The organism is Photobacterium marinum, assembly GCF_000331515.1.
In the GTDB taxonomy this organism is placed as follows: Bacteria; Pseudomonadota; Gammaproteobacteria; order Enterobacterales; family Vibrionaceae; genus Photobacterium; species Photobacterium marinum.
Genome location: NZ_AMZO01000023.1, coordinates 1 through 115,343, shown reverse-complemented (window position 1 = coordinate 115,343; position 115,343 = coordinate 1). Strand labels below are relative to the sequence as shown.

Here is a 115,343-nt window from a genome sequence, read left to right as displayed (position 1 = left end):
TCTATCTGGCAGAGCGTGAAACCTCTGGTAGATGGTGTTGAAGGTGAAACTATCATGACTCAGGCTCTGCCTCAGTTTAACGAAGCTAACTTCGATGAAGCCGTCGTTGCTGACATTGAGTGGGTGAAGGCATTCATCACCAGCATCCGTAACCTGCGTGCCGAGTACGACATCGCACCAAGCAAGCCACTTGACGTGATGCTGAAAGCCGCTGACGCAACAGATGCAGCCCGCATTGAAGCTAACCTAACTGTACTGACATCTCTGGCGAAACTGGAAGGTATTAAAGTACTGGCTGACGGCGAAGAGACACCAGCATGTGCAACGGCACTGGTTGGCAAGTCTGAGCTGATGATCCCAATGGCCGGTCTTATCGACAAAGACGCAGAGCTTGCTCGCCTTGCAGGTGAAGTGAAGAAAACCCAAGGTGAAATCAAGCGTATCGAAGGCAAACTAGGTAACGAAGGTTTTGTTGCGAAAGCACCTGAAGCCGTTGTTGCTAAAGAGCGTGAGAAGCTTGAAGGCTACAAAGAAACTCTGGCTAAGCTGGAAGAGCAGAAAGCAACAATCGCTGCACTGTAACTCGGCCTGAGTCTTAAGTCATAAGAAGCCACCGTGAAAACGGTGGCTTTTTTTATTTCTCTGTCCCGTCCTGAGGCGGTTAATACCCACGCTTGACATGGTTGCGATACGCAATTAAATTTAGTTGCAAACCACAACAAAATAAACTCAGCAAACAGGATCTCGCACTATGGATGCAACAACACTTCGTCACCTATCCCGTCAGCTTGTCAGGCAACTCGGTATGCTGGATAACCAATGTGGCTGCATGGAGCTCACTCCGGTGCAAGCCCACACGTTAATTGAGCTGGAAGATACGCCGGTTACGGTTAATGAAATGGCTCTACGTCTCCGTGTTGATAAATCCAATGCCAGCCGCCATTTAGCCGTTCTACTCAATCAGGGACTGGTTGCTTCGACACCTAATCCGGAAGACAAACGCAGCCAGCTCTTTCAGCTCACACAAAACGGCAAAGACAAACTGGAAGCCCTACACCAACAACTCAATAACCAGGTCGATACCTTTCTGGAGCAGATGGATCTGGATGAAATCGTTCAACTGGAACAGAGTATCAAGCGTTACACCAAGGCGATCCGGGCAGCTTCTAATCAGCAGGGCTATACTATCCGCCCGTTAACTCCGCTTGATAATGCCTCAGTTGCTGCTGTGGTACGCCGTGTTTCTGGAGAGTACGGCCTGACCGCTGATAAAGGTTATGGCGTCGCGGATCCGACGCTAGATAGTATGAGTGAGGTGTATCAGGGTGACGGCAGCAGTTATTGGGTAGTCGAGCACAACAATCGGATCCTGGGCGGCGGCGGAATTGCACCACTGGCAGGGGAAGACAGCATTTGTGAGTTACAGAAAATGTATTTCCTGCCGGAGCTTCGGGGTCACGGTCTGGCAAGAAAACTGGCAGTGAAAGCCCTGACTTTTGCCCGCGAGCAAGGCTATAAGGGCTGCTACCTCGAAACCACAGCCAACCTGACCGAAGCCATTGCGCTTTATGAATCACTTGGATTTGTCAGGATTTCCAACGCGATGGGCAATACCGGCCATGATGCCTGTGAAGTCAGAATGCTGAAAACCTTCTGAAATTAACTCATCAGGTATAAAAGATACCTGCGGACATAAAAAAAGCTGGCCAACGGCCAGCTTTCAATTTTTTAAGACGCAGCATTAAAAGCTCAAGCTTATTCTTCGTCTTCGAACTCGTCTTCTTCGTCTTCACCAGATTCGAAGTAAGTGCCCCAACCGTCGTAATCGATATTGTGTTTTTCAGCCAGCTGAATCAGCTTATCAGCCTGCTCGTCGATAAGATCAGCATTCAGTGCAGACTCCATCACAGCATCAAAACAAACGATTTTGCCACCACCGTCTTCCGGTGCCAGTTCCAGCTCTTCAGCTTCCTGTACTTCAAAGCCCATTTTAAACGCTTCAACTGCAGCGCCTTCCAGTTCTTCAAAAGTATCAGCCGAGAAGTGGTGTTCGATGGTATAAAGCGCATCCGGATCGCTGCCGTCTTCCAGCAAAGCCGCAATAATTTCGCGGGTCTCTTCCTTCTGCTCTTCAATCAGTTCTGCATAGGACATGGGGTAACTCCACCTGTGGAATAAATTTTCCCGCAAATATCGCACGGATCGGGCCTAATTACCATGCTCCGATTTAAAATTGACCCAAATCAAAATATGCGTCGATTTTATTCGTCAGAGCCCAGCGCATAAAACTGAATAATATTCCCAAATATGCGTCTCGCCTGAATGAAACCGTTTGCGACTTTTGGCTGAAAAAGCGCATAACAAAACAGAGATGACCAACCAACAATTTGCTTTTGCACCGATATCTAAGGCGTTGGGGCATCTGGCTTGCCGTAACTATGCATAAAGCCAGTAAGCATGGTTTATCGACAAAAGCATATTCATCCATTAATTTGTGAAAAATACCCTCGATGCTCAATTGAATGAATGTTTTGCTGCATAATTGACCAACAAAAGTGTGAACGAAACCAAAGTCAAACCGTCCCCTTCAGCATAAAATTCACCTGCAAAACAAAAACAGACTCGCGGCAAAGACTGCAGAGCTTTTATATTTTTACGAGAGATACGATCATGAGTAAGTTCCATTCCGGCAAAGAGCCTGGTCGCCGAAGGCGCACCCTGGCACGCCGCCCCAGAGGAGCACTCATTTACCAGACCTGTACCAACGGTGACACCAGTCAAAGCGATGTATTGACCGTGTATCACCGCCACAGGCCGGGTAATAACGAGTGCTTAAGCCGAGCACCAGACCCACACACTCTTTAGCGACTATGTCTTGCCTGAGCACATCTCAGGGCATGGACAAGCCAAAGCGTACTTAGCAACAGTTATCGCTGATTACTAACGCAAATATCGCTGAATTTCATTTCACTGAACGCATTGTTCAGGGAGCACCGTCATGCCAAATAAAAGTATTTGGCTCACAGTAATAAGCCCTTTGAACTGACAACAGTCATAGAGGCAAGGAGACAACAATGACGACGCAAACAGCTAACAAAGAAGAAAAAGGCGGCTTCTTTGCCAATTTTAAATTCCCTTCCGCTTACACCATTCTGTTCGGACTGATTGCCGTTGTGGCAATGCTGACCTGGATTGTTCCGGCCGGTCAGTACGAACGTGTTATGAACGAAGACCTAGGTAAAGAGGTACCGGTAACAGGTACTTACCATGCTGTAGAAAGCAACCCACAGGGCGTGGTTGATGTTCTTCTGGCGCCAATTGACGGCTTCTATGATCACAACTCTTATGAAGCGGCGGCAATTGACGTTTCACTATTCATTCTGGTGATCGGTGGCTTCCTTGGCCTGGTAACTAAAACCGGTGCAATTGATGCAGGTATCGAAAGGGTAACTGCTCGCCTGCAAGGCAAAGAAGAGTTGATGATCCCAATTCTGATGGCTCTGTTTGCTGCTGGCGGTACTATCTACGGTATGGCTGAAGAATCACTGCCATTCTATACCCTGCTGGTTCCAGTAATGATGGCTGCACGCTTCGACCCGGTTGTAGCAGCAGCAACAGTACTGCTGGGTGCTGGTATCGGTACTCTGGGTTCAACTATCAACCCGTTTGCAACTGTAATCGCGGCTAACGCTGCTGGTATCCCGTTCACTGACGGTATCATGCTTCGTGTTGCTATGCTGGTTATCGGCTGGGTTATCTGTGTTGGCTACGTAATGCGCTATGCAAAAATGGTTCGTGCCGACAAGAGCAAGTCTATCGTTTTTGACAAGTACGAAGAAAACAAAGCGCACTTCCTGGGCAACCAGAGTGGCGAACTACTGGAGTTCACAACAACTCGTAAAGTTATCCTGGCTATCTTCGCAGCATCATTCGGTATCATGATTTACGGTGTATCTGTAGCAGGTTGGTGGATGGCTGAAATTTCAGCAATGTTCCTGGCTTCTACTATCATCATCGGCCTGATTGCCCGCATGAGCGAAGAAGAGTTCACTTCAAGCTTCATCGACGGCGCTCGTGACCTTCTGGGTGTTGCACTAATCATCGGTATCGCGCGTGGTATCGTAGTAGTGATGGACCGCGGTATGATCACCGACACCATCCTGAACTCTGCAGAACACGCTGTAACTGGCCTGTCTTCAGTAGTGTTCATCAACGTAATGTACTGGCTTGAAATCCTGCTGTCATTCTTGGTGCCTTCATCTTCTGGTCTGGCTGTACTGACTATGCCAATCATGGCACCACTGGCTGACTTTGCTGGCGTAGGTCGAGACCTAGTTGTAACTGCTTACCAGTCTGCTTCAGGTATCGTGAACCTGATGACTCCAACCTCAGCGGTTGTTATGGGTGGTCTGGCAATTGCCCGTGTACCTTATGTTCGCTGGGTGAAGTGGGTTGCTCCTCTGCTGGGTATCCTGACTGTACTAATCATGGCTATGCTAAGTGTTGGTGCAATGCTGTAATTGCCCACCACATACCTACCTTGAAAAACCGCCTTCGGGCGGTTTTTTCTTATTCGCTGCAACTAACCCCGATCAAGTGCGAAAAACCAGTCAAATACCAATATCCCATTCACCTGCCATCATGAATATTTCCAAAGCCAATCATCGTACCTAAGCCTGTTCTGCTCTTTTGAGCGATTCAAAGACAAAAGCAGATAAACATAATAGTGTTAAAACTACTGCCCCAAGCGGGCTACCACACAGCATGCAAACAATGATTCGCGACTTAAGTACTTTTTTGCCTGCGCTATCGGATGCTATTACAAACTTGACTCGCTCCCTTAAAACCTAAAACAAGTCTTATACCGTCAACTCATCATAGCGTTATCTCATAATAAATAAGTGAGTAAATATAAACGCCAACCTAATATCACCTATCTGACTTCAGTTTATTATTAGTGAAGAGAGTAAAATAACTTTTAAAAATTAAATTTTTACCACAACAAAGTTAAATTAAAATTAATTATAAAAAGCACCCAATTCATTCCCCACACTCAACAAACAAATAAACACCAAACCAATTAACCAACTTAACAACACTAATTACCGTCCTAAAAATGCCATTATCAAGAGAATAAAAACTCTAAAACTCTTTTGTATGAAAACTACAAAACGGATATTCATCAAATTAAAAGGAAAAATATTTGTTACCAGATACGTAACAAATGGCATTTATTTAAATAGACAACCGAATAAACTGCATAAGATCGGTGTATTCACTACTCTCTCACTTGAAATAAAACTGCATAAACTTCCCACAAAAAACACAAAAACATTTAAATACAAAAGGTTACAAAGAAAAACCCAGTGCATAAATCATAAATGCTACATAAAAAATCACGCGTGAAAACAAGCTACAAATGCATGGATTATGTTAATAAAAACGACACTTTACGTTGCTATATTAATAATTAAAGTGTGACAAAAGTCTAAGACTCCAATTAACGAAAGAGTAGAATGAATTACAGAAACGAGGCGGAAGGATTAATAATTAATTTAATACCTCCGCAAAAAATAAATAAGCCAGCGAATTAACGCTGGCATCAAATAGAGAGATACGATCATGAGTAAGTTCTATGTAGGTTCTGAAATTGGCCAACTACGCCGCGTTCTTCTTCATCGTCCAGAGCGAGCTCTAACTCACCTAACACCTTCTAACTGTCACGACCTGCTATTTGATGACGTTCTATCTGTAGAACGCGCAGGCGAAGAGCACGATATCTTTGCAAATACTCTTCGTGAACAAGGTGTTGAAGTATTCCTTCTTCGTGACATGCTAGCTGAAACTCTGGCTGTGCCAGAAGCAAAAGAATGGTTGCTAAACACTCAGGTGTCTGACCACCGTTTCGGTCCAGCATTCGCTAACGATGTACGCTGCTTCCTAGCTGACATGCCAAACCAAGAACTAGCTTCTATCCTTCTTGGCGGCCTAAGCTACGCAGAACTACCAATCCAGTCTTCTTCAATGATGCAGGGCATGCACGCTCCAACAGATTTCATCATTGAACCACTACCAAACCACCTGTTCACCCGCGACACTTCTTGCTGGGTTTACGGCGGTGTTTCTATCAACCCAATGGCAAAACCTGCACGTCAGCGTGAAACAAACCATGTTCGTGCTATCTACCGTTGGCACCCAACCTTCGCAGGCCAGGACTTCATTAAGTACTTCGGCGACGAAGAGAAAATCTACGACAACTCAACTATCGAAGGCGGCGACGTACTAGTAATCGGTAAGGGCTCTGTTCTAATCGGTATGTCTGAGCGTACAACTCCACAAGGTGTTGAGCAGCTAGCATCTAGCCTATTCAAGCACGGTGAAGCTAAACAAGTTATCGCAATGGAACTTCCTAAGCACCGCTCTTGCATGCACCTAGATACAGTAATGACTCACATGCGTGAAGATACCTTCTCTGTTTACCCAGAAGTTATCCGTAAAGACGTTAAGTGCTGGAGCCTAACTGGCGACGAATCTGGCGCAGTAAACGTGAAGGAAGAAGGCTACTTCGTAACTGCAATCGAGAAAGCTCTTGGTGTTGATAAGCTGAACCTTATCACTACTGGCGGTGACAGCTTCGAAGCAGAACGTGAACAGTGGAACGATGCAAACAACGTATTGACTGTTAAACCAGGTGTGGTTGTTGGTTACGAGCGTAACGTATACACCAACGAGAAATACGACAAAGCAGGTATCACAGTTCTGCCAATCCCAGGTGACGAACTTGGCCGTGGCCGCGGTGGCGCACGCTGCATGAGCTGCCCAATCGAACGTGACGGCATCTAATCCCCCGGGAAACTAAGCAAGACGCAAAATAATATGGCCGGTATCTAAGAATACCGGCCAACAGAAACACCAAGAGAGACGATCCTATGACTAAGCAAACTGTTGTTGTTGCACTAGGCGGTAACGCACTTCTACGTCGCGGCGAGCCACTAGAAGCAGATATTCAGCGCCAGAACATTGCTACTGCAGCAAAAACCATCGCAGATATCGCGAAAGAATATAACGTAGTGCTGGTTCACGGTAACGGCCCACAAGTTGGCCTGCTAGCACTTCAAGGTCTGGAATACAAAAAAGTTAGTCCATACCCACTAGACGTACTGGGTTCAGAAACCCAAGGCATGATCGGCTACATGCTGATGCAGGAACTGAAGAACCTGCTGCCTGAACAACACATCTCTTGCATGCTTACGCAAATGACCGTGGATCCAAACGACCCAGCATTTGCAGACCCAACTAAGCCAATCGGTCCTGTTTACGAAGAAGCAGAAGCACGCGAAATGGCTGAAAAATACCACTGGACTGTTAAGCCTGACGGCCAGTACTTCCGTCGCGTAGTACCAAGCCCACTGCCAACTGGCATCGTTGAAGACGACGCAATCTCAGCACTGATCAACCAGCAGCACCTGGTGATCTGTACTGGTGGTGGCGGTATCCCAGTTAAGAAAGAAAACGGCAAGCTAGTCGGTGTTGAAGCAGTAATCGACAAAGACATGTCAGCAGCATTCCTGGCTAAACAGCTGAATGCAGACGCACTGCTAATCCTGACTGACGCAGATGCAGTTTACCTGGACTGGGGTAAACCAACTCAGAAAGCGCTGCGCAGCACAACACCAACAGAACTGGCTCAATACACTTTCGACGCAGGTTCTATGGGTCCGAAAATCGATGCTTCTTGCGAGTTCGTTAAACAAGGCGGCAAGCTGGTAGGTATCGGTGCCCTTCAAGATGGTCTAAACATCCTGAAAGGTGAAGCGGGCACAAATATTATTGCAGAATAACAGAATAGTTATTCACAAAAACATCATAATACGATAAACAATAGACAATACAGGCCGGCCCAGTTCCACATCATCTAAACAGGAATTGCCGTCGGCCAGAGAGATACAGATTCTTAAGAGGATATCATCATGGCTTTCAATCTTCGCAACCGTAACTTCCTAAAACTTCTAGACTTCACTCCTCGTGAAATTCAGCACATGCTAGACCTGTCTGCAGAACTGAAAAAAGCGAAGTACAACGGTTACGAGCAGCCTCGCCTAACAGGCAAGAACATTGCTCTGATCTTCGAAAAAACTTCAACTCGTACTCGCTGTGCATTTGAAGTTGCAGCATACGACCAGGGCGCTAAAGTTTCTTACCTTGGCCCAACAGGCTCTCAAATCGGCCACAAAGAATCTATGAAAGATACTGCACGTGTTCTTGGTCGCATGTATGACGGCATCGAATACCGCGGTTTCGGTCAGGAAATCGTTGAAGAGCTAGGCGCATACGCTGGTGTACCAGTATGGAACGGCCTAACTGACGAATTCCACCCAACTCAAATCCTGGCTGACTTCCTGACTATGATGGAACACGGTCGCGGCAAGCAACTACACGAAATGAAGTTTGCTTACCTAGGTGACGCTCGCAACAACATGGGTAACTCTCTAATGGTTGGTGCTGCGAAGATGGGTATGGATATCCGCCTTGTTGCTCCTAAAGCATACTGGCCTGAAGAAGCTCTAGTTGCTCAGTGCCGTGAAATCGCTGAAGAAACTGGTGCGAAAATCACTCTAACTGAAGACGTACAAGAAGGCGTTAAAGATTGTGATTTCCTATACACTGACGTATGGGTATCTATGGGTGAAGCGAAAGAAGCATGGGCTGAGCGTATCAACCTAATGCTGCCTTACCAAGTAAACATGGACATGATTAAAGCAACTGGCAACCCACATGTGAAATTCATGCACTGCCTACCTGCTTTCCACGGTGAAGACACAACTGTAGGTAAAGAACTGGCTCAAGAATACCCAATGCTGAAAGACGGCGTTGAAGTAACAGACGAAGTGGTTGAATCTAAGCACTCAATCGTATTCGACGAAGCTGAAAACCGTATGCACACCATCAAAGCTGTAATGGTTGCTACTCTGGGTCAGTAATCAACTCTCTTGGGCGTTCTTAACTCCCATAATCAATACCGGCCTTCGGGCCGGTATTTTTATTTCCACTTACTCTGTTTTTCATATCAAATCTCTTCCTTATAGCCCATCGATCTTTTGAAATTATTCACCACTACTTTTTACCTCAACATTAAAAAACCAACCAAAAACAAATAAATTCAAGCACTTAATGACAAAACCAAAGAGCAACTCACTTAATATCGATATGCATAAAATCCCACAAAATGAATAGTTAACGCAAACGCTTGCGCTCTCAAAAAATGGGCGTATAATCCTTCGCAATTTGTCTAGAGAGAGATAAAAAATGAGCCCTGTTGTTAATCACAACTTGATTCACTACCGCCGAAATTCGGCGTTGGCGCCATTTTTTGTTTTTTCTGTTTTTCATAAAAGAGCCTCCTTTTTCAAGGGGGCTTTTTTTTGTCTGTCATTTGCCCAATCCGGCAAGCAGGCAAACGTCATTCATCATAGTGATATATAGAGGGAAGAGAAGCCATGGCGAATTCGCTGTTTCAAAAGCACATCATTTCCATCCCGGAACTTAACCGAAATGAGCTGGAACTAATTGTTGAAACTGCAGGCAAGCTAAAAGCCGAGCCAAACCCGGAGCTACTGAAAAACAAGGTTGTTGCAAGCTGCTTCTTCGAGCCATCAACCCGTACCCGTCTTTCTTTTGAAACCGCTGTCCAGCGCCTGGGCGGCACTGTTATCGGTTTTGATAACGGCGGCAATACATCACTGGCGAAGAAAGGCGAAACACTGGCTGACTCAGTACAGGTCATTTCTTCGTACGTCGATGCCTTCGTAATGCGCCACCCGCAGGAAGGTGCAGCACGTTTAGCTTCGGAATTTTCCAACGGTGTTCCGGTAGTCAATGGCGGTGACGGTGCTAACCAGCACCCTACCCAAACTCTGCTGGACCTGTTCTCAATCTACGAAACTCAGGGCCGCCTGGATAACCTGAACGTCGCTTTCGTCGGTGACCTGAAATACGGCCGTACTGTTCACTCCCTGACTCAGGCCCTGGCGAAGTTCAACAACGTTAACTTCTTCTTCATTGCCCCTGAAGTACTGGCAATGCCTGACTACATTTGCGAAGAGCTGGACGATGCCGGTATCAGCTACAGCCTGCACACCACCATCGAGGAAGTTGTTCCTGAGCTGGATATCCTGTACATGACCCGTGTTCAGAAAGAGCGCTTTGACGAGTCTGAGTACGCCCACATGAAAGCAGCCTACATCCTGACTGCCGACATGCTGAAAGAAGCCCGTGACAACCTGAAAGTACTGCATCCGCTGCCACGTGTTGATGAAATCACCGTCGATGTCGACAAAACGAAGCACGCCTACTACTTCCAGCAGGCGGAAAACGGTGTTTACGCACGTGAAGCCCTACTGGCACTTGTACTGAACGAACAACTTTAATCACAGGAGATAACAGCAATGGCGAAAGAAACTCAACTGCAGGTAGAAGCGATCAAAAACGGCTCTGTTATCGACCACATCCCGGCTCACATCGGTATCAAAATCCTGAAGCTGTTCAAGATGCACAAAACCAACGAGCGTGTGACTATCGGTTTAAACTTGCCATCATCGGCGCTGGGCTGCAAAGATCTGATCAAGATTGAAAACACCTTCCTGACCGAAGAGCAGGCAAACCAACTGGCTCTGTACGCACCGAATGCGACAGTAAACCAGATTGAAAACTACGAAGTGGCAAAGAAATTGACTCTGTCTCTGCCAGAACAAATCGACGCCATCTTCAAGTGTCCGAACAGCAACTGTATCTCTCACGGTGAGCCGGTAGAAAGCAGCTTCACGGTTCAGATCAAGAAAGAAGAAGTTCGCCTGAAATGTAAGTACTGCGAAAAAGTGTTCTCACGCGAAATCGTTACTGAGCACAAATAATCTCAGGCATATAACTTACTGCCTTGAAAACAAGACCGCCGACTCAATTTTGAGTCGGCTTTTTTATTCTCATTTGTAAAACGACCTCCCCTTACTGCGACTTCTACCTTTGAACAATCACATAACCAAAGCTCACAGGTCGTCTCGTCACTGTGACATGATTTTCAAAGGAGCGTGGCATGACAATTCCCCTACATTTTCGTTGCCTTTCTTTCAGCCGGGCTCGAAATCTGTTTTTTATTGTTCTTGCCACTCTCACCATTTCAGGATGTATCCTAAGCAACGGCCCTATCAGTGATACCGGAAAACATCATGCCAACCAGATGGTCATGGTCGGTGTACCTATTCTGCTGGGAGGCTTTGGCTCTGCAGTTCCAATCAATAAAGACTATATGGTGACGGCCAAACACGTTGCCCAGTTGTCCTGGGATATTGATGTCATCCATCACCCTTACTGTGATCTGTCCCTGATCCGGCGACATTCAGATACCTTACCGATCTGGGGACTCATTTATCCCGGACAGCCTGTCTCTCACCACGGCCATTCACTTGTAGGTAACAGCATTAAAGGTGAAGGCAATTACCTGCAGGATGTGATTGATACCAATACCGACTGCCTTTATTCACTCAGTGATGCCCCGGTTATGTCAGGCATGAGCGGTGGCCCGGTATTTAACCCAGATGGAGAAATCGCCGGGATCACTGTCGCCATTGTTCATAACCCGGAAGATTTGGAAAACCTACGCTCGGCACAACGCTACAGCCAGTTCGTGCCGGCCACACTAATCTTTGACTGGCTAAATGCCCTTGGTATGGATACATCTTCAGCCAGTCCAGAGCTGGCCACGATTCAAGTATCAGAATATGTTGCCAGCCTTAATCGCCCCGGCCCTGTAGCTCCACATATCGCAACAACCCAGCCAGCTTCATCTCAACCAAAAGAGGTCCCCACTGAACAACTCACTTCAACTTCCGATGATGAAAAGGGCTCAGTAACAGCCAGCACATCCTCCTTCCCAGAATACCAAACTCCGGTAGCTCCCTCTTTTTTACCGTATTCCAGACAGGTAGCACCAGATAGAAACACTGCCGGAGCTCTTTCCGGGCTTCAACCTGATCAGGAAGAAGGAACTCAGCTAACCTTGAAGCACGAGAAAAAAAATCCACCAACTAAACAAAACCGATAAAACCAATCGGAATATAATTCCTCATACAGGCGATAAAATCGGCTTTTTGTTTTGGTGATAGCCGTCAAGAAAACATTTTTGCATAGTTGCTATGATTGCTTATGCAAGATCATGCAACCCATATATGGTCTTGTGCTCTACGCCAGCAACGAAACAAATTACACAAAATACGGCGAGGCAATGCTTCCCGTCACAATAATGCTGGCCACTAAAACGATACGATCTTAATACCCTGTGAATTACAAGGAGTTGCCCGTGAATGGATCCGATATGCACGGTGCGATTGATGCATTTCAAAATGATGAGAACATCGCCACGGCCTGCAAACGCCTGCTACAACAGCAAAGTTTCTCGACCCAAGATGAAATCCGTCAACAGCTAATAGCTATGGGCTTTGACGATGTCAGCCAATCAACCGTTTCTCGTCTGCTGTCTCGCCTCGGTGTGGCAAAAGTACCGAATGCTTATGGTAAAAAAGTCTACTGCCTGACAGTAGAAAATGAGCCGGTTCAAGTTGGCTCCTCTATCTCATCGCAGATTGAGTTTATTACCCATAACCAACTGGTGGTAGTGGTCAAAACCCACCCCGGCGGTGCCCAACTGGTTGCCCGTCTGATTGATATCCAGCCCCACGCTGAAATCTTGGGAACTGTTGGTGGTAATGACACGGTAATGGTGGCACCGAAAGACATCGGCCGCATTGAAGAATGCGAGCGTGTTGTCAAAGCCCGGTTGGGAATTCCAGCTTAAGCAAAATACGTGCTACAGCAAACAGGAAATGCTTTGACCTGAACGATTTTGGGCTGCAAACTAGTGCCCTCTTAAAAGTTGCAAATGACTTAATAAGGACAAACAATGACTCAAGTACTACACACAGATCAGGCTCCAGCAGCTATCGGCCCTTACGTACAGGGTGTTGACCTAGGCAACATGGTTCTGACTTCTGGCCAGATCCCTGTAAACCCAGCTACCGGTGAAGTTTCAGAAGATATCGCCGAGCAAGCTCGTCAGTCTCTGGAAAACGTTAAAGCTGTAGTTGAATCTTCAGGCCTTAAAGTAGCTGATATCGTGAAAATGACTGTGTTTGTCAAAGACCTGAATGACTTTGCAACAGTCAACGAGGTATACGGTAAGTTCTTCGATGAGCACAACGCACCGTACCCTGCACGTTCTTGTGTTGAAGTAGCACGTCTGCCAAAAGATGTGAAAATTGAAATCGAAGCGATTGCAGTTCGTAAATAATCGCTAAAGATATGAATATGAAAAGCTGTCTGACGACAGCTTTTTTTTCGCCTGAGCTTACTCTTTACCTTATATAAAAAGTCTATAAGTATTTAATTTGCCAAAGTATGTTCGAATACTTTGCCAAACCAAGCGGTAAAACGGTGCGGCTCTGACTCCAGCGCCAGCTCAAGCTCTGCCTGCGGCCACCAGCGATAAGCCATCACCTCATCGACATTCGGTGTCACTTCAAGATCTGAAACCCCGGCAACCAACACATGATCCAGTTCGTGCTCGACAAGTTGGTTATCCAGTTCGGCCCGATAAACAAATGCCGCCACATCTTCTAGGTGCTCAAGGCCCACAATACCCATTTCTTCTTCCAGGCGGCGCAAGCCGGCCTGCTCAAAGGTTTCCCCCTGACGCGGATGGGAGCAACATGTATTAGTCCACAAGCCACCGCTATGGTATTTACCCATCGCGCGTTGCTGCATCAGAAATTCTTTGCCATTATCTGTTTCACGGTATAACAGAACAGAAAACGCCAGATGCAGAGCGCCGTCACGGTGAGCTTGCATTTTTTCCTGCAATCCCAGCACGGAGCCCTGAGGGTCAACGAGTACAACCTGTTCTTCCATCTTGATCTCACTAAAAACAAAAAAGGACACGCCATGCATGCCCTTAATCTAAACGTACCGAGCTTAACTGCCGGTATAAATCATTATTATTTAGCCGAGCGCTGAGCGGCTTCTTCGTTAAGCTCTGTCAGCTTGGCTTCCATCATATCGCGGCACTGAGTAGACAGTTCACGAACATCTTCTTTAGTATACCCTTCTGTTGATATCGGTGGCAGTACTTCAACAATCACCACACCGTTATCCCAGCGGTTCAGGTTAACTTTATCTGTTGTACTACAAACAACAGGCACAACGGGCACACCTGCGCCAATTGCCGCATGGAACGCACCTGTCTTAAAAGGAAGCAGACCACGGCCACGGGAGCGGGTACCTTCCGGGAACATCCACACAGACACTTGCAGCTGTTTAATTTTATCAACCACCTGACCGATAGTACCGACCGCCTTGGAACGGTTAGCGCGGTCAATCAAAATATTGCCAGTCAGCCAGTACAACTGACCAAACAGTGGCAGCCAGACCAGGCTTTTCTTACCAACGGTTACTGTACGAGGCATTACAGCACCGGCGATAGTAAACAAATCGAAGTTGTTCTGGTGGTTACCGACATAAACGCTGGCACCAAATTTTTCCGCGCCTTCAGGGTAGCGAATTTCCAGTTTGATGCCGAAAACACGTGACATATTACTGAACAGGCGGCCGAAAGTATGCACATGTTTCGGGTTCCGCGGACTGAACAAACAGTAGCCACAGCCAAATACAAACATGACGATGGCAAAAATTGCGACAGCGACAAGGCGCAATATTAAAATCATGGATCTCTCCTCAGCGTACAAGCGTTCGCTAGTATACTCAGGCAACGGGAAATTACACCCTTTATGTGTACGATTTACTCAGTATGGTCGCAATAATAAAAAGCTGAATAATAAAAAAGCCCTCAAATGAGGGCTTTTTCTCGTTCATCGTACCAAAGAGCTTACTCTTCGGCAGGTAACTCTGGCAATTCAATGTCCATCCGAGTAACACGTTGCAGGCCACGCGGCAGCATGGCACCTCGGCGACCTCGTTCACCACGGAAGTTATCCAGATCAGACGGCTTAAGCCCCAGCTTACGCTTACCGGCATGCAATGTCAGATGGCTCCCCTTAGGCAGAACAACCAGGTGCGACAAGAACTCTTCACGCGCCTTGGAACGGGCTGCCGGAATATTAATGATCTTGTTACCCTTACCTTTGCTCAGCTTCGGCAAATCCTGAATTGGGAACAACAACATACGGCCTTCATTGGTGATCGCCAAAATTTCATCCGAATCGATATCCCCGATTGGCTGTGGCTGCATCACCTCGGCACTTTCCGGTACCGTCAGCAAGGCTTTACCATTCTTGTTCTTCGATACCATATCAGAGCACTTACAGATAAAGCCGTAGCCAGCATCCGACCCCATCAGCCACAACTGATCGTCTTCAGCCATCATGACATGACGCATATGGCTGCCCGGTGTCAGATTCAGGCGACCGGTGATCGGCTCACCCTGACTACGTGCAGAAGGAAGTGTATGTGATTCAAGTGCATAACTGCGGCCATCAGTTCCCAGGAATACCGCAGGCAGATTACTCTTTCCACGGGCATGAGCCAGATAGCCATCACCAGACTTGTAACTCAGAGAGGTCGGATCAACATCATGACCTTTAGCATGGCGAATCCAGCCTTTCTCAGACAACACAACCGTGATCGCTTCACTCGGGATCAGGTCGCGCTCAGTCAGCGCTTTGGCTTCTTCACGCTCAACCAGCGGAGAACGACGGTCATCACCGTACTTCTCAGCATCAGCCAGAATTTCTTTCTTGATCAGGGTATTTAGGCGGCGCTCAGAGCCCAGTAGCTTCTCAAGCTTTTCTCGCTCTTTCGTCAACTCATCCTGCTCGCCGCGGATCTTGATCTCTTCCAGCTTAGCCAACTGGCGCAGCTTGATTTCAAGGATTGCATCAGCCTGAATTTCACTCAGGCCGAAACGAGCCATCAACTCTGCTTTCGGATCATCCTCATTACGGATGATTTCAATCACTTCATCAATGTTCAGGTAAGCCACCAGCAAACCATCAAGGATGTGCAGGCGGGCGATCACTTTGTCCAGGCGATATTGCAAACGGCGGCGAACTGTCGAGCGGCGGAACTCCAGCCATTCACCCAGGATCTGAACCAGGCCTTTAACTTGCGGACGGCCGTCCAGGCCCAGCATGTTAAGGTTTACACGGAAGCTCTTTTCCAGATCCGTTGATGCAAACAGGTGATTCATCAACTGCTCGCAGTCAACACGGTTCGAACGCGGCACAACCACGATGCGAGTCGGGTTTTCGTGATCCGATTCGTCACGCAGATCATCCACCATCGGCAGCTTCTTCGCTCGCATCTGGCTGGCAATCTGCTCCAGCAGCTTAGCTCCGGAAACCTGGTGCGGCAGCGCCGTGATCACAATATCACCGTTCTCTTTATGCCATACAGCACGCATTTTGATGCTGCCACGGCCAGTACGGTAAACCTTCTTCAGATCGCTCTTAGGTGTAATAATTTCAGCTTCTGTCGGATAATCCGGGCCCTGAACAAAGCCCATCAGATCATCCAAATCCGCCTTCGGATTTTCAATCAGATGTACCGCTGCATTTGCCACTTCGCGAGCATTATGCGGCGGAATATCGGTTGCCATACCAACGGCAATACCGGTCACCCCGTTAAGCAGGATGTGCGGCAGACGAGCCGGCAGCATCTTAGGCTCTTTCATGGTGCCGTCGAAGTTAGGGATCCAGTCGGCGGTTCCCTGCCCCAGCTCACCCAGCAGGACTTCAGAGAAACGGGACAAGCGCGATTCGGTATAACGCATCGCAGCGAAGGATTTCGGATCATCCGGCGCACCCCAGTTACCCTGACCGTCAACCAGCGGGTAGCGGTATGAAAATGGCTGGGCCATCAGCACCATGGCTTCATAACAAGCCGAGTCACCATGCGGGTGGTATTTACCCAATACGTCACCGACGGTACGCGCCGATTTCTTGTACTTCGCAGTCGCTGACAGGCCAAGCTCAGACATTGCGTAGATAATACGGCGCTGTACCGGCTTCAGGCCATCACCTATAAACGGCAGGGCACGGTCCATGATTACGTACATGGAGTAATTGAGATAAGCGTCTTCAGTAAACTTCCTCAGCGGGAGCTGTTCAACGCCGTCCATTGAGACATCAGTCATCGTTGGGTATTCCGTTCAATCAATTCTTTGCGACCGCCTGCAACCGGGTTACAGGCCGTCAGCATCATATTCTGAAATAGTCTTGCGGACACAGTTCAGTAACAACCAGCGGGCTTACACCTCGGCCATGTCACCTTTTTCCTGTAGCCAGTGGCGACGATCTTCTGCGCGTTTCTTGCCCAGTAGCATATCCATCATTTCATTGGTCTGGCTGTCATCATCAATAGTCAGCTGAACCAGGCGACGGGTATTCGGATCCATGGTGGTCTCACGCAGCTGCAGCGGGTTCATCTCACCCAGACCTTTGAATCGCTGTACATTGATCTTGCCACGCTTCTTGCTCAGGCGCTCAATGATCACTTCTTTCTCGGCTTCATCCAGAGCGTAATGAACTTCTTTCGCCTGATCGATTCGGTAAAGCGGTGGCATAGCGATATAAACATGGCCGGCGCGTACCAGTGCTTCGAAATGCTTCATAAACAAAGCACAAAGCAAGGTGGCGATGTGAAGACCATCGGAGTCCGCATCGGCAAGGACACAAACCTTACCGTAGCGCAGGCTGCTAAGGTCGTTGCTATCCGGGTCGATACCCAGCGCAACAGAAATGTCGTGAACTTCCTGAGAGCCCAGAACCTGATCAGCAGACACTTCCCAGGTGTTCAGGATTTTACCGCGCAGTGGCATGATAGCCTGGTATTCACGATCACGGGCCTGTTTGGCAGAACCGCCCGCCGAGTCACCCTCCACCAGGAAGAGTTCGGTTCGGCTCAGATCCTGCTGCGAACAGTCTGCCAGCTTACCTGGCAGTGCCGGACCGGATGCCACTTTCTTACGTACCACTTTCTTGCTGGCACGCATACGGCGGTGAGCATTGGCAATACACACTTCCGCCAGCTGCTCAGCCAGCTGCGGGCGCTCGTTCAGCCACAGGCTGAAAGCATCTTTAACCACACCGGAAACAAAGGCGGCGCACTGACGCGAAGACAAACGCTCTTTAGTCTGACCTGCAAACTGCGGATCCTGCATCTTAACCGACAGTACGTAAGCACAGCGGTCCCAGATATCATCAGCAGTTAGCTTAACGCCACGCGGTAGCATATTGCGGAACTCACAGAACTCACGCATTGCATCCAGCAGCCCCTGACGCAGACCATTTACATGGGTACCACCCTGAGCCGTCGGGATCAGGTTAACGTAACTTTCAGTGATCAGCTCACCGCCTTCCGGCAGCCACAGCAGGGCCCAGTCGGCCGCTTCTGTCTGACCACTGAACACACCGGTAAACGGCTCTTCCGGCAGCAAGGTGTATCCCTTCACGCCTTCAGCCAGATAGTCTTTCAGACCATCTTCATAGCACCAGCGCAGGGTTTCATCTGTATTTTTATCCGTAAAGACAATTTCAAGGCCAGGACACAGTACCGCTTTGGCCTTCAGTACGTTCTTAAGGCGCGACACCGAGAATTTCGGGCTGTCGAAGTACTGTGCATCCGGCCAGAAGTGAACACGGGTACCTTTGGCACGACGGCCACAAGTGCCGATCACCTCAAGCTCAGAGACCTTATCGCCGTTCTCAAACGCGATCTGGTAAATCTGGCCTTCACGCTTAACCGTGACTTCGACCCGAGTCGACAGGGCATTTACTACCGAGATACCTACCCCGTGCAAACCACCGGAAAACTGGTAGTTCTTACCTGAGAACTTACCACCGGCATGCAGCTTACAAAGGATCAGTTCAACACCTGATACCCCTTCTTCCGGGTGGATATCCACCGGCATACCACGACCGTCATCGACAACTTCAAGCGACTGGTCTGCATGGAGGATAACTTCAACTTTGCGGGCATGACCGGCCAATGCTTCATCGACACTGTTATCGATAACCTCTTGGCCGAGGTGGTTTGGCCTCACCGTATCGGTGTACATGCCGGGACGGCGGCGTACTGGCTCAAGGCCATTAAGAACCTCAATGGCTCCGGCGTTATAGCTTTGATCTGTCATATTACGGAAGTTTACGAGAAAATTTTGCCACAATAGTCAGTAACCCCAGCCCGGTTGTCAAGCTGAGGTCGAGGATAAGGCCCACAATTGTGAGTCCGGCTCCACTGTCTGCCAGTCATATTATGCGACCGGATTAACAGTCAGAGCCCAAGGAAATTGATGATTTCAGCGGGAAAACGTTCAAAACCGACAAAACTGTGGTCACCATCCGGCTCCACTGTCTGACGGCAGGCAGCATACTTTTCTACGGCCTGGCGATAGTCGAGAATTTCATCACCTTCCTGCTGCAACAGCCAAAATGAGGCAGGATTTTTAATTTCAGGCACGTCCATCAGCCTCAGTTCATCCATGTGCTTTTCTTCAAGCAAATAGCGCTCACCGGTATAAGGATTTTCCTGTTCACCCAGGTAATCCACCAGCAACTCATAAGGCTTCACTGCCGGATTAACCAACACTGCTGGCAACTGGTAACGGTGATTAAGCCAAGTGGAAATATATCCCCCCAGCGAACTACCGACCAACCCGACCTGATATTCATGCCGCAAAGAGTCCACCAGGTTGTCGATAAACTCAGCGGCCTGTACCGGATAACATGGCATCTGCGGAATTTCGACCCGGATATCCGGACGATGACGGTGACAGTAATCAGCCATCATCGTCGCCTTCATTGATTTCGGCGAGCTGTTAAAGCCATGAATATAAAGCAGTAAAGGTTTCATTTAGTAACCACCGGAATCAAACTCAGGAACGAAATCTTTACCGTCCAGGCGGTATACCGACGTCACCACGTCGCCATCTTTGGTCAGTTCAAGATAGCGCCATCCCGGATTTTGCGAGTCAAGAGCAAAGTCGCTGGAATCAGGCAGAAACTGAATGCAAGTCGACGGTGTCGCCAACACTCTTACTCCATTATGGATGCGATCCAGCTCCTGATGGATATGACCACAAAGTACGGTTTTGACTTGCGGATACTGATCAACCACCTTCCAGAATGCCGAAGCATTATGCAACTTATGCTGATCCAGCCAGGTGCTGCCAGCTTCCAGCGGGTGATGATGCAACAACACCAGAGCATGGCGATCCGGATGGGCAGCCAGCGCTTCATCCAGCATAGTCAGTTGCTCTTCGCGCAATTCACCGTGCGGCACGCCCTGTACTTGGCTATCAAGCAGAATAACCTGCCAGTGATCACCTGCTAGTACCTGATGGCATGGTTTAATCGTCGGAGCTGGCAGAACAGACGCCATATTCGGCTGGAAATCATGGTTTCCCGGCAGCCAAAAGCACGGCTGCGGCCAGCGAGCAATACCACGGATAAAACGCAGATAAGAATCTTCACTGTGATCCTGCGAGATATCGCCCGTGGCAACGATGGCATCAAACGGACGTGCAGCATCGTCTACAGCATCCAGAACTGCATGAAAACTGTCTTTTGTCGCGACTCCCAACAGGCTACCAGCCTCATTCGCAAACAAGTGGGTGTCGGTGATTTGAAGGAGAACCACGCTTTCCGGGTTCGTCTGTGGCAGAGAATACGTCTGCAAAACGTCAAAAACCTTGTCTATCTAATACTGTTAACAAACCGATTGTTTGCTGATTCCATTTTTCAGGCAATAGGCCAGCCAATCACCCAAAAAGCGATTCACCTGATGTTTTTCATCTCTCTGGTGCATTCGCAAATTGGGGTAATCATACCGCGGCTGTAGCCGAGAAATCTGCTGAGCGGAACACACTTCTGCCACTCTGGCATCGTGATAAAGCCGAACCGTCAGGCGAGGCACCAGGTAATCAGGTAACTCCCCTTCGGAACACTGCCACAACTCAATTACTGTCGTGTAACGGGTCGACTCCGTAATTTTCAACTGATATTCATGGTCGAAAACTTTATATACACACTCATCCCCCACTGTGTCAGTTTTTGGCAGCAATGGAAGCAGCTTCGCATAATTGGTCTCATATAAGCGCATGATGCCAGCAAAATCAACGGAATATCTTTTATTCAATCGGGGTCCTTAAACCAATGGGTGGTTATTGAGCCTGAGACTGTAAACGTAAATAGTTTAGCTGCAACCACTGCAGTGCAATGATTGATGCCGCATTTTCAATTCTACCAGATTCCACCCAACGGTATGCTTCCTGTCGCGGAACAACATGAACCCGAATATCTTCGCCCTCATGAGCAAGGCCATGAATACCATTGGCCTTGCTGCTATCGACACGCCCGACAAAGACATCCAGCATCTCGGAGCAACCACCGGAACTCGACAGGTAACGGGTAACTTTTTCCAAATGCGTGACAGAGACACCGGCTTCTTCAACCGCTTCCCTACTCACTACATCTTCAGGTGTTTCATTAGGTTCAATAATGCCGGCTACGATTTCCAGCTGCCATGGCGAACACTCTGCAGCCATGGCTCCGACCCTGAACTGTTCGACCAATACAACTTTGTCCTCAGCCGGATCATAGGGTAACAGGGCTGCGGCGTGCCCTCGTTCGAACATCTCACGCTCGATCGGCTCACTCCAGCCTCCGGCAAAAAGTTTATGACGAAAACGATACTTCACCATGCTGAAATATCCCTGATACAGCGTTTCCGTTGCTAAAACTTCAACATCATCTTTGCCATAAACATTCGTTCCGGATTCTGTTGGCATCCTGTTACTCATCTGTCATCTCCCTTTGCTATATATTTTTTCATTCAAAATGCCTGTCAGCAATGATTAAATTCAACATTCATGACAAATATTATGATTTTTTTTAAGTCCAATTTTACAGTTGGATAGATTACAATCACATATGATTAAGTAAACAGCGTAAAATTAAGTAAAAGTGTTCATTGATCAGTTTCAGGCAAGGTATCTTCGAATAAACTAAATTTTTTGCTCTCTTTATATTGTCAGGACCAGGAAAGGCATCCATGAAAAAATTGCTTCCGCTTATCATCAGCGTTGCGCTTAGTGGCTTCAGCCAGGCGTCACTAGCTGACGATCTAGCCGATATCTACCAACAAGCCAAACAAAACGACCCTCAGCTACTTCGTGCTGCCGCCGATAAAGATGCAGCGTTTGAAGCGATTAACTCCACCCGAAGTGCACTATTGCCACAAATCAACCTGACGGCTGGCTACAATGTTGCGCGAATGGATGGTGATACAGAGGGCTTCAATGGCGGATTGACGCTGGACCAGTCGATTTACAACCGCTCAAGCTGGGTTAACCTAGACATCAGCGAAAAGCAGGCACGCCAGAGTGATGCAGCTTATGCTTCAGCTCAGCAAGGCCTGATCCTTCGCGTATCCAATGCTTACTTTGACGTGCTTCGAGCTATGGACAACCTTGAGTTTGTCCGTGCTGAAAAAGCAGCCGTAGGACGTCAGCTGGAGCAGACCAAACAGCGTTTCGAAGTCGGCCTGTCAGCCATCACTGACGTCCATGATGCTCAGGCACAGTATGACAGCGTGCTGGCTAATGAAATCTTGGCCGAAAATGACCTGACCAACAGCTACGAAGGCTTGCGAGAAATTACCGGCCAGGAACACAAGACACTGGATATCCTGGATACCCGCCGCTTCTCGGCAAGCGGTCCTCAGGCGAAAGTGCTGGAGCTGATCAAAAACGCTGAAACTGAAAACCTGAGCTTACTGACATCCCGTATCACTCAGGATATTGCTCGTGACCGTATCGATCTAGCGGAATCCGGCCACCTGCCGACTCTGTCATTCAATGCTGGCTACAGCTATGACGAAAAGCTACCAAGTAAAAGCGATGATGGCACACTGACTGCCGGTATCAACCTGAACCTGCCGGTATACACCGGTGGCCGTACAACATCTGAAGTAAAACAGGCACAATTCAGCTATGTTTCAGCCAGTGAACAGCTGGAAGGTTCATACCGCAGTGTTGTCAAAGATGTTCGCGCTTTCTATAACAACATCAATGCTTCAATCGGTGCAATCCGTGCTTTCCAGCAAGCTGTGATTTCAGCTCAGTCAGCACTGGAAGCGACCGAAGCCGGTTTTGATGTAGGTACCCGTACCATTGTTGACGTTCTGGATGCAACCCGCCGCCTGTACGATGCTAACCGTCAGCTGGCTAATGCCCGCTACGACTACATCATCAGCCAGCTACAGTTGAAACAGGCTGTCGGTTCACTGAACGAACAAGATGTAGTGGATGTGAACACTGGTTTGATAACAGCTAAGAAATAAGCATCACAGTAACGTTTAGCAGACAACAAAAAAGCGCCATCATTAATGGCGCTTTTTTCTATTCAATGACTAGGCTAGCTAGACAAGACTATGCGGAATATTAACCGCGACCACCACGAATCGCTTCGATAATTTCAGTGGTTGAACAACCGTCTTCAAAGTTAAGAACGCGCACTTCGCCACCAGCTGAAACCACTTCTTTACCACCGGCAATTTCTTCCAGCTTGTAGTCGCCGCCCTTAACCAAGATATTCGGCAGAATTTCGCTGATAAGACGCTGTGGCGTTTCTTCCGTAAACGGAACAACCCAGTCAACCGCCCCCAGACCAGCCAGTACCGCCATACGACGATCTTCCGGGTTAACCGGACGACCCGGACCTTTCAGGCTCTGAACAGAACTGTCGGAGTTCACAGCAACAATCAGGCGATCCCCCAGTTTAGCCGCTTCATTCAGGTAAGCCACATGACCGGCATGAAGAATGTCGAAACAACCGTTGGTCATAACCACTTTCTCACCACGAGCACGTGCAGCTCGTACCGCCTGCTTCAGCTGAGCTTCGGCAATCACACCGAAACCGCTGTCCTGGCAGCCATGGATAGCATCAGTCAATTCAATGGTCGACAGAGTAGAAGTACCCAGCTTACCAACCACCACGCCAGCAGCGGCATTTGCCAGCTTGCAGGCATCAGATAGAGACTTTCCAGCCGCAAGCGATGCTGCCAGTACTGAAATCACGGTATCCCCGGCACCGGTCACATCGTACACTTCTTTTGCCTGAGTCGGCATATGCAGGGGCTCCAGGCCTTTCTGCAACAGGGTCATACCATGTTCGCTACGCGTTACCAGCAGAGCTTCCAGATCATACTTATCAATCAGGCCCAGGCCTTTCTCAACCAGCTCTTCATCAGTTATCACTTTACCGACAACCGCTTCAAACTCTGACAGGTTCGGTGTTAGCAGCGTCGCGCCGCGGTAACGCTCGAAATCTGCGCCCTTAGGATCAATTAAGACAGAAACGCCGGCCTGGCGAGACTGCTGGATCATAGCCTGAACATGCTCCAAAGCACCTTTAGCATAATCCGACAAAATCACCGCCTTTACGTGTGGCAGTGACTGCTCCAGTCGAGGCAGGATCAACTCTGCATCGACATCATGGAAACCTTCTTCAAAATCCAAGCGGATCAACTGCTGGCCACGACTCATAACACGCAGTTTAGTGATCGTCGGGTAATTTGGCAGTGACACGAAATCACAGCGAACATCCAACGATGACAGTTTTTCTGTCAGTGCTTTCGCTGGCTCATCAATCCCCGTCAGGCCAACCAAACGGGCATGTCCACCCAGTGCTGCAATATTCATTGCTACGTTGGCCGCGCCGCCCGGACGCTCTTCAACCTGATCAACCTTGACTACAGGCACAGGCGCTTCAGGCGAAATCCGCCCGGTTGGTCCATACCAATAACGGTCAAGCATGACATCACCAACAACCAAAACACCTGCTTGATCATAATCAGGAAGCGTCAGTTTCATTATTATCTCCGGGATAGTAAAAACGGAAAAATACTAACACAAAGCTTTATCACTCTGCATCCAAAGCAAAGCACTCAGACCAGATCTGCTGCACAACCTTGCGCTCAGCAACAAATTTATCTTCAAGAACATATGCAGCCTGTCCCAGTAAGTTCAGCCGATGGATCTCATCACGCATGCAACAGTAAGCATTTTTTAAGGCTTCGGCATCCGATAGGCTCATGAGCCCGCATTGCGCCATGGTATCGAAAATACGGACATTATCAGACCAGCGCGTCAGCGCTTTCTCACCAGCAGCGTGTTGCAATACCAGGTACTGAGCAATAAATTCAATATCGGTAATTCCACCTTCATCCTGTTTGAGGCCGAACATACCGACTTTTTTGCTTCCAAGGTGCTCACGCATTTTTTGGCGCATCTCAACAACCTGCTGCTGCAAATGCAGCGGTTCTCTCTCCTGCATCAGGGTTTGGCGGCGAATTTCGGCAAAACTTTGCTGCAACAGCGGATCACCATAAACCATACGAGCCCTGACCAGGGCCTGATGCTCCCAGGTCCAGGCTTCTTGTTGCTGATAATCGGCAAATGCTTCCATGGTACTTACCAGCAGGCCGGACGCGCCGGACGGACGTAACCGGACATCCACTTCATACAGCACCCCGGAAGCAGTACGGGTAGAGAACAGGTGAACGATCCGCTGTGCCAGGCGCAGATAGAACTGACGGCCGTCAATTTCCTTTCTGCCGTTAGTGTAGACATCAGCCGGGCAATCATGGAGGAAAACCAAATCCAGATCAGAGCCGTATCCCAGCTCCCAACCACCGATTTTACCGTAACCAATCACACCGAACCCCTTGCCTTCCCGCTCCTGTAGATGGGACGGTTCGCCATATTTTTCCACCATCTGCAGCCATGCCTGATTCACTACAGCTCCGATAATAGCTTCAGCCAGGTAGGTAAGGTGATCGCTGACTTTCATCAGCGGCAGAGCGCCCGCGATATCAGCAGCCGCAATCCGCAATAGCTGAGCCTGCTTGAACTGACGAATTGCCTCCATCTGTTGCTCCATATCCTCTTCAGGGATCCTTGCCAGATACTCGTGCAATTCATCACGATAGTGTTCCAGTGGAGTCGGGTTATAGAGGTGTTGAGGATCCAACAGTTCATCAAGCAATATCGGATACAGGGTAAGCTTCTCAGCAACCATAGGGCTGGCTGCGCACAGACGAACCAGTTGATCCAGCGCTGCCGGGTGCTCACTCATCAATTCCAGGTATGTGGTACGGGTTGCGACCTTGGTGATCAGCTTTGTCACCCGGGCTAATACCGATTCGGCATCCGGACGGGTAACGATACGCATCAAGGCTTCCGGCATCAGCTTGGCCAGCACTTCTCTTCCGCGCGGCCCCAGTGTGCGCTTCGATAACTCCGCTTTCATCTCTTGGAGAATAGTGGCCTGGCTCGCCACGTCAGAAGCCCCCAGCTCGTCAAGAATGTTGTGCAGCACTTCTTCATTTTTAACCATTGCCCACATTTCCTGATACCGGGCACCGGCGGCAGTATGATCTTCATCTTCGCCATTACCGATAATATCATCGAACACCTGATGAATAGCGCTCATATGAGCTTCGACATCACTCAACAGCAATGTCCAATCTTCATAGCCCATGGCACTGGCAAGACGAATTTGATCCAGCGGTTTATCCGGCAGTGTCTGGGTCTGCTTATCCTCAATGGCCTGCAGCAGATTCTCTAAACGGCGCAAAAATGCATAGCCCTGCTCAAGAGCTGTGATCTGTTCCGCCGGCAACAAGGACAATTGTTTCATCGCAGCCAACGTTTCCAATAATCCACGATGACGCAGGCTCGGCTCACGACCGCCGCGGATCAGCTGGAATGACTGGGCAATAAACTCCACTTCCCGGATCCCGCCGGCTCCCAGCTTAATGTTATTGCTCAGGCCGCGACGACGAACTTCACTGCTAATCATCGACTTCATCCGTCGCAGCGACTGAATGGCACTGAAATCAATATAACGACGGAACACAAAAGGCCGCAGCATCTGACGCAACTCCCGATACTGACTAAAGCTTTCCCGTCCCATCACCCGGGCCTTGATCATCGCGTAGCGTTCCCAGTCCCGCCCCTGTTCCTGGTAATAATCTTCAAGAGCCGCATAGCTCATTACCAGCGGCCCACTATCACCAAACGGACGCAAGCGCATATCGACCCGATAACAGAAACCATCAAATGTTTGCTGATCCAGCACTTTAATCAGTCGCTGCCCCAGACGGGTAAAAAACTGGGCATTGGCTAAACTGCGTCGCCCGCCTTGGGTTTCACCGTTTTCCGGATAGGTAAAGATAAGGTCAATATCAGATGAAAAGTTCAGCTCCCCGCCACCCAGCTTGCCCATCCCGAGGATCAACATCGGCTGAGCTTCTCCCTGTTCGTTTACGGGTGTTCCCCACTCCTGACAGCATTGAGTATAAAGCCAGTTATAGGCTTCCATGATCAGGGCTTCTGCCAGTTGGGAAAGGTGCTCAAGACTTTGATTCAGAGATGCCTTGCCTGTGAAATCCCGCCAGGCAATCCAGGTCATCTCCTGCCGGCGAAAAGCGCGCAACAATCGCATCAGGCTGTTTTCATCGGTTGCTGCAACCAGCTTTTCAGCCAACTGACTGCGGTACCGGCTGGCATGGTCATGATCGTCAGCATGATCTGCCAGCCATGACAACAATCGGCTGTCACGCACAATCGATGCGGTAATAAAGTCGCTATACCCCAGCACCTGACGCAGTTCACCCTGACGTTCCTGCGGCCATTGTGCCAACAGTTCCGGATGGGCTTGCTGAATTTTTTCAATGGCCTTGTCGGCAGCAGCAGTCAATCGTTCATGCTGGGTCATTGCAGTTCCTTTTTGTTATTCCGCTTATATCCAATAACATAACACAACGCCCGCATATTAGCGGGCGTTGTTATCATTCAACAATCACGTTCAGGGAACGTAACTCAAATCAGATGTGGAAAGCCTGAATCTTGCCTTCCAGTTCAGTGGCGTGGTTCTGCACCATATCTGAAGTCTCTGACAACTCAGATACCACCACTACTGACGCTTCAACCAGTTCGCGAACATTAGTCAGGTTCTGGCTCATTTCATCAGCCACGGTGCTCTGCTGCTCAGCAGCTGAAGCAATCTGGAAGTTCATATCATTGATCCGCTGAACCTGATCCACGATCTTATCCAGCTCGCCACCAGCATTGGTAACCAGTTCAACCCCTTCTGCGGCTTCAACTACACTCTGCTCCATCAGGCCAACAGCCTGTTGAGCACTATTCTGCAACTGGGATATCATTTCCTGGATTTCGACCGTCGCCGTTTGCGTGCGCTGGGCAAGATTTCGAACTTCATCTGCAACCACGGCAAAACCACGGCCGGCGTCACCGGCACGGGCCGCTTCAATCGCTGCGTTCAGCGCCAGCAGGTTGGTCTGCTCAGAAATACTTTGGATGGTAACGATAACACTGCCGATCTGCTCGACACGATCTTCAACCTGGCTAACGGCATTGGCCGACTGGCTGATATCCTGAGAAAGCTGGTTAATGGTACCAATGGTTTCAGAAACAAACTGCTGTCCCTGCTTAGCCTGAACCGACGTACCTTCCGTAGCTTCCGAAGCTTCTCGGGCGTGATCAGCGACCGTCTGAACCGTCGAGGTCATCTCGCTCATCGCTGATGCTAGCTGATCAACTTCATTGAACTCTTCCTGAGAAGACTCTTTGGTTTCCGCCATACTGATCGACATGATTTCCGCCAGGCCTGACAATTCAGATGCGGCATCACGCTGACTGCGAATCACATCATGCAGCTGGATTCGGGTCTTCTCCAGCTCACGAGCCAAATCACCGTATTCATCACCACAGTCCATATCAATCGGCTCTGAAAGGTTACGCGCAGCAAGCAACTGGATACTGTCAGCAAGGTAACGGGTCTGGCGCAGCATGACACTGGAGCCACTCAGCAGAATCACCACAAAAGCGATTATCATTAAGCCGGTCTGCCAAGCAACCTGAACCAGGTAAGCGCCGTGATAAGCTTCAGCTTCTGATGCTGGCTGCGATGCCACCACCAGCCAGTTCCACTGCGACAGTTCGACAGCATATTCAAACCGCTCCTGATTATCGAAAACAAAGCCGGAAGAGCCGGAAAGTTGGCTGAGGTAGCCGGAAAGGGATGTCCCGTTTTCTAGCGGGGAGTTCAAATCACGGAGCGTGCGGGCCTGAGGGTGTCCGATAACTTTGCCACTGTCGCGCTCAACCAGGTAAAGATAAGCGCCATTTTTCAGGCTGCCAACCTGTGCCGCCACAGCTTTTTCAGCCATCGCTTTACCTGCTCCCCCCTGAGCGAGGAATGTTTTCAGCATCGCCGCATTAACCTCGGCCAGCTCTTTCGAGCGATCCTGCTGAATTTCAATCACCGACTGATAAAAGGTGTTGGCGTCCCACAATTGTTTACCTATCAGCAAAACTGTACTGAACACCATCAACAGCACTAACTTTGGCACCAACCGGATATTCGTCAGCCCTTTTTCCCATGGTTTGAACACCATCCTCGCCATTTGGAATCTCCATATTAAATTGTTACCGCCTTCCAGCGACTTGTACTAAGAAAGGCGATTTTATTGCTAGGGAAGCTAATAGCCTGCAGCGCTATTGTTCCGCTTATTGTCGACAGTAAGAGACCCCCGTCTCCTGTCGAAACTAATATAATGTCGTGATTTATTTTTTTGCCCAAAACAATAGCTGTTATTCTATATGTCGGCATGCTATTGCAAAAATTTAATGATGAAAAAGATCGACACCATCAAACATGAACTCAATCCCATGAGCCTTATGGCCTTAGTATTATCTTTTGTCTCACTGGCGATTGTGACAAGCTTAATATTTATTCCAAGGAGTGAAGGCATTTATGCACTGTTCCTCGGCCTTGACTCTTTCATTTGCTTGCTTTTTTGGTGCCAGCTTCTTACCGACCTGATCCGTAGTAACGACAGGAAAAATTACATTAAACATCACTGGCCAGATTTTATTGCCAGTATCCCGGTTATCGAACCGGTCCGCTTTGCCCGGGTTGTGCAAATATTCAGAGTGATAAGACTGATCCGCTCCGGCCAGCAGGTTATCAACCACATTCGTCGTAACCGCCGCGAAGCAACCATCGCCTCCATTTTCCTGCTCCTGACTGTACTGGTCACTGTCGGCTCTGCACTGATGCTGTTATTTGAAGGCAGCGATCCCAAAGCGAATATCCACTCAGCCGGGGATGCAATCTGGTGGGTACTGGTGACCATCTCAACCGTCGGTTACGGCGACCATTATCCCGTTACCGTCTTTGGCAAGACTCTGGCAGCAATCATCATCATCTGCGGTGTCGGGTTATTCGGTATGGTGGCGGGCCTGATCAGCTCAATCATTTCTGATCCGGCTAAAAAGAAAGAGCAACAAGCACGCAGGCATGAAGAAGAGTGGCAGCAAATGCTGCAAAACCAACAACAGATACTTGAACGGCTCACCCGCCTGGAGAGCCAGCTCAATCAACAGGCTATCGAAAAACAAAAAAACAACCACAACAAACACGCATTACAAGAATAAAAAACGCCCCGCAACAGTGCGGGGCGTTTTTAATAACCTTATTCGACATTCAGTCTGACATCACGGCCAGTAAGGTGCCTGTTCAATACCATTCAGACGAGTCTGCTCCATGGCATGAAGCAATGATTCTTCCTGACGAGACAGCCATTTTTCAATCTGGCAGCGATCTTCGTCGTCCTGTTGTTCCAGCAGAAGCCTGATCGGTTCCAGATGACGTAAGTCTTCAATACCGCGCAGCAAATCAAGCCACGGCAATCTGAAGCCAGAGCGCTTCTCCTCATCATAAAGTTTCGCGAAACACAGGCCGCTCATCAGATTACGGGTTAAACGCGGCTGTTGATCTAAATAATCAACCCGTCCCAGCTGACGCTGAACAGGGAACACTTCAGCCAGTTCTTCCCAGGAGCGGGCCAATACATTATCAGCAAACTCCTTAATATTCTTTGCCAGACGAGCTCGGGCTTTATCATCCAGGAACGGCTGCCAGCCACGGCTCAGGATCCAACGGCTCAGATCAAGCAGCAAGCCACAGTAACGAGCTGATTCAAATAGCTCCAGTACTTCATCTGTTTCCGGCAGCTCTTCCTGCCGAACTTTAAGCTGCTTCATCAATCCCTTACGGGCATTGAGCTTTTTCAGGGCATGACCTTTTTCAGCCAGCAAGTGCTCGATGCTGGCAAACTCATCAAGCCAATCAAACTCGCCTTCCAACCAGTTCAGTTCCTGACGAAGCAAAGCACTGGCTCTACGCGGGATCATACAGCCGAACATGGTCAGGGTTTGACGAATCAACGTCAAGGCCTGGTATATCTGGTAAAGCGCAGTCTGCTCCTGACGCTCAACATAAATCTGCTCATGGTTATGCCAGTGAGCCAGCGCGTGTTCCAGCGTTTGAACAAACACAGCCTCAACACTGTCATTTGCCTGTACCGGTACAAACTGCAGAGATTTGACTTCGTCTCCCTGATAACCAGATGCAAGACGGTAGCCACGGGCCGCCTTACTCAAGTTGCCAAGACGCACGCCACCATCAGCACACAGTTCGCGGGCAAGGGTAAATAACGCATCAGTTTGTCCGGATTTCAGCTCCAACTCCACTTCGCAAATCGGACTGGTCTTGCCATTCGCACTGACCTCCCCCTGATCAAAAGCCAGTTCAATCTGGCTACCATCCGGCATGGCAATAAGCCATTGCTGACGTTCAAAATCAGTAGTGAAAAGCGGAGCTAATTGTTGCTGCACAACGGCAACATCAATATCTCCAGGCCAGGCATCAGCCGGATAAAGGGAAAGGTCAGGATCATTACCGCTGACTTCAGCATTGTATTCCGGACGCTGGTGCAATCCTGCTACCACTCGTCCTGCTGTTTTCAGGGTCTGAACAAAAACATCGTCAAAGCGACGGACCCGAAGGCCAATATCGTGTTGACGAAGTGTTTGGTCTGGTGTGTCAAAGTAGACATTACCTAACATCCGACTACTTTGCTGCAGTATTTTCGCTTCAGATATTTTGCGTAATAATTGACTCGAAAAGTCTGGTGAGACGAAAAATTTCAGTTCTATCTCGGTTTCCATAGTTATACCTATAAACAGTGGCAAACCAAGCATATTTCCAATTTCGTTTCGGGGCAAGCACGAAATATCGACAAAACCTTGATCGAAATTAGTTCCACTATACTGACTTATACGTTAACATGCGCGCCTCTATGACCATCGCTCAAGATTTAGCCTTGTACGGCACTCTTTAGGTTGATCGGCTATGCCAGTAAATACAATTATGGGGCTCTTTGCTAAATCCCCAATCAAACCGCTGCAACGTCATGTTACTCGTGTAACAGAGTGTTGCGAATTGCTTGTTCCTTTTTTCGAGGCGTGTCACGCCGGCGATTGGGACAAAGCAACCACCTTACGCGAACAGATCTCGCAGCTTGAAAAAGATGCGGATGTGTTGAAGCGTGAGATCCGCCTTAAACTACCCCGTGGTCTTTTCATGCCAGTAGATCGTACTGACATGCTTGGCCTTCTAACACAACAGGATAAGCTTGCTAACCTGTCCAAAGACATCGCTGGTCGAGTCCTTGGTCGTCAGCTGCGTATTCCTGATGAGCTATACCCGGATTTCATTGCCTACGTCCAACGTTGCCTTGATGCAGCCAATCAGGCTAGCCGTGTTATTAACGAGCTGGATGAATTGCTGGAAACCGGCTTTAAAGGCAGGGAAGTGACTCTGGTTGCTGAAATGATTAATCAGCTGGATGTGATCGAAGACGACACAGACACCATGCAGATTCAATTACGTCAACAACTCATGTCCATCGAAGACCAATATAGTCCGGTGGATGTCATGTTCCTGTACAAAATTCTCGAGTGGGTCGGTAGCATCGCTGATCAGGCACAACGTGTCGGCTCGCGATTAGAGATCATGCTATCGCGCTCTTAAACTAGAGAGTTTAATAAAAACAAGGTTTTACAATGGAAATCCTGGCTAATTACGGCACCGTGATTATCATGGTGGCGGCTTTTTTTGGTTTTTTAATGGCCGTAGGTATTGGTGCGAACGACGTTGCCAATGCCATGGGGACATCTGTAGGCTCCAAAGCGCTAACTGTTAAACAGGCAATCATCATTGCGATGATTTTCGAATTTGCCGGTGCTTATCTGGCAGGCGGTGAAGTAACAGACACCATCCGTAAGGGTGTAATTGAGACTTCACACTATGCAGCACAACCAGAAATTCTGGTTTACGGTATGATGTCAGCCCTGCTGGCAGCCGGTACCTGGCTGCTTGTAGCGTCTTACATGGGTTGGCCTGTATCTACAACACACTCAATCATCGGTGCCATCATCGGTTTTGCGTGCGTTTCTGTTGGTACTGAGGCTGTCGACTGGAGCTCTGTTCAGGGTATCGTCGGTAGTTGGATTATTACCCCGTTCATCTCAGGCCTCTTTGCTTACCTGATTTTCATCAGTGCCCAGCGCCTGATTTTTGATACTGACAACCCGCTGGCGAACGCCAAGCGCTTTGTACCGGTATACATGTTCATCACGGCGATGGTTATTGCTCTGGTAACTATTAAGAAAGGTCTGAAGCACGTAGGTCTGCACCTATCCAGCGGTGAAGCCTGGGCGGCATCTGTAGCGATTTCTGCTATCGTTATGCTGTTCGGTTACTTCTACATCGGCCGAAAATACACTGACGACGGTACGTCCGTTGACAGTAACGGTTATGCTGGTGTTGAACGTGTATTCAGCCTGCTGATGGTTGTTACCGCTTGTGCCATGGCTTTTGCCCACGGTTCAAACGACGTTGCTAATGCGATCGGTCCACTTTCAGCAGTTGCATCAACTGTCGAGCATATGGGTGAAATCGCCGCGAAAAGTGAAATCGCATGGTGGATCCTGCCGCTTGGCGGTGTCGGTATTGTCGTAGGTCTGGCAACTCTGGGTCATAAAGTAATGGCAACAGTTGGTACCGGCATTACAGAGCTGACACCAAGTCGCGGTTTCGCAGCACAGCTTGCAACAGCATCGACTGTAGTACTGGCATCAGGTACTGGTCTGCCAATTTCTACTACCCAAACTTTGGTTGGTGCAGTATTGGGTGTAGGTTTCGCCCGAGGCATTGCCGCCCTGAACCTGGGTGTGGTTCGTAACATTGTGGCCTCTTGGGTTGTTACCCTGCCTGCCGGCGCTCTGCTTGCTGTCATCTTCTTCTACGTGATGCAAGCCGTCTTCGGCTAAAAGTGGGACAAGTTCAAAAGAGGGAGGCTAAGCCTCCCTCTTTTCTTGCACCCGAGGCACAAAGTTCATAGTATTTGTGTTCAGACAGAATACAGGCTCCTCAAGGACTAAATTGTGAAGCATCTAATCAGCATCCTATTACTCGCTTGCACCGTGCTGGCCCTGCCGGTGAAAGCGGCACAGGTTCGTTATATCTCTGACGACCTATTTACCTACATGCACAGGGGTCCGAGCACTCAGTACCGTATTATCGGCAGTGTAAACTCTGGTACTAAAGTGACTCTGCTGGAAACCAACAAAGAAAGCGGCTTTAGCAAAGTCACAGATAGCCGTGGCCGTACTGGCTGGGTTAACACTGATTTCATCTCCACGCAAAAAGGCCTAAAAGAACGTTACCCGGCTTTGGAAAAAGAACTAAGTGAAGTGAAAACGGCACTAGCAGAAGCTCAGTCTTCCGGTGATGAGAAAATGGCTAGCCTAAAGAATTCACTGCAGATCCGTACCGATCAAATCACAGAGCTTGAATCTCAGAACAACCAGCTGAACGAGCAGCTAATGTCATCTCAGGCTGAAATCCGTGAGCTGCGCGCTAAAATCGACACTCAGAAAGATGACCTGCTAATGAAGTGGTTCACCTACGGCGGTATGGTTGCTGGCGCAGGTTTGCTGTTTGGTCTGATCCTGCCACACCTTATCCCTCGCCGCCGCAAGCGCAACAACGGCTGGGCATAAGCTGCCTCTCGGACATAAAATTCGAACATAAAAAATGGCAGCCTGATGGCTGCCATTTTTGTACCTCATATTCTCTCGTTACCACTCAGACAATGCAGGCATGGAAACCAAATAGGAATCAAAATCAAATACCACCTGCCGAGGTTCGATCCGACGTAACACAACACCAGGTGCAATCTCATCCCCTTCAAATGCTTCCCTGCCATTCACTTTCACCCAACGGCTATTAGCTGTTGATGAATAGATGTGGGTCTGGAAATTCAATGACGGGATCCGGTTTTGTACCGAAGCTGGCAGTTCCCCTAATGCAATAGGTTTTATCTCCGACTTGGCTGATGGCGCCGAAGTCGTGTTAAGCAACTCAGACGGCTCTTCATCCACCGAATTATCCGTTGCAGCAATAGCAGATTTAAGCTGCTCTGCGAGCTGTGGAGAAAGCTCAGAATAATCCAGCTTATCGAGATCCCATTCATTCTTTGCCGGCTGTGATGACACCACCTTCATCTCGCTCTGATTTGATATCGGGTTCTGATCATAAACTGTATCAGGCATTGTAACGACAGGCTGAGCAGTTCGCTGTGTGATCTGGCGGGACAAACGGTGATTGACTGAAGGCAGAGGCTCCGTCATCAGCTCAGGATACGGTAATACCCGAATCATACCTTCACCGGTATTCAACATTTCCGGCTTACTGGTGTTCTCAGCCACCAGCGCTGTCGCAACAACGGGAACCGGCTCAATTACAGGTACGGCAACAACGTCAGCCTTTACGGCCCGTGCGGCGACGTCTGAAACCGATTCGCGCTGAACCTGAGAGTGCCATTGGCCATACGCTAGCGTTCCTGCAACAGGGACCATTACCAGCAAAGCCGGTAACAACCAGGAAGACAGCGAACGAGACCCAGCAACAGCTTTCAATGGCTGAACAGGACGCGAAGTGTACACCTGATGGTGCTGCTCTGACTGCTGAATCGCATTAAGTAGGTTAGACATTAACTTTTCTCCGGTTGCAGTGTCGGACCTGGTAAATTAAGAGCCGAATCGATAACCATTAAGGTCCGCGGTCCGGCAATACCGTCAGCCGCCAACCCTTGAGCCCGCTGGAAACGACGCAGCTTATCCAGCAAAACCTGATCAAAACGCCCAGCCTGCGATACCGGCTCTCCAAGCAACAAGCTCAACTGCTGGTTCAACCACTGTACCCGAGGACCCTGCTGACCATAGCGAATAGCGCTCTTATCACCGAGCGGCGGGCGCCACAGCAAGGTGTAATTCTGTTGCCAGCGGGCATTAAACCAGTCATATCCCACTGCGATACGCTTCCCCCCCAGCAGCAACTCAACACTGTCATCATTGAGGGCATACAGCACGGTATAAAACTCAGGCTGCCCACTCTCCTTCAGAGGCAAAATAACCGGACGGTTAATAATACTCAGTTGCTCGAGACTGCTTTTGCTCTGATGGCAGCTTAAATCAATCCGCGAACTGGTCTCACAATTGGCTTCATTCAGCCGGGTTTCGTACCCCCACAGGCGATAAAGGATCTGCATTGCCTGGCGCTCAGAGCGACTTTGCTCCACCAGTTGATGCCAGTCGGCCAACGGATCTATCAGCACTTTTTTCTTCACAGCCTCAGGCTCCGGAGCCTTTATCACTTGAGGTGCAGGCTGAGTAATGACCTTCTGCGGAGAAACTGTAAGTGCTAAATCCTGAGTTGCCGAAGCTGAAGATGGAATAGGCATACCCTGCCAGTACCAGATACCCGCAGATAACAATGCCCCCAGCATCAAAGCGCCGCCCCAGCGAAGTGTACGACCTCCCGCAACGGCATTACTGGCAGATTGCAGCTCTGCCGTTGGTAACTGCCAATTCAGCACTTCATCACAGGCCTGACTGACAATAGCCTTACTGACCTGATGTGTTGACTGCTGACAGGCCAGCAGCATCGCTTTATCACAAACAAGGTTTATCAGACGCGGAATACCGTGAGTAGCCTTGGCTATCTGGCGGGTCAATGCTGGCTCAAACACCTTGTACAGGCAATCTACGGCTCTGAGGCGATAGTTAATGTATTCATCGACTTCTTCAGGCGTCAGCGGCAACAAATGGTAACGAGAGGTGATCCGCTGGGCTAATTGACGCAATCGCTCCTGTTGCAGCAGCTGCTGTAACTCGGGCTGCCCCACCAGCACCACCTTCAGCAACTTACGACTGTCCGTCTCCAGGTTTGTCAGCAGACGCAACTGCTCAAGTACATCCGGCATCAAATGCTGGGCTTCATCAACCAGCAATAGAGTTTGTTTTCCTGCACTGTGGTTAGTCAGCAGGTGTTGGTAAATACGATCCGTCAAGACCTTGAAACTGGCATCCTCAGGGTAATCAACGCCCAGCTCATCACAAATAGTGGCCAGCAAATCATGGGCAGACAAAGCCGGATTAAGAATAATCGCAACCTGAGTTTCCTGCGGCAATCGCGAGACCAGCGCCCGTAGCACGGTTGTCTTACCGGTGCCGACCTCTCCTGTCAGTAAACCAAAACCACCGCCGCCAGACAGGCTCGCGAGCATATGGGTCAGTGCTTCCCGATGGCGCTCACTGAGGTAGAGGAACCGAGCGCTGGGTACGATTGAAAATGGTGATTCAGTAATCCCGAAATAATCCGTGTACATGCCTTATATACTCTTGCACCTGTTTTATTGATACCTGCCCCGCTAAATTCCTTCTTTCTCAGAGCTGTAATATATTTGTGGAATTAAATTACCTTTGCTACTCAAGATTGTATACCCTGAGACCGTATTGAAGCGATCTATAACGCAAAGGTTGCCAATGAGCCCTTGTGATTTGCTGTATTTATATTAAAGGAGTAAAGCTTGCAGACCTATCTTGTCGGTGGCGCAGTCCGTGACGCGCTGCTGGGACTGACAGTAAAAGACAAAGACTGGGTTGTGGTAGGTGCCACTCCGCAGCAAATGCTGGATCTGGGTTACAGCCAGGTCGGCAGCGACTTTCCGGTGTTCCTCCACCCGAAAACCAAAGAAGAGCATGCCCTGGCCCGAACCGAACGTAAGTCAGGCCGCGGTTACACCGGGTTTACCTGTTACTCAGCACCGGATGTCACTTTGGAACAGGATCTGATGCGACGGGATCTGACCATCAATGCCATTGCCCAGGCAGAAGACGGCAGCCTGATCGACCCATACAACGGCCAGCAGGATCTGGAAAGCCGGCTGCTTCGCCATGTATCACCGGCCTTTGTCGAAGATCCACTACGGGTTCTTCGTGTTGCCCGATTTGCAGCCCGCTTTGCTCACCTCGGCTTTACCGTTGCACCAGAAACCATGGCCCTGATGCAAGAAATGGTGGTCGCCGATGAACTTAGTGCCCTGACGCCTGAGCGAGTCTGGAAAGAGTGGGAAAAAGCCCTGTCCACTGCTAACCCGGACATTTTTCTGAAGGTACTGAGACAGTGTGGCGCCCTTGGCGTTATCATGCCTGAACTTGATGCCTTGTTTGGTGTACCGCAACCGGAAAAGTGGCACCCGGAAATCGACTGCGGAATACACACCCTGATGGTTACCGAACAGGCTGCTCGCCTAAGCAACGACCCGGTTATCCGCTTTGCCGCTCAAGTGCATGATCTGGGTAAAGCTCTAACACCGAAAGAAGAATGGCCAAGCCATCACCACCATTGTCAGACCGGGCTAGATGCTATCAGAGCGCTTTGCCAGCGACTTCGAATCCCGAATGACTACCGCGATCTTGCTCTGGTAGTCTGTGCTCAGCATACGAAAATCCATAAAGCGAATGAACTGCGCCCGGGCACTTTCATCAAAATATTTGATCAGACAGATGCCTGGCGTAAACCTGAACGCATGGAACAGCTGGCGCTCTGCTGTCATGCCGATGTCCGTGGCCGCACAGGCTATGAAGACGATGCATACCCTCAGGCCGATATACTATTGGCAGCTTTCACTGCTGCTCAAAATGTGGCTGTAAAGCCAATTGTCGAAGCTGGCTTTAAGGGCAAAGAGATCAAAGAACAACTGGCCCTGCGCCGTACAGAAGCTGTGAGCGACTTTTTGTCCAATTTGCGCTAATCTAAACTATTTTATTCAATTAAAACATGCACTTATCAACAAAAAGCCCAGCATTTGTTGCCGGGCTTTTCTTTTGTCAAATTATGATGTGCTTTCAAACAGGATTAATGTGACAACAGGAAAGCAATCAGGCCAGCACCCAGTAACAGGCGATAAATCACAAATGGCAGCATACCAAGGCGAGTCACCAGTTTCAGGAACACATGAATACATGCATAGGCACTAACAAAAGACACCGCAATCCCGATACCCAAGCCACCAAGATCAACAGGCTCACCGCTGATCACCAGTTTCATTCCCAGGTAGCCGCCAGCCAGCAGAATAATCGGGATCGACATCAGGAAAGAAAAGCGCGCCGCAGCATCTCGGGTAAAGCCAAGGTGCAGAGCAGCTGTCATCGTTGCGCCTGAGCGCGAAGTCCCCGGGATCATTGCAGCAGCCTGAGCCAGACCGATGAACAGGGACTGCTTCCAGGTTGTCTGGTATTCATCTGCTCGCAAAGTTGCACGGGCATCTACCCACCAAAGCAACAGGCCGAAGACGATCGTGGTACCGGCAATCACCCACGCTGACCGCAGGTAAAGCTCAATAATATCTTTCATAAACAGGCCAAACACACAGGCCGGAATTGTTGCCAGCACAATCATCCAAGCCAGCTTGGCTTCTGCACTGCGGCGACCTTTGAAAATAGAGCCCAACCAAGCCGACAGCAAAGCAACCACTTCTTTACGGAAATATCCCATAACTGCCGCCAGCGTACCAACATGGACTGCTACATCAAAAGCCAATCCCTGATCAGCCCAACCCAGGATTTGAGAGGGCAGAATAAGGTGAGCCGAACTCGAAATAGGCAAAAACTCTGTCAACCCTTGGATCAAGGCCAGTGCGAAGGCTTCAAAATGACTCATCAACATTCCTTTAACATGCAATTCTTTCTACAGGCCACAAAGCCTGATTTTCTTCAAAAGCGTGCCACAGTTGACTGACGGTACGTCCGTCGCCGGGAACCACTAACTCCGGGCACAGCTCAGTCATCGGCAACAGCACAAAAGCAAACTTATATAAATCGGAACGAGGCAGCTGTGGTGCACAATCCTGAACAAGCTCGCCGAAAAGTAGGATATCCAGATCCAATGTCCGGCTCTGGTTTTTCTGTGCATCAGGTGCCCGACCATAAGAAAGCTCAAGCTGCTTTAAAGTCTGCTGCAAATGCCCAAGCTGCAGTGCAGTTTCCATTTCCAGCACGCAATTATAAAAATTAGGTCCGCTGAACCCGACCGGCTCAGCTTCATATATCCTGGAAACCTCAATCCCGGTTCCCAGTTTTTTCAGCTCGGCAACCGCCGCGCGAATATGGAACTCGCGCTCAATATTGGAACCGATACTGATATAGACGGTGGTCACTTACAGCCTCGCTCAATGACAACCCCGACACCACGAGCATTTGCTACCGCACCTGGCTTGGTGACCCGCACTTGGATCCACGGCACTGAAAATTGAGTCATAATCAAGCTGGCTACTTCCTCAGCCACGCGCTCAACCAGCAGAAAACGGCCGTTCTGGATATGCTCTGTCACTGCATTACTCACCGCCGCATAATCAAGGGCATAGGCCACATCATCACTGTCTGCCGCTGGACGGTTGTTATGAGCCATCTCCAAATCCAGCACCAACTTCTGTTTGATGGTCTGTTCCCAGTCATACACTCCGATCGTGGCGATGACTTCAAGATGTTCGATAAATACTGAATCCATGTTCAATCGCTAATTTTGTTAGAGGTCGGATACCTAATTTGAGCTAAAACGCGTATTATCAGGTCGTAATCGTCAACATTCGTGACGCTCCCGGCCCACCCAGCACCAGCCGTGCGGACAGGTTGCGAGCACTATACCACATGAGTGCTACGGCGACATGAAAGACTGCTGTTAAAACCAGCAGCAATTTTGAACAACGACGAAACCCCTGTCACCAGCCGTTGGAAGTTTGCATGACACCACTTGTTCTTCTGATCATCATTGGCGCCTACCTGCTTGGCTCAATCTCAAGTGCCGTGCTGATTTGTCGTCTTTACGGCCTGCCGGATCCCCGTGACAGCGGCTCTGGCAACCCGGGGGCCACTAATGTCCTTCGCCTTGGCGGACGGAGTGCGGCCGCAATGGTACTGGTGTGTGACATCCTTAAGGGCATGATACCGGTCTGGATCAGTTACTTCATCGGGATCAACCCATTCCTGCTTGGAATCATCGGTATTGCCGCCTGTCTAGGCCATATCTACCCGATCTTTTTTCACTTCCGCGGCGGTAAAGGTGTCGCAACAGCTCTTGGGGCCCTGGCACCAATTGGCTGGGATCTGAGCGGTATGCTCATCGGTACCTGGCTATTAACGGTTCTGCTTTGCGGCTACTCATCGCTCGGCTCACTGATCACTGCGCTAATGGCACCGATGTTTACCTGGTGGGTCAAGCCGGAATACACCATGCCGGTAGCTATGCTCTCCTGCCTGATAGTTTTTCGCCATCACGAAAACGTCCGCCGTCTGCTGGAAGGTAAAGAAAGCAAAATCTGGAATAAATTCACCCGTAATTCCAAGCAATAGAAACAACAGATGCAAAAAGGGCGGCCAGAAGGCCGCCCTTTAATATTTCATATCCCGTGATTAATCACGGATAGGCTTCAGCTGATCAATCGGCCAGCGAGGGAAAGCCTTCACACCAAGGTCCATCGTTTCCTGGTTCTTCAGGCGCTGCATACCGGCATAAGCAATCATGGCACCGTTATCGGTACAGAACTCAGTACGCGGGTAGAACACTTCACCCTTCATTCCCGTCATCAGCTTTTCCAGCTCCAGACGCAGATATTTGTTAGCACTTACACCACCGGCAATTACCAGGCGCTTAAAACCGGTCTGCTTCAGGGCACGCTTACATTTTATCGCCAGGGTATCAACCACTGCTTCCTGGAAAGCAAACGCGATATCAGCACGAGTCTGTTCATCATCACCGTTATCACGAATAGTGTTAGCAGCAAATGTCTTCAGACCGGAGAAGCTGAAATCCAGTCCCGGGCGGTCTGTCATCGGACGCGGGAACTTGAAGCGGCCTTTTGTGCCTTTCTCTGCCAATTTAGACAGTAGCGGGCCTCCCGGATAATCCAGCCCCATCAACTTGGCTGTCTTATCGAATGCCTCACCGGCTGCATCATCAATCGACTCACCCAGGATCTGGTACTCACCGATCCCTTTTACTTCCACCATCATGGTGTGGCCGCCGGAAACCAGCAATGCCACAAACGGGAACTCTGGCGGATTGTCTTCCAGCATCGGCGCCAACAGGTGGCCTTCCATATGGTGGACAGCTACAGCAGGCAGATCCCATGCGTATGCCAAGCTGCGGCCAATGGTCGCACCTACCAGCAACGCACCGACCAGGCCCGGACCTGCGGTGTATGCAACACCATCAAGGTCTGCCGGTGTCAGGCCGGCATTCGCCAACGCTTCTTTCACCAGCGGGATGGTCTTTTTAACATGGTCACGCGACGCCAGTTCAGGTACTACACCACCGTAATCAGCATGCAGTTTTACCTGGCTGTATAGCTCGTGTGCCAGTAGGCCTTTTTCATCATCGAAAATTGCAACGCCTGTTTCGTCACAGGAGGTTTCGATGCCCAGTATACGCATAACAACCTCTATACTTATGGTAATTGGGGGCAATACTACAGTCCTTGACAGAAATTAACCAGTTCAGGGTTGCAGAATGCTTTACAAATGCACCCAGATCAGATTAGAATTTCGCACCATTTTTAATCAGCTGACACTTAACTGAACGTCAGCGTTAACCGAATCACTCTGAGGTGAGTATTACATGCCAGTAATCAAAGTACGTGAAAACGAACCGTTTGACGTAGCACTACGTCGTTTTAAGCGCTCTTGCGAGAAAGCAGGTATCCTTTCTGAAGTACGTCGTCGTGAACACTTCGAAAAACCTACTACAGTACGTAAGCGCGCTAAAGCAGCGGCTGTTAAGCGTCACCTGAAGAAATTGGCTCGCGAAAACGCGCGTCGCGTTCGTCTGTACTAATCTGCCTGATTAACAGAAGGAACGTGTTATGACTCTGATTGAACGTCTTAAAGACGAACAAAAAGCGGCGATGAAGGCTAAAGATAAGCCTCGTCTAGGTACTATCCGTTTAGCTATGGCTGCCATCAAACAGCGTGAAGTTGATGAAAAGATTACTCTTTCTGATGACGACGTGCTGGCAGTTCTGACTAAAATGGTAAAACAGCGCCGAGATTCTGTAGCTCAATACGAGTCTGCAGGTCGTCAGGATCTTGCTGATGTCGAACTTGCTGAAATTGCAGTTCTGGAAGAATTCATGCCTCAGCCACTGAGCGACGATGAAATCGCTGCTCTGCTGGATGAAGCAGTAGCTTCTACCGGAGCGACCAGCATGCAAGACATGGGCAAGCTGATGGGCGTACTGAAACCGCAGGTTCAGGGTCGTGCCGATATGGGTAAAGTTAGCCAGTTAGTGAAAGCTAAACTTAGCTAATACTAACCCAATTCAGCAGCAAGCCGTGCTATCCATTAGGAGTGCGCGGCTTGTTCGTATTTCGCTTCCGGTATTTTTACACTCTGATACCAACCTAAATCGCTATGTGAAATGCACTAAATAGCTATTTCGTTTGGTATTACTTACGTTTTATCAGGTAAAACTCTCTTTATGGCAGGAAAAATCCCCCGTTCATTTATCGATGATCTCATCGCACGCCACGACATTGTGGATGTCGTTGATGCACGGGTGAAACTGAAAAAGCAGGGCAAAAACTTCGGTGCCTGCTGCCCTTTCCATAACGAGAAAACCCCCTCATTCTCCGTCAGCCAGGAAAAACAGTTCTACCACTGCTTTGGCTGTGGTGCCCACGGGAATGTCCTTGATTTCGTCATGGAATTTGACCGCCTTGATTTTGTCGAGGCAATTGAAGAGCTGGCTTCGCAGCTTGGTCTGGAAGTACCGCGCGAACAAGGCAGCGGTGGCGGCAAGCCCGGCGCTCGCAGCAAAGAAAAGCTCGGGCTGTACGACATGATGGGGCAGATATCCCAGTTCTATAAATCCCAGCTCCGCACTCCGGAAGGCCAGGTGGCAGTGGATTACCTGAAAGGACGAGGATTATCCGGCGAAATCGTTCAGAAATACGGTATTGGTTTTGTACCTGATCAGTGGGACCAGGTTCGCAACCGCTTCGGTCGCGATATGGAAGCCCAGCAGGCGCTGGTTACCGCGGGAATGTTAATCGAGAACGACAACGGTCGCCGCTATGACCGCTTCCGCGGCCGTGTTATGTTCCCGATCCATGATCGCCGTGGACGGGTCATCGGTTTCGGAGGCCGGGTATTGGGTGATGGCACCCCGAAATACCTAAACTCTCCGGAAACGCCGATCTTCCACAAAGGCCGTGAACTCTACGGCCTGTACGAAGTGCTGCAGGCCCACCGGGAACCGGAAAAACTTCTGGTTGTCGAAGGTTATATGGACGTGGTTGCCCTGGCGCAATTCGGTGTCGACTATGCCGTCGCTTCACTGGGAACATCAACGACCGGGGATCATATCCAGACCTTGTTCCGCCAGACTGGTACCGTCGTTTGCTGCTATGACGGTGATCGCGCAGGTCGCGATGCTGCGTGGCGGGCAATGGAGCAGGCACTGCCCTACCTGACTGACGGACGCCAACTTAAGTTCATGTTCCTGCCGGACGGTGAGGATCCTGATACCTATATCCGTCAGTATGGCCAAGAAGGTTTTGAACAACAGGTCAATGAGGCGATGCCGCTGTCAGAGTTCATGTTCAACACACTGGTAGCCCAAGTCGACATGAGCAGCCGGGAAGGCAAGGCAAAACTGAAAACCCTGGCTAAACCGCTACTGGAAAAAGTAGCCGGTGAAACACTTCGTGAGTATCTACTCAATACATTGGGCTATAATTTAGGGTTACCACCTGATCAGATCAGACTCGAACTGAAACGAGATGACAGCCAGCGGCCTGTTCAGCCGCAAAAGAACATCAAACGTACCCCGATGCGCGATGTCATTGCTCTGCTGGTCCAGAATCCGAGCTTTGTGGAAAGCCTGGAATTTGATATGGCCGCATTTGAAGGGATTGATGTCCCTGGACTAAATTTATTGATATCAGTGGTTGATAAATGCCGAATTAACCCCAATATCACTACAGGCCAGTTACTAGAGTCCTGGCGTGGCAGCAAAAATGAGAACATGATGGCCCGTTTGGCCGCATGGCAACTGCCCCTCGCAAAAGACGAGGACAACACTCTAGATGTATTTATGGACGCGATGGATAAAGTTATCGATCAATGCGTTACACAACAAATCGAGAAGTTGCAGGCTAAATCAAACACCGTCGGCTTATCAGTCGAAGAGAAGCGGGAATTGCAGTTGCTGATACTCAATCGTCCCGGCTAGTAAGTAGTCAACAATTCAAAAATTTGTTAAGTTTACAGGTTTGCATTTCTGCATACTAAACTCTCACTCAGACCCGAAGTTGGATATCGTCTATGGAGCAAAATCCGCAGTCTCAGCTTAAGTTACTTGTCGCTAAAGGCAAAGAACAAGGCTATCTGACCTACGCCGAAGTAAATGACCACTTACCGGAAGACATCGTTGATTCCGATCAGGTGGAAGACATTATTCAGATGATTAATGACATGGGTATCAAGGTGGTTGAAACAGCCCCTGATGCCGATGAATTAATGATGACTGAAGATAATGCGGACGAAGACGCCATTGAAGCCGCCGCTCAAGCACTTTCTAGTGTAGAGAGCGAGATTGGCCGTACTACCGATCCAGTCCGCATGTACATGCGCGAAATGGGTACAGTAGAACTACTTACTCGTGAAGGCGAAATTGATATCGCAAAACGCATTGAAGATGGTATCAACCAGGTTCAGTGCTCAGTTGCCGAATATCCGTCAGCCATCTCCCACCTGCTGGAACAGTTCGACAAGGTAGAAGCCGACGAGCTTCGTCTTACTGACATTATTTCTGGTTTTGTTGATCCTAACGAAGAGGAAACAGCAGCACCAACAGCAACTCACATCGGCTCAGAGCTTAGCGAAACAGATCTTGAAGACGAAGATAAAGATCTTGAAGAAGACGATGACTCTGAAGAATCGGAAGAAGATACAGGTATCGATCCGGAGCTGGCTCGTGAGAAGTTCATGGAACTTCGTGATTCTTACGAAAAAATGGCGACCGCGATTAATACTTACGGCCGTACTGATGCACGAACTGAAGTAGCGGTTGAAGAGCTGTCTGACATCTTCAAGCAGTTCCGCCTGATCCCGAAACAGTTTGACCGTCTGATTAGCTCACTACGTGATTCGATGGATCGTGTTCGCACTAACGAACGCCTAATCATGCGTATGTGTGTTGACAACAGTAAGATGCCGAAGAAAACCTTCGTTAATCTTTTTGCCGGCAATGAATCTTCTACTGACTGGATCGACGAAGCACTAAACTCTGGTAAACCATACGCTGAACGCCTTAAGAACTACGAAGAAGAGCTTCGCCGTTCTGTGGTTAAGCTACGCATGCTGGAAGAAGAAACCGGCCTGTCTATCGAGCGTATCAAAGACATCAGCCGTCGTATGTCTATCGGTGAAGCAAAAGCTCGCCGTGCGAAGAAAGAAATGGTTGAAGCCAACCTGCGTCTGGTTATTTCGATCGCGAAGAAATACACCAACCGCGGCCTGCAGTTCCTGGATCTGATCCAGGAAGGTAACATCGGCCTGATGAAGGCTGTTGATAAGTTTGAATACCGTCGTGGTTACAAGTTCTCAACTTACGCAACATGGTGGATCCGTCAGGCTATCACCCGTTCAATCGCAGACCAGGCACGTACTATCCGTATCCCTGTTCACATGATTGAAACCATCAACAAACTGAACCGTATCTCTCGTCAGATGCTTCAGGAGATGGGCCGTGAGCCATTGCCGGAAGAACTGGCAGAACGCATGCAAATGCCGGAAGACAAGATCCGTAAAGTACTGAAGATTGCCAAAGAGCCAATCTCAATGGAAACTCCAATCGGTGATGATGAAGATTCACATCTGGGTGATTTCATTGAAGATACTACACTTCAGCTACCAATGGATGCAGCAACGTCTGATAACCTGCGCACCGCGACCAACGAAGTGCTGGCAGGCCTGACACCTCGTGAAGCGAAAGTACTTCGCATGCGTTTCGGTATCGACATGAACACTGACCACACCCTTGAGGAAGTTGGTAAGCAGTTCGACGTTACCCGTGAGCGTATCCGTCAGATCGAAGCCAAAGCCCTGCGTAAGCTTCGCCACCCAAGCCGCTCAGACGTACTGCGCAGCTTCCTGGACGAGTAACCTCACCTCTGACACAATCTTAAAAGCGAGCCTCATGGCTCGCTTTTTTATTCACCATGATATCTTATAATATCAATATGTTAGCTTTTTCCCATTTTAAGGTGTTCTTTACTTTGAGTGCTTAAAAAGCAGACAAAACAATCACTTTATTCGCTAGACAAGAGCCAGACCTTCTCATATAATTTCCCGCACACTGGCCCCTTAGCTCAGTGGTTAGAGCAGGCGACTCATAATCGCTTGGTCCGCAGTTCAAGTCTGCGAGGGGCCACCAGATTCAAAAGAAAAGCTTATGGAGAAATCCATAAGCTTTTTTTATTTCCACAAAAAAATCACATCCGCTTCGAACAACACATAAACCCCCACCATCAATTCTCATTTGCAGAGACTCTCATTCCGCACTTATTGCACCGTGTAAGAAACAAAGTATTTACACCAATAAACAATCAGATGCATGGATTTATTTCACACTCAAAAATAAATCCTTTTACCGGAAAACTTCGCCCACAATTGATAAATAACAAAACTTTTCTGTGAATTATGTAGATAATTTCCCCCTCATTTGCCGCAACATGTGAAATTTTTGCGTGTTATCACAAGGTGATAAAAGAGTTGAGCCGTGCTATAATCTAGGCCTTGTTCGCCGGGCAATTTTATGTAAGGGCTGACACATTCATGTCATGATTGGATGACAGCATACTGGGAGGGATAGAACCAGGAAATAATGTGTACAAGAGCTGCCTTATGAAAGCACCCAATGCTTTCATAAGGCAATATTTTTGTAAAAAATTTGTATTATCACCGCTTACCGGTCAAAGGAAGTTACAAATGTTTGATCTACTCCTCAATTTGTAGGTGTATTTCAACATAAATGGAACATCTTTTTCAGGTATAACACTGTGATTCAAATTTCCCTTGGGTAAAAGTTCGTCCGGAGACAATCCTCAATGAAAAAGACTAAGATCGTATGTACGATTGGACCTAAAACTGAATCTAAAGAGATGCTAACTAAGCTGGCTAACGCTGGTATGAACGTTATGCGTCTTAACTTCTCGCACGGTGACTTCGCAGAGCACGGTCAGCGCATCAGCAACCTGCGTGAAGTAATGGCAGAGACTGGCAAACAACTTGCAATCCTGCTGGACACTAAAGGTCCTGAAATCCGTACTATCAAACTGGAAAACGGTCAGGACTTTTCTCTGGTTGCTGGCCAGGAATTCACTTTCACTACTGACACTTCTGTTATCGGTAACCAAGACCGCGTAGCTGTTACTTACCCAGGTTTCGCAAAAGACCTGACTAAAGGTAACACTATCCTGGTTGACGATGGTCTAATCGAGATGGAAGTACTTGAAACTACTGACACTGAAGTTAAGTGTAAAGTACTTAACAACGGTGACCTGGGTGAAAACAAAGGTGTTAACCTACCAGGCGTTTCTGTAAACCTTCCAGCTCTTGCAGAAAAAGACAAAGCTGACCTTAAGTTCGGTTGTGAGCAAGGCGTTGACTTCGTTGCGGCATCTTTCATCCGTAAAGCTGAAGACGTTAAAGAAATCCGTGCACTGCTAAACGCAAACGGCGGCGAAAACATTCAGATCATCTCTAAGATCGAAAACCAGGAAGGTGTTGATAACTTCGACGCTATCCTAGAAGCTTCTGACGGTATCATGGTTGCTCGTGGTGACCTGGGTGTTGAAATCCCGGTTGAAGAAGTTATCTTCGCTCAGAAGATGATGATCGAGAAATGTAACCGTGCTCGTAAAGTAGTTATCACTGCTACTCAGATGCTTGATTCTATGATCAAGAACCCACGTCCAACTCGTGCAGAAGCGGGTGACGTTGCGAACGCAATCATGGACGGTACTGATGCAGTAATGCTTTCTGGTGAATCTGCGAAGGGTAAATACCCAATCGAAGCTGTAACTATCATGGCTCAAATCTGTGAGCGTACTGATAAAGCTCTTAAAGCAGAACTGGGTTCTCGCCTGGACAGCCCACGCCTTCGCATCACAGAAGCTGTATGTAAAGGTGCTGTAGACACTGCTGAGAAACTAAGTGCACCTCTAATCGTTGTTGCAACTGAAGCTGGTAAGTCTGCACGTTCTGTACGTAAATACTTCCCAACTGCAAACATCCTTGCAGTAACAACTAACACTAAGACTGCAGCTCAGCTTGCACTGTCTAAAGGTGTAACTCCAGTTGTTGTTGATTCAATTGAAAACACTGACGCGTTCTACGGACGCGGCAAAGAGCTTGCTCTTGAAACTGGCCTGGGTGCGAAAGGCGATATCGTTGTTATGGTATCTGGCGCACTAGTACCATCAGGTACAACTAACACAGCTTCTGTACACGTACTGTAAGCTATCGGCCATAAGTCAAATCACAAACGGGAGCCATTTGGCTCCCGTTTTTTTATTCGAAACCCCGCACAAGGCGAAACGCCACTCACAATTCCACAGCTTGTCTGTCGCTCCCTTCTTTTTTCAAGCGTATACTCACCCGGCAAAATTATCCCTTGAAAGCATAGCCATTGCTTGCATAAAAAATAACAAAGACCTTTAGCCTGTTGCTCTTCTTTCTTTGAGTAACCGGTAACCGAACCATTCACCTCTGACATCAACGCCAGAGGCCAAGAACATAAAAATAATGAGGAATACAGTGTCTAGTCCCACATTAACCAATCAAGTTATGGAAATGATTCGACAAGACATCTTACTCGGTGAACTCGCTCCGGGACAAAAGCTTGTTGTTGCAGATCTGAAATCCCGCTACGATGTCGGTGCATCTCCCATCAGGGAAGCCCTTGTCCAACTATCATGGAAAAAATACGTCAACTTTACCCCGCAAAAAGGCTGCTGGGTCGCTCCGATTTCTATCGTTGAACTGGAAGATCTGTTTGAAACGAATCTGGTACTGTCTAAAGTTTTGTTGAAACGGGCAATCGAAAATGGTGACGAATCCTGGGAGCTCAACATCCTGACCAGCTTCCATAAGCTCTGTCGAATCAATCCGGCAGAAGCTGATGTCGACTTAAGTGAATGGGAAGAGCGCCACAGCCAATTCCACCTCGCCTTGCTGGAAGGCAGCTGCTCACCTGTAATGCTGGATCTTTACCGGGAAGTCTATGAGCAGATTGAACGCTACCGCCATATCTGGGTGTGTCGAAACCGTCATTACGAAGAACGCTACCATGACAATGGTGAGCATGAAGCGATGATGAAAGCAGTACTGAGCCGAAACAGCGAACAAGCGCTAGCTTTGTTGGACGAACACTCCCAGCGGGCAGTTGAGATGATCAAAGCTTATCTTTAAGTCTGTCAGGCTGGAGCTGCAAATAACCAAGTTCGACAAAACACTTTCCCCCCACACACAATCAAGAATTACCAGAAAATCTCTTTGTGGTGGGTGTTTAGCAGCAAGACGGCCAACAAAAAATAAATAGCACTGACATGAAAGCCCAACAGAACAAGCGTCAGGGTGGTCAGGCGTGCCAAGAATTGATTCATCATCGCCATACTCCTACTTCAAACATCCGGTAGTACAGCTTTGTATCGCAAGCTTAATAAGGCCTAATGACAGGAATATAACCTTTCGTTACCAGCTGAATTCCACCACCTTCTATTAGACTTTAGTCTAATCACAACCGGAGTATGACACTCTTAGGTGCAAAATTAAGCCCAGCTCAGAACACGCCTGAGCTGGGCTTTTCAATCGGTTCGATAATCTATACAGAAAAAGGGTTATGCTTTCAGGGCTCGCTCTCCACGTGCTATCCCAACCACACCGCTGCGCGCCAGTTCCACAATCTCCGTTGCTTCGCCAACCGCGTCAATAAAGGCATCCAGCTTGTCACTGGTTCCCGCCAGCTGAACGGTGTAAATCTGGCTGGTCACATCAACAATCTGCCCCCGGAAGATATCCGCAGTCCGCTTCACCTCCGCCCGGGCAAAACCGCTGGCTTTTAGCTTCACCAACATCAGTTCACGTTCAACATGCTCGGTTTCCGTAACATTGCTGACCTTGAGGATATCAATCAGCTTATGCAGCTGCTTCTCAATCTGCTCCAATGCCGCATCATCATCTACGTTAGTAGTGATATTAAGGCGGGACAAGGTCGGATCATCCGTCGGTGCCACTGTCAGTGATTCAATGTTATAGCCTCGCTGAGAAAACAGGCCGACAACCCGAGATAATGCGCCCGATTCATTTTCCAGTAGTACTGATATAATTCTGCGCATTATGTTCTCTCCGTTTTACTTAGCCACATTTCACTCATAGAGCCACCCCGGATCAGCATCGGATAAACATGCTCTGTTTCATCAACACTGATATCGATAAACACCAGCTTATCTTTCATCGCCAGAGCTTTTTCCAGCTCGCTCTCTAACTTCGCCGGATCGGAAATCCGCATTCCCACGTGCCCGTAAGCCTCGGCAATAGCCGCAAAGTCCGGCACTGAATCCATATATGAATGAGAGTGACGTCCCTGATAAATCATGTCCTGCCACTGCTTCACCATCCCCAGGAAACGGTTGTTAAGGTTAATAATTTTCACCGGGATATCATATTGCAGGGCTGTCGACAGCTCCTGGATATTCATCTGGATACTGCCGTCACCTGTGACACACACTACCTCAGCATCCGGCAGGGCAAACTTGACCCCCATCGCAGCTGGCAGGCCAAAGCCCATGGTTCCCAGACCGCCGGAGTTAATCCAGCGACGCGGCTTATCGAACGGATAGTAAAGCGCAGCAAACATCTGGTGCTGGCCGACATCAGAGGCAACATAAGCATCACCATTAGTCAGCTTGTAAAGCACGTCAATCACCTGCTGTGGCTTAATGCGCTCACTGTTGGTGTCATAGCTTAAGCACTTACGCGCCCGCCATGATTCAATCTCACTCCACCAGCTGTCGATAGCTTCCTTATCATTACAGGCATCCTGATCGTCGAGCATCTTCAGCATGGTGTTCAATACCGTATCGGCCGAGCCGACGATAGGTATATCAGCCCCCACCGTCTTGGAAATTGATGACGGGTCAATATCGATATGCATGATGGTCGCATTCGGGCAGTACTTCGCGACATTATTGGTTGTACGGTCGTCAAAACGTACCCCGATACCGAAAATCAAATCCGAATTATGCATCGCCATATTGGCTTCATAGGTACCGTGCATCCCCAACATGCCCAGGCAGTTTTTGTGCGTCCCCGGAAAAGCACCCAGCCCCATCAGGGTATTAACTACCGGCAGATTCAAAGACTCTGCCAGTTTCAGAATTTGCTCACCGCAATCGGCCATAATGGCTCCGCCGCCAATATACAGCACGGGTTTCTTCGCAGCCATCAACGCCCTGATACCACGCTTGATCTGCCCCTTGTGGCCCTGAGTTGTCGGGCTATAAGAGCGCATACCGATCGATTCCGGATATTTGTACGGGTAAGTCTCCGCCGGATTGAGCATATCTTTGGGAATATCGATCACCACAGGGCCGGGACGGCCGCTTGAGGCGATATAGAAGGCTTTTTTGATGATCTCTGGGATCTCTTCCGGGTTCTTGACCAGAAAGCTGTGCTTAACGACCGGACGGGAAATCCCGACCATATCGCACTCCTGGAAGGCATCGTTGCCGATCAGGTTACTCATAACCTGGCCGGAGAAGACCACGAGGGGAATGGAGTCCATATAGGCTGTCGCAATACCGGTGACGGCATTGGTTGCCCCGGGACCGGATGTCACCAGTACTACGCCGACTTCACCGGTGGCACGGGCATAACCGTCTGCCATGTGCACCGCTGCCTGTTCATGGCGGACGAGGACGTGTTCAATATCGCTTTTCTCATGCAGCGCATCGTAAATATCCAGTACTGAACCGCCAGGGTATCCGAAGATATGTTTTACGCCTTGGTCGATCATCGATCGAACGACCATCTCGGCGCCGGACAACATTTCCATATTACTTGCCTCCAGGTCGAGTACACCACCCCATATAGCTAATTATTCCCGGCCATCACCGACAGTCGAATCCTGATCAGGGTCAGAAAACGGGAGGGCTCGTGATAAATACTGCCTTGTTTCACGATTTGCGTTTCCAGACCCCCAACCAGCTCGGGTAGAACAACTGCTGCGTCATGGTCAGCATCGGTTTATTCATGCTTTATGCGACAGGAAAAAATTCCGGCCAAACCACAACAATTAGCTATACGGGCTGATGTAACATAGTTAGGGCTTATTTTTAGCCTAAATTGAAATCAAACTTGTTTCTTTATTCTATGCGAGCCGCCGCCTGCCATAACAAACAACAGTAACCCGCAACAACTGTAACGCCTTTTTATCAAACAAGTCTATTAGCCGGAGGCAGTTCACAGTATTAATCTGTTACTGGTGAGAAATGGCTTTATTCATTCGGCTTGAAGGTTATGCAATAGAGATCATCCGCTGAATATTACCGCTTGGTGAGAGTATTAATCTTATAAGGTGAACAGAAAACCACCGCAGATCGAAGCTATCCGAGTATCAGTATCAAGCCAGATACATCTAATAAGTCACCAGACGCAAAAAAGGAGCCTTCCGGCTCCTTTGAAGAAATGAGGTCGACAGGCAAGTCCGCCGTTAATGCTGGCTTGCCGACGCCTTCTTATGGCTCTCTTCGTACATCATTTCAATTTCACGGTGGTAGCGATCCTGGATCACCTTACGACGCAGTTTCTGAGTCGGGGTCAGCTCACCACTGTCCATTGAGAACGCTTTCGGAAGCAGAGTGAATTTTTTTACCTGTTCAAAACGAGCCAGATCTTTTTGCAGCTCAATGACTCGCGCTTCAATCAGCTCGCGGATCTGGCTGTGCTTCACCAGCTCCAGGCGATCATGGTATTTGATATTCAGCTCGCGGGCGTGCTCTTCCAGTGCCTCGAAGCACGGAACAATCAATGCAGACACAAACTTACGAGTGTCAGCAATCACCGCGATCTGCTCAATGAAATGGTCTTTACCGATAGCCCCTTCAATAACCTGAGGTGCAATATATTTACCGCCAGAGGTTTTCATCAACTCTTTGATGCGATCGGTAATAAACAGGTTGCCCTTGTCATCGAAATGACCGGCATCACCGGTTTTCAGGAAACCGTCTTCAGTGAAGTTCTTGGCGCTCTCTTCCGGCATCTTATAATAGCCGCGCATCACCATCGGGCCACGCACCAGAATTTCATTGTTTTCGCCAATCTTCACTTCGGCTCCCGGCATCGGCAAACCGATTGAATCCGGGTTAAAGCATTCATCATCCCAGCAGGAGATGGTCGCTGTAGTTTCAGTCATACCGTAACCCAGCTTCACGTTGATCCCGATAGCATGGAAGAAGCGGCCAATTCCCGCATCCAGCTTGGCACCGCCACATGGCATGAACTTGATCTGGCCGCCCAGGATCTTACGCAGTTTCGACAAAACCAGCTTGTCAGCCAGCTTATAGCTCTTTTTCAGTAGCAGCGATGGCTTGCGCTGCTCCTGGTGGCACAGTGCCATACGGGCACCCATATTCACCGCCCAGGTAAACATCACCTTGCGGTGGAATGGTGCGCGAGAGACTTTTTCATGAACGGCAGAGTAAATCTTCTCGTAAACCCGCGGTACCGCCGCCATCACATTCGGCTTCACTTCAACCAGGGCTTCGCGCAGTTTGTTGGTGTCTGACAGGTAGCAGTTTACGCCGCCACGGTGCAGGGCATAGAAAGTCCAGGCACGCTCAAATACGTGTGACAATGGCAGGAAACAAAGGGAGACGTCGCCTTCATCCAGCGCCAGCTTTTCATCATGACCTTCAATCTGACCCGCAACGTTACCGTAATCCAGCATCACCCCTTTCGGAGTGCCAGTCGTACCCGATGTATAAATCAGAGTAAACAGATCATCCATCGCGGTCTGTGACAGACGCTGCTCCAGCTCAGCCTGAGCATCTCCAGAGCCTTGCTGAACAAAATCATCATAGCTGCATACCAATGGATGTTCAGCCAGCTCAACCTGCTGCGACATCACCACAATACGCTCCAACTGAGGGCACTCAGCAGCGATTTCCAGCGCAGCATCATGCTGTGCCTGCTCACCCACAAACAGAATGCGGATATCTGCGTTATTAATGATATACGCAGCCTGCTGCGGCGTACTGGTCGGATAGATAGGTACAGTTACACAGCGGTTATACAGGGCCGCAAAATCAGCAACGGTCCAGCGCGGCATGTTATTGGAAAAGATACCAATCTTATCCTGAACATTTAGCCCCTGAGCCAGCATTGCCAGGGCAAGCTGTTGGATCTGCTCACCAAACTCAGCCCAGCTAATATCTTGCCACTGGCCATTGACCTGATGACGCAGTGCTACCCGATCGCCCAGGCGGGCAATCTGGTTACGAATTCGATTTACGATATGAAGATCACGTTCAGCCATAACTACTCTGCCATTTTAGCTTACACCTGTAAGCCTATTAGAGGAGCGCAGTCTACAGCTGACACCGAAAAAGGCAACAATAAAGCGAGATATTTTGCGTTTTATGCTGCGGTGCTCTCAGTCCCCAGCCCTTGTCAGCACAGGGTTTATACGTCTTATTAATAGAATTAACACAAAATGTAAGCAAGTACTGCCCGGCGATCAACTTCAGCAAAAAAACGGGCACAACGGGATCAAAAAAGCCGACAGGTGCCGGCTTTTTACTAATATCTGCTTTTTACTAATATCTGCTTTTTGCTTGTCTGTTTTAGCTTACATAGCAGCTTAGTATGAGTTGTCACCACACACTTCAAGCAGCTGGTTACGCATCCAGATATGGCCTTTGTCTTTTTGTGATGACTCATGCCAGCTCAGGTAACCACTGATTTTCGCCGAGTCAAACGGCAGTGGCAGTACCTTCAGCTGCAGGTTGTGAGCAGCAGATTCTGCCAGCCAGCGTGGCATCACAGCAATCAGATCAGACTGGCCAGAAACATACATAATGTTGCTCAGGCTCGCGCCCTGGTAAGCTTCATTGTAGCTCGCATGCTGATTGTAGATATGGTCAGCAAACATCTTCACACCAGGAATCGATTTCAGTACAGCATGCTTTTCAGCCGCAAATTCTGCTTCTGTAATAGACTCACCAATGCGCGGGTGGTTACCGGCAGCAATCACAACCAGCTCATCGCTGAACAGCTCTGTGCTGCAAAAGCCAGGTTCATCGAAGCGAACGTAATCAATCACGAAGTCCACTTCCTGATAGCGCATCTTCTGGGTCAGGTTTGCATCCAGCTCAGCTTCCAGGTGTACACGCAGGTTCGGTGCCTGCTCAGACACATTGCGCAGGATACGTGGTGCAAAACGCATATCAGACGGGCTGCAGATAGCCAACTTGAAAGTACGGCTTGACGTCTCTGGCGAGAAAATCGATGACGGCAGCTCGTTCTTCACCAATTGCAGAGCCTGACGAACCGGACCGAAAAGCTGCTTAGCACGCTGGGTCGGCTGAATACCACGACCATGACGGATAAACAGTTCATCGTTAAACATCACCTTCAGACGGGCAACGGCATTACTTACAGCAGGCTGAGACATGCCCAGGTTATGAGCAGCTCGGGTAATATTCTGTTCCTGCATCACAGCATCAAAAACTGTCAGCAAATTCAGGTCTACACTTCTTAGATTTGACTCCATTTTGTAACCATCAACCGGGTGAATAGATGAAGTTTTACGCGTCATATTTTGCCTCTACTTGAATCTGGTTGGGGCAAAATCCATTATGCCTCCAATTGAATAAATGGGACATATCCTCTGCCCGAAACAATTGCCCCCTGAATGGGATGCGGCAAGTATTATTCAAATGGATTGATGAAACCAAGAGGCGAAAATAAGCAAATGTAAATACTTATCAGCCGAAGTCAAAATTCAGAATATAAATTCTTTTAAATCATTAATTTAAGCCACTTCTAAAAAGATCTAAAAAATGTATAAATAAGATAAAGGGGTAATTATAAGCAAAAAACGCTGCTTTTTTGTTCGCTTTTTACACATTCCTGTAACCCGAGAAAAACGTTTTCGTGGACGGTTAATAAATTCCACTCATCGAAAATTCATGTTTTACCGTACGGCCGGGCTCAACCATTGAGTCCCGGACAAAATCCAGAAATTCGACCTCACTCCAAAGCTGTCGCCACAATTCATCACAGTGATACCAGTCACCTTCCAAAGCCCATTCTGCTATCACCATCGCCCCATCCGACAACGGCTCCCTTCCCACAGAATTCATATCAAGCCCAAACAAATTGCGGCTGACTTAGATGCTCCATCGCCCGCCACTTTCTCTGACGAGCAATAGATGAAAACATCTATATGATGGCTTCAAAATTATGTGATAGTTTCGAGATGACAGGGCCGTGACGTTTTAAAGGAAGCTCAATGGCAAATTTTCCGGCAATAAAAACGGGGCCCGAAGGCCCCGCACAGCATGAAACAGGTTCGAATCTCGATGAACAAGTCAGGCCGTAACCAAGGCCTCGTGTTTCCGCACCAGATTGAAATCTGCCAGAATGGCGTAAGCGGCCGGGATCATAAACAACACCAGCAAGGTGGAGGTAAAGATGCCGAACACAATGGAAATCACCAGCGGCTGAATAACCTGTGCCTGCAAACTGGTTTCCAGCATCAGCGGCAATAATCCGGCCGCCGTAGTCAGCGAAGTCAGGAATACAGCCCGGAAGCGCTCGCGACTAGCTTTCACCACAGCATCATGAACATTGTCACCCTCATCGACATGGTGACGGATATATTGCACCAACAGGATCGAATCATTCACCACGACCCCAGCAAGGGACACAAACCCCATTATGCTTGGCATACTCAGGGCAAAACCCAGCAACCAATGGCCCCAGAACACCCCGATTAGAGCCAGCGGGATCGCCAGCAGTACCACGAAAGGTTCTAAGTAACTACGGAACTGGTAGCTGAGGATCACAAACACCCCGAAGATACCGAGCATAAAGCCAATTCCCATCGACTGACCCGTCTTGGCGGTATCTTTCGCTTCCCCCTCAAAGTCAAAGCGCAGTCCCGGATACTCCTGCTGCAACTTAGGCATCATCCGGCTGCGGAACTGACGGGTGATCTCTGTTGAGCTAATTTTATTACTGTCGAGATCAGCAAACACACTCAAGGTCCTGACACCATTAATTCGCTGGATCCGGACAAAATTACGCTGGTATTCCAGCACCGCTACTGAAGCAAGCGGGATCTGGCTGCCATCAGTTAGAATCACCGGGAAGCTGGCTAAGGTTTGTAAGTTAGCCGCTTCCTGTTTATCAAACCTCACCTCAACTTCGATATTCTCCGGCCCAAGCTGAATTTCATCCGCCGTACGGCCAAAGTACGCCGCCCGTAGCTGAGATGCGATCATCTGACCGTCTATCCCGAAGCTTTCCGCACCGGGACGCAACTTCACCAGTACTTCCTGTTTACCCATCCGCATGTCATCAAGAACGCCGGAAACACCGTCAAACTCGCTGAGAAACTGCTGCAACTCAACCGACGCAGCTTTTAACTGTTCCAAATCATCGTGTTGCATCCGAATTTCAACCGCCCGGCCACCGGGACCGACCATCGGTTGCTTGAATACCATGGAAACCGGATCAGCCAGTACTCCAACTTCATTACGCCAGGCATCAATAAAGTCATCAATGACAGTATTTCGCGTCTCCGCCCCGAGGATATCCAACCGGACAGTGGCTACATGCGGGCCGTTTTCATCAGCATCTGCATTAAAGTTATATTGCTCGGTGATATGCTCGACCAGCGTCCTGCCATCTTCTTTACTCTCGCTCCACTCCTGATTGAGCTTGTGTGCCGCTGTTACAATTTGCTCCACCACCCGCTCGGTCTGAGCCAGTGACGAACCTGGCGGCAGGATCACCCGAGCTTCGGCGATATCGCCATCCAGCTCAGGAAAGCCGACAAACTTGAGCGCACCACCAGCCAGCAGTGAAGCCGATGCAAACAACATTGCAATCACACTGCCAAGGAACAGGTAACGCCAGCGCACAACCACATCTACCGCTGTTACCAGCTGATTATTACGAAACGCTTCAAACCGCTTGAGAAAACGCGCCTTAAACGCCAACGGTCGTCGCTCCCGCCGCTTTCGATCGCGTTGCTTTTGCAGGGAATGACTCAGGTGATTAGGCAGGATCAGGAAGGCTTCAACCAGACTCAGGGTCAGCACTAAGATCAGCACCATAGGCACGACCTTAAGCACGGCCCCCATTTCTCCTTCCAGAAACAACAGGCTACCGAAAATACAGACCGTGGTGAGATAGGACGACAGCACGCCGGGAAACACTTTCTTTACACCTTGTGTCACAGCGTCAGGCACCGACATCCCCCGCTCAAGATGAGCTGCAATTGATTCGGCTATCACGATGGCATCATCCATCATGATACCGATCGCCATCAGCAGTGCGACCAGAGACATAATATTGATTGAAAGCCCCAGCCCGGCCATCAGAAACAGGCTGCCGAGAAACGCTACCGGCAATCCGGCCGCCACCCAAAATGAATAACGAAAGGTAAAAAACAGCCACATGGTAGCAAAGACCAGTACCACACCCTGCCAGCCGTTCTTGACCATCATGGTCAGGCGATCCCATAGCACGGAAGAAATGTCATTAGTCAGGTTAAGGGCAACCCCGGTCGGCGCGACCTTATTTTCATCTTCAACAAACTGAACCACCCGCTCTTTGATCCGCAGGGCATCATCGGCTTTGTTTTTGCTGATCTTCAGCAGTGCCGATGGCTTACCGTCAAACAGCACTTTCTGCTCATCGAGCTCAAAGCGATCAGTAATAGTGGCAATATCACCGAGACGTAACAGTGATCCTTCGCTGTCAGCCCCGATCACCGTGTCGGCTATGGTTTCCGGCGTCACTTTCTGCTCATCAAAACGGATCAACAGATTTTTCTCGGCCAGCTCAATATTACCGCTCGGTAATTTGAGGTTCTGGCGCGACAAGCGATCAGCCACATCGACCACACTCAACCCTAACTGACGCAGCGGTGCTTCTTTGAGTTCAACCCGGATCTGGTGGGTAGAGAAACCGGCGACCTCAACCAATGAAACACCGTAATCCAATTTGAGCTTGCGCTTGAGCTGCTCAGCATAGGCTTTGAGGTGCGGCCAGCTGGTATCGGCACTGATCGCGACATCAACGACAGGTTCATTCCAGTCAAGTTCACGGACGATCGGCGCTTCAATCTCTGCCGGAAAGTCATTGATTGCATTGATCTGAGTCTGGACATCTACCAGCATCCGCGACACCACATCGCTGCTGGTCAACTTGAGAACCAATGAGGCCGAGCCTTCGACCGCCTCACAACGGGTTTCTTCGATATTGGCCAGGCCGTCAACCGCATCTTCCATCCGCATACAGATGCTTTCTTCCACTTCCTGTGGCGAAGCGCCGGGATAGACAACAGATGCCAGAATATAAGGCGGTGAAAATTCGGGGAAAGTTTCCCGCTTGATTTGCGGTAAAGACACGATACCGAACAACAACAATGCCAACATCAACAAGTTCGCGGCAGTCGGGTGGCGGGAGAAATAACGGATCATGACGCCGGTTCCTCCTGATTCTGCGCTTCTTTAACTGGCTCACCATTATGGGTCACCACCCTGAGCGCCATGCCCGCCACCGCAGGCAACAGATCATTGGTGATCAACTGCTGGCTGGCCGACAGTTCACCGCGAATAGCAACCTTTCCGTTATGACGGAACAGCACGGTGATCTGCTGAATATCCAGCGTATTATCATCTTTGACCAAATAGATCTTATTGCCGTGCAACGCCCGCTCAGGGATCACCCAATGAGCGTTTGACTGCCCGGTCAGGCGCGCTTCAACAAACATCCCGTTCACCAGCGGCGGCGCACTTTCCGGCGACAACTGACTATAATCCTGACTCACTTCAAGGATCACCCCAACTGTAGCCTGATTGGCATTCACCGTATCGCTGATCCTGGCAACCTTGGCAGGCCACTGTTGGGTAAAACTGCCGCTGGAAAGCTGAATCATCGCAGTCAGATCCAGCTGATCGGCACGCGGTCGACCATCTGCATGGGCGGTATAGCGAGTCAGGCTGGATGCCAGTACCTGCATATCATGCAAGGCTATCTGGGCATCAATTTCGACAGTATCGATACCATGAGCTATCACCATGCTTTGCTGGGTATTAACAACCTGATTTTGTTCAATATCTACACTGGAAATCCGGGCATCAAACGGCAGGGTAATGATGGTTTTATCCAATGAGCGGCGGGCTTCAGCCACCCGGGACTGGTTTACTTCCAACTGAGCCTGCGTCACCTTGCGCTCATTCGGCAGCACAATCAGCTGATTCTCAATATCCTGCACCACTTTCTTGCTGGCCAAGGTATTTTGTTGTTCCAAATCCACCGCCGATTGCGATGTCAGTCCCTTGCGCCGCAGCTCTTTTTTTCGGGCCAGCTCTTTCTGACTGATCTGCAACCGGTTTTTCTCTATTTTCAGGGTGGTCTTGAGATTGGCTTCTTCCTGGGTCAGTTTCGCCAACTGTGCCTGGCTGGAGCTGACGTCTGCTTCCGCCTGTGCCAGACGCAGTTCATAATCCAGCGGATCAATTTTCAGCAATACGGTTCCGGCATCGAGCACCCGCCCCTTCTCCAGATCCGGATGGCGGTAAATCACTTTCCCCGATACTTCCGCTATCGCCTGCCACTCAACTTTCGGTCTGACCCGGCCAAACCCGGTGACCTCTGGTGCCAACGGCAACTGTTGCAGGCTAATCACATCAACCGGACGCGCTTTATTCAGACCCGGATTCACTGCCGGAGCTTTACGTAAGTTCACTGCCAACATCAGAATCGCGACTCCGACCAGAATGGCAGGGAAAATCAGGTAATTTCGATTAAACTTCATTGGATCCGTCGCCTCCCTGAGCCAAAATCCCCTGGAGCAGCACATTGACATTGTGATCGGCCAACTCCATCAGCCACTCTTCATTCAGATCAATACCGTGGAAGCCGAGCAAGGCCGGCGGCACTAAAAACGGGAAGATCATCATGCTCATAAACGTCATTCTGGCTTTGACCGGGGAAATCCCCTCGCGCAAAATCCCGACATGCTTCATCTTGTCAAACATCAGTTCTTCTGCTGGCAAGGCGATTTCATTGAACATTTTTTCCATCGTAGCCCGCTGTAAATCACCGGGTTCCATCATCATCGTACGGGCAATTAATTTAGGCAGATCAGGGGTCGGCGCCATAATACGATAGTAAGTACGCATTAACTCGCCAATGCTTTCTATATCGCCGATATTGATCGCCCGACGAAACTGCTCCCGGATCGGTGCCATCGTTTCTCTCAGCATGGTTTCAAACAGCCCGGCCTTGTTGCCAAAGTAGTAACGAATCAGCGCGACATTCACATCCGCCTTCGTTGCTATCATCCTGGTTGATACCTTGCTGTAAGGGAGTGCCACAAACAGCTTTTTGGCCTCAGTAATCAAGCGCTCCCTGGCGTCAGAATCTCCGCTTGGACGTCCTGCTTTTCCTGCCATCTTCTTTCCCGTTTTGCCCGTCGAATCAATTTAATTAATCACCTGATTAATAATTTACTCTACATCACCAAAAGTCTCGCAGTAGATTAATTCAGCAATAATTAATCAATTGATTAATTTTATACCAGTAGCTAAAACGATTAATTTGTGCCGTTTCTCATTGTTAATAAAATGCGAACAAGCAACTCTATTTTCAGGCTTTTTCAGCAAAAAAACTGTCCGTTAGTACTGCTGTCGACACTGGATAAAACTCCGCAAATACAAAAACAAAACCAACCCAATCAAACAGATAAAGAAAGTTGAAAAATAAATACTCAATTAATGGTTGACGTTTAACCTGTCTATTTGGTATTCATTTGTTATCAACATTGTGGAAAACATTAACAAATGCAAAAGCGTTTCTCTCTACTCCTTAGCCTCCTCATTATCGTGAATAATTCGCGCGGGTAGCTTATGGGTGGGAAACACCACTGAAACAAACACAGCAAAACCCGCGCAACCTGCGCGGGTTTTTTGATATATAGGGCCGGCGCAGCGGATGCAGACCAAGCCAGACACAACAGGCAGGCCAACATAAGGAAGAAGCAATGAAAGATCAGGTCATAATTTTCGATACCACCTTGCGTGACGGCGAGCAGGCGCTTCAGGCCAGCTTGACGGTGAAAGAAAAACTGCAGATCGCTTTTGCCCTGGAACGCCTTGGGGTTGATGTCATCGAAGCCGGTTTCCCCGTCTCATCACCGGGTGATTTCGAATCGGTCAAAACCATTGCCGAAAACATCAAAAACAGCCGGGTTTGTGCGCTATCGCGGGCTGTTGCCAAAGATATTGATGTGGCAGCCGAATCATTGAAAGTAGCCGAAGCCTTCCGTATTCATACCTTCATCTCAACCTCAACCATCCATGTAGAGGACAAATTGCGCCGTAGCTACGATGACGTGATTGAAATGGGCGTTGCAGCCGTCAAACGAGCCCGGAACTACACCGATGATGTCGAATTTTCCTGTGAAGACGCTGGCCGTACCCCGATAGATAACCTGTGCCGGATGGTCGAAGCCGCCATCAATGCCGGAGCCTCAACCATCAACATTCCCGATACTGTCGGCTATACCATCCCCAATGAATTCGGCGGCATTATCTCCGAGCTTTTCAACCGGGTACCAAATATCGACAAAGCCGTTATTTCCGTCCATTGCCATGATGATCTGGGCATGTCAGTTGCCAACTCCATGGCCGCAGTCCAGGCAGGAGCCCGCCAGGTAGAAGGCACTATCAACGGCATCGGTGAACGGGCCGGTAACTGTGCGCTGGAAGAGATCGCTATGATCATCAAAACCCGAGCTGAGTTCCTGGGTGTTAACACCAATATCCGCCATGAAGAAATTTCCCGCACCAGCAAGCTGGTAAGCCAGTTGTGCAACATGCCAATCCAGGACAACAAAGCGATTGTCGGTGCCAATGCCTTTAGTCATTCCTCGGGGATCCACCAGGACGGCATGCTGAAGAACAAAAACACTTACGAAATCATGACGCCGGAATCAATCGGCCTGAAGAACCAGGCTCTGAACCTGACCAGCCGCTCCGGCCGTGCCGCAGTGAAAAGCCACATGGATACCCTGGGCTACACCGAAAAAGAATACGATCTGGACCAGCTTTACGCAGACTTCCTGAAGCTGGCAGACCGCAAAGGGCAGGTCTTTGACTATGATTTAGAGGCCCTGATGTATTTCGCCAACCTGCGCGAAGAAGACGACTTCTACAAGCTGAACTACCTGAGCGTGCAATCAGGCAGCGTTATGGCGACCACCAGCATCAAACTACAGTGCGGCGATGAGGAAAAATGCGAAGCTGCGGTTGGTAACGGTCCGGTAGATGCACTTTACCAGTGTATCTACCGCCTGACAGGCTACGAGATCGTACTGGATAAATTCGACCTGACAGCCAAGGGCGAAGGGGAAGACGGTCTGGGCCAGGCGGACATCATCGCCAACTACAAAGGCCGCAAATATCACGGCACCGGACTGGCGACCGATATCGTCGAAGCGTCCGGACAGGCGCTGCTACACGTAATCAACAGCATTCACCGCGCTGAACAAATTGCAGAAATCAAACAAAAATCCCATATGGAGACAGTATAACCATGGCAGGTACATATAAGATTGCCGTTCTACCGGGTGACGGTATTGGCCCTGAAGTCATGCAGCAGGCACACAAGGTGCTAGCTGCGGTTCAGGAAAAATTTGGCTTTAGCCTTGAGTGCAATGAATACGATGTCGGCGGCATTGCCATCGACAACCACGGCTGTCCGCTGCCGGACTCAACCCTGAAAGGCTGTGAAGCTGCCGATGCCATTCTGTTCGGCTCGGTTGGCGGCCCGAGATGGGAACACCTGCCGCCGAATGACCAGCCGGAACGCGGTGCCCTGCTGCCACTGCGCAAGCACTTCCAGCTGTTCTGCAACCTACGTCCGGCCCAGATCCACGCCGGCCTGGAGCGCTTCTCGCCGCTTAGGGCTGATATTTCCGAACGCGGCTTCGACATTGTGGTAGTACGCGAACTGACCGGCGGCATCTACTTCGGCCAGCCGAAGGGCCGCGAAGGTGAAGGTCCGCTGGAAAAAGCCTTTGATACTGAGGTCTACCACCGTTACGAAATCGAACGTATCGCCCGGATCGCGTTTGAGTCCGCCATGCTACGCAACAAGAATGTCTACTCAATTGATAAAGCGAATGTGTTGCAAAGCTCTATCTTATGGCGCGAGGTGGTGGAAGACGTTGCCAGGGACTATCCGGAAGTCACCCTGAACCACATGTACATCGACAATGCGACCATGCAGCTGATCAAAGATCCGGCCCAGTTCGATGTCATGCTGTGCTCCAACATTTTCGGCGACATCATCTCCGACGAATGCGCCATGATCACCGGCTCGATGGGCATGTTGCCGTCTGCCAGCCTGAACCAGGACAAATTCGGCATGTACGAACCGGCAGGCGGCTCAGCACCGGATATTGCAGGCAAGAACATTGCCAACCCGGTAGCTCAGATCCTGTCCGCTGCCCTGATGCTGCGCTACAGCCTGGGAGAAGAACAGGCCGCCCGTGCCATCGAACAAGCGGTATCCCAGGCGCTGGAAGCCGGCGAGCTGACAGCCGATCTGGCAGGTAGTAGCCCGGCACTGAGCACCAGTGAAATGGGCGACAGGATCGCCGCCTATATCCGCCAGGCCTAACGATAACAAGGAGCAATCGAGCAATGTCAAACACACAAGCAAAAGCGCCGAAGACGCTGTATGAAAAAGTATACGATGCCCACGTTGTTGTCGCGGCACAAGGCGAGAACCCGATCCTGTATATCGACCGCCATCTGGTGCACGAAGTAACTTCACCACAGGCTTTTGACGGCCTGCGTGAAAAAGGCCGCCAGGTACGCCAGACCGGCAAGACCTTCGCCACCATGGATCACAACGTATCGACCCAGACCAAAGACATCAAAGCCTCCGGCGAAATGGCCCGGATCCAGATGGAAACCCTAGCTAAAAACTGCAAAGAGTTCGGTGTCACCCTGTACGACCTGAACCATAAATACCAGGGTATCGTCCACGTTATGGGGCCTGAGCTGGGCATTACCCTGCCGGGCATGACCATTGTTTGCGGCGATTCCCACACCGCAACTCACGGCGCGTTCGGCTCACTAGCCTTCGGTATCGGTACTTCTGAAGTTGAACATGTGCTGGCAACCCAGACCCTGAAGCAGGCCCGTGCCAAGACCATGAAAATTGAGGTAAAAGGCAAGGTAGCACAGGGGATCACCGCCAAGGATATTGTGCTGGCGATCATCGGCAAAACTACCGCGGCAGGCGGTACCGGCCACGTCGTCGAGTTCTGCGGCGAAGCCATTACCGACCTGACAATGGAAGGGCGGATGACCGTCTGCAACATGGCCATTGAACTGGGTGCCAAAGCCGGACTGATCGCGCCGGATCAAACCACCTTCGACTACATCAAAGAGCGTCACTTTGCCCCGAAAGGTGGCAACTTCGAGGCCGCAGTCGAATACTGGAAGACACTGAAAACTGACGAAGGCGCCCAATTCGACACCGTTGTGACTTTAGATGCCAAAGACATCAGGCCTCAAGTGACCTGGGGAACCAACCCGGGCCAGGTGATAGCCATTGACGAAGCCATCCCGTCGCCAGAGAACTTCACCGATCCGGTAGAAAAAGCCTCGGCAGAAAAAGCGCTGGCCTACATGGGACTGGAAGCCGGCAGAAAGCTATCAGATTTTAACATCGACAAAGTGTTCATCGGCTCCTGCACCAACTCCCGAATTGAAGATATCCGTGCCGCCGCTGCAATCGCCAAAGGCCGCCAGGTTGCCCCGAACGTCCAGGCGCTGGTTGTGCCGGGCTCCGAACAGGTCAAAGCCCAGGCCGAAAAAGAAGGGCTGGACAAGATTTTCATCGAAGCCGGTTTTGAATGGCGTCTGCCGGGCTGCTCTATGTGCCTGGCAATGAACAATGACCGCTTAGGCCCGGGCGAACGCTGCGCTTCGACCAGCAACCGTAACTTCGAAGGCCGTCAGGGCCGTGACGGCCGTACCCACCTGGTCAGCCCTGCGATGGCTGCGGCCGCGGCCTGCGTCGGCCATTTTGTTGATATTCGTACCCTGGAAACCGCAACGGTAACGGCATAAGGAGAGGAAAAAATGACAGGTTTTAAACAACATACCGGTTTGGTCGTTCCTCTGGATGCAGCCAATGTCGATACCGATGCTATTATTCCGAAACAGTTCCTACAGAAAGTCACCCGAACCGGTTTCGGCAAGCACCTGTTCCATGACTGGCGATTTCTTGATGATGCCGGACAGCAGCCGAACCCGGATTTTGTCCTGAACGCTCCACGCTACCAGGGGGCCAGTATTTTGCTGGCGCGGGAAAACTTCGGTTGCGGCTCGTCACGAGAGCACGCACCGTGGGCTCTGGCAGATTACGGCATAAAAGTGATGATCGCCCCGAGCTTCGCCGATATTTTCTACGGTAACTCCATCAACAACCAGATGGTGCCTGTACGCCTGACCGAACAGGAAGTCGATGAGATTTTCCAGTTCATTGAAACCAACGAGGGTGCCGAAGTTACGGTAGATCTGAAGAGCATGACAGTCACTGCCAACGACAAGGAATACCGTTTTGAAATTGACGAATTCCGCCGCCACTGCCTGCTGAACGGCTTGGATAACATCGGCCTGACCCTGCAGCATGAAGACAAAATCGCCGAGTATGAAAGTAATATCCCGGCTTTTCTTGCCTGACTATTCAGCCACACACCTGAATAGTTGATAAAAGTAAGCAGTAACAAACTCACGCCCCGGTTCATTCTCCGGGGCGCTTTCTTTTCTATCACTTATACCAAACGGAACAATAACCTTTTTTCATCACCTGTTTTCTTCTCCATAATTAATTGCAGAAGAAACAAATGAAAGACATTCGCCCCTGACAGGGTCATCTGGTATACCAAAATGAATAATTTGCTCTGACTAAGGACAGCCCATGCGACTGCTACTTACTTTTATCCTGCTTATCTCCTCAGCCCTGAGCCCGGTACTGGCGGCCCCCAAAGCCGACCTGTGGCCATTCTGGCAAAAGAGCAACGAGACAAACACAGCGATGATTGACCACAGCCGCTGGCAAAAGATGCTGGACACCTATCTGGTGGAGCTGCCCCAACAAACCCTGTTTCGCTATCACGCAGTCTCCGATAACGACAAATGGGAGCTTGACCGCTACATTCGCCAACTTGCGACCATCGATCCCCGTCAGTATTCAAAACCGGAGCAGTTTGCCTATTGGGTCAACCTTTATAATGCCCTGACCGTACGACTGATCATCAATAACTACCCGATCAAATCCATCACCAAACTCGGCGGCTTCTTCAGCTTCGGGCCATGGGATGAGGAGCTAATCACGGTTGCCGAGCAGGCGTTGTCACTCAATGATATAGAGCATCGCATCCTGCGCCCGATCTGGCGTGATGCCCGGATTCACTATGCGGTAAACTGCGCAAGCCTCGGCTGTCCGGACCTGCAACCCGTCGCTTTTACAGCCGACAACACGGAAACACTACTCGAACAGGCCGCCAGCCGTTTCATAAACAGCCCTAAAGGTGTGGAAATCAACGGCAACCGCATTCAGTTGTCATCCATTTATGACTGGTACGGCAATGACTTCGGCTCACAACGCGATCTGCAAAAGCACCTCAACCAGTACCGCAAAGGACAACCTCTGCAACTGAATAATGTCAGCTACGACTATAACTGGTCACTCAATGAGGCGAAGTGAGCACAAACTAATTAACCATATAATCTGACAGTTATTTTTCAGCCTGCCCTGTATCGGCACAACCGTCACAGATGCGGATCAATATTCTGCGTACACTCTTGTATTGCGCTGGCAACCAGCGACATAGCGCATTACAATAGCTCTCGTTCTCATTGGGGTGTCCGACCTAAACCGGACTGAGACTGCAACCGCAGAACCCACTGAACCTGAACCAGATCATGCTGGCGTAGGAATTGAGATAATACCGACCACAATCAAGTGTCAGCGTCGCAGCACGATGCCGGACGCCTTTTCTCAACCCTGTGCCGCTCATATTTATCCCCCTTGCGGGAAGCAAGGGCATTTAGGAGCGCATAGTGAACAAACTTCTTCCGACTTTAACCCTGTCGCTGATGGCTGGCTCTGCCATGGCCGCAGATACCCTGACTGTCTACACCTACAGCTCATTTGCCTCAGACTGGGGACCGGGCCCGGCGATTGAAAAAGCCTTTGAGGCTCAGTGTGGCTGTGACCTGGAATATGTCGCGCTGGAAGACGGCGTATCGATCCTCAACCGCTTGCGCCTTGAAGGTAAAGGTACCAAGGCAGATATCGTGCTGGGGCTGGATAACAATCTGCTGAGTGAAGCGAAGAAAACCGGCCTGCTGGCTGAACATAACGTTGATACCAGTAAAGTCACCCTGCCAAACGGCTGGACAGACACCACATTCGTCCCTTATGACTACGGCTACTTCGCCTTTGTTTATAACTCAGAAAAGCTAGCTAATCCGCCGAAAAGCCTGAGCGAACTGGTTAAGCGTGACGATCTCAGCATCATCTACCAGGATCCGCGTACCTCTACTCCAGGCCAGGGCCTGATGCTGTGGATGAAATCTGTCTATGGTGACAAAGCTGATGCCGCTTGGCAGCAACTGGCGAAAAAAACCGTTACTGTCACCAAAGGTTGGTCCGAAGCCTACAACATGTTCCTGAAGGGCGAATCAGATCTGGTGCTGTCTTACACCACATCTCCGGCTTACCACATCATTGCCGAAAACGAAGGCAAGTATAAAGCAGCTGACTTCAGCGAAGGCCACTATATGCAGGTCGAAGTCGCCGCCAAGCTCAAGAACAGCCAAAATCAAAAGCTGGCCGATAAGTTCCTGTCGTTTATCCTGACGCCGGAATTCCAGTCGGTGATCCCAACTGGCAACTGGATGTATCCTGTCACCGAACAGGCGCTGCCGAAAGGCTTTGAACAGCTAACACTGCCAGCTAAATCACTGGAATTCAGCGCCGAGGAAGTGGCCGCTCAACGTCGTGGATGGATCCGTGAATGGCAACATGCCCTGACCCAATAATGGCTACCGACCTTTGAATACCCGCGTTACCCAAATTCTGCCCGGCATCGTCTCTGCCGGGCTGATTGTCACTCTGGTGCTCTGCGCTATCTCAGCCCTGATCAGCCAGGCCAACGAACTCAACCCGTTCTTCATCTGGCAGGATCCTTACCTGCGCCATGTCGCCGGCTTCAGTTTCTATCAGGCCCTGTTATCAACGCTATTGAGTGTGATCCCGGCCATCCCCGCAGCCTATGCCCTGTCACGGCGAAACTTTCCCGGACGCAGCCTGTTATTGCGTTTGTTTGCCATGACTCTGGTGTTGCCAGTACTGGTTGCGGTGTTCGGCTTGCTGGCGATTTACGGTAAAAGCGGCCTACTGGCTGAACTGTACCAGCATTTCGGAGAATCCCTGCCATTCTCTATTTATGGTCTCAACGGCATCCTGCTGGCACACGTTTTCCTTAACTTCCCGCTGGCAACCCGACTGTTACTACAGAGCCTTGAAGGGATCCCGTTCGAGCAGCACCAGCTAGCTGCCCACCTTGGGATCAAAGGCTGGCATAAGTTCCGCTTTGTCGCCTGGCCCAGGCTGCGCCAGCAACTGCCCCATGTCATCGGCCTGATCTTCATGCTTTGCTTTACCAGTTTTGCGGTGATCATGTCGCTGGGCGGCGGCCCAAAAGCCACCACGATTGAGCTGGCTATCTATCAGGCCTTGCGCTACGACTTTGACCTGGCCGGCGGTGCCATCCTTGCCCTGTGGCAGATGCTGATTTGCAGCAGTCTGGTGCTGATAACCCAGCGTTTTGCCAAGCCATTGTCGACCATGAGCGGCTCGGTATCCCGCCAGCCGGAGAACTATCTCGACACCTGGCAGGCAAAATCCTGGGACTGGCTGTGGATCGGCTTTGCTATTCTGCTGGTACTGCCCCCGATCCTGGCGGTTATCAGTGCCGGCCTGAACAGTAAGCTACCGACCCTGCTGGCAGAACCAGCACTGTGGCAGGCCGTAGCAAACTCGCTGAAAATTGCCCTGCTTGCCTGTGTCCTGGCGGTCACTGCCGGGGTTGCGATCCTGCTGGCCAGCCGCCAATGGCGAATTGAGAAGAAAACACTACCCGCAGATGGTATTGAGCTGCTCGGCACCATTATTCTGGTCACGCCGGGACTAGTTCTCAGCACCGGGATTTTCCTGCTGCTGCGCCAGTACACCGATGCCTTCGAAGCCGCCTTCTGGGTGGTCGTCGGAGTCAACGCCCTAATGGCGCTGCCCTATGTAATTAAAACCCTCAGTCAGCCAATGCTGCATCTGGCCCAACAATACAACCCACTGTGCCAGAGCCTGGGCATGCACGGGCTGTCACGCCTACGTCTGGTCGAGTGGCGCGCCCTACGCAAACCACTGGCTCAGGCGCTGGCAATTGGCTTTGTACTCTCGCTGGGCGATCTGGGAGCAATTGCCCTGTTTGGCAGCAGAGATTTTCAGACCCTGCCGCTTTATCTATTCCAACTGATGGGCAGCTACCAAATGGATGCCGCCGCAGTCGCGGCCTTAATCCTGCTGCTCCTGAGCCTGGGACTTTTTACCCTGGTTGAAAAAATACTGATCCGGACACCATAATGCTGACCCTGAAGCAACTTAGCCACCATTACGCCCAGACAGACCAGCCTACGCAGGCCGAACGTACGCGATACATCTTTGACCTTGAAGTTGAGAAAGGCGAAATCGTCGCCCTACTCGGCCCGAGCGGGGCTGGCAAAAGCACCCTACTGGCGATGATAGCCGGCTTTCTGATGCCAGACAGCGGTAGCCTCACCATTGCCGGTCAAGCTATCAAACACCAACCGCCTTCTGAGCGGCCGCTTTCACTGCTGTTTCAGGATCACAACCTGTTTCCCCACCTAACAGTATTCGAAAATATCGGCCTAGGAATACATCCGGGACTAAAACTCAGCCAGGAAGATAAGGACAACATTCAGGCCGCAGCAGCCAGAGTCGGCATTCAACAATATCTGGATCGCCTGCCGGAGCAGCTGTCCGGCGGCCAGAAACAACGTGTGGCACTGGCCCGCTGCCTGATCCGCAACCGTCCGCTGCTGCTGCTCGATGAGCCGTTTTCCGCTCTGGATCCGGCGTTGCGTAAAGAGATGCTGGAACTAGTACATGCATTAGCCAAAGAGCAGCAAATCACCGTACTCATGGTGACCCACAGCCCGGACGATGCCCTGAAAATTGCCGATAAATGCGCTTTCATTGCACAAGGGAAGATTAACGTTTTCGGCCCTGCTCAGCAGGTGCTGACAGAGCCGGAAGATGGAGAATTAAGAAGATATTTAGGCCATTAGGACTGATATAGAGAGACGAGTTTCCAATATCGAGAAACTCGCCTCTCGAATCTGAATTACATGTTTTCTTCCGCAAATTCGGCCAGACGGCTGCGGATCACACCGTCGAGATAGATATTGGCACTACCCTCGAAATTCTTGAAACGCTCGACGATATACGTCAGGCCCGAGGTCACCGGAGACAGGTAACTGGAGTCTATCTGCGCCAGGTTACCGGAACAGACAATTTTGGTGCCTTCCCCACAACGAGTGATGATGGTTTTAATCTGGGAGGCGGTTAAGTTCTGACACTCATCCAACAGAACAAAAGCATTCTGGATTGAGCGCCCGCGCATAAAGTTAATCGATTTAAATTGAATATTGGCTTTTTCGTAGATGTATTTCATTGAGCCATCAGTACAAACATCATGTTTGTGCAACGCTTCCATCGTATCGGTCACCGCTGCCAGCCAAGGCAGCATTTTTTCTTCTTCGGTACCCGGCAAGAAACCAATCGACTCAGCGATTTCTGGGGTATTACGAGTCACAAGGATCTTGTCATACATCCCTTTTTCAATCACTTGCTCAAGCGCCGCCGCCATCGCCAGAATTGTCTTACCGCAACCAGCAGGGCCGGTCAGAATCACCAGATCGATATCCGGGTCCATCATCGCATCGAGGGCCATTCCTTGATAGACATTTTTCGGATGGATCCCCCAAGCCTGGCGGCTCATCAAGCGTTCCTGTCCGATATCTTTGATAGTGATGTTAGCGCCATTAATGCTCTGCACCCTGGCTGCAAAATCCGTACTGTCATCAAGCAGGTACTGATTGATAAAGGGTTTGTCGAACAGCTCTGCCGGCAGAGTATGCAACGTTGAACGCCCCTGGGTTTCAGACTGGCACTCTCCGACACGGGCCCAGAACTCCTCCTGAAATTCGTAATATCCTTTGGTCAGCAATCTGACATCATCGATAAGTTGATCTGAACGGTAGTCATCAACATTGTAGACCCCGGCACCTTTGGCACGCAGCCTCATGTTAATGTCTTTAGTGAGCAAAACCACTTCCTTAGGCGCATGCTCAGCCTGCAGATAGAGCATTCCATTCAGGATCCTATTATCCCCGGCCTTATCAGCAAAGGCATGCACGGTTTCCGTCACTTCATAATCCGCAAAAATGGAAATCTTGCCGAGGCTTTCTTCATGTTCGGAAAGCGGAATACCGGCAGAAATCTCTTCCGGCGTTGCATCGCGGAACACATCTTCCAGGGTTCGGATTGCCACCCTGGCATCCCGTGAGACATCACGCTTGCTGTCCTTGATGCGATCCAACTCTTCAAGAACCGTCATCGGAATAATGACATCGTGCTCTTTGAATGAATAAATGGCGAGGGGTTCGTGAAGCAGAATATTCGTATCCAATACAAAAATTTTGCGTTCAGCATCGTCCATATTTACCTCCTAGGTAACAAGCAGACAGCAACATCAACTTGCCGTCCTTCTCTTAGCGTACGCCAGAACTACGCAATTACTATTTATGACCGGAGATAATTAAAGAATTGTGACAGCAGGGGCTGAAACAATTTAGCTGGATCAAGATCACTTTCGCCGTGACCTTATCCACCGCATGCAGTAACATATCTGCCCTTTTCTACCGGTGCGGATTCTGGCTTACACTTAACCTCAGTGTAGTTCAAAAATGTTAGGGCATCGGCTTAGCATTCTCATTAATATCAAAGAATTAGAAGGTTTTAACCACTATGCCATTTGCTTTGGGTCAACGTTGGATCAGTGATACTGAAAGTGATCTGGGTTTAGGAACAGTTGTCGCGCTCGATGCCCGTACTGTCACCTTGATGTTCTCCGCCAGTGAAGAGAACCGCCTGTACGCACGCAATGACGCTCCTGTGACCCGCGTAATGTTTAATGTCGGAGATGTGGTTGAAAGCCATGAAGGCTGGTCATTGAAAGTTGACAAGGTCGATGAAACAGGCGGCGTGTTCACTTACATCGGTACCCGTACGGATACCGAAGAGGAAAATGTTCAGCTACGCGAAGTTTTCCTTAGCCACCAGATTCGCTTCAACAAGCCTCAGGACAAACTGTTCGCCGGCCAAATCGATCGCATGGATCGCTTTGCCCTGCGCTATCGCGCCCTGAAAAACCAATATGAACAGCACAAAAGTCCATTGCGCGGCTTGTGTGGTATGCGTGCCGGTCTGATCCCGCACCAGTTGTTCATCGCCCATGAAGTAGGCCGCCGTTTTGCACCACGTGTTTTGCTGGCCGATGAAGTGGGTCTGGGTAAAACCATTGAAGCGGGTATGATTATCCACCAGCAGGTTCTGTCCGGCCGTGCCGAACGCATTCTTATCCTGGTGCCGGAAACCCTCCAGCACCAGTGGCTGGTTGAGATGATGCGCCGCTTCAACCTGCACTTCTCGATTTTTGACGAAGAGCGCTGCGTCGAGGCTTATGCCGATGCTGCCAACCCGTTTGATACCGCCCAGTATGTGCTGTGTTCATTGGACTTCCTGCGCAAGAGCCGCCGCCGCTTCGAGCAAGCTCTTGAGGCTGACTGGGATCTGTTAGTTGTCGATGAAGCACACCACCTGGAGTGGAGCGAAGACAAACCGAGCCGCCAGTACCAGGTAGTTGAAGAGCTGGCCGAGAAAACCCCAGGCGTACTACTACTTACTGCAACACCGGAGCAACTGGGTCGCGAAAGCCACTTTGCCCGTCTGCGCCTGCTGGATCCGGACCGCTTCTACGATTACGAAGCCTTCGTGGAAGAAGAACGCCAGTACGAGCCGGTTGCGGATGCCGTATCCCGCCTGCTTTCCGGTGAAAAACTGGATGATAGCGCCAAGAACACCCTGGCTGATTTGCTTTCTGAGCAGGATATCGAGCCAATGCTGCGTGTCATCGAGTCTGCCGATGTCGATGAAGAACAGAAAGCCAGCGTTCGCCAGGAACTGATCGACAACCTGATGGACCGCCACGGCACCGGTCGCGTACTGTTCCGTAACACCCGCGCCGCAGTTAAAGGTTTCCCTCAGCGTCACCTGAACATGTACCCGCTAGCAATGCCAAGCCAATACCAGACAGCAATGCGTGTAGCAGGCATGATGGCTGGTAAGGTTTCCGACGAGCAGAAAGCAGTTAAGCTGCTGTATCCGGAAGATATTTATCAGGAGTTTGAAGGCGATTCGGCAACCTGGTGGAACTTCGACCCGCGCGTTAACTGGCTGCTGGATATGCTGAAAGCTAACCGCAACGAGAAAGTGCTGGTGATCTGTTCCCGTGCCCAGACTGCACTGACCCTTGAACAGGCTCTTCGTGAGCGCGAAGGTATCCGTGCCACCGTCTTCCACGAAGGCATGTCTATCATTGAGCGCGACAAGGCTGCAGCATATTTTGCCCAAGATGAAGACGGCGCTCAGGTTCTGCTGTGTTCAGAAATCGGCTCAGAAGGCCGCAACTTCCAGTTTGCCAACCAGCTGGTGATGTTTGACCTGCCGAACAATCCGGATCTGCTGGAACAGCGCATCGGCCGTCTCGACCGTATCGGTCAGCAGCGTGATATCGAAATCCATGTTCCTTATCTGGAAGGCACATCCCAGGCGCTGCTGGCTCGCTGGTACAACGAAGGCCTGAATGCCTTTGAAGAAACCTGCCCGACCGGCCGTGCCGTATATGATGATGTCAGCGGCGACCTGATCCGCCTGCTGGCAAGCGAGCAACATGACCAGGAAGCACTGGAGCAACTGATTGAACGCAGTGCTGCAATGCACCAGGAGCTGAAAGGCAAGCTGGAGCAAGGCCGTGACCGTCTGCTGGAAATCCACTCCAATGGTGGCGACAAAGCTCAGGAACTGGTTGATAACATCGCAGCCAAAGACGGTGATACCAACTTGGTAACCTTTGCCCTAGGCCTGTTTGACACCATCGGCCTTAACCAGGACGACAAAGGCGAAAATGCCATTGTGGTGACGCCGTCTGAGCACATGATGGTGGCCAGCTACCCGGGTCTTCCATACGACGGCTGTACTATCACCTTCGACCGTGACACCGCACTGTCTCGTGAAGATCTGCACTTTATCAGCTGGGAGCACCCGATGATCCAGGGCGGTATCGACCTGCTGCTGTCTGAAGGCGTTGGCACCACAGCAGTTTCGCTGCTGAAGAACAAAGCACTACCAGCAGGCACCCTGCTACTAGAGCTGGTCTACGTGGTTGATGCTCAGGCACCGAAGCAGTCCGGTATCGGCCGCTACCTGCCACAAACGCCAATCCGCATCCTGCTAGATGCCAAAGGCAACAACCTGTCTGACAGTGTTGAATTCGAAGGTTTCAACCGCCAGTTGAGTCCGGTTAACCGCCACCTTGGCAGCAAGCTGGTTAACTCGGTACAGAAGGACATTCACGTCCTGATCGAGCACGCCGAAAATGCGGTAGCCAAAGAGCTGGTGACGGTTCGTGAAGCCGCGCAAGCTGAAATGGAAGCCAACCTGCGAGCAGAGCTTGACCGCCTGCAGGCGCTGAAAGCCGTAAACCCGAACATTCGTGATGACGAGCTGGAGCTGATCGAATCCCAAATCCAGGATCTGACCGGCTACATTGCCAAAGCTCAGGTGCAGTTGGATTCGCTGCGTTTGATCGTAGTCAGCCACGCTTAACCTCATCGGTTCAGGTAAAGCTCCTGAGATAAAAGCACCTATCGACACCGCCCGACAGCCCTGCTGCCGGGCGGTTTTCTTTAAGTGGAGAATCATAAGGTGATATGATGTGCCGCCCGATAACCCAGTAAGCCCGGATACACCATGAAAGCAGCACCAATGGCGGACTATCATCCACCAACAGAGCCATGGCTCGACATTTTGCACTCAGACAATGACATCATTGCAGTCAACAAACCATCAGGATTGTTATCCAACCCGGGCCGGGATCCTAAACACTATGACAGTGTCTACAGCCGGGCATTAAGAGATCAGGAACAGGTTCATCTAGTTCACCGTTTGGATATGGCGACATCAGGACTGATGATCCTGGCTATCAACAAAGATTCCGAACGCAACCTACACAAACAGTTCCGGGAACGGGAAACCGACAAAGTCTACTATGCCCGGGTTTGGGGACACATGGTGCAGGACAGCGGTACCGTCGACCTACCACTGATTTGTGACTGGCCTAACCGTCCGATGCAGAAAGTCTGTTTCGAAGACGGTAAACCGTCCGTGACCCACTACCAGGTGATCTCACGCGATGAAAACAGCACCCTGGTTCGCCTGCGCCCGGTAACAGGCCGCTCGCACCAACTACGCGTCCATATGCTGGCACTCGGTCACCCGATCTTAGGGGATGAGTTCTATGCCCATGATGAAGCTCGAGAATGCGTACCGCGACTTCAGCTTCATGCTGCAGAGCTGACATTTACCCAGCCAACCACTGGCGAAGCCATGCACCTATTTGCCCCGTGCGACTTCTACCCGGATGCGCCACACCAGACCCTGCCGGATCACTTATCCGACGATATGGCTTAAATCGACTTTTGTTTTTTGCCTGATAAAGGTTAGTGTTAACTACATTGACACTAACCTCATCAGCAAAAGCCAACCGTATGGAAACTATTGTCTTTCTTGATCGGGCGACCATCCCGGCTCATATTCAAATCCCTCATCCCGACTTTGAACATCTGTGGCAGGAATATCCGGCAACCAAGCCTGAACAGGTTATTGAACGGCTGCAACAGGCTAGCATTGCGATCAGCAACAAAGTCATCCTTGATGCCGCCACCCTCCGCCAACTACCCAAGCTTAAGATGATCGCCATCTCTGCTACCGGCACCAATAATGTCGACCTGGATTACTGTCATCAAAACAAGATCACAGTTTGCAATATCCGCGGTTATGCCACCGATTCTGTCCCGGAGCATGTCATCGCGATGATGTTTGCCCTGCGACGAAACCTCATGGGCTATCACAACGACATTAAAGCCGGTGTCTGGCAGCAGGAAAAACAGTTCTGTTTCTTTACCCATCCGATTGGTGATATTAATGGCTCAACATTGGGCGTTATCGGCAGCGGTAGCCTGGGCCAAGCAGTTGCCAAGCTGGGACGGGCACTGGGAATGCAAGTGCTGTTTGCCGAGCGTAAGGGGAAAAATAGTTGTCGGGACGGTTATACTTCGTTTGAAGACGTGCTGGAACAAGCAGATGTGCTGACGCTGCACTGCCCGTTAACGGCAGAAACGACGAACCTGATAGGCAAAGAAGAACTGCAACGGATGAAACCGTCCGGCCTGTTAATCAATACTGGTCGGGGAGGCTTGGTTGACGAGCAAGCTTTGGTTGATGCCCTGAAAGACGGGGAGATTGGCGGAGCCGGAACAGACGTCTTTACTCAGGAGCCGGCTGATAAGACCAATCCGCTGCTCGCTAATGTGCATCTGCCGAACCTGCTGCTAACACCTCATGTGGCTTGGGGGTCAGATTCCGCAATACAGACGCTGGCCAACCAGCTTATAGACAACATCAACAAATTTGCCGAAGGGAAGCCGCAGAATATCGTTTAGCCATAAGAAAATAGCATGGGGATAGAGAGACGAGTAGCGAGAACTTCACCACTCAATACTCGTCACTAAAACTATTCGAGCTTATTTAAACCCTTTTTCCTTACGGATCAGATCATAAGCAGCTTGTAGCTCTTGGGTTTTCTGCTTCGCCAGCTCCATCATCTCCGGCGGCAAACCTTTGGCTGCCAGCTTATCCGGATGGTGCTCATTCATCAGCTTACGGTATGCCCGTTTCAATTCCTGAGCCGAAGCGGTGGACTTAATTCCCAGCAGCTCATAAGCATCCGCCAGCTGATCCCGCGTCGGAGCCTTCCGAAATGTGCCCTGTCCTTGCTGCTGATACTGTTGGTGAAAGCCGCCCTGCTGGAAACGGAAAGCCGCTTCATGCATATGCAGACGCTGTTCAAGTTGACGATCAGAAAATCCGATACCACGAGCAATCACATACAACAGCTGACGCTCGTTGGGATGCAGGTTACCGTCGGCATAAGCCGCACGGATTTGCAGCTCAAGAAAAATCTGCAGTAAATCAACACGGCCAGAGCAGCTCATTCTGACCTTAGTCAACACTTCCTGCAGCGGAAAGTCTTCTTCTTTACCGTCACGAAATGCATTCTGTGCCTGGCGACGAGGCACTCCGTGCAACCCCATCTGGTCCATAATGGCACTGGCTACCCGGATTTCTTCTTCCGTTACCCGGCCTTTTGACTTAGCCAAATGCCCCATCACCGCAAAACCGGCATGGAAAAACTCAGCCTGACGCTCGGCGTTGCTGGCACGGCTGGCACCAAAACCGCCAAATCCACCGCCATAATAAATATTTGTCGTTGCCTTATCGAACTTATGCCCCAAAAAGAGGCCTAACAACAAACCAAACGGGCCACCAAGGAGGAAACCAAAAAATGCGCCTAAAATCTTACCCCAAACCTGCATTCTCGACTCTCTGGTAATTTGCTAAATTTAGCAATATTTATAATGGTTCAAACCCGATACAATAACCTGAAAAGATGCCGTCGGGTAGAAATTGCATTATCATAGCTGTCATTTATCCGGAAAGCTTGTAAAAAGCAGGCTCAATCCAAGTCGAAATCCATTTATAGCGCTGAAAAACGAATACAGGAAAGTTTAATTAGATGTCATTAACGTCCCGCAGCTTACTGGCCACCATGATTAGCCTCGCGCTTTATGGCCCCGCGATGGCTTATGAAATTCCTGCAATGAGCGAAAACGTCAATGATGAGTCAGAGGCTGTCAATGACACCCAAAGCGAACTTGAACTGGTCCGCGGGACCTGTATCGCCCCTCAGGATATGCCAGCAGATCCAAATAACGAGCCGATCACAGTTTCAGCTGATAAAGCTGAAGCCAAACCAAACCAGAAAGTAACTTATTCCGGAGATGTCCTGCTGCAACAAGGCAACCGAACTGTTGCGGCTGATACGGCAACTCTGCACCAACCTGAGAACATTGTTACTGCTGAAGGTAATGTCTACTTCCATGACGGTACCATCGAAGTCTACTCTGACCGCATCCAGAGCAACCTGGATACCGAAGATTCAGAGATGGACAATGCGGTCTACAACATGACCTGTGAAGCTGGGCGTGGTGAAGCAGAGCGGGTAACCAAAAACGGCATTGCTTATTACCGACTGAAAAACGGCACTTATACAACCTGTCCGCCAGGAGACAAAAGCTGGCTGTTTTCAGCCACCAGCATCGAACGCGAAAGTGATTCTCCGTTTGCCGACCTTTATAACGCACGCTTTGAAGTAGTCGATGTACCAGTACTTTACTTACCGTACCTTCGGGTTCCTGTCGGAGATGAACGTCTGACTGGCTTCCTGTATCCATCGATCAGTTACGGTACTCGTGACGGTTTCGAACTGGAAACGCCGTTCTACTGGAACATGGCACCAAACTACGACATGACGATTACACCGAAGTACATGAGTAATCGTGGCCTTCAGCTCAACTCAGAATTTCGTTATCTGACCAATCTGGGCGAAGGCTCCCTCAAAGGCGAATATCTGGGGAATGATCAGAAGGCAACAGACGAGGACTCCCGCTGGGGCTATAACTGGTCTCACAATGGAATGTACAATGAGCACTGGCTATTCAGTGTCGATTACAGCAAGGTCAGTGATGTAACCTATTTCTCGGATATCGACTCTAATATCGGTGAGCGTGAAGACAATAACCTGCTTCAAACAGGCGAAGTTTCTTATCGTGATCTTAACTGGGACTCAACCCTGCGGGTACGTAACTTCCAGTCATTAACCCCGGGCGGTTCATCAAACTACCGCCTGCTTCCGCAATTGGAGTTTAACTACTACCGTCCGGAGATGCCTTACGGTCTGGATTTCAACCTGTTAAGTCATATTAGCCGTTTTGAGAACGATGCAATTGACAAGCCGTCAGCAGACCGTGTCCATCTGGAGCCGACGTTAACGCTGCCTTACGCCACACCGTGGTGGTCAATTACATCCGAAGCCAAGCTGATGTATACCTACTACAATCAGGATTTTGACCCGACTGTAAACGGGCTGGAAACGCTGGAAGAAACCACATCACGAACGGTCCCAAGCATTCGTATTCACAGTGGCCTGTACTTCGAGCGAAATACCCTGTTGTGGGGCGACGACTATACCCAGAGTTTGGAACCACAAATCCAGTACCTGTTCGTTAAAGACGTTGAGCAGCAAGCCATTTTCAGTAGCTATGACACAACTCTGCTGCAAACGGATTACTACGGCCTGTTCCGTGACAAACGCTATTCCAGCGTTGATCGAATCGCAGCTGCTAACCAGTTTACCGTTGGTGCAACTACTCGCTACTTCGACAGCGAGTTTGTTGAGCGCTTCAACCTGGCTATCGGTCAGATTTTCTACCTGAACGATTCAGGCCGCAATCTGAACGAAGCAAATGAGTCGACACCGAACTACTCTGCGACCGCACTGGAATCTGACTTCAATTACGATGACTGGCTGTTCTTCCACGGTGGATTACAGTATGACGCCAGTAAACAGGATATGCAGTTTGCTAACGCTGCGGTGGAGTACCGTGAGGGCAGCCTGTATACCCAGCTAAATTACCGTTTTGTCTCCAAGGACTACATTATCGAAACCCTTGGTAACGATAACCAAGATATCGACAAATACACAGAAGACGGTATTTCACAACTGGGCTTCTCAACCGGATTCCCTGTATATGGTGGCCTGAGCCTGCGCGGTGACTACTACCATGATCTGACCGAAAACCAGATGCTGGAAGGCCAGATCTCTCTAAACTACCGCTCTGCCTGTTGGATGATCAGCCTGGGTTACAACGAATACCTGAAATCTCGTGTCAACGTTAACAGTGACCCGGCAGAATATGAACAGAACTTTAGTATCTCGTTCAGCCTGTTGGGGCTAGCCGGTGTACCACCTGTTGGTGCAACCTCCGCAGACAGTGGAGGTAACGCTATTGCCTACGGCCGTCCGTTCTATCTCAACAACTAATATATCTGCCGTAGCCTGGCTGCGGCAGCCGTGATTTAACGCGCAACAGCGCTAAATGGAAAGATGTATGAAAAAGTGGAAGTCTTCTCTGTTAGGCCTGACATTACTGAGCCTGACAGCCAGCAGCTTTGCTGCCCCACAGGAGCTCGATAAAGTTGTCACCATCGTCAATGACAGTGTGATCCTGCAAAGTGATGTCGACGCAATGCTGAAAACAGTTCAGATGAATGCTGCCAGCCAAAACCAGCCACTACCTTCTAACGATATTCTGACTGAGCAGGTGATGGAGAAGCTGATCATTGAAACACTTCAGCTTCAGCAGGCAGAACAGTTCGGGATCCGTATTGACGATACTCGCCTGGACCAGGCGATTTCACAGCTAGCCAAAGAACGTCAGATGACTGTACCTCAGCTACAGCAAATGCTGGCTGACAACGGGCTGAGCTATGCGATGTTCCGTGAACAGATGCGCCGAGACATGACAGCCAGCGAAGCACGTACCATTCAGGTTCGTCGCCGCATCAACATCCTGCCGCAAGAAGTTGAAACGCTGGCAGAACAACTGAATAAACAAACCCAGCAAGGTGTAAAATACAGTGTTAGTCACATTCAGCTACGCATTGGTGAAGATGCGACAGCAGTTCAGCGTGACGAAGTTCTGAATCAGGCCCAAGAACTGGTAAAAGAACTCAGAGGCGGGGCCGACTTTGCCAACCTTGCATACAGTTACTCCAAAGGCCCTAAAGCCCTTCAAGGTGGTGAATGGGGCTGGATGCGCGAAGAAGAGATGCCAACCATCTTTGCCGACCAAATTAAATCCAACGGCAAAGGGGCCATTATCGGCCCGTTCCGCAGTGGCGTTGGCTACCACATCCTGAAAATCAATGATGTTCAGGGGCTGGAAACCATTTCTGTTACTGAAGTAAAAGCACGCCACATCCTGCTGAAAACTTCAGTGATCCTGAGTGATGAAGGTGCGCAACGTCAGTTGGAGCAAACCCGTCAGGCAATCCTGAAAGGTGATCAGAACTTTGCCGATGCAGCTCAGGCGCTAAGTGCCGATCCGGGCTCTGCCGCAAACGGCGGTGAACTGGGCTGGCAAACACCTGACATCTATGTTCCAGAATTTAAAGACAAGGTTGAAACCTTGCCTGTCGGTACTATCAGTGAACCATTCAAAACTGTTCACGGCTGGCATATCGTCGAAGTGCTGAAGCGCCGTGATGTCGACCGTACCGATGCGGCAGTGAAGAACCGTGCCTACCGTATTCTATTCAGCCGTAAATTTAACGAAGAGGCCCAGGCATGGCTACAGGAACTGCGTGCCGGTGCCTATATCGAACAGCCGGAAGACGATAATGATCAAGGTTAAACGTATCGCAATCACCCCGGGTGAGCCGGCAGGGATCGGTCCTGATCTCGTGCTCGCCATGGCCCAGGAAGACTGGCCACATGAACTGGTCATTTGTGCCAGCTCTCAGCTTATGGTAGAACGAGCAGCCCAGCTAGGGTTGCCGCTGGATGTCATAGAATACGACCCAGCCCGACCGCCCCAGCCTCACAAAGCAGGGACACTGGTTATCACTGACTGTAAACTGAAAGCGCCAGTGATACCGGGCGAGCTCAATGAGCAGAACGGCCACTATGTACTCGATACCCTGAGCCGTGCCACACAAGGCTGTATGAGTGGTGAATTTGCCGCAGTTGTAACAGGTCCGGTACATAAAGGGATTATCAACCGTGCCGGAGTTTCATTCAGCGGGCATACCGAATTTTTTGCCCAGCAGTCAAACACCGCGCAGGTTGTTATGATGCTGGCCACTGAAGGTTTGCGGGTCGCACTGGTGACCACGCATATCCCGCTGGCGTACGTATCAAAAGCGATTACCGCAGAGCGGCTGCAGCAAATCATCCGCATCCTGCATGCCGATCTCGTCAGCAAATTCGGGATCGAGCAACCGAAAATTTATGTATGTGGATTGAACCCGCATGCCGGCGAAGACGGTTGTCTTGGTAAGGAAGAGATCGAAGTGATCACCCCAGCCCTTGACCAGCTTCGTCAGGAAGAAGGGATGAAACTGTTCGGCCCGTTGCCGGCAGATACCATCTTCCAGGATAAATATCTGGCCGATGCTGATACAGTATTGGCTATGTATCACGATCAAGGGCTGCCAGTGCTTAAATTCAAAGGCTTTGGCAAATCAGTCAACATTACGTTAGGCCTGCCCTTTATCAGAACTTCAGTAGATCATGGTACCGCACTGGAACTTGCAGGTACCGGACAGGCGGATACCGGTAGCCTTTGGACAGCGCTATCGCACGCCCTTGAATTGGTAGAAAAACAGACATGAGCAGCGATCAAGTTCACTTAGGTCACCGCGCCCGTAAGCGCTTTGGCCAGAACTTTTTGAATGATCCGTACATCATTGACGGCATCGTATCATCAATCAATCCTAAGCCGGGCCAGAACCTGGTTGAAATCGGCCCGGGCCTGGGTGCAATCACCGAGCCGGTGGGCAAACTGGTTGACAAATTTTCGGTTATCGAGCTTGACCGCGACTTGGCCGAGCGCCTGCGCAACCATCCGGATCTGGGCAGCAAGCTGACGATCCATGAAGGCGATGCTATGCGCTTCGACTTCACACAGCTGATCAAAGAAAACAACAAGCTGCGTATTTTCGGTAACCTGCCGTACAACATCTCAACGCCGCTGATGTTCCACCTGTTCAGCTTCCATGAGCATGTGCAGGACATGCACTTCATGCTGCAAAAAGAAGTGGTTAACCGTCTGGCAGCCGGTCCTGGTAGCAAAGCTTACGGCCGTCTTACTGTCATGGCGCAGTACTACTGCAGAGTGATGCCTGTTCTGGAAGTGCCGCCTTCGGCCTTTAAACCGGCACCGAAAGTGGACTCAGCGGTTGTTCGCCTGATGCCATATGAAACACTTCCTCACCCATGTACTAACCTTAAATGGCTAGACCGGGTATGCCGTGAAGGTTTCAACCAGCGTCGTAAAACAATCCGTAACTGTTACAAACAGCTAATGACAGCTGAACAGTTGGAAGAGTTGGGTATCAACCCGGGTATGCGTCCTGAGAACCTAACTCTGGAGCAATTTGTTGCGATGGCAAACTGGCTGGATGCCAACCATAACGCTTCAAAATAAGCATTGATAGCCACAAATGTGGCTATTCAGTCTGTTTGTCCGGACATCCCGGAGAAAACCCAGGGATGCTCCGGCAGACAGCCAACGAAAGGAAGCACAACATTGACGATGAAGGCAATCCCCACAATCAAGTGCAGAGTAGTCACCCATTATATTGAGGAACAGTCTGAACCAGAAAATCAGCGTTATGTGTTCTCGTATACAATTACTATCTGTAATCTGGGCTGTGGCGAAGCAAAACTCTTAAGCCGCCACTGGCAAATCACCGATGCCAACGGTAAAAAACTGGTCATTGATGGCGAAGGGGTGGTTGGAGAACAACCGGTCATCTCTGCGAACGAAGAATACTCCTATACCAGTGGAACCGTTATTGAAACACCGTTGGGAGTCATGCAAGGCCACTACCTCATGGTCAATGAGCAGGGTGACAAATTCCAAGCCGAAATAGCTCCTTTCAGGCTGTCTATTCCTAATATTCTTCACTGAGGCGTTTCATGTCCACATACCTTGTCGGAGATATTCAAGGCTGTCTTGACGATCTCCGCTTTCTCCTTGAGCAAGCAGAATTCGATCCCCGCAACGATGAATTATGGCTTTCCGGCGACCTTGTGGCACGCGGCCCCAAATCTCTGGAAACACTGCGCTTTGTCAAAAGCCTAGGCGACAAAGCTACCACGGTACTTGGCAACCATGATCTTCACCTGCTGGCGGTCAGCCAGGGACTGGTGAAAGTCAAAAGCCGCGATCAGATCCAGCCGATCCTTGATGCCCCAGATAGCGATGAACTACTTGACTGGCTACGCCATCAGCCACTACTGGCCGAACACCCCGAACATTCTTTTGTAATGGCTCATGCCGGTATCCCGCCGCAGTGGGATATGCCAACGGCACGCAAACAAGCCCGAACCGTCGAAACCTGTCTGCGCAGCAGCGACTTTGTTTGGCTACTGAAGAATATGTACGGCAATGGCCCGGACTACTGGAGTGAGGAATTAGAAGGGATAGAACAATACCGCTTTACCATTAATGCCCTGACTCGGATGCGCTTCTGTCACCCGGACGGGCGATTAGATATGGAATGTAAGCTTTCCCCGGAAAATCCAGATACCCAACCTCTCAAGCCATGGTTTGAGCTCCCGCGAGCCAAGCCTCTGAAGAAAAAAGTGATCTTTGGCCACTGGGCTGCTCTTATGGGCTATGAAAATGATCAGGTGATTGGCCTGGATACCGGCTGTGTCTGGGGCAACAGCATGACCCTGCTTCGCTGGGAAGACGGAGCTCGCTTTGAGAAGCCCTGCCCGGTTCACGCCAAGTAATAGCCAATAGGGATTAATCAAAAATAAAGGCCTGGTAATGACCAGGCCTTTTTATTCATTTGCGGGGATAAAAGTATTACTGGTGCTCTAAAATAACAAAGCGCATATCATGGGCATTTTTTTCATCCGCCTGATAAGACTCACTGTGAACTTCCTGCCAGTCATTTCCCCACTCAGGGAAACGGGTGTCACCTTCAACACTCAGATCGATAAAAGTCAGATACAAACGATCGGCTTCCGACAAACAGGCCGCATAAATACTGCCACCACCGATAATCATCAGCTCTTCCACATCACCGGCAGCAACCTTAGCCGCTGCAATATCAGCAACCACGGTCACGCCTTCAGCACTGTAATCAGGGTTACGACTGATCACAATATTATGGCGTCCCGGTAATGGACGACCGATCGACTCAAACGTCTTACGTCCCATCACAATCGGCTTGCCCAGCGTTGACTGCTTGAACCAGGCAAAATCTGCCGGCAGATGCCACGGCATCGCATTATCTTTGCCAATCACTCGATCTTGGGCCATCGCCGCGATCATACTGATCTTCATTTTCTCTCCCGGGAAATCTAAACCACAGGACGGCGACGATAAAACAATAGCCCCGGCATTGCCAGCCCTATTGCAAGTGCCGCGATGATAAATACCGCTTTGATGACATTCTCCACCAGCAATGCCAACAGTTCAGGTGAAAAGCCACGATGGTTGATCTCCACTAAAGCGATCATCGCTTTATAAGCAAATACCCCAGGGACCATAGGGATCATTGCCGCCACGGTAAACACTTTCGGGTGGGCGAGAAAGCGGTGTGACCAGTGGATCCCGATCATTCCGACCAAAGTTGATGCCCCCAAGGTGGCCCACTCGATTGGCACGCCCCAGTGCATCATGACAAACCGGCTACCGTGCCCCAGCGCACCACCGATTGCACAATATTTCAAAGCCTTTTGCGGTACGTTAAACACTAGGGCAAAGCCGACTGCCGGGATCATCGCAAAAAACATGTCATTGAGCAGCGCAAGCAAGAAATCCATCATCGGCATCACAACCACCCCCATACATCCAGTACGTTCATTGCTGCGACAATCCCCATACTGGTCGACAACGTCAGCAGGCTGGCCATTGTCCAACGGGCGATTCCCATATTGACGAAACCTTTCACCATATCGGAAATAGCATTAATCAACGGAAAGCCGGGAACCAGCATCAATACAGAAGAAGCCATTGCCAGAAAAGGAGCTTCACCGATCTGGTAGACCTGACCGAAGCCAGATATCAGTGTGGTCACAAAAGCAGTAACGCCAAAGTTAACAAGAGGGTTGAAATGACAATGAGCAATCTCCTGGCGGACAAACATCCCGACAGAAGAAGCAAAAAAGGTAAGGAAAAATACCGGCCAGTCTGCACCGGCTAAGCGACTGAACGAAGCACAGGAAAGGCCAATCATGAAAATAACCAGCAAGCGGTTATAACGCAGAGCCTGGATCTTTAACAGGCGATCATGCACTCCCTGAACATCCAGCAAACCACGTTCGGCCATAATGCACACCCGCTGGACTTCCGTCACCACCTGCATATTGATCCCCCGATCCTGACAACGCCGGGCGGTCGTAATACAGCGCTCATTACTGACAGTGGTCAGAACCATTGAGCTGGCCGAAAGGGAAACTTCCACACTATCGACACCCAACGCCAGACCTAACCGCCTTGCCACATCCATCACCAGAGTGCTCTCGGCACCGTGTTGCAATAATCTCTGACCGGCCAATACAGCCAGTCTTGATATCTCCCGCTGTTCTGACTCCGCCAACCGCGCCGGGCCACTTTCCATTTTTATCCCTCTTCTGAATTTCGCCGTAGTTAGAAATAAATTAACCGCGTAATTATCCGGCAAAGAGAGAGCGCGCACGTTGATTAGACACAAAAAAGCCGCTCTGGTGAGCGGCTTTTCTTATTTTCAACCGAATTTTCAACCGAAGGTAACGGCAGAACTAAACCGATTATGGCTTGTAGATGATCTCCACATCATAATCGTCTTCTTTCACCCCTACAGAAAAATTATGAGAAAAGGGGTGAGACACCATACATAACAATAAGTTGTCTTGCCTTCACACTTTTGGTTATCTGTGACAAAAAAGGTGTGAATTATTGCGCTCTGGACATTCATTTTCTCACACCTTTTTTGTCCTCCTATATTTATCTTATAGGGCTTATTGCAGGGGGATTTATGCACTTTGCTGAAAACAAAGAAAAGGTTTTGACCTACATGGTCAGCAAGGGATTTGTAGCCGAGAATATGCCGAGTATTGGTTCAACCATGAGCAAATCACCGCCTTCGACCATGAAACACCAGAGCACATCATCAGAACCGGACAAGTAAATGCGTTACTAGATTATCTTGAGGCCGCAACATTTGAGACTAAGATAAAGCAAGAGGAAGCCTCGGAGGAAGATGATTACCCTGTGCAAGTCGTACGACTTGCTTATAACTGGCGGTGGGGCTTTTCAATAACGCCTGTCATCCCTTTCGTTGGGCTCTGGACAATAATGTATTTTGTTCTTTTTCCTTGAAAAATCTTTTTAGTGTGAATGAAGCTTTCAGTTTCGCCACACACAACGAAATTCTTTTTGAGATTACGAGACTGAATTACGTCATCTATAGTGACTTTACTTAGCTCCAGCATCAAGTCTCCTGAAGCATCTTTCTGAGAAAGCAAATACTTAGCTATATCTCGATAGTCAATAACAATAGCTTTATCATCGCAGACTAAGAAACGATTTGATGGAAGAATGTTTAAGAGGCAAGTGCTTTGAATTACGGCAAAGTCTATGTCGACTTTCTCTTTTAACAAAGGCTGCGTGCTACCAGATGGGGCTGGCTCAGTTAGTAAAACGGCGTCGACAGTCGAATGTTTTTTTACCCAGTTATATGCCTCTAAGTTCAAATATTTTATGACTTCAAGAATATCTAAATGTCTCTGAAAGCAATTTTTTTCAAGAATAGGCTCATAATGGGCAATACGATTACGAAAATCATTGAGCGTTTTTACTTTCCCATAAAACTGACCACGGCTGATATTTGAGCCGCACAACTTAGTGAAGTTTTGTCGCCAAAAGTCACTGTACTGAGGGTGGAGTAAATAAGTCCATAGCTCAAATGTAGTGTTAGCGACTACATCTTCTATATCTGTAGTAGTCGCATTCTTGATGGCTCTATCGAGAGATTTCAAACCGTCCTCAGAAAGCATTTCACGAAAGTCTTCGTCTTCATGCCAATCATCGCAAAATTCTTTTGCAAAGATGGATTGCATCTTGTTTCGAAGGGCTACTTCTAATGCATGCAGAGGAAACAAGAAGGCTTTTGATAATCGAGCGTTATATAAGTATAGATTGAATGCTTTTTCATAATCATGGCCAGCCTTATACATATAAGGGGAAAAGCGTTCTTCCGAAAGGCTTAGCTCGATCCACTCTCCTTTGCTCTTTTCGCAAATGATATCAGTATAAGCATATTTTTCTTGACTTTCTGCCATGTTTTTCTAAACTTCCTATCAGAGCAGTTGAACGGCCCCACTGACTATCATGCGCCCTCAACAATCTACTTAGAGCCCCAAGACGAGCTTTAGCTAGCAGATCTTGGGGTTTGCCTTTTCTGGAAGATAATAGACTAATTCATTGATTAGTCCATACAAATTCCCACATCTCCTTCTTATTCACCCCCCTCCTACTCACTGAAATGCCGCTCCATAAATTTACCGTAAATACTTTCTAGCATTGATGAGCTCTTGCCCAAAGGACATTATAAGTTGTCGTTTAGTAGATGTAAGACCCCCCACCTATCTGACTAACAGATTGCTCCTTGCCTAATCAAAATAAAGTTACTATGAGTACCTTTCATCCCTGATTTGGTTCATGGATATTGCGGGGTAACGAACCGCCACAGAGGACAATGGTGAATGATGCGTGAAAAGGCATAAACGTTAGTGGGGCGACCACAAAGCAAAAAGCCGTAAACCACCTCTGCGCTTTGGCATCACCGCAGCTGAGGCCGCAAATCAAACTAAAACAAAAAAACAATAAGTGAGTGAGCCACGCCAGTCATGGAGTGGCTTTTTTGAATGAGACGGAAATCGACTTTAATCCCAACAAGGTTAATTGGGATGTGGATACATCAAAGGAAGGAGCAAATTATGACAACCCGTAATAATGACCGATTACATTTCCAAGGAAACTACCTGCTGCCCCGACCCCAATACTCCAAGCTCCAGTTGCAGCCTTTGTAATCATGTTGCCTATCCACGAAGAAACTCTGACTCCAAAGCCCTTTTCTGGCAGAACTTCACCATCCAATTCGATAGCGCTCATAAGCTCTTCAATGTCAGGGTCAGAAACATCTTTTTCTTTCAAAAGTCTGATAAGCGCCTCAGTGTCTCCCTTCTGGTTTGTCATCGACAGGTTTTGTGTAATTTGACTATCCTGTACATCACCCAAAATACCTTGAAAAGGTCCGCTAATAGTTATGTTGTTTGTCGTCACTCTTGCTATCTCCTTTTCGTGCCTCGTAAATGATACCCCTTCCCCTTTAACACCATTTTTCTCAAGCTCTAAAGCCCAATCAAGAATTGACGTTCTAACCTTGGTGGAAATTCGCTTCAATGCACTTCGACTGACAAAAACAGCATATTCAGTACGAAAATTAACTAACTCGCCTACCATGTGAGATTGCTTACCATTGAGGGGGTAATATACCTCTTCCTTCATCTTACAAAGGATATCCTCAATTTCTGCCATAGATTCAAAACAATAAGCAGTCGATAAGAGCTTTTCAAAGTTTCTATCGGAGATTTGAACTGGTGTCCAACCCTGTCCATTGAAAGCGCGAAGACGACCTTTAGGGCTGCGATAGTCGGGAAGCTCTTTACCAAAACAGTTATAGCCATTCATTTCAGATTTAGCCCAATCAGCAAAATCTCTAAGCTCCAGTTTGGTCGCTACGGTGTACGCCTTAAGAAGCAGAGAAGAAAGTGTCAAACTTTCATTCATTGCCTCTTCTTGAATATCTAAAATCACCGACTGAGTCATGTTGCCCCCCACTACTTGCATCAGGGCTTTATATTACACAATTGATGTATATGCACCTAACGTAAGTTTTTGAAATTAACCATGCTTATTCTAGCTTTTCTTGTGCGAATCGCATTCACCTCTTCGTTAATACCCAAGATGCTATGCGTTACTAGGTGACGCTATTAATCATGCGCTTTGGGATTCAGCGAATTTACTCAACCTGTCTTTAACTATTTCTAGGAGCCCCCACAGAAAAGCTCTAACCAAAGACAAAAACACCAAACATAACAATAAGTTATCACGAGCTCTCACTTTTCACTACCTGTGACAAAAAGAGGTGTGAGTTTTTGTGCTTTAGAAATTCGTTTTCTCAAAACTATTTGCTCAGCGAAATGCAATCATACAACTCAATAATGCCTATTATTATCTTATATGGCTCATCAAAGGGTTACATCTATGCGCCACTCAACAAACAAAGAAAGAGTCGTGTCGTTCATGGTCAGCCAAGGCTTGTGCAGTAGAGCATATGCCGAGCACTGGTTCACACATGAACAAATCCCTGCATTCGACAATCAGACGCCAGATCATATCGTACGAACTGGTCAGATAAATGCGCTGTTAGATTATATTGAAGTGGCAACACTTAAGCCGAAATCAACACAAGAAAATGTTGTTGAAGAAGATAACTACCAAATCCAAGTGCACGGTGATTCGATGGGGATGAATAATCCAGATAAATACTCCTAATTTCAGAGTTCCCACCCGTCAGGTTTAACCCTTGTTTTGTTAGTGATCCTTGACTTAACCGTCTAAATTATGCACAATGTTGCACTGATAGGTAGGTGAGAGTTACAAGATCGAGTGACTTAATTGCCTGCCTGTTTTAATAAAAAATAGGTAAAGGAATACCATAGCAACACCTTTGGTTTACAGATGAGTGATGATGAAGAAGGAAGGCTGCAAGGCGTGCGCGAGCACATTTCTTTCATTTCTTTAATAAGGAGAGCCAATGCGCTTAACTTATAAAATCATCAAAAAAAATGGCAACACTAACAATGACAGCAAAGGTTTCGACTTTTCTGTCACAGCATTTGAGATTTATCTCATAGTGCAGTTGTTAGGAGAGCCAATAGCTATACCTGAACAGCTTTTAACAGCTTTACAGAATATGGCTTAGTAAAAAGTAGTTAGAGGGAAGGGACTCCTCTACTGCCCACTCTTAAAGCACCTCCGTGTTATCGTTCAACTGGTTCTTAATGAAACGCGTTATCACCCCAACACATGTAAACTCCTCGTCCGCGACCCTACCTGCTCTGCTATCCGTAATGGCATACCAAGCACCATTTTTATAAAACATTTGGCAAACAAATCGAGCCCCTTGGTAGTCCACCAATGCCAAACATCCACTGCTCGCAACTCTGTCCATTTCAACAACAAGTAAGTCACCCCTTGAAAGGTTTGCCTTGTGAAAGTCTTCCCGAACCAACCACAACATTGTGGCAGCAGGCTTAGGCACCAAAAAATCGCCTAGCTCTTCCCAAACGCATCTATCCTCGTACCCCGCTGCTGGACTTGGAAATGCAGCCATATCACCCCCATCATCTTTTTTTTATACCAGTTAATGTACATTTGTTGCACAATACTCCTGTATGCATATACAGTGTAATTAAGGTGTGTGGTCTTGGGAAGGAATAAGGCAATGGGCGATGTTTTGGTGTTAGATTGTGACAGCATACGTGTCACAGATATCAGTTCATTTGTTGGCGATTCAAGAGTGTTGTGTTCGGCAAATACCCTAACAAAGCTGCCGATCTGCGGTGGAGAGCGTCTAGGAGTAGTAGCCCCCAAAATTCCCAACGGTGCGGATTTTATGCTTGTTTCCATGTTAACCGAAACACTGATAACTACTGATGTTGGACGCGTGGAGGCAGTGACCAAGGACAGGCCGCTTGCTTGTGTCATAGAGCACATTTGCACGCGCAGTGACGTTGCGTGTGCCGTACACAGCACCCTTTCGAACGTTGGTTGCTGTGTCCCTGCCATGGAATACAATGAACTACAGCATCAGCGATTGAAAAGCGCTATTTTCAATCTGTTCATAGTGCAGCGCTGGCTGACTTTGTGCGCCATCAGAACCCATTTTGGTGTTGGGTCAAGGGTGGTTAAACGAGTGGTAGATGAGCCCGTTGTAGAGGGGAAAATCCGGCACGCTCATGGACAGTTATTTCAACTAGCGGACTTGTAGGAGAATCACATGCTTGAAGATTTCAATAAAACTGCTGAGGAACTATTTAAAGACCTATCAGAGGGTGCCGTAGCTGGCGTTGTGCTAAATAAGGATGGCGAAATAGGCATTTTGTACGGGAACGAGGTTGATACAACAAACAGCCCCAAAGTGGCCGCCATACTGATGGACGCCATTGCAAAGTTGCAAGCAGCCATGACGGACGCAGATAAATAATTTGAAGGTTGTGATGAAAACTGAAGTGATTGCATTAGATCTCGAAGGCACATTGATATCCAACGCTATTAGCCAAATACCGAGGCCACATCTGTATGAATTTTTGGTTGGATGCAAAGATATCGCTGAACGCGTAGTAATGTTTACCACCGTAAAAGAGGCTAAGTTCAGGCAAATAGCACAATTATTAGTGTCTGAAGGTGTCGCCCCTGCTTGGTTTGAAACTATGGAGTATGTGGACTGGAGTGGTCAAACAAAAGATCTAAATTTCATTCCCGATTGCGAAGCTGAATCCGCTGTATTGGTTGATGATGTTAAAGCTTATGTGAAATGCGGGCAGGAGGAGCAGTGGTTTGAAATACCGCAATTTGCCAGTCCGTACTCAAATGATGATGTTGAGTTAGTGTATATGTTGCAACGATTGCAAAGTCACGCAAACAAAAGCTAAGCCGCAAAAAAGAGAAAACCTCTAGCACTTGTTACGGTTCTATTTACAACCTTTAACGAGCAAAGGTGATAATTATGGCTCTATTTGCAACCTTTATTATTTTAATGTGTAGCTATGAAAAAATTTAAGCGTGACTGGGGTGACCCGCCACTTGCGTGGTGGCAAAAAGCCGCAAACGGCATAGCTGATTGTGGTGAGGTACTTGCTATGCTGCTCGCGCTATTGGTACGTAGGCCGTTGTTACTTGTGCTGTTTATTGTGCTAGCTATAGTTTTAAGCCAGTAAAAAGGCCACCCCTGACGGAGTGGCCTTTTTTTGGATCGGACGGTATAGACTCTAATCCCAACATAATTAATATAGCAGACGCCCCCAAAGATATGCAACATGGTTGGTTATCGTGACCTTAAGACTTAGATTTTGACCTTAATAACATCGAAACTGACCTTAAGGCTAAGATTTTGACCTTAACGATCTCGAAATTGACCTTAAGCCCCAAGTTTTGACCTTACTAAGGTCAGAGGAATACACAGATGGCAACGATAACGGCAATTCAAACTGTGAAAGAAAACAAAGACGGTGAGCTATATTTTGAAATCCCGAAAGAGCTTGTGGAACTGCTGGGCTGGTATGAAGGAATGAGCATCGAATGGAGCGACAACGGCGATGGCTCTTGGGCGCTGCGAATCTCACAACGGGACAAAAACGACCCATAGAGCGTGATAAATGTAGTTAATGAGCCATTTTTGTCTCATTAAACTAATGTTCGTTAGACTAACAGTTATTAGCTTAACTGCGTTATCTGCGGTGGCACATAATACGCTATAGCGTATTACGCGCCGTCAATACGCTATAGCGTATTATGAGATTATGTAGCTCGATTGCGTACAACATCAGGAATGCCTAGTAGGTCAAGAAACTCAGAAGGGTAGCTGTGCAGTTGAACTGGGGAGCGGCAACTCCCCAGTTTAGTTGAACTGGGGATCTGGTAACTCCCCAGTTCGTTTCGTTGAGATTTCAGATTTCACTCACCTAAGTGTTGCTGCAATCCCCAGTGACAAAGTTATTGTAGCGCAACCATAATTACGTGTCTGCGCTATCGCGCATAAATGCAGGTTGGATTAGGGGGGGGCTGCGCCCCCTTGATGAGCGTTACCTGATGACGCTAATTCATGCGATATCAGCGTTACTAGGTGACGCATTTGTTAGGCGCTTTGAGTCTCGGTGGCTCTTCGCAGCTTATCTTTGATTATTTCCAGTAGAATCTCTCCAGCCATCGCTCTGTCTTTATTGGCATAGGTAATTGCGTATTCGGCTAATTCTAGGAGTAGCTCCACTAGTTCGGCCTGCTTCAGGCTCTTGAGTTCTGGAGTCATTTCTACAACGGATTGCAGGGATAAGCGAGTCATCGGAGTAGCCTCAAGCGTTACTAGGTGACGCTTGGCCTTCGCCTTTTTTTGCCTCTGTGCCGTTAAAAAACGCTTTCTTACCGATGGGCTTACATGCTCCTCTGCCCAGTCTTCCAACAACTTTTGGCTTTCAACATCACCAAATGCGTTATCTAGTAACACTGACAAGTGGTGGGCTTTATCTCGTGTTAAACGACTTTGGGTAAATTCCTCGTAATCTGCTTTAAACTTAGCCCCGTCCCTAGAATCAAGGTCTAAAAGCCGCTTCTGAAAATACCGTACAAAGTCTAGCTGGTTAGCATCATTAATCATTTTTTTACTCTGTGTTCTTGTTAAGCGTTACCAGATAACGGCTTCATTTATTAAGCTTCTTTAAGCATGTACTCACGTTCACTTGATTGGCTTTTGGCTGCATCCTGAACTTCTTCACGCAGTGCTGTTACCCCGCGCATAACCACCAATTCCAGCAATTCGGACTGTTTTAAACCTTGCAGCTCAGGAAGCTCCATAGATACTTGGCTTACCATGAGTTGCGTCATTACAGTCGCTTCAAGCTGTACCATTTCTGATTTTTCTTGAAGCTGCGTAATTACGTATTGCCTATTCTCTTCAGGCAACTCTGCAAGCTTTTCGCATAAGGCCGCAGCCTCCTCTGGTGACACATTTAGCCTTTGGTTATGCTTGTCATTAGCCATCGTTCTTCCCCTAGAAATCCTATTAAAAGGGGCTTACCACCCCTATGTCATTGCACGAATGATTATTAAAAAAGACTATTGATGTTGACCTTATAGCCTTCCACGCACTCATGAACATCAGGGTCACAATCATGAATGCGACCGATTTTACCGATTTCATCATATAGAGGTTTATCAATCATGATGGCATCTGAAGAAAGGTCGTGTAGGCAGTAATATATGTCACCACCCCATTGTTGAACGCGATACGCTTTAAATGCAGCGGTTTTGTATTCTGTGGTTGTTGAATCCGATGTCAAACGTACGCACTCTTCATCAATTTCTAAAAGAAAATCATCTGATTTCAGCGTAATAATTTCAGTTGTATCAGTCATGTCATATTCCCTTATCGGTTGTTGAATTTAATTACGTTAGCTTCGTTACACCTACGCTCTCTAGCTTCAAGTTCGAAAATGCGGTGCGCCATGATTGCACTTTTCGCAATCGCAGCATCTGCCTCAACACGGAGCTCTTTCAGGTCACTTTTATAGCTTTCTTTTCGCCGTGTCTCTGTCTTAACATCATCTCTTAGCCGCTTTATTGTCCTCTCAGCTTCACCCACATAATCTTCACCATCAGCTTTAGCTTTAACCTTATTAAGTCCCTCAATATCTTCGGAAAACTCTTCCCTTAATTTTTCAAAAGTCTTGTGATGGATGTAGCTATGCGCAAGACCAGACTCCTTATTGATTTTGTTTAAGGTGATTTTACCTGTTGGCTTAGTGCGCTCCGGTTTACCTGCTTTCAGCCGCTCAAAGGCCGCTCTGAACTGCGCTTCTGCTTCCTTACTCATTATGCTTCTCCTTCAACAATGGTCTTACACTGAATGCTCAGGTCGTCCACAGGGGTAAATTCGACCCCCAAATCCTTAAATGTCATTTCCATAGCCTTGATTTCTAGCTGCATGTTTTTCAGCACGCTATACATGTAATACTGACTGTTGTTCAGCGCCTTAAATCGCTTAACCATACGGTAGTAGGCAGGTAGTTGCTCCCGAGCTTTCTTCGGGGTAACAATTTCGTGTTGGCAAATTTGACCAGACTTGTTGTCTGAACAAATTCGGGAACAGGTGGGATTCACGCAATACCCTGTTGGATGCTCAACAATGCTCATGTTGTTGTTCTTAATGATGCTGCGACACTCTTCCAATGACTTATAAACTTCACCGCCATAAATAACGTCGTCGTGCTCCTCACCACCGCGTTTATCAACAATTCGCTGTCCTTCAATGCCAGCTAAGGTTTTGCTGTTGTAGATTTCGAACAGTTGGAGAGCAGCCAGTTCCTCGTTGGTTTCCTGAATGAGTTCCTGAAGCTCTGTATCCACCTCTAAATCCATCAGAGAGGCCAGTTCGCTATGGTTGGTATACCATTGGGTCATTACCGCGTTATCGTGCTTGTACTGCTGTTTCAAGGCCAAAATGCCAACCAACTTATTCCTAATCATGAAAACGGCAAATGTTCGTCTGAAATCGTGCGGGGAGAGCTTCGGAAGGAAACCACCAACTTTCAAAGAGCCATGCCAATGTGGGTTGAGCAGATTAAACTCTTCCACATCCTGTTCGGTAGCCACAATCCCATGCTTTTTCGCAAACATGGCGACAGCCCTGTCAAGGTTACCCACAACAACCTCTTCCTTTTGGTGACGAATGCCCAACGTAAGAAAGGCCGAGTCCAATTCACGGTAGTAGGTATCTTTGTCAGGATGCGAGGCGTATTTTTCCCTATAATGATCACGAGCATACTCACTCATGTCATACGCCAGTTCCAATGCCATTTTTACAATCGGATGGGTCACCCATACTTCTTCTTTCGGTGTTCCACCTGTCTGTCCTTTACTGGTTTCACCCTTCAGGTATGGCACCGTGATGTCGGCGTACGTCACCTCATCATAGCTATCCTTATTAAAGCTCATGCCTTCTGTTAATCGAGAGCCACTGAAGCCAAAAACGGTAATCAAACAGGCTATTTGAATTTCATTCACTACCATAGCATCACCACAAGGCTTGAAACCTTCAACAGGGACATTGTATCCATGGTTCGTTCGATACCATCTGGGGAAGTTAGATTGATGCTTCCCTGATGCCAAATACTCATCATAAAGCTTGTTGTATTCCTGATATGCTTCACTAATAGCATGTCGATGTGGATGGTATAGCTCGACAATATCTGCCGCCTCTCTGAATAAAGCGGTTCCCATCCTTTCAGGCAGTGCAATATTTTGTTTTTTAACTTTTTTGGTCTTACAGCAGAGTGTTTCTGCTAGCCTCTTCATGTCTTCGATATACCGTCCAGACATCATTGCTGCCATAGATAAAACGCCTTGGACAGTGCTGTAGGCTAGCTTTTTTGATTGAAGGTTGTTCTTAAAAGTGTGCCATACCCGCTCATCATTTAAGCTGCTCCAGTCGGTGCCCCCCAAGCAACATACGACTTTTTTTAACCCATTGAGTTTGTAATCTAGCGTATCTATTGCTAGCTCAGCACTCTGTTTAACAATTCGGTGCATCACACGCTGCACTTCTGGTGTATAGGCGGGGTCATACTGACTTGTTTTAAAAGACAGCTTTTTTGTACCACCCATTTTTACCCGCTTATCGGCGGTGAAGTCCCATGTCATATTACGAAGATATGAACGCGGAGAGCCATCAGCATTAAATGTCACCGCAGGGTTATCATCTGTGGGTGCAGGGGATAACGGAAGAGCAGGTGCTAAGACTTCAGTCATGAGTACATCCTTATCAAATCTTCTAACGCATGTTCATCGTCGTACAGTGGGTGCGGCTCGTAATCGTTACGTTCTCGTGCCTGTGCATAATTTTCTGAGGCTTTTTCTTTGAGTAGCTCCAATGCTGCATCCGTTTTAGTTAGAAGCTTTTCGAGCTTTTCAGATGGCATACTGTTAAAAGACGGACGACTAATTGCACTAATAATGGAGTCACGGAATGACATCATTTGCCATATGTCATCTACTTCAGAAATCAATACATGATGAGGGCAGTCAAAACACGCCAGAAAATCAATACAGGTATCAGGCTCTGAACCGTTTTTTAACTCACGGTTAATTCGAGCCATCTTACGCATAGATTTTTTAGCTTTATCGCCATGAGGGTCACCACAACGGACACCTGTCGTAGTTTTATTCGCTGATTTCCCTTTACGCTTTTGGTAGTCATAATCGCTAAGAGGGTCTCGGAACTTAGCCTTTGCCTCATTAATCGCTTCACGCTTATCCTGACCTGAGACAACATTGCCCTGTACCACCAGAGCTCCAGCCAACTCAATGTCATTGGTTTGCTGGTTACCATCAGCATACTCACTGATTGTTGTTCCTAGAGCGTTACGGTTAACTACAGCCGCTTTGTGAACATTTCCTGTCGCTCTAATGTATTTGCTACTGCGTGTTTTTCGAAGCACCCTACAGTGGATGGCGGGAAGCTCATAGGGACTTAGTGCCTTATTCACTTCATATTGCGGTTTGTTGCCAATATGTTTCAGCTTTCCTTCTCGTGAAAACGAAGGGAATACGTAATCATCCTCGCTAGACGCAAACCGCGCAGACACATTTAACCAACTTTCCAAAAATTCTTTCTGACTTTTACTAAATCCCATAGGAATTAGCTGCTCTTCATATTGTGCTCGCCCCTTGATGGTTGCGAGGTCAAACACATACTTATCACCTTCAAGCTTTTTCAACCGAACATGCTTACGTTTTAGGTTTGACAGGGGGGTCAGGTTGCCGCCTGAATGTCTAGCAACAAGCAAAAAGGCAACTTTAACCATCAGGTTGCGCCAGTCACCATAGCCATTAATGCGCTTTTTGGCAGTGCCTCGAAACTGATTAATCTCTTTATCTAAATATCGAGGGGAACCATCTGCCTTCTTCATTGAGCGCACGCGTCTTTCGTCGAACAGTGGGCAACACTCAGGGGTGGTGCCTTCTACCAGATGACGAGCATACACCTTGTAGGCATCATTAAGGATGAGGTAGGAGTCAGTGTGGTCATTGTCACCCATTGGTTTGGTGTTTTGAGCAGCTTTCTTAACACCTTTGATTGGAGGTAAATCCTGTGCCTCTTTACTACGCCCTAACGCTTTAAGCACGAACGACAGAAAGTGTTTATGGTTGGCTATAATAGATTTTTTGAGTTCACCCTTATTCTTTTTGGCAAACAGTAAATCCATATACCATTTGATATTGCCCGCGCTGAAATCCGCAGGACGCCCAGCCTCATCCAAATCACTAACATATTTAGTTAAAGAGTCAAAAACGTTTTGGAGTGTAGCTAAGCTGTGGCTGTCATCTTCTTTCGCCTTCATCCATATGCCATACACCTGATGGATAAAATCATCCCGATGCATATCGATAAGCACTGTGTTAGGTGAAAAATTACCTTTATGGTTTCCAGCGGAAGCCGTTTGTGGACACCCCTTATACTTCAAACGCTTGAAGTAGCATTTTCCTTTTTTGGTAGCCAGCTCCATTGCATCGATGGAAATAGGGGTGATATCGGCCTTAGGTGGCTCTTCCTGTCGAGGTTGCCGACCCTTAAGTGTTCTTGTTTTTGGTCGTCTTACATTAAAATTCATTCGGCAAGCTCCTCACTAGGCTCAAACTCCTCGCCAAGATTAAATTTTGAACCAGCCAAACTATCCGCATACTCTAGGATGTCCTCCATTTCCTCATGAGCCGGAACCAAATCCTCCTGAGCCTGTTTTAGGTAGGTATTGGTTGTTTCATGGCTTTCATGTCCTAAGCAGCATCGGACATGATCCAGTGATCTTGACCATGCCTCAGCCGGAGGTAAACCAGCTTCCATTAGGGACTCAGCCCGTTCACGAAGACGAAACACAGCATAAGTCGCACGCATATTGTGTGTCTTATGAGAAAATGGCTGCTCCAATTTTTGCTCAATAGCGAGGCAAATCTCGTTAAAGCGAGTGGTCAATGAAGAAGCAGAAACTTTACACCCAGACTTATTGATAAAAAGCGGAACCTGAGCCAATACATGAGCTGGGTGCTTTTCCAAATATTTGCTCTCACGGGTACGGTAACGCTTCGATTTAATGTAGTGATAAAGGTTCAGCATCAAACGTGATGGAACTTCAATGGTGCGGGACTTATCGCCTTTGGTTTTGTTGAAATTGGATGGAGACAATCTGACCTCAACGTAGCCTTTGCGCAGTTGTTCTTCAGTCGGCTTGAAAATCTGAGGCTTTCGCACACTAGCTGCCTCTTCTATACGAAGGCCGGAATAACGCATTAACATCATCTGGTATTGGACTTCTATTGATAGCTTCATTGGCACTAACTGATTCTTGTGCTTGTCTTTGCGCAATGAAAAACCATCAACTCGCAATACTTCATCAAACGCTGCCCACTCACCTTCACTCATAGAGCGAAGGTGATTAGCTACTTCTTCTTTCTGTGTCTTAGCCTTGATCCGTAAATCAGTAGTAGTAATTTTCATGTTCTGATTGGCTGACATGTCAGAGGCAGATGCTTCTATCGACACATTCACTTCTTCGTAGTTGAATGGTTCATTTTCAAACGGGATACGCCACTTGATCATCTGCTTGTAAAAGTTTGTGACATGCCGCATGTACGCTTTAACGGTAGAAATTGCTAGAGGGTCATCAGTTCTATCGGCCTCATTACGCACATTAATGTTCGCGGACTGCTCCATAAACCGCTTGAAGCGAAAGGTAGGACGCTCACGGCGTATCTCAGGCATCTTGTCCCACTCCAGCCCCTTGTCGGCAAGGAACTGGAAGTAATGGCGAAGAGCATCAGACATTTGTTTGGTGGTATCTGGGTCTTGAGCTTCACCATTCAAAGCTGTTTCAATAAGAAATGCATTGGCGACATCAACAGGCTCAACGCCGATAAACTTGCTATCTATGTGCTTACCAGATTTGTCGTACTTCTCTTCAACGGAGAAGCTAAATAGAAAAGAAATATTGCCTAGGTAAATTGGAGCTGAATCCATATCTAACTCATTTATCAACTCACCTGTATCTTCATCGATGCAGATAGGTCTTCTATAGTAGACATCTTTAACCTTGCGCAGCTTGATGTAAGAGCAAATCTCCGTTGTCACCAAATCCTCCCATACCCCATTTATCACACGTTTCACACTGTATATATATCTAGGTGAATCGTGTTTTACCAATTGACAGTATATTTAATGAGATTTAGCTCACGGTTCCACATACAAAGCACGACATGGTTTATTTACCAATTACTTAAGGTCTCATGGGGATAAGCTAGGACAAGTCGAGCTTGCCCCAAGCTTACCCACAATCGCCCTTCAACCACCGAGCTTGCTTCTAGTTTTCGCTCCGCGATCAATAAGATTTTTTTTGTTTTATATAAAAAAAGAGCCTGCACTATTCAGTACAGGCTCTCTCAAATCTCTCACACCTTTTGCTACTTTTTAGGGATGTCTTGGTCTCTCACATAATAAGTGGCGGGGTGTTCATTCCAATCGTCCCAGTCATCATCATCGTCGTCAACATCATCCTGAGCTTTCTTAACCTGCTGCTCATGATAATCATCCCACTTGAACTCGACTTTCTGCTCTTCGTCTTCTTCGTCTTCTTCAAAGGTTTCAGCCGGCATTTTTTCAATCTGGCTCATCAGATCGTAAGTCAGCTCTTTCGTACCCATACGGTTCAGGGCTGAAATGCAGTAGTAGTCACCTTCCCAGGCAAGCGCATCAAGGATCTCATCGATCTTCTCTTGTGCTTCTTCTTCCGGCAGCAGATCTACCTTATTGAATACGATCCAACGCGGCTTGCTTGTCAGCTTCTCGCTGTATTGCTCCAGCTCGTTCAGGATTGTAAAGGCGTTTTCAATCGGATCAGAACCATCAGCCGGCAGCAGATCAATCATGTGCAGTAACACACGACAACGCTCAAGGTGTTTCAGGAAGCGGATACCCAGGCCAGCACCGTCCGCTGCACCTTCGATTAGTCCCGGAATGTCGGCAACCACAAAGCTGCGTTCATTATCAACACGAACCACACCAAGGCTTGGTACCAGCGTTGTGAACGGATAGTCAGCAACTTTCGGCTTCGCCGCTGATACCGAACGAATAAAGGTCGATTTACCGGCATTTGGCAGACCCAGCATACCAACATCAGCCAGTAGCAGCAGCTCAAGGCGCAAATGACGAACCTCACCTTTAGTACCCATGGTCTTCTGGCGTGGCGCACGGTTAACCGATGACTTGAAGCGGGTATTGCCAAGGCCGTGGAAACCGCCTTTCGCCACCATCAGCTTCATACCGTGTTGAGTCAGATCCGCAATCACCTCACCGGTTTCTTCGTCAATAGCTCGTGTACCTACCGGCACTGGCAATACGCAGTCTTCACCACGTTTACCCGTACAGTTACCACCACGACCATTTTCGCCACGCTGCGCAGCATGGAATCGTTCAAAACGGTAATCAATCAGTGTGTTAAGGTTTTCATCTGCCAGCAGGTAAACGTCACCACCGTCACCGCCGTCGCCACCGTCAGGACCACCTTTCGGGACATATTTTTCACGGCGGAAGCTCACTGTACCGTTGCCACCGTCACCAGCATCAGCTCGAATTACCGCTTCATCTACAAACTTCATCTCTTTCTCCGCACTGTGGCGTTAAAATCTCTCAACCGGGGGCTATAACCAACTCCCGGAAGTTATTAACCTATTGTAATGGACCTTGACTATTTATGCTGCCCTATAAGCTTATGGCCAATAGCGCAGAACATGGCACCACTCACCACAACAACAGCGCCGACATAGCCCAGAACATTCAGGGCGGCGGCAGCAAAAAACTCAGGCCAGATCAGACTGGCAAGGTCGACAAATAAAATAGTGAACAAGGGAGCCAGGGTAATCACTGCACTCACTTGTGAGGCCTGCCAACGTGCCATCGCTTCTGCAAAAGCGCCGTAGCCGACCAGGGTATTAATACAGCAAAATGCCAGCATACCCAATTGTCTCTGATCCATCAGCAGGATCTGTTCAGGTGATGCTACTGGCGTCAACATCAGCGCACAGATCACATAGATCATCAGCAGGATCTGGGGCGAGCTGAAATACTTCAGCATCAGCTTTTGTGCCAGACCATAGATTACCCATACAAGCGCTGCCAGCACCGCCAGCATTACGCCACGGGTATACCCGGTAAAACTGGTAAACAACTCAACCAGCCGCTCATTGAAAAACAGCAACAAGCCAAGCAACAGACAGGTTACACCTATGATCTGATGTCGCCCCAGTTTCTCTTTGAATACCCAGACACTGGACAACAGCAAAATAACCGGAGCCAGTTGGATAATCACCTGGACCACTGGCGGATTCAGGTATTCAAGCGCACTGTTGAACAGTACAAAGTTACCCGCCAGACCGATACTTGCCAGTATCAGGCTGATGCCTCCTGCGACACCAAGGGCTTTAGGTACTGGTAGCTGCTTGCGCCAGTACAGCCATAGTCCAAGCCCCAGAGAGGCTGTGACAAAGCGATACCAGACAATCGTAAACGGTGCCATTACTTCAACCGCTTGTTTCATCGCGATTGGTAGTGCGCCCCAGAACAATGCCGTAACCAATGCCAGCAGCATACCCGTTGTCGGGTTCTGATTCGGCATAACCTTTCCCCATAACAAAAAGCCCCGCCAGTAGGCAGGGCTTTGGAATTCGTTACGAGACTGAATTATTCAGCTTCGATAGATACGAATTTACGGTTCTTAGGACCTTTAACTTCGAACTTCACTTTACCGTCAGATAGAGCGAATAGAGTGTGGTCTTTACCTAGGCCTACGTTGTTACCAGCGTGGAACTTAGTACCGCGCTGACGTACGATGATGTTACCTGCTAGTACAGATTCGCCACCGAAACGCTTAACACCAAGACGTTTACTTTCTGAATCACGGCCGTTACGAGTAGAACCGCCAGCTTTTTTGTGTGCCATCTTTAAATTCTCCTGTTATTAAGCGCTGATGCCAGTAATCTTGACTTCAGTGAACCACTGACGGTGGCCCTGTTGCTTACGAGAGTGCTTACGACGACGGAACTTAACGATTTTTACTTTATCGCCACGACCGTGAGCAACTACTTCTGCAGTTACTTTACCGCCAGATACGAAAGGTGCGCCTACAGTTACTTCTTCGCCGTTAGCTACTAGAAGTACTGAGTCAAATTCAACGCTAGCGCCAGTTTCAGCGTCTAGTTTTTCTAAGCGAATGGTCTGGCCTTCGCTTACACGGTGTTGTTTACCACCACTTTGGAAAACAGCGTACATGTCTTACTCCGCTTGTCCGCATAGGCCATATGCCACGTATAAATTTTGGGCTATGGGTATGCGCTTAATCTTGTCATCAATAGGGCGCGAATGTTACGCGAAAATAGGGCTTCTGGCAACCCATTAAGAAAAGAAAATTGGTGAAAAGCTGGCCAGTAATGAAACTCCCTGATTTAAACGTAAACGAGGTTATGAAGATAGCGAAGTTTTAGTGTAAGATTCGATGAATATTTTGATACCTATTCGCAATTGCAACCCAAAAATTCAATGCCTGACGGGATAGGATGACGGGACCAACTCATCGTAGCAGTTATTCTATAAGCATCCCGTACAATATGGCAGTGACATCTTGCCTGTGCCCTGCAGCCAGTGCCGATTGTCCGTAATTTCTGCGAATGGGTTCGTTTAACATTTCCGCCTGGTGCGGCAAACAATTTTGCTGGATGTACAATGGATTTTAAAGCTATCCAAGCACTCACTGCTGACGACATGGCAGCAGTTGACGCGAAGATACTGGCACAACTGAATTCAGATGTGGCCCTGATCAATCAACTTGGTTTCTACATTGTCAGTGGCGGCGGAAAACGCCTGCGTCCTATGCTGGCGGTTTTGGCTGCCCGTGCTCTTGGCTATGAGGGTGACAAACACACCACCGCCGCAGCCTTTATCGAATTTACCCACACCGCTACCCTGCTTCACGATGACGTTGTCGACGAGTCTGATATGCGTCGTGGCAAAGCGACCGCCAATGCCATGTTCGGCAATGCTGCCAGTGTCCTTGTCGGTGACTACATCTACACCCGCTCTTTCCAGATGATGACCAGCCTTCGATCCCTGAAGATCCTCGACATTATGAGTGAAGCGGTTAACGTGATCGCAGAAGGTGAGGTTCAGCAGTTGATGAACTGCAACGATCCGGATACCACAGAAGAAAGCTACATGCAGGTTATATACTCCAAGACTGCCCGCCTGTTTGAAGCCGCAACCCAAGTTGCTGCCATTCTTGCTGAAACGCCAACAGAAATCGAAGCTGCAATGCAGGATTACGGTCGCTATCTTGGTACTGCTTTTCAGCTGGTTGACGACATTCTTGATTACACTGCTGACGGCAAAGAAATGGGCAAGAATGTAGGTGATGACCTGGCTGAAGGTAAACCTACCCTACCACTGCTGCATGCCATGCATCACGGTAACGAAGAGCAATCGGCAATGATCCGTGAAGCTATCGAGAAAGGTAACGGTCTCGACAAACTGGAACCAATCCTTGCTTGCATGCGTGAAGTCGGCTCACTGGAATACACCCAGTTACGTGCCGAAGAAGAAGCAGATAAAGCAATCGCCAGCCTGTCTGTTATTCCGGATTCTGAGCACAAAGAAGCACTGATTGCACTGGCTCACCTAGCCGTTAAACGCAACAAGTAATCAAGAAAAATTGCTCATTTCAAAGCCTGCCATCGCGCAGGCTTTTTTGATCCGGTTCATTTCCGCTCCTGATTACCCTGCGTATCCACTTCAGATCTAAGAAGCCCCCATAAGATCAAACCGATGTTCTATAGTTTAACAATGATCTTAGTGATCCTTATGGGAGGTCAGTTATGCAAGCGAAAGATCTGAAACCGGGCATGAGAGTCGAATGCCAACAGGGAGTTGCAGAAGTCATTGAGGTAGATAAAGCACACAATACAGCTATTATCGAAAACATGAGTGATCACAAACGGATCAATATCAATTGCAACGATTTAGAAGATCAACCACAGCTTCATACCGGCTGTGACCTCTATTATTAGCTTCTTCCTACATAACTTCTTCTATATAAATAGGCAGGAACTTCCGCTTAACAAACTATAGCGAAGACAAAAAAGCGGCCATATTGGCCGCTTTTAAGTTAGAGCTTATCTATCAAGGGATTACTTCGCAGCGAATTCTTCGCCCTTGGCAATATCCCCTTTCAGAGTATCCAGCATGCCTTCCAGCGATTCCTGTTCGAAATCGCTCAGCTTGCCGTAATCCATAACTTCTTCAACACCTTCTTTACCAAGCTTGATTGGCTGAGCAAAGAATCGGGTATGTTTGCCATCGCCTTCAACATACGCACACTCAACCACACCTTCTTCACCCTGAAGAGCTCGAACCAGCGCAAGGCCGAAACGACATGCAGCTTGGCCCATAGAAAGTGTTGCTGAACCGCCACCCGCTTTGGCTTCAACCACTTCCGTACCTGCATTTTGAATGCGAGGAGTCAGTGCTTTAATTTCTTCTTCAGTGAACTCAACACCTTCTACCTGAGAAAGCAGAGGAAGAATTGTCACACCGGAGTGACCGCCAATCACAGGTACACGCACTTGACCCGGATCGATACCCTTAAGCTCAGCAACAAACGTTTCTGAACGGATAACATCCAGTGTGGTTACACCAAACAGTTTACGCTTGTCATACACACCGGCTTTTTTAAGCACATCCGCCGCAATCGCCACAGTGGTATTTACCGGGTTGGTAATAATACCGACGCATGCTTTCGGACAAACCACAGCAATTCTTTCTGCCAGGGATTTAATAATACCTGCATTTACATTAAACAGATCCGCACGATCCATACCAGGCTTACGTGCAACACCGGCAGAAATCAGAACAACATCAGCGCCTTCCAGAGCTAGGGTTGGATCTTCCCCGGCATAACCCTTAATCGAAACAGGTGTTGGAATATGGCTAAGATCAACAGCAACCCCAGGAGTTACCGGAGCAATATCATACAATGCGAGATCAGAACCTGCTGGCAGACGGTTTTTCAATAGCAGGGCAAGAGCCTGGCCGATACCACCAGCAGCGCCAATTACAGCAACTTTCATGTTCGTTCTCCTTTACGATAGAAGTTATAATTTTTCAGACCTAATACCAATTCACATGAAATCAAAGTAAAGCTAAGACTATGATTTTATGTGAATGGTAGGGATGACGTTATAGCAAGCACCGGTTAAATACAATGAATCCCAGCCAGCTTTGAGAAGTTAAGCATGGCACAACAACAAAAAATGCTACATCTATATAACATTTTATTTTTTGTTGCCTCAGCCGCCATGAAAATAAACAAGCCTTTCCTGTTATAACTATTCAAAGCAAACCACAATTAAAGTGATGCGCTCGCCAGTTTAGATGCACACTGTTTGCTACGAGCCAAAAAGTTGTGCCAGAATACAGCACCTCGTCCCTGTACATGAAATTTACTTATGCGTAATTCAGATAAACAAGAACGCTTAATCAAAGCATTCAAAGCCATTCTTAAAGAAGAAAAGTTCAGCTCCCAAGGTGAGATTGTTGATGCCTTGAAAGCTCAGGGGTTCGATAACATCAACCAGTCAAAAGTCTCTCGCATGCTGACTAAATTCGGTGCTGTTCGCACCCGCAATGCGAAGATGGAGATGGTTTACTGCCTGCCTGTTGAGCTTGGTGTACCTACTACCAGCAGCCCGCTTAAAGAACTGGTAATGGAAATTGATTTCAACAGTGCACTGGTTGTTATTCACACCGGCCCAGGCGCAGCACAGGTTATCGCTCGCCTGTTAGATTCCCTGGGCAAAGCAGAGGGTATTCTGGGCGTAGTCGCAGGCGACGACACCATCTTTATTACCCCGACCAATTCCATCTCAACAGAAGAGCTATTCGACTCTGTTTGTGAGCTGTTTGACTACAGCAACTAAGCTAAATCCCTGATACTCTCTCTCTTAAATGAGAGAGAGCTCACAATAAAACAAACTTTTACGATCATCACAAAAAAATTACAAGTGTTTGATTGTTCAAAATAATTATTCTCCCTTCCCGCCAACCTCTTGCATTTTTCTCTGCATTTTCTTGCAATCAACCTTTAACATAATTTTAATTTTTATGTTTTCTTTTGCTATCATCGTTTTGATTTGCTTAGTCAAATATGCCTTTTCCACCGATGGAAAATGTTTCCATAACTGGAGATAACAACAATTAGGAAGGGACAAACATGGCATTTAAACAACTTGTAAAAATCAGTGCACTTGCCGCTGCAGTAATGACCAGCGGTATGGCCAATGCCCAAGATTTCATCACAATTGGTACCGGTTCGGTCACTGGGGTTTACTATCCGACAGGCGGTGCGATCTGTAAGCTGGTTAATAAGGATCGCAAACAACACAACATCCGTTGCTCTGTTGAATCGACAGGCGGCTCAATCTACAACGTTAACACCATGCGCGCCGGTGAGCTGGACTTTGGGATCGTCCAGTCCGACTGGCAGTACCACGGTTACAACGGCACCAGCAAATTTAAAGAGCAAGGCCCATATAAAAAACTGCGTGCTGTATTCTCGCTTCACACCGAACCGTTCAACATTATTGCCCGTGCCGATTCCGGCATTAACGACGTTGCCGACCTAAAAGGCAAACGCGTCAATATCGGTAACCCAGGTTCCGGTGACCGCGCCACCATGGGCGTGGTAATGGATGCCATGGGCTGGACCATGAAAGACTTCAAACTCGCTTCTGAGTTGAAGGGCTCTGAGCGATCCCAGGCATTGTGCGATAACAAAATCGACGCCTTCGTTTATGTTGTCGGTCACCCGAACGGCTCCATCAAAGAAGCCACCACATCCTGTGCCGCTAAACTGGTTTCAGCCACAGGTCCAGCAATCGACAAAGTTGTCTCCGACAACCCGTACTACGCCAAAAGCACCGTACCAGGCGGTATGTACAAAGGCACGGACAGCAACGTAAACAGCTTTGGTGTCGCTGCGACCCTGGTTTCCACCACAGATGTTTCTGATGACGTCGTTTATGCGGTGGTGAAATCTGTTTTCGAAAACTTCGATACCTTCAAGCGCTTGCACCCTGCTTTCGCTAACCTTAAACCAGAGGACATGGTGAAAGACGGCTTGTCGATCCCGCTCCACCCGGGCGCGGTGCGTTATTACAAGGAAGCCGGTTACCTGAAGTAACCGCACGAAACAGCGCAATACAGACATATTGCCAACCATGCGCCGCATAAGCGGCGCATGGCATTTCGCTTACCCGCAAAAAACTACAAACAACTCATTACTACCTAGCCCATCTAAGAAGGATTATGCATGACGAAGACAACTGATACGTCAACAGATGTGCAGGATATGGTGGCTCAGGCCGACACTGGTGCAAGGAATCCTGCAGGAATGGCTGGACGCCTCCTGTGGCTCATTCCGCTCTGTTGGTCTCTGTTCCAACTTTGGTACGCCTCACCGCTGCCATTTATTTTTGATTTTGGTGTCCTGAACGATACCGAAGCCCGCTCTATCCATTTAGCATTTGCCATTTTTCTTGCTTTCACCGCCTATCCGGCCCTGAAGCATTCCCCGCGCGACCGGATCCCGCTTCTCGACTGGGTGATGGCACTGGCAGGCAGCTTTGCCGCCGGGTATATCTACCTGTTTTACACTGAGCTGGCAGGCCGCTCCGGTGCGCCGACCCAATTCGACATTGTCGTTGCCGTCATCGGCATGGTGCTACTACTGGAAGCAACCCGCCGTGCGCTGGGACCACCACTGATGGTCGTCGCTGCAGTATTTTTACTTTATACCTTCGGCGGTCCCCACATGCCGGATGTTATCGCCCACAAAGGAGCCAGCCTTAACAAAGCAATGTCACACCTGTGGCTGACAACCGAAGGTGTCTTTGGTATTGCCCTCGGGGTATCTACATCATTTGTATTTCTGTTCGTGCTGTTCGGTGCCATGCTTGAACGCGCAGGGGCCGGTGCCTACTTCATAAAAGTCGCATTTTCTCTGCTTGGCCATATGCGTGGCGGCCCGGCTAAGGCAGCGGTTGTTGCTTCAGGCCTGTCCGGCCTGGTCTCAGGCTCATCCATTGCCAACGTAGTCACAACCGGCACTTTCACCATTCCACTGATGAAGAAAGTCGGCTTCCCAGGCACTAAAGCCGGGGCGGTAGAAGTGGCCGCATCAACCAATGGTCAGCTGACACCTCCAATCATGGGGGCCGCTGCCTTCCTGATGGTGGAATATGTCGGGATTTCTTATGTAGAAGTGATCAAAGCCGCCCTGCTGCCAGCCCTGATCTCCTACATCGCCCTGCTCTACATCGTTCACCTGGAAGCCTGCAAGGCTGGCATGACCGGGCTGAAGCGCCATTACAAACCAACCCTGGCACAGAGCCTGTTATCATTTACCGGCACTATTCTCGGCCTGGTGGTACTCAGTGCCGTTGTCTATTACGGGATCGGCTGGACCAAAGATATCTTCGGCGCCGCAGCCACACCGCTCATCGCTGTCGTGATCCTTATTGCCTATGTGGCGTTGGTGCGGATATCTGCCCGCTACCAGGATCACCTGATGGAAAACCCTGAGGATGATATTACCGAAGTACCGAATCCGGGCCCGACAATCAAATCTGGCCTCTACTTCCTGTTGCCGATTGTCGTTCTAGTCTGGTGTCTGACAGTTGAACGCTTTTCTCCTGGGTTGTCCGCTTTCTGGGCGACCGTGTTTATGATCTTTATTCTTCTGACCCAGCGCCCGTTGTTGGCAATGTTCAATAAAGAAAAGACCATCCCTGAAGCCATGGTGGAAGGTGGCGTCGATCTGCTGGAAAGTCTGGTCTCCGGTGCCCGCAACATGATCGGGATCGGTGTAGCAACGGCTGCGGCTGGTATCGTGGTCGGGGTGGTGACCCTGACTGGTATCGGATTGGTGATGACCGAGTTCGTCGAGTTTATCTCCGGCGGTAACATCATACTGATGCTGCTATTTACCGCGGTGATCAGCCTGATCCTGGGGATGGGGCTACCAACCACGGCTAACTATATTGTGGTCTCCACTTTGATGGCCCCGGTTATTGTCACCCTTGGTGCGCAAAACGGCCTGATCATTCCGCTGATCGCCGTTCACCTGTTCGTGTTCTACTTCGGAATTCTGGCCGACGACACTCCTCCGGTCGGCTTAGCGGCTTTTGCCGCTGCCGCAATAGCCAAGAGCGATCCGATCCGGACCGGTATCCAGGGCTTTACCTATGATATCCGAACCGCCATCCTGCCGTTCATGTTCATCTTCAATACCCAGTTGTTGATGATTGATATCGACTCCTGGTGGCACCTGCTGCTAACAGTCACCTCTGCGGTGATCGCCATGCTGACATTCTCTGCCGCCACTCAGGGGTGGTGGTTCACCAAAACTAAATGGTGGGAAGTTGTCGCGCTGCTACTCATTACTTTCTCACTGTTCCGTCCTGGATTCTGGTGGGACATGGTCTATCCACCGAAACATGAAATGCCGGGCGTACTAATTGCTGATGCCGCCGACAAACTGGCCGTTGGCGAGCCACTGGAAATCCAGGTCACAGGCGAGAACCTCGAAGGCAAACTTGTCAGCAAACATGTACTGTTACCGTTTGACGAACACGCCATTACTCCGGAAGAGCGAATCGCTTCAACCGGGCTGATGCTGCGTCAGGAAGAAAACAAGATGCTAGTCGATTTGGTTGAATTCGGCAGTCCGGCAGAAGCTGCCGGTATCGACTTTGACTGGGAGATCACTCAAGTCAGCCTGCCAGCAGTCAGGCCGATGAAAGAGTGGGTCTTTATCCCGACCCTCATGTTGCTCGGCCTGTTAGGGTGGAACCAACGCCGCCGGGCTGAAAAAAAATCACAGGCTAAACTATAGGGAGAGCCTCTCTCCCTAACAAAATTAAGAGAATAATATGTATAAACAGATATTAGTGCCCGTTGATTTGAATGAAGAGGGTTTCGCAGACAAAGCCGTCGAGCAAGCCGTTTGGCACGCCAAACACTCCAACGCCACCATCCACCTTCTGTATGTCTTGCCCGGCATTCACATGTCCATGGTATCGAGCTATTTCCCCAAGGATGCAGCCCGGAAAATGATGCAGGAGGCCCAGCACCAACTGAAGGCGTTTGCGGCAGAGCACATTCCGGACGAAATCGTGCACCACCAACACATATCCGAAGGGAAACCCTGGGCAACGATCCTGGATCATGCCACACGAAGCGGAGCAGACCTGATCATTTTGCCAAGCCACAAGCGCTCCCGCCTAGATAAAGCCATGCTGGGCTCAGTGGCTTCCAAAGTGGTAGAAAACTCGCCGATTAATGTTCTTGTAATCAAACCTCAGGGCCACCTGAGCGAATAATTGACCAGAAACATGAAACAGAAAAGCCCGCGAAAAACGCGGGCTTTTTATTTTCTTACCATGTCCCGTCCTGAGATAAGTT

The 115,343-nt window shown here is 49.0% G+C and carries 103 protein-coding genes, 1 tRNA gene and 1 riboswitch (1 of these 105 running past the window's edge); of the genes, 57 read left to right on the top strand and 47 right to left on the bottom strand.

Annotated elements, in window-relative coordinates; translation table 11 throughout:
• On the top strand, positions 1-582 hold the 3' portion of the coding sequence (locus C942_RS16385) for a valine--tRNA ligase (RefSeq protein ID WP_007467712.1). 2,277 nt of this gene lie to the left of the window's left edge; only the last 582 of its 2,859 coding nucleotides appear in the window; the start codon falls outside the window, past its left edge; the stop codon is at positions 580-582.
• 169 nt (positions 583-751) lie between these two features.
• Positions 752-1,657, top strand: a complete 906-nt coding sequence (locus C942_RS24720; RefSeq protein WP_007467710.1) for a bifunctional helix-turn-helix transcriptional regulator/GNAT family N-acetyltransferase — start codon at positions 752-754, stop codon at positions 1,655-1,657.
• Between the two features lie 98 nt (positions 1,658-1,755).
• Here the strand turns inward: C942_RS24720 and rraB are convergent, their stop codons facing one another.
• A complete protein-coding gene (rraB, locus tag C942_RS16375; protein WP_007467709.1) occupies positions 1,756-2,154 on the bottom strand; it encodes a ribonuclease E inhibitor RraB in 399 nt (132 codons plus the stop codon).
• Positions 2,155-2,670: 516 nt separating this feature from the next.
• On the opposite strand from rraB, the gene C942_RS25140 reads away from it, so the two are divergent.
• The 10 genes from C942_RS25140 (at position 2,671) to C942_RS16320 (ending at position 13,339) form a co-directional block, all read left to right on the top strand.
• Positions 2,671-2,865: a hypothetical protein gene (locus C942_RS25140; protein WP_157372639.1), complete on the top strand. Its 195-nt coding sequence runs from the start codon at positions 2,671-2,673 to the stop codon at positions 2,863-2,865.
• A gap of 209 nt (positions 2,866-3,074) precedes the next feature.
• A complete protein-coding gene (locus C942_RS16365; protein WP_007467705.1) occupies positions 3,075-4,520 on the top strand; it encodes a YfcC family protein in 1,446 nt (481 codons plus the stop codon).
• Positions 4,521-5,622: 1,102 nt separating this feature from the next.
• Complete coding sequence (gene arcA / locus C942_RS16355) at positions 5,623-6,843, top strand: arginine deiminase (RefSeq protein WP_007467703.1); 1,221 nt, start codon at positions 5,623-5,625, stop codon at positions 6,841-6,843.
• Between the two features lie 86 nt (positions 6,844-6,929).
• A complete protein-coding gene (gene arcC / locus C942_RS16350) occupies positions 6,930-7,841 on the top strand; it encodes a carbamate kinase (protein ID WP_007467701.1) in 912 nt (303 codons plus the stop codon).
• 129 nt (positions 7,842-7,970) lie between these two features.
• Positions 7,971-8,981: an ornithine carbamoyltransferase gene (locus C942_RS16345; RefSeq protein WP_007467700.1), complete on the top strand. Its 1,011-nt coding sequence runs from the start codon at positions 7,971-7,973 to the stop codon at positions 8,979-8,981.
• A gap of 516 nt (positions 8,982-9,497) precedes the next feature.
• Positions 9,498-10,427, top strand: coding sequence for an aspartate carbamoyltransferase (pyrB, locus tag C942_RS16340; RefSeq protein ID WP_007467699.1), 930 nt, complete (start codon positions 9,498-9,500; stop codon positions 10,425-10,427).
• A gap of 18 nt (positions 10,428-10,445) precedes the next feature.
• Positions 10,446-10,910 carry an aspartate carbamoyltransferase regulatory subunit gene (gene pyrI, locus C942_RS16335; protein WP_007467698.1) on the top strand — a complete coding sequence of 155 codons (465 nt, stop codon included), beginning with the start codon at positions 10,446-10,448 and terminating at the stop codon, positions 10,908-10,910.
• A 179-nt stretch (positions 10,911-11,089) separates the two neighbouring features.
• The gene (locus tag C942_RS16330) at positions 11,090-12,097 is read left to right on the top strand and encodes a S1C family serine protease (RefSeq protein WP_007467697.1); all 1,008 of its coding nucleotides are present in this window, start codon (positions 11,090-11,092) and stop codon (positions 12,095-12,097) included.
• A gap of 270 nt (positions 12,098-12,367) precedes the next feature.
• Positions 12,368-12,847 (top strand): arginine repressor, encoded by a 480-nt coding sequence (locus C942_RS16325; RefSeq protein ID WP_007467696.1) that lies wholly within the window; start codon positions 12,368-12,370, stop codon positions 12,845-12,847.
• Positions 12,848-12,952: 105 nt separating this feature from the next.
• Positions 12,953-13,339 (top strand): RidA family protein, encoded by a 387-nt coding sequence (locus C942_RS16320; protein WP_007467695.1) that lies wholly within the window; start codon positions 12,953-12,955, stop codon positions 13,337-13,339.
• Positions 13,340-13,431: 92 nt separating this feature from the next.
• Here the strand turns inward: C942_RS16320 and idi are convergent, their stop codons facing one another.
• From idi to nudF, 8 genes are all read right to left on the bottom strand, one after another.
• On the bottom strand, positions 13,432-13,956 hold the full coding sequence (idi, locus tag C942_RS16315; protein WP_007467693.1) for an isopentenyl-diphosphate Delta-isomerase: 525 nt from the start codon (positions 13,954-13,956) through the stop codon (positions 13,432-13,434).
• An 86-nt stretch (positions 13,957-14,042) separates the two neighbouring features.
• Positions 14,043-14,768, bottom strand: coding sequence for a 1-acylglycerol-3-phosphate O-acyltransferase (locus C942_RS16310; RefSeq protein WP_007467691.1), 726 nt, complete (start codon positions 14,766-14,768; stop codon positions 14,043-14,045).
• A 161-nt stretch (positions 14,769-14,929) separates the two neighbouring features.
• Positions 14,930-17,194 (bottom strand): DNA topoisomerase IV subunit A, encoded by a 2,265-nt coding sequence (gene parC, locus C942_RS16305; RefSeq protein WP_007467689.1) that lies wholly within the window; start codon positions 17,192-17,194, stop codon positions 14,930-14,932.
• Between the two features lie 114 nt (positions 17,195-17,308).
• A complete protein-coding gene (parE, locus tag C942_RS16300) occupies positions 17,309-19,192 on the bottom strand; it encodes a DNA topoisomerase IV subunit B (RefSeq protein ID WP_007467687.1) in 1,884 nt (627 codons plus the stop codon).
• 140 nt (positions 19,193-19,332) lie between these two features.
• The gene (gene yqiA / locus C942_RS16295; RefSeq protein WP_007467684.1) at positions 19,333-19,911 is read right to left on the bottom strand and encodes an esterase YqiA; all 579 of its coding nucleotides are present in this window, start codon (positions 19,909-19,911) and stop codon (positions 19,333-19,335) included.
• Positions 19,912-20,736, bottom strand: coding sequence for a 3',5'-cyclic-AMP phosphodiesterase (cpdA, locus tag C942_RS16290; protein WP_036800593.1), 825 nt, complete (start codon positions 20,734-20,736; stop codon positions 19,912-19,914).
• A gap of 30 nt (positions 20,737-20,766) precedes the next feature.
• Entirely contained in the window at positions 20,767-21,195 is a 429-nt protein-coding gene (locus C942_RS16285) for a DUF1249 family protein (RefSeq protein ID WP_007467673.1), read from the bottom strand.
• Positions 21,196-21,220: 25 nt separating this feature from the next.
• Positions 21,221-21,859 carry an ADP-ribose diphosphatase gene (gene nudF, locus C942_RS16280; RefSeq protein ID WP_007467672.1) on the bottom strand — a complete coding sequence of 213 codons (639 nt, stop codon included), beginning with the start codon at positions 21,857-21,859 and terminating at the stop codon, positions 21,221-21,223.
• Between the two features lie 251 nt (positions 21,860-22,110).
• Here nudF and tolC point away from each other — a divergent pair, with 251 nt between their 5' ends.
• On the top strand, positions 22,111-23,400 hold the full coding sequence (gene tolC / locus C942_RS16275) for an outer membrane channel protein TolC (protein WP_007467671.1): 1,290 nt from the start codon (positions 22,111-22,113) through the stop codon (positions 23,398-23,400).
• Between the two features lie 100 nt (positions 23,401-23,500).
• Here the strand turns inward: tolC and hldE are convergent, their stop codons facing one another.
• From hldE to C942_RS16260, 3 genes are all read right to left on the bottom strand, one after another.
• Positions 23,501-24,931 carry a bifunctional D-glycero-beta-D-manno-heptose-7-phosphate kinase/D-glycero-beta-D-manno-heptose 1-phosphate adenylyltransferase HldE gene (gene hldE, locus C942_RS16270; protein WP_007467670.1) on the bottom strand — a complete coding sequence of 477 codons (1,431 nt, stop codon included), beginning with the start codon at positions 24,929-24,931 and terminating at the stop codon, positions 23,501-23,503.
• A 49-nt stretch (positions 24,932-24,980) separates the two neighbouring features.
• On the bottom strand, positions 24,981-27,839 hold the full coding sequence (gene glnE, locus C942_RS16265; RefSeq protein ID WP_007467668.1) for a bifunctional [glutamate--ammonia ligase]-adenylyl-L-tyrosine phosphorylase/[glutamate--ammonia-ligase] adenylyltransferase: 2,859 nt from the start codon (positions 27,837-27,839) through the stop codon (positions 24,981-24,983).
• Between the two features lie 109 nt (positions 27,840-27,948).
• A complete protein-coding gene (locus tag C942_RS16260; RefSeq protein ID WP_007467665.1) occupies positions 27,949-29,550 on the bottom strand; it encodes a methyl-accepting chemotaxis protein in 1,602 nt (533 codons plus the stop codon).
• Between the two features lie 226 nt (positions 29,551-29,776).
• Between C942_RS16260 and C942_RS16255 the strand changes: the two genes are divergently transcribed.
• Complete coding sequence (locus C942_RS16255) at positions 29,777-30,583, top strand: potassium channel family protein (protein WP_036800615.1); 807 nt, start codon at positions 29,777-29,779, stop codon at positions 30,581-30,583.
• Positions 30,584-30,643: 60 nt separating this feature from the next.
• Here C942_RS16255 and C942_RS16250 read toward each other — a convergent pair whose 3' ends face one another.
• The gene (locus C942_RS16250; protein ID WP_036800587.1) at positions 30,644-32,158 is read right to left on the bottom strand and encodes a CYTH and CHAD domain-containing protein; all 1,515 of its coding nucleotides are present in this window, start codon (positions 32,156-32,158) and stop codon (positions 30,644-30,646) included.
• 184 nt (positions 32,159-32,342) lie between these two features.
• Here C942_RS16250 and C942_RS16245 point away from each other — a divergent pair, with 184 nt between their 5' ends.
• The 3 genes from C942_RS16245 (at position 32,343) to C942_RS16235 (ending at position 35,056) form a co-directional block, all read left to right on the top strand.
• A complete protein-coding gene (locus C942_RS16245) occupies positions 32,343-33,023 on the top strand; it encodes a TIGR00153 family protein (protein WP_007467652.1) in 681 nt (226 codons plus the stop codon).
• Between the two features lie 32 nt (positions 33,024-33,055).
• On the top strand, positions 33,056-34,324 hold the full coding sequence (locus C942_RS16240) for an inorganic phosphate transporter (RefSeq protein WP_007467650.1): 1,269 nt from the start codon (positions 33,056-33,058) through the stop codon (positions 34,322-34,324).
• A gap of 114 nt (positions 34,325-34,438) precedes the next feature.
• Positions 34,439-35,056 (top strand): TIGR04211 family SH3 domain-containing protein, encoded by a 618-nt coding sequence (locus C942_RS16235; RefSeq protein ID WP_036800584.1) that lies wholly within the window; start codon positions 34,439-34,441, stop codon positions 35,054-35,056.
• A gap of 78 nt (positions 35,057-35,134) precedes the next feature.
• Here C942_RS16235 and C942_RS16230 read toward each other — a convergent pair whose 3' ends face one another.
• Entirely contained in the window at positions 35,135-36,049 is a 915-nt protein-coding gene (locus tag C942_RS16230) for a general secretion pathway protein GspB (protein ID WP_007467643.1), read from the bottom strand.
• Complete coding sequence (locus tag C942_RS16225) at positions 36,049-37,725, bottom strand: ExeA family protein (protein ID WP_007467641.1); 1,677 nt, start codon at positions 37,723-37,725, stop codon at positions 36,049-36,051. Before C942_RS16225 ends, C942_RS16230 begins: the two co-directional genes overlap by 1 nt.
• Positions 37,726-37,926: 201 nt before the next feature.
• Between C942_RS16225 and C942_RS16220 the strand changes: the two genes are divergently transcribed.
• Complete coding sequence (locus C942_RS16220; RefSeq protein ID WP_007467640.1) at positions 37,927-39,153, top strand: multifunctional CCA addition/repair protein; 1,227 nt, start codon at positions 37,927-37,929, stop codon at positions 39,151-39,153.
• Between the two features lie 104 nt (positions 39,154-39,257).
• Here C942_RS16220 and C942_RS16215 read toward each other — a convergent pair whose 3' ends face one another.
• From C942_RS16215 to folB, 3 genes are read right to left on the bottom strand one after another with little or no spacing between them, the layout of a single operon-like run.
• Entirely contained in the window at positions 39,258-40,061 is an 804-nt protein-coding gene (locus tag C942_RS16215; RefSeq protein ID WP_007467638.1) for an undecaprenyl-diphosphate phosphatase, read from the bottom strand.
• A 10-nt stretch (positions 40,062-40,071) separates the two neighbouring features.
• A complete protein-coding gene (gene folK, locus C942_RS16210; protein ID WP_007467636.1) occupies positions 40,072-40,557 on the bottom strand; it encodes a 2-amino-4-hydroxy-6-hydroxymethyldihydropteridine diphosphokinase in 486 nt (161 codons plus the stop codon).
• Positions 40,554-40,907, bottom strand: coding sequence for a dihydroneopterin aldolase (gene folB, locus C942_RS16205; RefSeq protein WP_007467623.1), 354 nt, complete (start codon positions 40,905-40,907; stop codon positions 40,554-40,556). Before folB ends, folK begins: the two co-directional genes overlap by 4 nt.
• 233 nt (positions 40,908-41,140) lie before the next feature.
• On the opposite strand from folB, the gene plsY reads away from it, so the two are divergent.
• Positions 41,141-41,749 carry a glycerol-3-phosphate 1-O-acyltransferase PlsY gene (plsY, locus tag C942_RS16200; RefSeq protein WP_007467621.1) on the top strand — a complete coding sequence of 203 codons (609 nt, stop codon included), beginning with the start codon at positions 41,141-41,143 and terminating at the stop codon, positions 41,747-41,749.
• Positions 41,750-41,809: 60 nt separating this feature from the next.
• Here the strand turns inward: plsY and tsaD are convergent, their stop codons facing one another.
• Complete coding sequence (gene tsaD / locus C942_RS16195) at positions 41,810-42,829, bottom strand: tRNA (adenosine(37)-N6)-threonylcarbamoyltransferase complex transferase subunit TsaD (RefSeq protein WP_007467619.1); 1,020 nt, start codon at positions 42,827-42,829, stop codon at positions 41,810-41,812.
• Between the two features lie 184 nt (positions 42,830-43,013).
• Here tsaD and rpsU point away from each other — a divergent pair, with 184 nt between their 5' ends.
• The 7 genes from rpsU to C942_RS16160 all read left to right on the top strand — a co-directional run bounded on the left by rpsU (position 43,014) and on the right by C942_RS16160 (position 50,870).
• A complete protein-coding gene (rpsU, locus tag C942_RS16190) occupies positions 43,014-43,229 on the top strand; it encodes a 30S ribosomal protein S21 (RefSeq protein ID WP_005301411.1) in 216 nt (71 codons plus the stop codon).
• A 28-nt stretch (positions 43,230-43,257) separates the two neighbouring features.
• On the top strand, positions 43,258-43,701 hold the full coding sequence (locus C942_RS16185; RefSeq protein ID WP_007467615.1) for a GatB/YqeY domain-containing protein: 444 nt from the start codon (positions 43,258-43,260) through the stop codon (positions 43,699-43,701).
• A 171-nt stretch (positions 43,702-43,872) separates the two neighbouring features.
• The gene (gene dnaG / locus C942_RS16180) at positions 43,873-45,627 is read left to right on the top strand and encodes a DNA primase (RefSeq protein WP_007467613.1); all 1,755 of its coding nucleotides are present in this window, start codon (positions 43,873-43,875) and stop codon (positions 45,625-45,627) included.
• A 92-nt stretch (positions 45,628-45,719) separates the two neighbouring features.
• Positions 45,720-47,561: an RNA polymerase sigma factor RpoD gene (gene rpoD / locus C942_RS16175; protein ID WP_007467611.1), complete on the top strand. Its 1,842-nt coding sequence runs from the start codon at positions 45,720-45,722 to the stop codon at positions 47,559-47,561.
• 195 nt (positions 47,562-47,756) lie between these two features.
• Positions 47,757-47,832, top strand: a tRNA-Ile gene (locus C942_RS16170).
• Positions 47,833-48,505: 673 nt separating this feature from the next.
• A complete protein-coding gene (gene pykF, locus C942_RS16165) occupies positions 48,506-49,918 on the top strand; it encodes a pyruvate kinase PykF (protein ID WP_007467610.1) in 1,413 nt (470 codons plus the stop codon).
• Between the two features lie 286 nt (positions 49,919-50,204).
• The gene (locus tag C942_RS16160; protein WP_198287497.1) at positions 50,205-50,870 is read left to right on the top strand and encodes a GntR family transcriptional regulator; all 666 of its coding nucleotides are present in this window, start codon (positions 50,205-50,207) and stop codon (positions 50,868-50,870) included.
• Between the two features lie 68 nt (positions 50,871-50,938).
• On the opposite strand, the gene C942_RS25645 is transcribed toward C942_RS16160, so the two are convergent.
• From C942_RS25645 to C942_RS16115, 9 genes are all read right to left on the bottom strand, one after another.
• Complete coding sequence (locus C942_RS25645; protein WP_007467607.1) at positions 50,939-51,067, bottom strand: hypothetical protein; 129 nt, start codon at positions 51,065-51,067, stop codon at positions 50,939-50,941.
• Positions 51,068-51,298: 231 nt separating this feature from the next.
• Positions 51,299-51,796 carry an acetolactate synthase small subunit gene (gene ilvN / locus C942_RS16150; RefSeq protein WP_007467606.1) on the bottom strand — a complete coding sequence of 166 codons (498 nt, stop codon included), beginning with the start codon at positions 51,794-51,796 and terminating at the stop codon, positions 51,299-51,301.
• Positions 51,796-53,514, bottom strand: a complete 1,719-nt coding sequence (locus C942_RS16145) for an acetolactate synthase 3 large subunit (RefSeq protein ID WP_007467605.1) — start codon at positions 53,512-53,514, stop codon at positions 51,796-51,798. Before C942_RS16145 ends, ilvN begins: the two co-directional genes overlap by 1 nt.
• Positions 53,515-54,171: 657 nt before the next feature.
• Complete coding sequence (locus C942_RS16140; RefSeq protein WP_007467603.1) at positions 54,172-55,995, bottom strand: AMP-dependent synthetase/ligase; 1,824 nt, start codon at positions 55,993-55,995, stop codon at positions 54,172-54,174.
• Positions 55,996-56,319: 324 nt separating this feature from the next.
• A complete protein-coding gene (gene leuO, locus C942_RS16135) occupies positions 56,320-57,276 on the bottom strand; it encodes a transcriptional regulator LeuO (protein ID WP_007467602.1) in 957 nt (318 codons plus the stop codon).
• 346 nt (positions 57,277-57,622) lie between these two features.
• The gene (locus C942_RS16130) at positions 57,623-57,823 is read right to left on the bottom strand and encodes a hypothetical protein (RefSeq protein ID WP_036800580.1); all 201 of its coding nucleotides are present in this window, start codon (positions 57,821-57,823) and stop codon (positions 57,623-57,625) included.
• 228 nt (positions 57,824-58,051) lie between these two features.
• Positions 58,052-61,174, bottom strand: coding sequence for an efflux RND transporter permease subunit (locus C942_RS16125; protein WP_007467600.1), 3,123 nt, complete (start codon positions 61,172-61,174; stop codon positions 58,052-58,054).
• Positions 61,171-62,514 (bottom strand): efflux RND transporter periplasmic adaptor subunit, encoded by a 1,344-nt coding sequence (locus tag C942_RS16120; RefSeq protein ID WP_007467599.1) that lies wholly within the window; start codon positions 62,512-62,514, stop codon positions 61,171-61,173. The genes C942_RS16125 and C942_RS16120 overlap by 4 nt, the downstream gene beginning before the upstream one ends.
• Positions 62,504-63,154 (bottom strand): TetR/AcrR family transcriptional regulator, encoded by a 651-nt coding sequence (locus tag C942_RS16115; protein WP_007467598.1) that lies wholly within the window; start codon positions 63,152-63,154, stop codon positions 62,504-62,506. Before C942_RS16115 ends, C942_RS16120 begins: the two co-directional genes overlap by 11 nt.
• 587 nt (positions 63,155-63,741) lie before the next feature.
• On the opposite strand from C942_RS16115, the gene leuA reads away from it, so the two are divergent.
• The 8 genes from leuA to thiQ all read left to right on the top strand — a co-directional run bounded on the left by leuA (position 63,742) and on the right by thiQ (position 73,156).
• Positions 63,742-65,292, top strand: coding sequence for a 2-isopropylmalate synthase (gene leuA, locus C942_RS16110; RefSeq protein WP_007467597.1), 1,551 nt, complete (start codon positions 63,742-63,744; stop codon positions 65,290-65,292).
• A 2-nt stretch (positions 65,293-65,294) separates the two neighbouring features.
• Positions 65,295-66,383, top strand: a complete 1,089-nt coding sequence (gene leuB / locus C942_RS16105; protein ID WP_007467596.1) for a 3-isopropylmalate dehydrogenase — start codon at positions 65,295-65,297, stop codon at positions 66,381-66,383.
• 23 nt (positions 66,384-66,406) lie between these two features.
• Entirely contained in the window at positions 66,407-67,846 is a 1,440-nt protein-coding gene (gene leuC, locus C942_RS16100) for a 3-isopropylmalate dehydratase large subunit (protein WP_007467595.1), read from the top strand.
• Between the two features lie 12 nt (positions 67,847-67,858).
• Positions 67,859-68,461, top strand: a complete 603-nt coding sequence (leuD, locus tag C942_RS16095) for a 3-isopropylmalate dehydratase small subunit (protein WP_007467594.1) — start codon at positions 67,859-67,861, stop codon at positions 68,459-68,461.
• 238 nt (positions 68,462-68,699) lie between these two features.
• A complete protein-coding gene (locus tag C942_RS16090; RefSeq protein WP_007467593.1) occupies positions 68,700-69,488 on the top strand; it encodes a DUF547 domain-containing protein in 789 nt (262 codons plus the stop codon).
• 143 nt (positions 69,489-69,631) lie between these two features.
• Positions 69,632-69,738, top strand: a riboswitch (TPP riboswitch).
• A 142-nt stretch (positions 69,739-69,880) separates the two neighbouring features.
• Positions 69,881-70,828 carry a thiamine ABC transporter substrate binding subunit gene (gene thiB / locus C942_RS16085; RefSeq protein WP_232428185.1) on the top strand — a complete coding sequence of 316 codons (948 nt, stop codon included), beginning with the start codon at positions 69,881-69,883 and terminating at the stop codon, positions 70,826-70,828.
• A 13-nt stretch (positions 70,829-70,841) separates the two neighbouring features.
• Positions 70,842-72,431: a thiamine/thiamine pyrophosphate ABC transporter permease ThiP gene (gene thiP, locus C942_RS16080; RefSeq protein WP_007467590.1), complete on the top strand. Its 1,590-nt coding sequence runs from the start codon at positions 70,842-70,844 to the stop codon at positions 72,429-72,431.
• Positions 72,431-73,156, top strand: a complete 726-nt coding sequence (gene thiQ, locus C942_RS16075; RefSeq protein WP_007467588.1) for a thiamine ABC transporter ATP-binding protein — start codon at positions 72,431-72,433, stop codon at positions 73,154-73,156. Before thiP ends, thiQ begins: the two co-directional genes overlap by 1 nt.
• A gap of 56 nt (positions 73,157-73,212) precedes the next feature.
• Here the strand turns inward: thiQ and C942_RS16070 are convergent, their stop codons facing one another.
• Complete coding sequence (locus C942_RS16070; protein ID WP_007467586.1) at positions 73,213-74,589, bottom strand: PhoH family protein; 1,377 nt, start codon at positions 74,587-74,589, stop codon at positions 73,213-73,215.
• A 308-nt stretch (positions 74,590-74,897) separates the two neighbouring features.
• Between C942_RS16070 and rapA the strand changes: the two genes are divergently transcribed.
• From rapA to C942_RS16055, 3 genes are all read left to right on the top strand, one after another.
• A complete protein-coding gene (gene rapA, locus C942_RS16065) occupies positions 74,898-77,816 on the top strand; it encodes an RNA polymerase-associated protein RapA (protein WP_007467584.1) in 2,919 nt (972 codons plus the stop codon).
• A gap of 144 nt (positions 77,817-77,960) precedes the next feature.
• Positions 77,961-78,680 (top strand): bifunctional tRNA pseudouridine(32) synthase/23S rRNA pseudouridine(746) synthase RluA, encoded by a 720-nt coding sequence (gene rluA, locus C942_RS16060; RefSeq protein ID WP_007467583.1) that lies wholly within the window; start codon positions 77,961-77,963, stop codon positions 78,678-78,680.
• Between the two features lie 77 nt (positions 78,681-78,757).
• Positions 78,758-79,711, top strand: coding sequence for a D-2-hydroxyacid dehydrogenase (locus C942_RS16055; protein WP_036800576.1), 954 nt, complete (start codon positions 78,758-78,760; stop codon positions 79,709-79,711).
• An 81-nt stretch (positions 79,712-79,792) separates the two neighbouring features.
• Here the strand turns inward: C942_RS16055 and djlA are convergent, their stop codons facing one another.
• Positions 79,793-80,644: a co-chaperone DjlA gene (djlA, locus tag C942_RS16050; protein WP_007467581.1), complete on the bottom strand. Its 852-nt coding sequence runs from the start codon at positions 80,642-80,644 to the stop codon at positions 79,793-79,795.
• 200 nt (positions 80,645-80,844) lie between these two features.
• On the opposite strand from djlA, the gene lptD reads away from it, so the two are divergent.
• From lptD to C942_RS16020, 6 genes are all read left to right on the top strand, one after another.
• Positions 80,845-83,211, top strand: a complete 2,367-nt coding sequence (gene lptD, locus C942_RS16045) for an LPS assembly protein LptD (RefSeq protein WP_007467580.1) — start codon at positions 80,845-80,847, stop codon at positions 83,209-83,211.
• A gap of 67 nt (positions 83,212-83,278) precedes the next feature.
• The gene (gene surA, locus C942_RS16040; protein ID WP_007467579.1) at positions 83,279-84,583 is read left to right on the top strand and encodes a peptidylprolyl isomerase SurA; all 1,305 of its coding nucleotides are present in this window, start codon (positions 83,279-83,281) and stop codon (positions 84,581-84,583) included.
• On the top strand, positions 84,570-85,562 hold the full coding sequence (pdxA, locus tag C942_RS16035) for a 4-hydroxythreonine-4-phosphate dehydrogenase PdxA (protein ID WP_007467578.1): 993 nt from the start codon (positions 84,570-84,572) through the stop codon (positions 85,560-85,562). Before surA ends, pdxA begins: the two co-directional genes overlap by 14 nt.
• The gene (gene rsmA / locus C942_RS16030; RefSeq protein ID WP_007467574.1) at positions 85,559-86,377 is read left to right on the top strand and encodes a 16S rRNA (adenine(1518)-N(6)/adenine(1519)-N(6))-dimethyltransferase RsmA; all 819 of its coding nucleotides are present in this window, start codon (positions 85,559-85,561) and stop codon (positions 86,375-86,377) included. Before pdxA ends, rsmA begins: the two co-directional genes overlap by 4 nt.
• 108 nt (positions 86,378-86,485) lie before the next feature.
• Positions 86,486-86,863, top strand: a complete 378-nt coding sequence (gene apaG / locus C942_RS16025) for a Co2+/Mg2+ efflux protein ApaG (RefSeq protein ID WP_036800573.1) — start codon at positions 86,486-86,488, stop codon at positions 86,861-86,863.
• Positions 86,864-86,871: 8 nt separating this feature from the next.
• Positions 86,872-87,693, top strand: coding sequence for a symmetrical bis(5'-nucleosyl)-tetraphosphatase (locus tag C942_RS16020; RefSeq protein ID WP_007467568.1), 822 nt, complete (start codon positions 86,872-86,874; stop codon positions 87,691-87,693).
• Positions 87,694-87,769: 76 nt separating this feature from the next.
• Here the strand turns inward: C942_RS16020 and folA are convergent, their stop codons facing one another.
• From folA to C942_RS16005, 3 genes are read right to left on the bottom strand one after another with little or no spacing between them, the layout of a single operon-like run.
• The gene (gene folA / locus C942_RS16015) at positions 87,770-88,252 is read right to left on the bottom strand and encodes a type 3 dihydrofolate reductase (protein WP_007467566.1); all 483 of its coding nucleotides are present in this window, start codon (positions 88,250-88,252) and stop codon (positions 87,770-87,772) included.
• A gap of 17 nt (positions 88,253-88,269) precedes the next feature.
• Entirely contained in the window at positions 88,270-88,743 is a 474-nt protein-coding gene (locus tag C942_RS16010; RefSeq protein WP_007467565.1) for a threonine/serine exporter family protein, read from the bottom strand.
• The gene (locus tag C942_RS16005; protein WP_007467564.1) at positions 88,743-89,531 is read right to left on the bottom strand and encodes a threonine/serine exporter family protein; all 789 of its coding nucleotides are present in this window, start codon (positions 89,529-89,531) and stop codon (positions 88,743-88,745) included. Before C942_RS16005 ends, C942_RS16010 begins: the two co-directional genes overlap by 1 nt.
• 396 nt (positions 89,532-89,927) lie before the next feature.
• Between C942_RS16005 and C942_RS25135 the strand changes: the two genes are divergently transcribed.
• Entirely contained in the window at positions 89,928-90,080 is a 153-nt protein-coding gene (locus C942_RS25135) for a hypothetical protein (RefSeq protein ID WP_007467563.1), read from the top strand.
• 103 nt (positions 90,081-90,183) lie between these two features.
• Here the strand turns inward: C942_RS25135 and C942_RS16000 are convergent, their stop codons facing one another.
• A complete protein-coding gene (locus C942_RS16000; protein WP_007467562.1) occupies positions 90,184-91,233 on the bottom strand; it encodes an Abi family protein in 1,050 nt (349 codons plus the stop codon).
• A gap of 655 nt (positions 91,234-91,888) precedes the next feature.
• A complete protein-coding gene (locus tag C942_RS15995) occupies positions 91,889-92,782 on the bottom strand; it encodes an AbiTii domain-containing protein (RefSeq protein WP_157372638.1) in 894 nt (297 codons plus the stop codon).
• A gap of 438 nt (positions 92,783-93,220) precedes the next feature.
• Here C942_RS15995 and C942_RS15990 point away from each other — a divergent pair, with 438 nt between their 5' ends.
• From C942_RS15990 to C942_RS15965, 7 genes are all read left to right on the top strand, one after another.
• Positions 93,221-93,511, top strand: a complete 291-nt coding sequence (locus C942_RS15990) for a hypothetical protein (RefSeq protein ID WP_157372637.1) — start codon at positions 93,221-93,223, stop codon at positions 93,509-93,511.
• Between the two features lie 262 nt (positions 93,512-93,773).
• A complete protein-coding gene (locus C942_RS25130) occupies positions 93,774-93,941 on the top strand; it encodes a hypothetical protein (protein WP_007467558.1) in 168 nt (55 codons plus the stop codon).
• Between the two features lie 522 nt (positions 93,942-94,463).
• The gene (locus C942_RS15980; RefSeq protein WP_036800566.1) at positions 94,464-95,009 is read left to right on the top strand and encodes a hypothetical protein; all 546 of its coding nucleotides are present in this window, start codon (positions 94,464-94,466) and stop codon (positions 95,007-95,009) included.
• Positions 95,010-95,018: 9 nt separating this feature from the next.
• Positions 95,019-95,225, top strand: coding sequence for a hypothetical protein (locus tag C942_RS15975; protein ID WP_007467556.1), 207 nt, complete (start codon positions 95,019-95,021; stop codon positions 95,223-95,225).
• A 13-nt stretch (positions 95,226-95,238) separates the two neighbouring features.
• Positions 95,239-95,673 carry an NIF family HAD-type phosphatase gene (locus C942_RS15970; protein ID WP_007467554.1) on the top strand — a complete coding sequence of 145 codons (435 nt, stop codon included), beginning with the start codon at positions 95,239-95,241 and terminating at the stop codon, positions 95,671-95,673.
• A gap of 114 nt (positions 95,674-95,787) precedes the next feature.
• Entirely contained in the window at positions 95,788-95,958 is a 171-nt protein-coding gene (locus C942_RS25125) for a hypothetical protein (protein WP_007467552.1), read from the top strand.
• Between the two features lie 245 nt (positions 95,959-96,203).
• The gene (locus C942_RS15965) at positions 96,204-96,386 is read left to right on the top strand and encodes a hypothetical protein (protein WP_007467550.1); all 183 of its coding nucleotides are present in this window, start codon (positions 96,204-96,206) and stop codon (positions 96,384-96,386) included.
• 489 nt (positions 96,387-96,875) lie between these two features.
• Here C942_RS15965 and C942_RS15960 read toward each other — a convergent pair whose 3' ends face one another.
• The 11 genes from C942_RS15960 to rplU all read right to left on the bottom strand — a co-directional run bounded on the left by C942_RS15960 (position 96,876) and on the right by rplU (position 107,105).
• Positions 96,876-97,391 carry a hypothetical protein gene (locus C942_RS15960; RefSeq protein ID WP_036800562.1) on the bottom strand — a complete coding sequence of 172 codons (516 nt, stop codon included), beginning with the start codon at positions 97,389-97,391 and terminating at the stop codon, positions 96,876-96,878.
• A 50-nt stretch (positions 97,392-97,441) separates the two neighbouring features.
• Positions 97,442-97,774, bottom strand: coding sequence for a hypothetical protein (locus C942_RS15955; RefSeq protein ID WP_036800559.1), 333 nt, complete (start codon positions 97,772-97,774; stop codon positions 97,442-97,444).
• 65 nt (positions 97,775-97,839) lie between these two features.
• Positions 97,840-98,148: a hypothetical protein gene (locus C942_RS15950; protein WP_007467545.1), complete on the bottom strand. Its 309-nt coding sequence runs from the start codon at positions 98,146-98,148 to the stop codon at positions 97,840-97,842.
• Between the two features lie 11 nt (positions 98,149-98,159).
• A complete protein-coding gene (locus tag C942_RS15945; protein WP_007467543.1) occupies positions 98,160-98,606 on the bottom strand; it encodes a hypothetical protein in 447 nt (148 codons plus the stop codon).
• The gene (locus tag C942_RS15940; protein WP_007467541.1) at positions 98,606-100,540 is read right to left on the bottom strand and encodes a site-specific integrase; all 1,935 of its coding nucleotides are present in this window, start codon (positions 100,538-100,540) and stop codon (positions 98,606-98,608) included. The genes C942_RS15945 and C942_RS15940 overlap by 1 nt, the downstream gene beginning before the upstream one ends.
• Positions 100,537-102,402, bottom strand: coding sequence for a hypothetical protein (locus C942_RS15935; protein ID WP_007467539.1), 1,866 nt, complete (start codon positions 102,400-102,402; stop codon positions 100,537-100,539). The genes C942_RS15940 and C942_RS15935 overlap by 4 nt, the downstream gene beginning before the upstream one ends.
• Positions 102,399-103,913: a site-specific integrase gene (locus C942_RS15930; RefSeq protein WP_036800556.1), complete on the bottom strand. Its 1,515-nt coding sequence runs from the start codon at positions 103,911-103,913 to the stop codon at positions 102,399-102,401. Before C942_RS15930 ends, C942_RS15935 begins: the two co-directional genes overlap by 4 nt.
• Positions 103,914-104,242: 329 nt before the next feature.
• Positions 104,243-105,436 (bottom strand): Obg family GTPase CgtA, encoded by a 1,194-nt coding sequence (cgtA, locus tag C942_RS15925; RefSeq protein ID WP_007467535.1) that lies wholly within the window; start codon positions 105,434-105,436, stop codon positions 104,243-104,245.
• An 89-nt stretch (positions 105,437-105,525) separates the two neighbouring features.
• On the bottom strand, positions 105,526-106,452 hold the full coding sequence (locus tag C942_RS15920; RefSeq protein ID WP_007467534.1) for a DMT family transporter: 927 nt from the start codon (positions 106,450-106,452) through the stop codon (positions 105,526-105,528).
• 65 nt (positions 106,453-106,517) lie between these two features.
• On the bottom strand, positions 106,518-106,775 hold the full coding sequence (gene rpmA / locus C942_RS15915; protein ID WP_007467532.1) for a 50S ribosomal protein L27: 258 nt from the start codon (positions 106,773-106,775) through the stop codon (positions 106,518-106,520).
• Between the two features lie 18 nt (positions 106,776-106,793).
• Positions 106,794-107,105 (bottom strand): 50S ribosomal protein L21, encoded by a 312-nt coding sequence (gene rplU / locus C942_RS15910; RefSeq protein ID WP_007467524.1) that lies wholly within the window; start codon positions 107,103-107,105, stop codon positions 106,794-106,796.
• 450 nt (positions 107,106-107,555) lie between these two features.
• On the opposite strand from rplU, the gene ispB reads away from it, so the two are divergent.
• A complete protein-coding gene (ispB, locus tag C942_RS15905; protein WP_007467521.1) occupies positions 107,556-108,527 on the top strand; it encodes an octaprenyl diphosphate synthase in 972 nt (323 codons plus the stop codon).
• A gap of 173 nt (positions 108,528-108,700) precedes the next feature.
• A complete protein-coding gene (locus C942_RS15900) occupies positions 108,701-108,892 on the top strand; it encodes a hypothetical protein (protein WP_007467520.1) in 192 nt (63 codons plus the stop codon).
• A gap of 120 nt (positions 108,893-109,012) precedes the next feature.
• Here the strand turns inward: C942_RS15900 and mdh are convergent, their stop codons facing one another.
• Positions 109,013-109,951: a malate dehydrogenase gene (gene mdh / locus C942_RS15895; protein WP_007467519.1), complete on the bottom strand. Its 939-nt coding sequence runs from the start codon at positions 109,949-109,951 to the stop codon at positions 109,013-109,015.
• A 378-nt stretch (positions 109,952-110,329) separates the two neighbouring features.
• Here mdh and argR point away from each other — a divergent pair, with 378 nt between their 5' ends.
• The 4 genes from argR (at position 110,330) to C942_RS15875 (ending at position 115,261) form a co-directional block, all read left to right on the top strand.
• A complete protein-coding gene (argR, locus tag C942_RS15890; protein ID WP_007467518.1) occupies positions 110,330-110,800 on the top strand; it encodes a transcriptional regulator ArgR in 471 nt (156 codons plus the stop codon).
• A 293-nt stretch (positions 110,801-111,093) separates the two neighbouring features.
• Positions 111,094-112,062 carry a TAXI family TRAP transporter solute-binding subunit gene (locus C942_RS15885; protein ID WP_007467517.1) on the top strand — a complete coding sequence of 323 codons (969 nt, stop codon included), beginning with the start codon at positions 111,094-111,096 and terminating at the stop codon, positions 112,060-112,062.
• A 129-nt stretch (positions 112,063-112,191) separates the two neighbouring features.
• A complete protein-coding gene (locus C942_RS15880; protein ID WP_007467509.1) occupies positions 112,192-114,774 on the top strand; it encodes a TRAP transporter permease in 2,583 nt (860 codons plus the stop codon).
• A 37-nt stretch (positions 114,775-114,811) separates the two neighbouring features.
• Positions 114,812-115,261 (top strand): universal stress protein, encoded by a 450-nt coding sequence (locus C942_RS15875; protein ID WP_036800551.1) that lies wholly within the window; start codon positions 114,812-114,814, stop codon positions 115,259-115,261.
• Positions 115,262-115,343 lie beyond the last annotated feature (82 nt).

Bases quoted from the DNA above. Each gene is read 5' to 3' on its own strand.
- C942_RS16320 (WP_007467695.1), top strand. From the start codon at position 12,953: ATGACTCAAGTACTACACACAGATCAGGCTCCAGCAGCTATCGGCCCT.
- leuD (WP_007467594.1), top strand. From the start codon at position 67,859: ATGACAGGTTTTAAACAACATACCGGTTTGGTCGTTCCTCTGGATGCA.
- leuA (WP_007467597.1), top strand. From the start codon at position 63,742: ATGAAAGATCAGGTCATAATTTTCGATACCACCTTGCGTGACGGCGAG.
- arcC (WP_007467701.1), top strand. From the start codon at position 6,930: ATGACTAAGCAAACTGTTGTTGTTGCACTAGGCGGTAACGCACTTCTA.
- C942_RS24720 (WP_007467710.1), top strand. From the start codon at position 752: ATGGATGCAACAACACTTCGTCACCTATCCCGTCAGCTTGTCAGGCAA.
- C942_RS16225 (WP_007467641.1), bottom strand. From the start codon at position 37,725: ATGTACACGGATTATTTCGGGATTACTGAATCACCATTTTCAATCGTA.
- C942_RS16145 (WP_007467605.1), bottom strand. From the start codon at position 53,514: ATGGAAATGTTGTCCGGCGCCGAGATGGTCGTTCGATCGATGATCGAC.
- hldE (WP_007467670.1), bottom strand. From the start codon at position 24,931: ATGAAACTGACGCTTCCTGATTATGATCAAGCAGGTGTTTTGGTTGTT.
- nudF (WP_007467672.1), bottom strand. From the start codon at position 21,859: ATGAGTAACAGGATGCCAACAGAATCCGGAACGAATGTTTATGGCAAA.
- pyrI (WP_007467698.1), top strand. From the start codon at position 10,446: ATGGCGAAAGAAACTCAACTGCAGGTAGAAGCGATCAAAAACGGCTCT.
- C942_RS16250 (WP_036800587.1), bottom strand. From the start codon at position 32,158: ATGGAAACCGAGATAGAACTGAAATTTTTCGTCTCACCAGACTTTTCG.
- rpoD (WP_007467611.1), top strand. From the start codon at position 45,720: ATGGAGCAAAATCCGCAGTCTCAGCTTAAGTTACTTGTCGCTAAAGGC.
- rraB (WP_007467709.1), bottom strand. From the start codon at position 2,154: ATGTCCTATGCAGAACTGATTGAAGAGCAGAAGGAAGAGACCCGCGAA.
- C942_RS16345 (WP_007467700.1), top strand. From the start codon at position 7,971: ATGGCTTTCAATCTTCGCAACCGTAACTTCCTAAAACTTCTAGACTTC.
- parE (WP_007467687.1), bottom strand. From the start codon at position 19,192: ATGACAGATCAAAGCTATAACGCCGGAGCCATTGAGGTTCTTAATGGC.
- argR (WP_007467518.1), top strand. From the start codon at position 110,330: ATGCGTAATTCAGATAAACAAGAACGCTTAATCAAAGCATTCAAAGCC.
- C942_RS16090 (WP_007467593.1), top strand. From the start codon at position 68,700: ATGCGACTGCTACTTACTTTTATCCTGCTTATCTCCTCAGCCCTGAGC.
- pykF (WP_007467610.1), top strand. From the start codon at position 48,506: ATGAAAAAGACTAAGATCGTATGTACGATTGGACCTAAAACTGAATCT.
- leuC (WP_007467595.1), top strand. From the start codon at position 66,407: ATGTCAAACACACAAGCAAAAGCGCCGAAGACGCTGTATGAAAAAGTA.
- C942_RS25140 (WP_157372639.1), top strand. From the start codon at position 2,671: ATGAGTAAGTTCCATTCCGGCAAAGAGCCTGGTCGCCGAAGGCGCACC.
- C942_RS15960 (WP_036800562.1), bottom strand. From the start codon at position 97,391: ATGATTAATGATGCTAACCAGCTAGACTTTGTACGGTATTTTCAGAAG.
- C942_RS16120 (WP_007467599.1), bottom strand. From the start codon at position 62,514: ATGAAGTTTAATCGAAATTACCTGATTTTCCCTGCCATTCTGGTCGGA.
- pyrB (WP_007467699.1), top strand. From the start codon at position 9,498: ATGGCGAATTCGCTGTTTCAAAAGCACATCATTTCCATCCCGGAACTT.
- mdh (WP_007467519.1), bottom strand. From the start codon at position 109,951: ATGAAAGTTGCTGTAATTGGCGCTGCTGGTGGTATCGGCCAGGCTCTT.
- C942_RS16365 (WP_007467705.1), top strand. From the start codon at position 3,075: ATGACGACGCAAACAGCTAACAAAGAAGAAAAAGGCGGCTTCTTTGCC.
- C942_RS15880 (WP_007467509.1), top strand. From the start codon at position 112,192: ATGACGAAGACAACTGATACGTCAACAGATGTGCAGGATATGGTGGCT.
- C942_RS15980 (WP_036800566.1), top strand. From the start codon at position 94,464: ATGGGCGATGTTTTGGTGTTAGATTGTGACAGCATACGTGTCACAGAT.
- rluA (WP_007467583.1), top strand. From the start codon at position 77,961: ATGAAAGCAGCACCAATGGCGGACTATCATCCACCAACAGAGCCATGG.
- C942_RS16130 (WP_036800580.1), bottom strand. From the start codon at position 57,823: ATGAATTCTGTGGGAAGGGAGCCGTTGTCGGATGGGGCGATGGTGATA.
- C942_RS16160 (WP_198287497.1), top strand. From the start codon at position 50,205: ATGAGGAATACAGTGTCTAGTCCCACATTAACCAATCAAGTTATGGAA.
- C942_RS15875 (WP_036800551.1), top strand. From the start codon at position 114,812: ATGTATAAACAGATATTAGTGCCCGTTGATTTGAATGAAGAGGGTTTC.
- C942_RS16115 (WP_007467598.1), bottom strand. From the start codon at position 63,154: ATGGCAGGAAAAGCAGGACGTCCAAGCGGAGATTCTGACGCCAGGGAG.
- thiQ (WP_007467588.1), top strand. From the start codon at position 72,431: ATGCTGACCCTGAAGCAACTTAGCCACCATTACGCCCAGACAGACCAG.
- C942_RS15970 (WP_007467554.1), top strand. From the start codon at position 95,239: ATGAAAACTGAAGTGATTGCATTAGATCTCGAAGGCACATTGATATCC.
- C942_RS16310 (WP_007467691.1), bottom strand. From the start codon at position 14,768: ATGATTTTAATATTGCGCCTTGTCGCTGTCGCAATTTTTGCCATCGTC.
- pdxA (WP_007467578.1), top strand. From the start codon at position 84,570: ATGATCAAGGTTAAACGTATCGCAATCACCCCGGGTGAGCCGGCAGGG.
- C942_RS15990 (WP_157372637.1), top strand. From the start codon at position 93,221: ATGCGCCACTCAACAAACAAAGAAAGAGTCGTGTCGTTCATGGTCAGC.
- plsY (WP_007467621.1), top strand. From the start codon at position 41,141: ATGACACCACTTGTTCTTCTGATCATCATTGGCGCCTACCTGCTTGGC.
- folA (WP_007467566.1), bottom strand. From the start codon at position 88,252: ATGAAGATCAGTATGATCGCGGCGATGGCCCAAGATCGAGTGATTGGC.
- C942_RS15940 (WP_007467541.1), bottom strand. From the start codon at position 100,540: ATGACTGAAGTCTTAGCACCTGCTCTTCCGTTATCCCCTGCACCCACA.
- C942_RS15885 (WP_007467517.1), top strand. From the start codon at position 111,094: ATGGCATTTAAACAACTTGTAAAAATCAGTGCACTTGCCGCTGCAGTA.
- C942_RS16240 (WP_007467650.1), top strand. From the start codon at position 33,056: ATGGAAATCCTGGCTAATTACGGCACCGTGATTATCATGGTGGCGGCT.
- C942_RS16245 (WP_007467652.1), top strand. From the start codon at position 32,343: ATGCCAGTAAATACAATTATGGGGCTCTTTGCTAAATCCCCAATCAAA.
- C942_RS15935 (WP_007467539.1), bottom strand. From the start codon at position 102,402: ATGAATTTTAATGTAAGACGACCAAAAACAAGAACACTTAAGGGTCGG.
- C942_RS16325 (WP_007467696.1), top strand. From the start codon at position 12,368: ATGCACGGTGCGATTGATGCATTTCAAAATGATGAGAACATCGCCACG.
- rpsU (WP_005301411.1), top strand. From the start codon at position 43,014: ATGCCAGTAATCAAAGTACGTGAAAACGAACCGTTTGACGTAGCACTA.
- C942_RS15945 (WP_007467543.1), bottom strand. From the start codon at position 98,606: ATGAGTAAGGAAGCAGAAGCGCAGTTCAGAGCGGCCTTTGAGCGGCTG.
- ilvN (WP_007467606.1), bottom strand. From the start codon at position 51,796: ATGCGCAGAATTATATCAGTACTACTGGAAAATGAATCGGGCGCATTA.
- rsmA (WP_007467574.1), top strand. From the start codon at position 85,559: ATGAGCAGCGATCAAGTTCACTTAGGTCACCGCGCCCGTAAGCGCTTT.
- C942_RS16215 (WP_007467638.1), bottom strand. From the start codon at position 40,061: ATGAGTCATTTTGAAGCCTTCGCACTGGCCTTGATCCAAGGGTTGACA.
- C942_RS16185 (WP_007467615.1), top strand. From the start codon at position 43,258: ATGACTCTGATTGAACGTCTTAAAGACGAACAAAAAGCGGCGATGAAG.
- rpmA (WP_007467532.1), bottom strand. From the start codon at position 106,775: ATGGCACACAAAAAAGCTGGCGGTTCTACTCGTAACGGCCGTGATTCA.
- idi (WP_007467693.1), bottom strand. From the start codon at position 13,956: ATGGAAGAACAGGTTGTACTCGTTGACCCTCAGGGCTCCGTGCTGGGA.
- C942_RS25135 (WP_007467563.1), top strand. From the start codon at position 89,928: ATGCACTTTGCTGAAAACAAAGAAAAGGTTTTGACCTACATGGTCAGC.
- C942_RS15965 (WP_007467550.1), top strand. From the start codon at position 96,204: ATGGCAACGATAACGGCAATTCAAACTGTGAAAGAAAACAAAGACGGT.
- C942_RS16055 (WP_036800576.1), top strand. From the start codon at position 78,758: ATGGAAACTATTGTCTTTCTTGATCGGGCGACCATCCCGGCTCATATT.
- dnaG (WP_007467613.1), top strand. From the start codon at position 43,873: ATGGCAGGAAAAATCCCCCGTTCATTTATCGATGATCTCATCGCACGC.
- C942_RS15995 (WP_157372638.1), bottom strand. From the start codon at position 92,782: ATGACTCAGTCGGTGATTTTAGATATTCAAGAAGAGGCAATGAATGAA.
- C942_RS25130 (WP_007467558.1), top strand. From the start codon at position 93,774: ATGCGCTTAACTTATAAAATCATCAAAAAAAATGGCAACACTAACAAT.
- C942_RS25645 (WP_007467607.1), bottom strand. From the start codon at position 51,067: ATGATGAATCAATTCTTGGCACGCCTGACCACCCTGACGCTTGTTCTG.
- C942_RS16125 (WP_007467600.1), bottom strand. From the start codon at position 61,174: ATGATCCGTTATTTCTCCCGCCACCCGACTGCCGCGAACTTGTTGATG.
- tsaD (WP_007467619.1), bottom strand. From the start codon at position 42,829: ATGCGTATACTGGGCATCGAAACCTCCTGTGACGAAACAGGCGTTGCA.
- C942_RS25125 (WP_007467552.1), top strand. From the start codon at position 95,788: ATGAAAAAATTTAAGCGTGACTGGGGTGACCCGCCACTTGCGTGGTGG.
- C942_RS16070 (WP_007467586.1), bottom strand. From the start codon at position 74,589: ATGGACGATGCTGAACGCAAAATTTTTGTATTGGATACGAATATTCTG.
- thiB (WP_232428185.1), top strand. From the start codon at position 69,881: ATGGCTGGCTCTGCCATGGCCGCAGATACCCTGACTGTCTACACCTAC.
- apaG (WP_036800573.1), top strand. From the start codon at position 86,486: ATGAAGGCAATCCCCACAATCAAGTGCAGAGTAGTCACCCATTATATT.
- folB (WP_007467623.1), bottom strand. From the start codon at position 40,907: ATGGATTCAGTATTTATCGAACATCTTGAAGTCATCGCCACGATCGGA.
- C942_RS16005 (WP_007467564.1), bottom strand. From the start codon at position 89,531: ATGGAAAGTGGCCCGGCGCGGTTGGCGGAGTCAGAACAGCGGGAGATA.
- leuO (WP_007467602.1), bottom strand. From the start codon at position 57,276: ATGACGCGTAAAACTTCATCTATTCACCCGGTTGATGGTTACAAAATG.
- lptD (WP_007467580.1), top strand. From the start codon at position 80,845: ATGTCATTAACGTCCCGCAGCTTACTGGCCACCATGATTAGCCTCGCG.
- ispB (WP_007467521.1), top strand. From the start codon at position 107,556: ATGGATTTTAAAGCTATCCAAGCACTCACTGCTGACGACATGGCAGCA.
- surA (WP_007467579.1), top strand. From the start codon at position 83,279: ATGAAAAAGTGGAAGTCTTCTCTGTTAGGCCTGACATTACTGAGCCTG.
- C942_RS16330 (WP_007467697.1), top strand. From the start codon at position 11,090: ATGACAATTCCCCTACATTTTCGTTGCCTTTCTTTCAGCCGGGCTCGA.
- rapA (WP_007467584.1), top strand. From the start codon at position 74,898: ATGCCATTTGCTTTGGGTCAACGTTGGATCAGTGATACTGAAAGTGAT.
- C942_RS15900 (WP_007467520.1), top strand. From the start codon at position 108,701: ATGCAAGCGAAAGATCTGAAACCGGGCATGAGAGTCGAATGCCAACAG.
- parC (WP_007467689.1), bottom strand. From the start codon at position 17,194: ATGACTGATGTCTCAATGGACGGCGTTGAACAGCTCCCGCTGAGGAAG.
- djlA (WP_007467581.1), bottom strand. From the start codon at position 80,644: ATGCAGGTTTGGGGTAAGATTTTAGGCGCATTTTTTGGTTTCCTCCTT.
- C942_RS15920 (WP_007467534.1), bottom strand. From the start codon at position 106,452: ATGCCGAATCAGAACCCGACAACGGGTATGCTGCTGGCATTGGTTACG.
- yqiA (WP_007467684.1), bottom strand. From the start codon at position 19,911: ATGAAACCTTTACTGCTTTATATTCATGGCTTTAACAGCTCGCCGAAA.
- C942_RS16230 (WP_007467643.1), bottom strand. From the start codon at position 36,049: ATGTCTAACCTACTTAATGCGATTCAGCAGTCAGAGCAGCACCATCAG.
- C942_RS16010 (WP_007467565.1), bottom strand. From the start codon at position 88,743: ATGCCGATGATGGATTTCTTGCTTGCGCTGCTCAATGACATGTTTTTT.
- C942_RS15950 (WP_007467545.1), bottom strand. From the start codon at position 98,148: ATGACTGATACAACTGAAATTATTACGCTGAAATCAGATGATTTTCTT.
- C942_RS16140 (WP_007467603.1), bottom strand. From the start codon at position 55,995: ATGGCTGAACGTGATCTTCATATCGTAAATCGAATTCGTAACCAGATT.
- C942_RS16255 (WP_036800615.1), top strand. From the start codon at position 29,777: ATGAAAAAGATCGACACCATCAAACATGAACTCAATCCCATGAGCCTT.
- leuB (WP_007467596.1), top strand. From the start codon at position 65,295: ATGGCAGGTACATATAAGATTGCCGTTCTACCGGGTGACGGTATTGGC.
- tolC (WP_007467671.1), top strand. From the start codon at position 22,111: ATGAAAAAATTGCTTCCGCTTATCATCAGCGTTGCGCTTAGTGGCTTC.
- cgtA (WP_007467535.1), bottom strand. From the start codon at position 105,436: ATGAAGTTTGTAGATGAAGCGGTAATTCGAGCTGATGCTGGTGACGGT.
- C942_RS16260 (WP_007467665.1), bottom strand. From the start codon at position 29,550: ATGGCGAGGATGGTGTTCAAACCATGGGAAAAAGGGCTGACGAATATC.
- arcA (WP_007467703.1), top strand. From the start codon at position 5,623: ATGAGTAAGTTCTATGTAGGTTCTGAAATTGGCCAACTACGCCGCGTT.
- rplU (WP_007467524.1), bottom strand. From the start codon at position 107,105: ATGTACGCTGTTTTCCAAAGTGGTGGTAAACAACACCGTGTAAGCGAA.
- C942_RS16000 (WP_007467562.1), bottom strand. From the start codon at position 91,233: ATGGCAGAAAGTCAAGAAAAATATGCTTATACTGATATCATTTGCGAA.
- C942_RS16020 (WP_007467568.1), top strand. From the start codon at position 86,872: ATGTCCACATACCTTGTCGGAGATATTCAAGGCTGTCTTGACGATCTC.
- C942_RS15975 (WP_007467556.1), top strand. From the start codon at position 95,019: ATGCTTGAAGATTTCAATAAAACTGCTGAGGAACTATTTAAAGACCTA.
- glnE (WP_007467668.1), bottom strand. From the start codon at position 27,839: ATGACCCAGCATGAACGATTGACTGCTGCTGCCGACAAGGCCATTGAA.
- C942_RS15955 (WP_036800559.1), bottom strand. From the start codon at position 97,774: ATGGCTAATGACAAGCATAACCAAAGGCTAAATGTGTCACCAGAGGAG.